The following is a 115,343-nucleotide window of genomic DNA, read 5'->3' as shown; positions in this document are numbered from 1 at the left end:
CACCGTCCCCCTGCTGGCCTCGACGCAGGCGGCCGCGGCTCCCACGGCCGAGCACCTCCGGCAGAAGCCCGCATGGCAGCGGTGCAGCCCCGAGCAGCCGGCCTCGTACGAGTGCGCCACGATCAAGGTCCCGCTCGACTACAGGCGTCCCGACGGCCGTACGATCGACATCGCGATATCCCGGATGAAGAGCGAGAACCCCGCCAAGCGGCACGGCGCCATGCTGCTGAACCCGGGCGGACCCGGCGGTCCGGGGCTCGATCTGCCGCTGCTGATGCACGGGCTGATGCCCAAGGAGGTGCGGGAGAGCTACGACCTGATCGGCTTCGACCCGCGCGGGGTCGGTGCCAGCAGCCCCATCACCTGCGGGCTGGAAGACGCCGAGCAGAGCTTCGACCGCCCCTACCGTCCTGAGACCTTCTCCTCCGACGTGACGTGGGCGCGCACCGTCGCCGACAAGTGCCGTGAGAAGTCCGGCGCGGTGCTGCCGTACATCACCACCCGCAACACGGCGCGCGACATGGACACCATCCGCGCGGTGCTGGGCGAGCAGAAGATCTCGTACCTGGGCTACTCGTACGGGACCTACCTCGGCGCGGTGTACTCGCAGATGTACCCGGAGCGCACCGACCGCTTCGTGCTCGACAGCGGTGTGGACCCCCAGCGGATCTGGCGCGGGATGATCCAGGTGTGGGCCACCGAGGCCGAGCCGGCCTTCGCGCGGTGGACGCGGTGGGCGGCGGAGCGGTCGGGCGAGTTCGGGCTGGGCGACGACCCGAAGGCGGTCTCCGACACGTTCTGGGCCCTGGTGGAGCGCGCCGACCGGGAGCCCATCGACTTCGAGGGTTCGAAGGTCACCGGAGACATGATCCGGTCCGCGCGAGGGGTGTTCTTCTACCCGGCGCAGGCCACGCCGCTGGTCGCCGCCCTGAAGGCGGCCGCCGAGGGCAAGCCGCAGGCGGCGGGCACGGACGTGCAGGGGCTGAGGGCGAAGCTGCTGGGCCGGACGGCCGAGGAGCCCGCCTCGGACAACGGCACGGCCGTCTTCTGGGCCGTGGTCTGCGGGGACACCGGCAGCTGGCCGCGCTACACGGAGCAGTACGAGCGGGACGCGGCGAAGGACAAGGTGAAGTACCCGCTGTACGGGGACTTCGCGTCCAACATCAAACCGTGCGCCTTCTGGGACCGGCCCGTGGAGTCGGCGACGCCGATGCACAAGAAGGCGAACGTGCTGACGGTGCAGAACGAGTGGGACTCCCAGACCCCGCTCACCAGCGGCCAGGGCCTGCACCGGGCGCTCAAGGGCTCGCGGATGGTGCTGGCGGGCGGCGGTGAGGGCCACGGCGTGTACCTCTTCGACCCCGCCTCCTGCGCCAACGCCCCCATCGACGCGTACCTGACCACGGGCCGGCTCCCCGCCCAGGACGTGACCTGCCAGAACCCGCCGGCGGCCGCCGGGAAGCGCGGGTCCGGGCCGGCGAAGCCGGTGCCCTTCCCCGGGGCTCCCGGGCGCTTTTGACCCGGGCCGGAAGGTCAGTTCGTGAGGGACGCCTCCGCGGCCGCCTTGATCCGGCGGCCGAAGTCGGGGGCGTCCTTGCGCGCGGCTTTCAGCGCCGGGCCGACTCGGAGCTTGCCGAGGCCGTGCCCTTCGAGGGTGTTGAAGATCCGGACCCGGGTGCGCCCGCCGGGGAGGGTGCCATGTTCCCAGGCCGGCGCCCGCCGCGCGCGGCGGCGGTCAGCCGAGCAGGGCGTAGACCGTGGAGGCCGTGGCGGCCGGTTCGCCGGCGCCGTCGGGCGTCAGTGTGATGTCGGCGAAGGCCATGCGCTTGCCGAGCTTGGTGACCCGTACGTGGATCAGCATGTCGGCGCCGACCACCGGACGCTGGAAGCTCGTCGACTGCTGGACGGTGGTCATCGGGCCGTACCCGCCGCGCGCGGCGGAGATCGCGATGACGGTGGCGGTGTCTGCGGCGGCCATCATGGCCTGCCCGGAGAGGCCGCCGCCGTCGCGGGCGAGCTCCGCGGACCAGGGCAGCCGCAGGACGGCGTGCCGCTCGCCGGTCTCCTGGACGGTCAGTCCGAGGGCGAGCACCCAGGGGGCGAAGTGGTCGGCGAGGATCTTGTCTGCGTCTGCGGGAGAGAACGTCACCGGGAGATTGTGGCGGCCCGCACGGACCGCCACAATCCCCTTTCGGTCAGAGCTTCGCTGCCAGTTCCGTGCCCTGGCGGATGGCCCGCTTGGCGTCGAGCTCGGCCGCCACGTCGGCGCCGCCGATCAGGTGGGCGTCGATACCGGCCGCGCGCAGGGCCTCGTACAGGTCCCGGCGCGGCTCCTGGCCGGTGCACAGGACGACGGTGTCGGCGGGTACGAGGCGCTGCTCGTCACCGACGGTGATGTGCAGGCCGTCGTCGTCGATGCGGTCGTAGGCGGCTCCGGCGACCGAGACGACCCCGCGGTGCTTGAGCTCCGCGCGGTGGATCCAGCCGGTGGTGGTGCCGAGGCCGGCACCGACCTTGGTGGCCTTGCGCTGGAGGAGGTGGACCTGGCGCGGGGGCGCGGGCCGCTCGGGGGCGGTGAGCCCGCCGGGCCCGGTGTACGCGGTGTCCACGCCCCAGTGGCGGAAGTAGACGTCCGGGTCCTGGGAGGCGCCCTCGCCGCTGTCGGTGAGGTACTCGGCGACGTCGAAGCCGATGCCGCCGGCGCCGACGACGGCGACGCGCTCGCCGACGGGGGCGCCGTCGCGCAGCACGTCGAGGTAGGTGACCACGTTGGCGTGGTCCACGCCCTCGATGTCGGGGGTGCGAGGAGTGACGCCGGTGGCGACGACGACCTCGTCGTAGCCCTGGAGGGTCTCGACGTCGGCGCGGGTGTCCAGGCGGACGTCGATGTCGTGTGCGGCGAGCTGGGTGCCGAAGTAGCGGATGGTCTCCTCGAACTCCTCCTTGCCCGGGATGCGGCGGGCGATGTCGAGCTGGCCGCCGATGTGTCCGGAGGCCTCGAAGAGGGTGACGGCGTGGCCGCGTTCGGCGGCGGACACCGCGCAGGCGAGGCCGGCCGGGCCGGCGCCGACGACGGCGACGCGCTTCTTCAGCTTGGTGGGCGAGAGCACGAGCTCGGTCTCGTGGCATGCGCGCGGGTTGACCAGGCAGCTGGTGATCTTGCCGCTGAAGGTGTGGTCGAGGCAGGCCTGGTTGCAGCCGATGCAGGTGTTGATGGTCTCGGGGCGGCCGGCCGCGGCCTTGGCGACGAAGTCGGCGTCGGCGAGGAAGGGACGGGCCAGGGAGACGAGGTCGGCGCGGCCGTCGGCGAGCAGCTCCTCGGCGATCTCCGGGGTGTTGATGCGGTTGCTGGTGACCAGGGGCACGGAGACCGCGCCCATCAGCCGCTTGGTGACCCAGGTGTAGGCGCCGCGCGGGACGGAGGTGGCGATGGTGGGAATGCGGGCCTCGTGCCAGCCGATGCCGGTGTTGATGATGGTGGCGCCGGCCGCCTCGATCTCCTTGGCCAGGTGGACGACCTCGTCGAGGGTGGAGCCGCCGGGGATCAGGTCGAGCATGGAGAGGCGGTAGACCAGGATGAAGTCCTCGCCGACGGCCTGGCGGGTGCGGCGGACGATCTCCAGCGGGAAGCGGACGCGGTTCTCGTAGGCGCCGCCCCAGCGGTCGGTGCGCTTGTTCGTCGCGGCGGCGATGAACTCGTTGATCAGGTAGCCCTCGGAGCCCATGATCTCGACGCCGTCGTAGCCGGCGAGCTTGGCGAGGCGGGCGGCACGGACGAAGTCCTCGACGGTGCGCTCCACCTCGGCGTCGGAGAGCTCGTTGGGGACGAAGGGGCTGATGGGGGCCTGGATGGCGCTGGGCGCGACCAGGTCCTTGTGGTAGGCGTAGCGGCCGAAGTGGAGGATCTGCATCGCGATCTTCCCGCCCTCGGCGTGCACGGCGTCGGTGATCACCCGGTGCTCGGCGGCCTCGTCCTCGGTGGTGAGGCGGGAGCCCCCCTCGAAGGGGCGGCCGGCGTCGTTGGGGGCTATGCCGCCGGTGACGATGAGGCCGGCGCCACCGCGGGCGCGCTCGGCGTAGAAGGCGGCGAGGCGCTCGAAGCCGCCCTGGTGCTCTTCGAGGCCGGTGTGCATCGACCCCATGATCACGCGGTTCGGCAGGGTGGTGAAGCCGAGGTCCAGGGGGCTCAGCAGGTGCGGGTACCGGCTCTGGGAACTCATGGGGGCGCCTCCTCGCGCGGGGGTGATGAACCTGTTCTAGCGAGGCGGGCCAGGTTTTGCAACTAGGTGCATAACCGAGAGGACTCCCTCTCCCCGGGGTTCCCGGCCCCCGGGGACGCGCCTGTGGCGGAGTTCACGCCGCAGGCTCGGCCGGCTGGCGGACCAGCACACCGCGACCTCGCCCGGCGACGCGGCCGACGGCTGGGCCCCGTACCTCTGCTGCAGCTCGCTGTGGTCTCGACCGGTTCGAGGACCCCGGGACCGGCACCTGTTCCGGCCCGGCGCCCCGATACCGTCCAGGGGCTCGCCCTGCTGCAGGGGCCGGGCCGGACCTCCCGCCGGACATCGAGCGCCGGACGCCTCGGGCGGTGACCGGTCCAGGAGGCGTCCCACGGGTACGGGCTCAGGGGCGGCGGAGGCGGAGCGTGACGATCTGGAAGGGGCGCAGGGTCAGGGTGATCGCGCCGTCCGCCCCCGGGGCCGGGGGCGTGACCGCCGTGCCCGTGAGGGGCCGTTCCAGCAGGTCGCTCTCGACCGCCTCCGCGACGGGGAAGCCCGCCGTGAGGGTGGCCGTGGCGCGGCCGCCGCGGGACTCGTAGAGGCGGACGATCACGTCACCGCCGCGGTCCTCGGCGAGCTTGACCGCCTCGACCACCACCGCGTCCGAGTCCACCGCCAGCAGCGGGGCGACCGGGCCGGCGCCCGCCACGGTGCGTTCGGGCAGGTTCAGCGCGTGGCCCTCGCGCACCGCGTCCCCGATCCCCGCGCCGGGCGCGAGCGAGAACCGCAGGGTGTGGGCGCCCTGGTCGGTCTCCGGGTCCGGGTAGCGGGGGGCCCGCAGCAGGGAGAGCCGTACGGTGGTGGTCTGCCCGCCGTCGGCTCGTACGTCGCGGGTCACGTCGTGCCCGTACGTGGAGTCGTTGAGCAGGGCCACCCCCCAGCCGGGCTCCTCCGCGTGGATCCAGCGGTGGGCGCAGATCTCGAACTTGGCCGCCTCCCAGGAGGTGTTGATGTGGGTCGGCCGGTACACGTGCCCGAACTGCGTTTCGGAAGCGGTCCGTTCGGCCTTCACGTCCAGCGGGAAGGCGGCCTTGAGGAACTTCTCCGTCTCGCGCCAGTCGACGTCCGTGACGATGTCGACCGTCCTGGCCCCGGCCCGCAGAGTGATCTGCTGGACCGCGGTGGACCGGCCGAAGGAGCGGGTGGCCCTTACGGTCGCCGAGCGCGGCCCGCTCTCGGTGACCTCCAGGCCGTCCAGCCCGTCGAGGTCGGTGACGTTGTTGCGGTAGAACTCGTCGACGTCCCAGGCGTCCCACATGTTGGGGAAGTCGGGGTGGATCTGGAGCAGGTTCGCGGCGGCCCCCGGGGCGACCGCCTCGCGGCGCGCCTGTAGGTCGTAGACGGAGACGATCAGGCCGCGGCCGTCGATCTCCACCAGCAGCCGGCCGTTGGCCAGGACGTGTCCGCCGCCGTGCCGCTCCTCGACCGTGACCGGCTCCGACGGGCGCTCCGGGCGGCCCGCTCCGCCCGCCGGGATGCCGTTGCGGGCGTGGGGGGCGCAGTTGAAGACCAGTTCCTCGGCGCCCTCCCCCGCCAGGGCCTGCTGCGCGGCGAGGGTGATCCCCCGGAGCTCCCCGGCCACCTTCGCGTACGTCTCGCGGGCCTCGCGGTGCACCCAGGCGATGGAGGAGCCTGGCAGGATGTCGTGGAACTGGTGCAACAGCACCGTCTTCCAGATCCGCTCCAGGTCCTCGTACGGATAGGCGTACCCCGCCACCCGGACGGCGGCGGTCGTCGCCCACAACTCGGCCTCGCGCAGGAGGGATTCGCTGCGCCGGTTGCCCTGCTTGGTCTTGGCCTGGGAGGTGTAGGTGCCGCGGTGCAGCTCCAGGTAGAGCTCGCCGGCCCAGACGGGCGCGTCCTCGTACTCGGCGCGGGCCTTGTCGAAGAAGGCGTCGGGCCGCTCGATCTCGATGCGCGGGGAGCCTTCGAGGTCGCGCTGGCGCCGGGCGCGGGCGAGGTGCTCGCGGGTGGGTCCGCCGCCGCCGTCGCCCCACCCGAAGGGGGCCAGGGAGCGTGAACCACGCCCCTTCTCCCGGTAGTTGCGTGCGGCGTGCGCCATCTGGGCGCCGCCCAGGTCGGAGTTGTAGGTGTCGACGGGCGGGAAGTGCGTGAAGACGCGGCTGCCGTCGATGCCCTCCCACCAGAAGGTGTGGTGGGGGAACTTGTTCACCTGGGACCAGCAGATCTTCTGGGTCAGGAACCACCGGGAGCCGGAGAGCTTGACGATCTGCGGCATGGCGGCGGTGTAGCCGAAGGAGTCGGGAAGCCAGACGTTGTGCGTGTCGATGCCGAACTCGTCCAGGAAGAACTTCTTGCCGTAGAGGAACTGGCGGGCCATCGCCTCGCCGCCGACCATGTTGGTGTCGGACTCCACCCACATGCCGCCCACCGGCACGAACTGGCCGTCCGCGACCTTCTTCTTGATCCGCTCGAAGAGCTCGGGCCGGTGGGTCTTGATCCAGTCGAGCTGCTGCGCCTGCGACATCGCGAAGACGAACTCGGGGTGTTCGTCCATGAGGTTGACCATGTTGGAGGTGGTGCGGGCGACCTTGCGCACCGTCTCGCGCAGCGGCCACAGCCACGCGGAGTCGATGTGGGCGTGGCCGACCGCGCTGATGCGGTGCGCGGAGGCGTTGGCGGGGGCGGCGAGGACCCCGGCGAGGCGTGCGCGGGCGGCGGCCGCCGTGCCGGGCACGTCGGTGAGGTCGACCGCGTCGAGGGCGGCGCCGAGGGCGCGCAGGATCTCGTACCGGCGGGCGTCGTCGGCGGCGAGCTGCGTCATCAGCTCGTAGAGCACTTCGAGGTCCTGGACCAGTTCCCAGACCTCCGTCTCGAAGAGGGTGAGGTCCATCCGGGCGAGGCGGTAGAGGGGCTGGTCGCCGCTGGTGCGCAGGTCGCCCTCGTAGGTGGCGCGGTGGTCGACGAGGACCGGGTTGGCGGCGGCCTCGACGTACCATTCGATCCGCTCGCCGCCCTCGGCGCGGTCGGCCACGCGCACCCAGTCGTTGTACGGGTTGAGCGCCTTGACTTCCCCCCCGTCAGCCCGGTGGACCAGGCCCTCGCACTGGAAGCCGGGCATCATCCGGTCGAAGCCGAGGTCGAGGACGGCTTCCACGGTCCGGCCGGCCCATCCGGCGGGGACGGTCCCGGTGACCCTGAACCAGGTGGTGCCCCAGGCCGGACCCCATGCGTCGCCGGGCGCGCAGGGCTCGTAGGGCGCCGCCAGGCCGTCGGCGACGGGGACGGGCTCGCCCGGGGCGTCCCAGCGCTCGACGGTCAGCGGGAGCGGGCTGGAGTGGACGGCGGGCCTGATGCGCTCTTGGAGCACCCGGCGGAGGCGGTGCTCGGTGATGCTGCGGTCGTCATGCATGACAGCTGCTCCTGCTCCCGGAGGTGGTGGTCGGTCGGTACGGAGGGCCTGCCGGTCGGTCGGACGGTCCGGCTCACAGCTTGACGGCTCCCTCGCCCACGCCCTTGAAGAAGAAACGCTGGAGAGCGAAGAAGAGGAGCATCATCGGCAGCAGCGCGGCCATCGCGCCTGCGGCGATGAGCCGCTGGTCGTTGACGGTGGTGGCGCCGGCCAGGGTCTTCAGGCCGAGCTGGAGGGTGTAGTGGTCGCTGTCGGTGAGGACGAGCAGCGGCCAGAGGAAGTCGTCCCAGGCGCCCATGAAGCTGGTGATGCAGACGACGGCCAGGGCGCCCCTGGCGGAGGGGACGAAGACCCGGGTGAAGCGGGCCCACTCGCCCGCTCCGTCCAGGACGGCGGCCTCCTCGACCTCCTTGGGCACGGCGAGGAAGGCCGCACGCATGATCATGATGTTGAGGACGGAGACCGCGCCGGGCAGCCAGACCCCGATGAGGGTGTCGACCAGACCCATCTCACGGACCGTGAGGAACATCGAGATCATCACGGACTCGAAGGGGAACATCAGGGTGGCGACGAGGACGGTGAAGACGACGTCGCGCCCTTTCCAGGCGGCGCGGGAGAGGGCGTAACCGCCCATCGCGGCGAAGAGCAGGTTCGAGGTGATCGCGAGGACCGCGACGACGAGGGTGTTGCCGACGTACTGGAGCAGCGGGAAGGACTCGGCGACGCGGACGTAGTTGTCGAGGGTGGGCCGCGTGGGCAGTACGCCGTCGTACACGTTCTCGGTGCGGCCGCGGACGGAGGTCAGGAACTGCCAGACGATCGGGCCCAGCATGACCACGAGCATGAGCAGCAGCGTGCCGTAACGGGCGGCCAGGCCGAGCCGGCGGCGCGCGCGGCCGGGCGGCGGGGATGCGGAGGCCGAGGCCGAGGTCGGGCGGCTCATGCCTCGTCCCCCTTCGTCAGGCGGCGGCCCAGCAGGCTGAAGACCAGCGTGAGGAGGAACAGCAGGATGGATATGGCGGAGGCGTAACCGGTCTCGCCGGCGAAGCCGAGGCCCACCTGACGGATGAGGAACGGCAGCGTGCGGGCTCCGCCGCCGGGTCCGCCGCTCTCCCCGCCGAGGATGTAGATCTCGGTGAAGACGCGCAGCGCCGAGATGGCGGAGAGGGTTCCGACGAGCAGCATCATCGGTTTCACCTGGGGGACGGTGATGCTGAAGAAGCGCCGGACGGGACCGGCACCGTCGATCGCGGCGGCCTCGTGGAGGGAGGCGGGGACGTTCCCGAGGGCGGCCAGATAGAAGACCATGTAGTAGCCGAGGCCCTTCCACACGGTCACGATCATCGCGGAGACCAGCAGCATCGTGCTGTCCGTCAGGAACGGGACCGGCTCGGAGACCAGGTGGAGCCGCCGGAAGACGGTGTTGACGAGGCCGTCACTGCGCAGGACCCACTGCCAGATCAGCCCGACGACCACTGCGGAGGCGATCACCGGCGTGTAGAAGGCCGAGCGGAAGAAGCCGATGCCGGGGAGCTTGGCCTGGACGAGGACGGCGAGGGCCAGTGGCAGGAGGACCAGGCAGGGGACGACCACCAGGAGGTAGAGCACGCTGTTGCCGGTGGCGACGAGGAAGTCGGGGTCGGCGAAGGCGCGCCGGTAGTTGTCGAGGCCGACGAAGCCGCCGCCGCGCAGGATGCGGGCGTCGGTGAAGGAGAGGACGACGGTGTTGACGAACGGCCACAGGCTGAACAGCAGCACCATCGCCAGGCCGGGGGCGAGGAAGAGGTACGGGGTCCACCAGGTGCGGTGGGGCAGCCCGGTGTCGCTGTCGGCCGTCACGGGCGAGCCGCGTCGGCGAGGAGCCGGTTCGCCGCTTCCTCGGCCTTCTTCACCGCCGTCCGGGCGTCCTGCTCGCCCTTGATGGCCTTCTGCACCTCGCGTACGACGGCGTCCCCGACCTGGTTGGTCCACTGCACGGGGGTGTTGGCGTCGAGGGCGGCGGACTTCAGCTGGTCGGCGCCGACGGCCCGGGCGAGCGTCTCGGCGTCCTTGCCGTCGCCCCTGTCGGAGAAGAACGGGTCGGCGAGGCCCTGCGCGTTGGAGGGGTAGATGGTGGCCTTCCTGGAGAACTCCACCTGGTTCGGACCGTTGGTGACCCATTTCGCGAACTCGGCCGCCGCGTCGAGGTGCTGTGTGTCCTTTCGGATGCCGAGGGACTGGGCGTAGATGCCGATGTGGCCGAGCCGGCCGGTGACGGCTCCCGCGACCTGCGTCTTGGCGTAGACCTGCGGGGCGTTCCGCTTGATGTCCTTGACGAATCCGGGGGAGCCCGGGCCGAAGACGAGTTTGCCGCCGCCGTAGAGCTGGTTGACGTCGTCGGACTTGAGCAGGGACTCCTTGGGCATGGCGCCCTTGGCGTACAGGTCCTTCATCCGCTCCACCCATTCGACGGCCTTGTCGGTGTCGAAGGTGAACCGGTCCTTCCCGGGGCTGAGGAGGGGAACGCCCATCTTCTGCCAGTCGCCCGGTAAGCGTCCCTCGGGGTCGGCCATGAAGGCGGAGTACCGGCCGCCGGACCGGGCGGCGATCTGCTCGGCGTAGTCGAAGAACTGCTCCACGCTGGTGGGCGGTACGGCCGGATCCAGGCCGGACCTCTCGAAGAGCTCCCTGTTGTAGGTGAGGATCTCCGGAGTCACGTACCAGGGGTAGGCGTAGACGCTCTCACCCTTCCCGGGCAGTTTGAACTGCTCCCAGGCGCCCGGTACGTAATCCCTGGCCGTGTCCCCGTCGAGCTTCGCGACGTCGGCGAGCAGGCCCCGGTCGCCGAGGAGCTGGAAGGAGTCGGTGGAGAGGTTGACCACGTCCGGGAGGGCGCCGGCCTGGGCGTCCGCGACGAGCTTCTCGTTGTAGCCGTCACCCGGCACGTCCTCCCAGTGGACCTCCACCTCCGGGTACTTCTCCTCGAAGGCGTCGATGACGGCCTGTACGTAGCCGGTGAAGGCGGGCTTCAGCTGGAGGGTCCGGAAGGTGATCTCGCCGGCCACCTTTCCCGTTCTCTCGGCTTCCTTGGCGGTCCCGGCGCCGGCGCCGCCGAGTCCGCACGCGGCGGTCGACACCAGCGCGCCGGCCGCCAGCGCGGCAACAGCCGTACGGATCGGGTTCGAACGGGTCATCGTCGCCGCCTTCGCAGAAGTCCGGCCTCGTCGCCGGAGGCGGTGCCCACGGTCGCGGGAAAGCAAGACCTCGTCAATGACGCCGAGCCGGCATTGGCCGATGCCGACGGGTACCGAATCCCACGACGGGGCGGAGCGGGCTCCGGCGGACCGCGATCCCACACCTTCGAGCTGGACTGATGCGCTTTAGTACAAAGCCCTCCGATCCTGGTGCAGGTCCGATGGGGAAGTGTCGCGCACGGCGATGTTGACTCCTTGTCGCCTCTTTCGGCCGGCCCGCACTAATGCGCTTTACCTCCACCGCCCGAACCCCCTTGCCTTGGGAGCCCGAGCTCCGCTTGTGCGACTCGCGTGCGAGCGTCTAGGTTCGCCTCGAACGGCGTGTAGCTCAGCAGCCAGAGCACCGACCTGCACAGTCGGAGGGCGCAGGGGCAGGACCTGCCACGCCGGCCATGAACGAGAACACTGGACAGCAACCGCCCGCCGTCGGGCTCCCGGCGTCGGGGATCTCCGACGCGGACCTCTTCGCCCACTGCCTCACCGACGACGGCCTCGCCTGGCTGGAGTCGCTGCTCGGCAGCGGGCGGTACGAGGTGCGCGCGCCGGAGCAGGCCGCGCTGTTGTGCGTCGCCTGGCTGCGGCGTACCGGGGAGGACGCCGCCGCGGCCCAAGTCGTCGAGGAACTGCGGCCCTTCGCCCACGAGGTCCGGTTCGCTCCATATCCCGTCGAGCGGCCGGTCCCCGATCCGGACGCCGTGCACCGGCTGACCGTCGGCGAGGCGGCCGGCACGCTCGCGCGCCGTGCGCCGCACCCCGCCGTCGAGGCGCAACGCGAGGCGCTCACCGTCTGGCGGCCCTTCGAGGACGAGCTGCTCGGCCACTGGCTGCGCATCGAAGCCGATCCGCAGGCCGTGACCCGAGCGTCCGGCGCGGCGCTGCTCGCCCGGTACCGGGAACTGGCCGCGGCGCACACCCGCTGCACCAAGCACCTGAACCCGAAGTCGAACACGGCGGTCCTGCTCCGCGGGCTCGAGGCGACCGTAACGGGACGCGAACTGCCGCCCCGCCTCGCGGGCCTGGTGCGCCACGCCGTCGCCTCGATGGCCGCCAGGCGCGGCCGACCGGGTTCCGCCGAGCACACCCGGCTGCGGCGGGATCAGGCCCGGCAGGCGGCCCTGCCCGCTCACCACGATCTGGCCGCGCTCCTGCTGCGCCGGCTCGCCCCCCTCGACGTCGCCCGCGGGACGACGGAAGCGCGGACCCTGACCGGGCCGGTGACCGCCGAGGAGGCGCGGTCCACCGGGCTTCCCATCGCGGCTGGGATCCCTCCGTCGGTCCGCGAGCCGGTCGCCGCGGCGCTCACCGCTCCCCTGAGGACGTTGCTGGAGACCGGCGCCGTCCCGTCCGCCGAAGTGCTCGGCGAGGTCGCCGGCCGGCTGGTCGCCGCACACCCCGCACAGGGGTACGCCGACGAGGCCCTCGGCAGGCTGGTCGCCGCCGCGTACAGCGCCGGGCGCCCGCGCCGGTACGCGCTGTGGTGGAGCCGCGAACACCACGAGCGGATCGCCTCCCTGCCCTGGATGCGAGCGGTGGCTCCCTGGGGTCCCGACCCTGCGGTGCGGGCCCGCGCGACGCTGCGCATGTTCGCCGAGGTCTGCGTGGAGTACTTCCCCGGCGCCGGGCTGCCCAACCTGCTCGCCCGTGCGCTGTCCGGGCTCGTCCCGCTCGCCGGACTGCCCGTCCCGCTCCTCACGGAGCCGTTCGCCCACAGGTACAGCGGAAGGCCCTCCCCCGACCTGCTACCGGCCGCACAGGCCGCCGCAGAGCTGCTGCGCGGCACGATGTACGAGCGCTACCACGGCATCGACTACGCGGAAGTGCTGCGTCTGGTGGCCGCCGGCGACCATGAGGGCTTCGCGACACTGTGCGTCGAACGCGCGGGGCGCCCGGGCGGGTCGCCGGCCGTCGACGCCGCCGTCATCGAACAGGCTCGGATCCTGACCACGTTCAACCTGGCCACCCTCGTACGGTACGCGGACGCCAGCCCGCGGGGCGGGTGGGGTGGCGCGGCTCGCGGAGCCTTCTGCGCCGCGGTCCGCCGGGCCGCCACGCCCGCGCAGACCTCGTACGCCTGGCGGCAGCTGCTGTTCCACCTCTCGCTGTGCGACGCGGACGAGCAGACCCGCGTACTCGCCTGGATCGACGTCCGGACCGCCCAGCTGCCGGCCCGCGCCGCCGCGGGGATCGCCGGCCCGCTCGCGGCCCTCCGTCTCGCCGCCGCCTAGCCGGCGGCCGTCCTGGGGGCGCAGCGCATGCCGATGTAGCAGCAGGGGGTGCCGTCGACGAGGGCGGCGAAGACGACCGGCATCCAGTCCTCGCTGAAGGAGGCGCCGGTGCCGGCCGCGGCGAACACCGTCGCGCTGAGCGGGACGAGGTCCAGCTCCAGGGGCGGCGAGAAGTCCCGCATGCCGTCGACGAACTCGTACCGCAGGTGCGGGGAGCCGCCGGAGGCGGCGGTGACCGTGATGACGACGCCCTCGCGCCGGTAGGTTCCCAGCAGCGGGGTCATGTCGACGGTCGGCGGGTGTGCGGGCGGCGCGAAGGAGGGGGGCGTGCGGACCTCGGCGAGCTCCGCGAGGAGCTCGCGGAACAGGTCGGCGTAGAGGTGGCGGGCGCCGCCGCCGTTGGTGAGCAGGACGACGATGACGTCGGCGCCGGGCACGACGCGGAGGTAGCCGTACTGGCCGGTGGAGGCGCCGTCGTGGCCGTACCCCGGGACTCCGTTCCAGTCGTACAGCGACCAGCCCAGCCCCCAGCCGTCCGCGCTCACCGTCCACCGGTCGGGGACGTCGACCTCCCACCGCTGCATCGCCGCGACGGCGCGGGCGCCCAGGACCTGGGTGCCGTCCGCGGTGGCGCCGCCGTCGAGGTGCATCTTGGCCAGCCGCAGCACGTCGGCGGCGCTCGCCAGGACACGCCCGTACGGCCCTGCCGACCGGGGCATCATGTCCCAGGCGGGAGCCGGTTCGGGCTCCGGCCCGTCGCCCGGCAGGTGGCCCATCGCCGTGCGGAAGGCCAGCGCCTCCTCGGGCAGGGTCATGGTGTGGGTCAGGCCCAGGGGGGCGACGATCCGCTCCTTCAGGGCCTGGTCCCAGGTGCGTCCGGTGACGACCTCGACGATGCGGCCGAGGACGTTGTAGCCGACGCTGCTGTAGGAGACGGCGGTGCCGGGCGGGCAGTCGAGCGCCACGTTCCGGGCGGCCCGCACGTAGGCGGCCAGGCAGTCGTCGCCGCGCCCGCTGTCGTAGGTGAAGTCACAGGTGAGGCCGCTGGTGTGGCTGAGCAGCCGGCGCACCGTGATCGCCTTGGCCGCGCCCGGGGCGCCGGCCGGGGTGAACTCCGGCAGGATCTCGGACACGGGCGTGTCCAGGTCCAGTTGGCCGGCGCCGACGAGCTGCATGACCAGGGTGGCGGTGTAGATCTTGGCTATGGAGCCGAGCTGGAAAACCGAGTCGGTGGTGGCCTCCACCCCTGTTCCGCGGTGCAGCAGGCCGCTCGCCAGCTCGTGGATCCGCCCGTCGGCGAACACCGCGAGGGTGGCGCCGGGTACGTGGTGGGCGGCGCGTAACGCGTCGAGGCGGCTCTGCCAGTGGGCAGGGGAGAACGTCACGTCGGATCCTTCGACTCGGTCGGTCATGCCGTGGTCGACCCCACCGTAGGCAGGTCCCGCGGACGGCCGTAAGGACCTTCACGCGTCAGCGAGGGGACCTCCGGCGCCATCGGGGAACCGGTTTCCCGCCAGGGAGGGAGTGTTTCGCGCCGCCCGGGTGGCACGCCTGCGCCAAGCTGCACGGTGCGTGGGGAAGTTCGCCGGAGCGGCTGGTAGCGTCACCCGCCCTATGCAGTCTCACAACGCCCGCGGAACCGTCTCCGTGCACCTCGCCCGCTTCGTCGTCGACGCCCTGCGCCGGTCGGGCGCCGGCATGGACAGGTTCGCCCGGTTCCACGACCTGGGCCCCGAGGTGCTCGGCAACGACCTGGCCCGGGTCTCGACCCCGTCGGCGCTCGCCGTGTGGGAGGCGCTGACGCTCTCCGAGGCGGGGACGGCGGTCGGCGCGCTGCTCACCGACGAGGCTCCGATCGGCACGTTCGGCCTGTGGGACTACCTGGTCACGAGCGGGCCCAGCCTGCGGGAGTCCCTGAGGCAGGTGGTGGAGTACAACGCCGTCATCGCCGACCCGGCCAACGAGAAGCTCCTCATCGAGGAGGACGGCCGCACCTTCACCATCCGCCACGCCACGGGCAGTTGGGGACCGGACGTGGTGGAGGCCATCGACTGGTTCGCGCTGGCCATGTTCCTGACCAGGGCGCGGGCCGCCACCGGCCGGCCGCTCGCCCCGCTGCGCGTCTGCGTCACGCACGGCGCGCCCCGCGAGTACCGCCGGCTCGTGGAGCTGTTCGGCACCACCCGCATCGACTTCGGGGCCCCGTACAACTCGATCACCTTCCACGACGACGACGTACGCACGCCGCTGCCCAAGGCGCAGCCGGGCCTGGACCGCCTCCTGGCACACCAGGCCCGGCTGACCCTGGCTGCCGCCCAGCCGGTGATGCTCTGGCAGGACAGCTTCCGGATGGTCCTCGCCGGCGCCTTCCGGGAGGACACCGTGAACCTGGAGTACGTGGCGGGGCGGCTCGCGATGAGCCCGCGCACGCTGCAGCGGCGCCTGCGGGAACTCGGCACGACCTGGCGCGAGGAGGTCGAGTCCGTGCGCCAGGAAAGGACGATGGAGCTGCTGCGCACCACCGATCTGCCGCTCCAGCTGATCGCCGCCCGGGTCGGGTACAGCGACATCCGCGCGCTGCGCCGGGCGGTACGGCGGTGGGACGGGCGGGCACCCCGGGACATCCGCAACGCGGCGGGACTCGCGGCGCCCGCCCCGGGCGGCTGACCCGCACGGGCGCGGCCCGGGCAGAGCGTGGTGGGGCGGGGCCCAGCCCGGCACAGCCGTGCGCAGCGGCGCGGCGCGGCTTCACTTCATGGGGTACTTGGTCTTCTCCGCGAGCTTGCCGTCCTTGAAGCAGAAGCGGAGCACCGTCTCCGCGCCCAGCTCGGTGTCGCCGCCGGATATGTACCAGGCGCAGCTGCTGCCCTCGGGCTCTACCGGTCCACCCTCCTTGAGGGCGGCCTTGACGAAGCTCTCCCCCGACGGGAGCTTCGCCCGGACGTCGCCCTCCGGGTCGCCGACCTTCACGCCCTCGTAGACCGCGGGGTCGACCACGGTCTTCTCGGCCATGTCGAGGAACTTCCCCATGCCGAAGACCACCGCGGCGAGGACGCCGATGCCCAGCACCAGCGCCACTCCGCAGCCGATCAGACAACCCTTGCGCTGAGCCACGCCCGTTCCTCCAAGTCGCTTCGCGTCCGGCGGCGATCGCCTGGACGCTCACACCCTCGCAAGGGACGGGGGGCACGCGCTGTCCTCGAAAGTCGTCACCCGCCGCAACGATCGTCGTTCGAGATAGCCAGTGCGTTCCGTGTATACAGGGAGAATATCGGCCTTCCGGACGGAACGAGAGGAACCCACCGTGAACGAGCACACCATCGAGCCTCTGATCGTCGTCGGGGTGGACGGTTCCGACCACTCCAAGGAGGCGGTGCGCTGGGCCGTGGAGCAGGCCCGGTCGGTCGGCGGCCGCGTGCACGCCGTCATGGCCTGGGAGTGGAACCGCCATCCGTTCGCCATCGGCATGGCGGAGGCCCAGTTCGCCGAGCAGGAGGCGGTGACGGCCGAGGAGACGGCCCGCCGCAAGCTCTCGGACACCGTCACCGCGGCGGTCGGCGCCTCCGCCGGCGTGCCGGTCTTCCGCCGCGTCGAGCAGGGGCCGCCGGCGCAGGTCCTGGTGGACGCCTCGAAGGAGGCGGACCTGATGGTGGTCGGGACCCGCGGGTACGGCGGGTTCAAGGGCGCGTTGCTGGGATCGGTGAGCCAGCAGGTCGTGCAGTACTCCGGCAGCACGGTGGTCGTCGTCCGGGAGAGCGAGGCGGGCGAGGGCGGGAGCGGCGCCTGACGCCCGCAACGGCAGCCGTACGACATCCGATGGCCCACTGGCCAGGCCTCGGGGCTGGGGCCTCAGGCCACGGGATCCGTCACGTCCCCGGGATCCGTGTTGGCCCCGCAGAGGATGACGGCGACCCGCTTCCCCAGCGGCTCCGGCGCGCCGGACAGCGCCGCCAGCGCGGTGGCCGCGCCCGCCTCCACCACGATCCGGTGCTCCTCCCACACGGCGCGCCGCGCCGCCGTGATCGCCTCGTCCGCGACCAGGACCGAGGTCACGTTCTTCTCCTGCGCGGCCGCCAGCGCGTCGGCCGAGACGCGGGTCGCCCCCAGGGAGTCGGCCGCGACCGAGTCCACGGTGACGTCGACGACCCGGCCCGCCGCCAGGGCCGCGTTCAGGGCCCGGCAGTTCTCCGGTTCCGCCGCGACCACCCGTACGCCGTGCTCGCGCGCGGCCGTGGCCACTCCCGCGAACAGTCCGCCGCCGCCCACCGCGACGACCACGGTGTCCAGTCCGGGCAGGGTCTCGCGGATCTCGTCGAGCAGGGTCCCGGCGCCGGCCGCGATGAGCGGGTGGTCGTACGCATGGCTGCTCAGCGCGCCGCTCGTGGCGGCGAACTCCTGGCAGGCGGCCTGCGCTTCGGCGTACCGGTCGCCGACGAGCCGGACGTCGGCCCCGTAGCCGCGCAGCCGTTCCACCTTCACGCGCGGGGCGTTGGCGGGCAGGAAGACCGTCGCGGGCACGGACAGCGCACGGGCCGCCCAGGCGCAGGCGAGCCCGGCGTTGCCGCCGGAGGCGATGGTGACACCGGCGGCAGGGAGGGCGCCGGCCTCGTGGTGGGCGGCGAGGAAGTTGCGGGCGCCGCGCGCCTTGAAGGTGCCGGTGTGCTGGAGGTACTCCAGGGCGTACCAGACGCCGTCGGCCGCCGGCGCCACCGTGACGGGCCGTACCCCGCCGGCGATCCGCGCCGCGGCGGCGCGCACGGCGGCGTAGTCGAGCTGCTGCGGAGGGCGTGCGTGCTGCGGATGCTGCGGACGTTCCATGGTCGGTCTCCCCATCAGGCGGCGGGCCGGGCGGCTTCGATCAGCTGGCGCAGGGCGCCGTAGTACACCTCGTGGTCCGTCAGGGCCGGCAGCACGTCGGGCAGTCCGCCGGAGAGCACGGGGAACTCCTCGGGATCGAGCGCGGCGAGGGCGGCGCGCGAGGCGGCGGTGGCGCCGGCCGGATCCCGGTGGTCCACGAAGGCCGCGCTGCCCAGGGTGAGCAGGTACATGCGGCGGTAGGCGGTGATCGCCTCGGTGACCGTCATCCCCGCGGCGACGCTGTCGGCGAGGGCCGGCTCGACGAGGCGGGCCAGCAGCTGCCGGCCGAGCCAGGGCCGGCCGCCGCGCAGCACGAGCAGTCCGGGATGGGCGGTGAGCAGCAGGTACAGCGCGCGGAACCGCTGCTCGGCGGCTTCGGCCCAGTCCGTGCCGGCGGGAATCTCGGGGAGCTGTGCGGCCAGATGCTCGGTGCACAGGTCGAGCAGTCCGGCGAGGTCCGCGCAGCGGCGCTGGACGGTGGCGTGGGAGACGTCGAGCCGGTCGGCGAGGGTGCGGAAGCTGAGGCCCTGCGGCCCCACCTCGTCGAGGATCCGCAGGGCGGCGACGGCGATGGCCCCGGGGGTCGCACGGTCCAGGGCGTCGGATCTCCTCGGCATAGATACACCGTATCATACGACGTATCACCTCTTTCGTGTGACACCAATTGCAGCCATATTGCTGGTCGTCACACGACAACCGGCGACTTGTGTTGACACTGAGTAGTCGCCTCGCTGCACTGGTCGCACGACTGCCCACCCGTCAAGGAGACCCAGTGCCGCCTCGCCTGCGCGCAGCGCTCCCCTGTCTGACCGCGGCCGCCCTGTTCGCCCTCGCGCTCTCGCCCGCCCCGGTGGCGGCCGAGCCCCGGGCCACCTCGGACACCCCGCTCGCGCTCACCCCTCCCATGGGCTGGAACAACTGGGCGCACTACATGTGCGACATCGACGAGGCCACGGTGGTCGCCAACGCCGACGCCCTCGTGTCGACGGGGCTCGCCGCCAAGGGCTACGACACGGTGACCGTCGACGACTGCTGGATGACCAAGAGCCGCGACGCACGGGGCAATCTGGTGGTCGACACCGCCAAGTTCCCGCACGGCATGGCGTGGCTCGGCGAGTACCTGCACGCCAAGGGCCTGAAGTTCGGCATCTACCAGGACGCCGGCTCTCTCACGTGCGAAAAGTACCCCGGCAGCGGCGCCCCCGCGGGCGGCGGACCCGACCACTACGCCCAGGACGCGCGGCAGTTCGCGTCCTGGAAGGTCGACTACGTCAAGATGGACGGCTGCAACCTGTGGGTGCCGGAGGGCCGCACGAAGGAGCAGGCCTACCGGGACGCCTACAACGCCGTCGCGCAGGCGCTGCGCGAGAGCGGCCGGGACATGGTCCTGTCGGCCTCCGCGCCCGCCTACTTCCAGCAGGGCGAGTGGGGCGGCTCCGACTGGCACAAGGTGCTCGGCTGGGTCGGCGAGACCGGCCAGCTGTGGCGCGAGGGCAAGGACATCAAGGTCTACGACCCGGCCTCGCCCGCCACCTCCCGGTGGAGTTCGGTGCTGGGCAACTACGGCTACAACCGCTGGCTCGGCCGGTACGCCGGACCCGGCAACTGGAACGACCCCGACTTCCTGATCGCCGGCTCCCCCGGCCTCACGGCCGCCGAGAGCCGCAGCCAGGTCGCCCTCTGGTCCATGATGGCGGCGCCCTTCATCCTGTCCTCCGACGTCTCGAAGCTGACCCCCGCCGGACTCGCCGCCCTCGGCAACACCCGGCTGATCGCGCTGGACCAGGACCCGATGGGCCGTCAGGGTGCCGTGGTCTCCTCCAACGCCACCTTCGAGATCCTGGTCCGTCCGCTCGCGAACGGCGACCGGGCGGTGGCCGTGCTCAACCGCTCGGCGAACACCCGGGACATCAGGGTCCCGCTCGACGAGATCGGCCTGAACGACTGCACGGCCGACGCCGAAGACCTGTGGAGCGGTGCGCGCGCCGAGGTCTCCGACGCGCTGACCGGCAAGCTCGCCGGCCACGACACCGCCGTGTGGCGGCTCAGCCCGCACGGCTGCTCCGAGGCGGTGCCGACCGGGCAGATCGTCGGTGACGGCGCCCGGTGCGCCGACGGGGCCAACACCAGCGGCGTCGGCGCCGTCGTGATGGCGGGCTGCACCGGAGCCCCGGACCAGCGGTGGCTGCTCGGCGACGACGCCCGCCTGCGGCTGGCCGGCGCATGCCTGTCCGCGGGCGAGAACGGCCTCGTGGAGCTGGCCGACTGCGCGCCCCGGCACGGCGGGCAGCCCGGCCAGGACTGGTCCCACCGACGTGACGGGACCCTCGTGGAGGAGGCGAGCGGTCTGTGCCTGACCGCGCCCGCCCGGGCCGCCACGCCCGACGCCCCGGCCGAACGGCTGCGGCTGACCCCCTGCGGAGAGCACCGGGTCGACCAGGCCTGGTCCCTGCCGGTCTGACGACCCGAGCGAACGGATGAGCAACCCGATGCCGCGAAGCGGGCGCCGCCTGCCCGCCACCCGCCCGGTCGTCGCCCTCGCCGCGCTCCCCGCGGCGCTGCTGGCCGTGGTCTGCGCGGGACCCGCGCCCGGGGCCACCGCCCCGGGCGCGGGATCGCCCGCACGCGCCGACGTACGCCCCCTGGAGGGGGCACATGCGCACACCGGCGCGCCCCGCCGCGCCGGAACCTTCGACACGGCGCCCGCGCGCGCCGCCCTGCAGCGGCTGCTGCCGCGGCACGCCGGCCAGTTCACCCTGGTGCCCGACCCGGCCGCCGGCGCCGACACCTTCACGGTGTCCGGGACCGCCGGGGCCGTCACCGTGCGCGGCAGCACCGGAGCCACCCTGCTCACGGGCGTCGGCTGGTACCTCCAGCACGTCGCCGGCGCCGACATCGGCTGGCCCGGCGACAGCATCGGCATGCTGCCCGCCCGGCTGCCGGCCGTGCCGTCACCCGTCACGCGCAGCGCGCAGGTCCCACACCGGTACGCCCTCAACGACACCGACGACGGGTACTCGGGCCCCTACCGCACCTTCGAGGAACACCAGCGGCAGATCGACCTCCTCGCCCTGCACGGCATCAACGAGGTGTTCGTGCAGGTCGGGGCGGAGTACCCGTACTACCGGGCGCTCCAGCGGTTCGGATACTCCGCCGAGGAGCTGCGGCAGTGGATCCCCGGCCCCGGCCACCAGAGCTGGTGGCTGCTGCAGAACCTCAGCGGCTTCGGCGGCCCGGTCACCGAGCGGCTGATGCGCGAACGCGCCGAGCTCGGCGGCCGGATCGCCGAGCAGCTGCGCGGCCTCGGCATGACCCCGGTGCTGCCCGGCTACTTCGGCACCGTGCCGCCCGGCTTCGCCGCCCGCAACGCCGGGGCGGCCACGGTCGCGCAGGGCGACTGGGCGGGCTTCGACCGCCCGGACTGGCTGGACCCCGCGTCACCCGTCTTCGCGAAACTGGCCGCCGCCTACTACGCGCAACAGCGCGCGGTGTTCGGGGACAGCTCGATGTACCGGATGAGCCCGCTGCACGAGGGCGGCCAGACCGGCTCCGTCGACGTCGGCGCGGCGGCGGGCGCCATCCAGGCGGCGCTGCACGCCGCCCACCCGGGGGCGCTGTGGGCCGTGCTGGGCTGGCAGGACGACCCGACGGCGGAGCTGCTGGCCGGGGTCGACACCTCCAAGCTGCTGATCCTCGACGGGCTGTCCGACCGCTACAACCGGCTGGACCGCGAAAGCCGTTGGGGCGGCGTCCCGTACGCGATGGGCACCATCTACAACTTCGGCGGACACACGACGATCGGCGCGAACACCTCGGTGTGGCTGGAACGCTTCGGCCCCTGGCGGGCCAAGAGCAACAGCGCGCTGGCCGGGATCGCCTACCTGCCGGAGGCCACCGGGACCAATCCGGCGGCGTTCGACCTCTTCACCGACCTCGCCTGGGATGCCGGGCCGATCGACCAGCGCACGTGGTTCGCCGGCTTCGCGGCCCGCCGGTACGGCCGCCCCGACGCCGAGGCCGCCGCCGCCTGGGAGGAGCTGCGCAAGGGCCCGTACAGCACCTCCTCGGGGCTGTGGTCGGAGTCGCAGGACAGCCTGTTCAGCGCCCGGCCCAGCCTGTCCGCGGCGGGCGCGGCGTACTGGAGCCCCAAGTCGATGCGCTATCCGGCCGGTTCGGTGCGCAGGGCCCTGGACCACCTGCTGAGGGTGGCTCCGGCGCTGCGCGGCTCCAGCGCCTACCGCTTCGACCTGGTGGACACCGCGCGGCAGGCCCTCGCCAACCACTCGCGGGTACTGCTGCCGAAGATCAAGGCGGCCTACGAGGCCGAGGACCTGGCCCGCTTCCGCACGCTGACGGCCGAATGGCAGGACGGGATGCGGCTGCTCGACCAGGTGACCGGATCCGACCGGAACCTCCTTCTCGGGACGTGGCTGTCCCGGGCCCGCTCGCAGGGCGCCGACCGGGCCGAGCAGGGCCGGTACGAGTACGACGCCCGCTCGCTGCTGAGCGTGTGGGGCCGGCGCAGCACCAGCGAGGGCGGCTTCCTGCACGACTACGCGAACCGGGAATGGAGCGGTCTGATCTCCGAGTTGTACGCCCGGCGGTGGGCGGCCTACTTCGCGACGCTGGACGAGGCGCTGGTCGGCAGGGCCGCGCCGCGGGAGATCGACTGGCACGCCTTCGAGGAGGAGTGGGCCGGGCGGACCACCCGGCACCCGGACCGGCCGAGCGGGGACCCGTACCGGCTGGCCGCGGCCGTGGCGGCGGCCCTCCCGGCGGCAGCCACGGGCTGACTTACACCACCGGGGCGGTGGTGATCGTCCGATGCGGAGATGATCACCCTCCAGGAGGAAAGTCCGCGCTCGTGCGAGGGAGATCTCCCGCCGTGGTTCGTCGGGCGGGGACGGCACTCGGTTGACTGGCCCGGAGAAGACCAGGGGCGGCCACCGGAGCGATCCGGTGGCCGCCCCTTCCGATGCCACGAGACGCGACCAGGAGTGCACCCGAGCATGTCCCAGACCGAACACGACCAGACCGCGCACCAGGGGGAACAGGAGCGGCAGCAGCGGGAGCGGCCCGCGGGCGCCGGCTCCGCCGCCGCATCCCTGGAACTGCTGACGCTGCTCGCCGCCGGGGTGGCCGACCTGGCCCTCGACCAGCTGCGGCAGACCGCCGACCGCGCACAGGACGCACTGCGCCGCGCCGACCTGCGCGAACTGCTCACCGACGGGGTGGTGGAGCTGCGCAAGCGCGGCGAACTGGCCACCCGCCGGGCGGGCATGGCCGACGAGAACTACCTGGAGACCATCGCCCGGCGCGCCGCGGAGCAGATCGCCTCCGAGGGCCGCCCCTGTGCATGACCACACCGGCTTCAAGGAACGCATCGACGAGGTGCTGGTCCGGCTGGCCGACGAGGAGGAGCGGGCCCTGCTCGGGCTGCACGCCGAACTCACCCCGCTCTCAGAGCAGTTACGCCGGTCCCTGGCCCGCGGCAAGCGGATCCGGGCCGCGTTCCTGTACTGGGGGTGGCGGGCGGCCGGCCAGCCGGACTGCGAGGGGGTGATCCGGGCCGCGGCTGCGATGGAACTCGTCCACGCGGCGGCCTGCACCCACGACGACATCATCGACGACAGCCGGATGCGGCACGGGCAGCTCACCGCGCACGCCGCCTTCGCCGCGAACGGGCAGCGCTCCACCGCCCTCGCCATGATCCTCGGCGACCTGCTGATGGGGTACGCCGGGCACGTCTTCACCTCCTGCGGGCTGCCGGGGGCCTACCTGGCCCGGACCGTTCCGCTCTGGTCCACCCTGCTGCGCGAGACGATGGCCGGCGAGTTCCTGGAGGTGCTGCGCACCCAGGCGGGAGCGGACCGGGAACCGCTGGTGGCGGAGTCCCTGGAGGTCGCCCGCTTCAAGACGGCCAAGTACACGGTGGAGCGGCCGCTGCACCTGGGCGCCACCCTCGGCGGCGGCTCCCGCGCCCTGCTGGACGCCTTCTCCGGCTACGGCCTCCCGCTGGGCGAGGCCTTCCAGCTGCGCGACGACCTGCTGGGGACCTTCGGCGACCCGGCACGGACCGGCAAGTCGAACCTGGACGACCTGCGGGACGCCAAACCCACGGCGCTGCTCGCGCTGACCGTGGCCGCGGCCGGGCCCGACGACCGCCGGCTGCTCACGAAGCTGGTCGGCAACCCGGAGCTTGGCGAGGAGGAGGCCTCGTCGGTCCGCGAGCTGATGGAGCGGTGCGGGGCCCGGCAGCGCGTCGAGGGCATGATCCGCGAGCGCATCGGCCGGGCCGAAGCCGCTCTCGACCTCGCCGCGATGCCCTCGGAAGCCCGGTCCGCCCTGAGCGGGCTGGCCGCGACCGCCGCCGACCGCTCCCTGTAGCCGCGCGACCGCGCCTGCCCCCACCGCCCTCCTCGCCGCGCCGCCGCCGCGCTCCCGCAGCCGCGCTCCCGCAGCGGCGGCAGCCCCCGGACCGGGCGGACTGTCCCGCACCCGAAGACACGACAAGGACGACCGACGTGAACGCCAACGCCACCAAGACCGCCCCGGCGCGCGCCCGCTACGACCACGCCGCGCTCGACGCCCTGAGCACGCAGGGCGATCCGCTCGCCGACGAGACCGTCGCCGAGATGTTCCGCCGCAAAGAGGTCGGCGACCTCAACACCCTCATGCGGTTCTTCACCACCACCGGCGACAAACTCCCCGAGCAGCTCCCGCAGTCCGCGCGCGCCTACTTCGAGGCGACCGCCATGCCTCCGAGCTGGGTGGACTGGGACGTGATGGAGCAGGCCCGGCTGTTCTTCATGGACAACGCGGCCCACATCAACACCGGCCTGTCCTTCGCGGCCATGCCCGCGACCTACGCCATCCCCCGGCTGTCCCGGCTGCTCGCCTCGACGCACTCCATGGCGTACCCCTCGCGGCGGATGGCCAACACCGGGCAGTTCGTCACCTACCTCATGCAGACCAACTCCTTCGCGGAGGGCAGCAAGTTCATCCCCGCCGCGCAGAAGGTGCGCCTGCTGCACGCGGCCGTCCGCCACCACCTGCGCCACGGCGGCCACTGGGACGTCGAGAAGGACGGGGTGCCCATCTGCCAGGAGGACATGATCGGGGGGCAGATCTGCTTCTCGCTCCTCGTCCTCGACGCGATGCACCGGCTCGGCATCCACATGAGCGAGGAGGGCGCCGAGGCCTACTTCTACGCCTGGCGGGTCGTGGGCGCCATGCTCGGCTGCGACATGTCGGCGGTGCCGCGGACCCTCGCCGAGGCACGCGACTACTGCGACCTCTACCTCCTGCGCAACCTCGGCCCCTCCCCCGAGGGGGTCCGCCTCAACGCCCAGCTGATGCGCATGTACGAGGACGTGGTCCCGGGCACCTTCTTCGACCCGATGGTCCCCGCCACCGTCCGGTTCCTCGTCGGGGACACCATCGGCGACTGGCTGGAGATCCCGCGCACGGCCTGGGACACGGCGGCCAAGGCGGTGCCGGTGTTCCTCGGGCTGCTGGAGACCATCGAGGACAGCAGCCCGTACGCGGAGTGGGCCCTCGACAAGGCGGGCTCCCTGCTCTCCGGCTTCGAGCTGGCCTCCCTGACCCGGGGCCGGGTCATGCACCACGCCATCCCTGCGGAGCTGAAGGACGACTACGGGGTGAAGGCGCCGCGCACCGGACGCTGGGTGCCGCCGGCGCCCGTGCACTGAGCATGCCCGTGCACTGAGCACGCCCGTGTGACCGGCGCCGTCACCCCGCGAAGGGCGCCGGTCCCCCGTGGCGCCGCCCGCCGCCCCGGGGCCGGGGGCACACTGGCGGTGTGAGGGCAGACCCGAGCGGTTCCGGGAGGCCGCGCCGGCCGGTGGGCGCCGTCTGCGGGATCGTCGCCGCGTTCGCCGGCCTCGCCGTGGCGGAGCTGGTCACGGCCGCGGCCCGGCCCGAGGCCTCCCCGGTGGCCGCCGTCGGCGCGGCGGCGGTCGACCTGACGCCGCAGGCGGTCCGGGAGTGGGCCATCGCCCTGTTCGGCACCGCCGACAAGGCGGTGCTGACGCTCGGCATCGTCGCGGTCCTCGCCGCGGTCGCCGCCGGGGCCGGGCTGCTCGCCGTACGCCGCCTGTCGGCCGGTATCGCGGTCGCGGGCGGGTTCGGGCTGCTGGGAGCGGCGGCAGCGCTCAGCCGGCCGGAGGCCTCCTGGCAGGACGCGCTGCCCTCGCTCGCGGGCGGACTGACCGCGGCCGGTGTGCTGGCGCTGCTGGTCACGGCGGCCACGCGACCTCGGCCGGTCCGGGCGCCGCCGGGCGGCGCCCGGGCGATGGACCGGCGCGGCTTCGGCCGGCTGGTCGTCGGCGTCCTTGCGGTGTCGTCCGCGGCCGGTCTCGCCGGACGGCGCCTCGGTGCCCACGGCTCGGCCGGAGCCACCGCCTCCAGGGCCCGCCTGGTCCTCCCCCCGCCCACCGTGCCCGCGCCGCCGGTGCCGGCCGGCGCGAACCTGCGGGTGCCGGGACTCGCCCCCTTCCTCACCCCCGCCCGGGACTTCTACCGGGTGGACACCGCCCTGGTCGTGCCCCGCGTTGACGCCGGCACCTGGCGGCTGCGCATCCACGGCGAGGGGGTGTCGCGTCCCCTCACCCTCGGCCTGCGCGAGCTGCTCGCCCGGCCCCTCGTCGAACACGACATCACGCTCTGCTGCGTGTCGAACGAGGTCGGCGGCCCGTACGCGGGCAACGCCCGCTGGCTCGGCGTACGCCTCGCGGACCTGCTCCGCGAGGCCGGGGTACGGCCGCCGTCCCGCGGCGGCCCGGCCGACCAGCTCGTGGCCCGCTCGGTCGACGGCATGACGCTGGGCACGCCCGTCGAGACGGTGATGGACGGCCGGGCGGCGCTGCTGGCCGTGGGGATGAACGGCGAGCCGCTGCCCTTCGCGCACGGCTTCCCCGTCCGGATGGTCGTACCGGGCCTGTACGGCTACGTCTCGGCCTGCAAATGGCTGACCGAGCTGCGGCTGACCACCTTCGCCGCGTACGACGCCTACTGGGTGCGCAGGTCCTGGGCGCAGCAGGCCCCGGTCAAGACGCAGTCGAGGATCGACACCCCGCGCCCGTACGCCGCCCTGCGACCCGGCCGGGTGGCGGTGGCGGGGGTGGCGTGGGCGCAGCACCGGGGGATCCGGCAGGTCGAGGTACGGGTCGACGGCGGCCCGTGGCAGGAGGCGCGGCTCGGGGACGCGGACGGCGTGGACACCTGGCGGCAGTGGGTGTGGCCGTGGGAGGCGACGGCCGGGCCGCACACGCTGGAGGTCCGCGCGACGGACGGGACGGGCGCCGTCCAGACGGGGGTCCGTGCCGGGACCGTGCCGGACGGGGCGACCGGGTGGCACCGGGTGGAGGTGCACGTCCGGGCCCTGGGCTGAGTCCCCGCGCTTGTCACCCGTGCAACGGCTCCCGCATGCGGCGGACGGGGCCGCCGGTTAGCCTGCCGGGACGAGGCCTGCCATCGCGAGGCGGGGGACCTTCGCCCTCGACCCGCATGGAGGCACGCCGTGCGACACTCCAGGACCTTCGCCCTCGCCTGTCTGGGCGGTCTCATGCTGGCCGCTTCGCTGGCGGGCGGCGCCGCCGCCGGCCTCGCCGAGAGCGCCGCCCCGCCGTGCCCGTCGGGCCGGATCTCCCGGGGCGGCTCGTGCCTGCCGGGCGACTCCGAGGAGTTCACCGCGCGGCAGGTCTCCGACGCGCTGAAGAAGTACAGGCTCACCGCGGCGATGGCCGGGGTGTGGGTCGACGGGGAACGGGTCGCGGCCGCCGCGGCCGGGGAGACGATGACGGGCATCCCGGCGACGACTGACATGCGGTTCCGCATCGGTTCGGTCGCCATCCCCTATATGACGACCGAGCTGCTCAAGCTGGTCGACGAGGGCAAGGTCGCGCTCGACGACAAGCTCTCCCGCTGGCGCCCGGACCTTCCGCACGCCGACGAGATCACGCTGAAGATGCTGGCGTCCGCCTCCTCCGGATACGCGGACTACGTCACGGACAAGGCCTTCATCGCCGACCTCTACGAGAACCCCTTCCGGCACTGGACCGGTGAGGAGCTCGTACGGATCGCGGTCTCGCGGCCCATGGCCCGGCCGCCCGGTTCGGGCTTCGCCTACTCGCACGCCAACTGGGTGCTCCTGGGCGACATCATCTCCAAGGTGGAGCGGCGGCCTCTGGGAGAGGTGATGCGTGAGAACGTCCTCGAACCGATGGGCCTGACCCGGACCGCCATCTCCTCCAAGGCCGAGATCCCCGCGCCGGTGCTGCACGGCTTCGACAACGAGCGGGGCGTGTTCGAGGACTCCACCTACTGGGATCCGTCGTGGACGGTGGCGGAGGGGGCGGTGATGACCGGGACGCTGGAGGACATGGCGAAGTCCTTCGCGGCGATCGGCGAGGGGGAACTGCTCACGCCCGAGTCGCACGAGCTCCAGCTCACACCCGTCGTCAAGGTCAAGGGAGACGCCTCGTTCGCCCTCGGGCTGCCCGTGGTGAACACCTGGATCCTGCAGAACCCGTCCTTCGCGGGCTACGCGGGCACGGTCGCCTACCTGCCCTCCAGGAAGCTCGCCATCGCGACGGTGGCGACGCAGGGCCCCGGCAGCACCGTTGAGAACGCCAGTACGGACGTGCTCCGGGCGATCGCCGGCCACCTGGCCCCGGAGCGCCCCCTCAGCCTGGGCTGAGGAGGCTGGGGCTCAGGGCTCAGGGCTCACGGCCCAGGGCCCAGGGGGTCAGGGCTCAGGGGTCAGGGGGTCAGGCGGACCGGCAGCGTCTCGACGCTGTTGCCGATGAAGCTGCGCTGGTGCGGGAGTTCGGCCTCGGGGGTGGCGAGGTCGAGGTCCGGGAAACGCGTGAACAGCCGTTCCAGAGCGGTGGTGGCCTCCAGGCGGGCGAGCGGGGCGCCCACGCAGTAGTGGGCGCCGTGACCGAAGGAGAGGTTGCGGGCGGCGGTGGGGCGGCTGACGTCGAAACGGTCGGCGTCCGGGCCGTGGAAGCCCTTGTCGCGGCCGGCCGCGGTGTAGCCGGCGAGGACCGGGGTGCCCCGCGGGATGACGGTGCCGTCGACGGTCAGGTCGCGAGTGGGATAGCGGAAGGGGAACCAGCTGACGGGACCGTCCCAGCGCAGCGTCTCGTCCACGACGTCCGACCAGGTCGCCCTGCCGTCCAGGACGAGGGCGAGCTGGTCGCGGTGCGTACACAGGGCGCGGACGGCGTTGCTGATGAGATTGAGGGTGGTCTCGTGGCCCGCGACAAGCACCAGCCGCATGGTGCCGGTGAGTTCGGCCTCGCTGAGCCGGTCGCCGTCGTCCTCGCGGGCGGCGATCAGGGCGCTGGTGAGGTCCTCGCCTGGGTTCGCCCGGCGGGTCGCCGCTATGGTGCCCATGAGGTCGACGAGTTCCCGTACGGCGGCCATCGCCTCGGCCGGGGTGGTGTCGGTCGCGATGATCACCGTGTTGGACAGGTGGTGCAGGCGGCCCCGGTGTTCCGGGTCCACGCCGAGCAGCTCGCAGATGACGCCCATCGGGAGCGGGAGCGCGAAGTGCTCGCGCAGGTCCGCGGTCCCGTCGGGGGACGCGGCCGCCGCCCGGTCCAGGTCGGCGAGGAGTTCGGCGGTGAGTGCCTCGACGCGCGGGCGCAGGCGTTCCACCTGGCGGGCGGTGAACGCCTTGCCGACGAGCGCGCGGAGCCGGCGGTGGTCGTCCTCGTCGGCGGTGTGCATGCCCTGGGCGTTGGCGAAGGCGCGCAGGGGCCACTCCCGGGGGATGCTGCCGTCGTGCAGGGCCGGGAAGTGGCGGGCGTCCTTGGCCACTTCGGGGTGGGCGAGGAACTCCTTCAGCGCGTCGTGGCCGAGTACGACCGCTCCGGGGACCCCGCCGGGGAGCACGACCTGCGCGACCGTACCGTGCTCGGCGCGCAGCCGGGCGTTGAGGGCGTGGGGGCAGCCGCCGGCTGGGTCGATCGCGTACGGGGCGTCCGGGCCGACCGGGATGTGCGGGACGGGTGCGGTGTGCGACGACAAGCCGGATCTCCTGACCTGGTGGACGGAACACGGTCAACAGTGCGGCTCAGCATGCGAGTTGGACAAGTCCGCCCACCGCCCCGTCCCCTCAGAACCAGTTGAGGGTCAGGGTGAAGGCCGCGTCCGCGGTGGCTCCGGTGGAGTCGGTCACGGTGGCGGTGATCCGGGTCGTGCCGCCGCCCCAGGGCCGGCCGGTGATGTGCCCCGAAGTGCTGTCGAGGGTCAGCCCCCAGGGCAGGCCGGTGGCGGCGTACCGGACCGGGGGCTTCCCACCGGTGGTGGTGAGCCGGATGGTGCAGGGCTGGTTGAACTTGCACGTCTGCGGCCCGGGGTTGGTGAGCCTCAGGTCACCGGAGGGGGGCGTCGGGGTCGGTGTGGGAGTGGGCGTCGGCGTCGGCGTCGGGGTGATGCCGCAGCCCGGCATCGCCTCCGGGGGCAGCGGCACCCGCCAGATCTGGGTGTCGTTCTCCGACCCGACGAGCAGACCGGCGCAGTCGGCGTACGTCACCGTCTCGCCCTGCGACTGGGCCGGGAGGGCGACGTCCGCGAGCTTGGCCCCGGCCGTGTCGTGGACGGATGCCGTGTTGGCGCCCAGCGGCCCGCCACTGCGCAGGACGTAGGAGGCGCCCGACGGGGAGAAGGCGCCGTCGGTGGCGAACACGGGCGCGGACCCGACGGCCGTGAGGGTGTTGACCTGGCCGGTCAGCGGCGGCAGCGGGGCCCGGTAGAGCCGGCCCGCGGCTCCGACGAGTTTGCTCGCCACGTACATCCGGCCGGACACCGGGTCGGCGAGCAGGGACTCGGCGTCGTGTCTGCCGTCGGCGTAGGAGAAGCGGTAGGTCACCGGTGTGACGGTGGCGTCGGCGAGCCGCTCCGGCTCGGAGAAGCCGTGGACGGCGATCTCGGTGCGCCCGCCGAGGTTGTCCCCGATGTCGCCGACGAGGATCGCCGGGGCGCCGGAGGCGTCCTTGCCGAGTGCCAGCCCCTCCCAGTCGGTGTTGCCGACGCCCGAGACGGTGAGGGTGGCGGCCAGCCGGCCGGTCGTGGTGCTGCAGTCGACGGCGAACACCTGGTTCGTGTTGCCGCTGTCGTTGACGGCGTAGAAGACGCCGGGGTGTCTGCGGCTCATGGCGAGGCCGCTGAGCTCGGCCAGTCCGCCGGGCAGGGTGCACTTCTTCTCCGGCGCCAGGGAGGCGGCGGCCGCCACCACGGGGTCGGCCGGGGCCGTGGCTGCGGTGGAGGCGGTGGCACTGGTCGTCCAGGCCGCCGCGGGCAGGAGCGTGGCGAGGGCCGCGGTGGTGAGGGCGGCGGTGGCGAGGGCGGCGGCCCGTGGAGCTGTCAGGAGTGGGGACATGCGCACAATGTGGGGGCAGGCACGGCCCGGTGCCAGTCCCGACCCCCTCCCGTTCGAGCATCGTTCAATGCCGCGCGGGCATGGGGCGCACGGCGCCGCCGGCCCAAGCAGTCTGCGCACGCCGTCAGCGCGTGCCACGGCGCGTGCCACGGCGCGCGCCGTCAGCGCACGGGCTCCCGGACCGGGGCCTTGTGCCCGGCCTGCGCGATGAACGCGCGAGCGGCGCGGCTGAGCGGCCGCCGGGCGTGGGCGATGCCCACGGGGCGCAGCAGGGGCGGGGTGAAGGAGCGGATCTCGGCCCGGTTCCCGAACGCCCTCAACACCACGTCCCGGTACCAGATGAGGGAACCGCGGCCGTCCGTCACACCCGTCACCCAGGCGAGGCGTTCGTCGACTTCCAGGGAGGGGACGGGCCGCACCCCGAGGCAGCTGAACATGGCCTCCATCTCGGTGCGCCGGCCGGTCCCCGGGGTGGGCAGCACCATGGGCAGTCCGTCGAGCACGCGGAACGGCACCGGGTCGGGCAGCCGGGAGCCGGCCGGCGAGATCAACACCACTTCGCGTTCCTGGATGAAATGGGTGGAGAGCTCCTTGTCGACGGGCAGGTCGACCAGGGCCAGTTCCGACCGCCCCTGGTTCAGTGCCTCGACCAGTGCCTCCCGGCTGCTGTGCTGCTGGAGCCGTACGTCGACGTTCGGATGGCGTTCGGTGAAGGCGACGATCAGGTCGGCGGCCAGGTCCAGGGCGAGGGTGGGCGTGCTGACGAGCGTGAGCACCGACCCGGTGTCCTTGCCGTGGGAGATCCCTATGTCGTCGATGGCCTCCACCGCATTGAGCACGGTACGGGCCAACCGGACGACCCGGGCCCCCTCCGGTGTGAGGTCCACCCCCCTTCCCCGGCGGGCGAGGAGTTCGACGCCCAGGTCCCGTTCCATGGCCTGGACGGCCCGGGACAGGGCGGACTGGGCGACGAAGACCGAGGCCGCGGCGCCGGTGATGGACCGGCAGTCAGCGACGGCGACGAGGTACCGGAGCTGTGCGAGGGTGGGCGTCATGACCGGACGGTAACCGCGCGGGGCCGTACCTGTAAGGGCTCGTCCGGTGAACAACTCTCCGCGGCGGGCGTGACGTTCATGCCCGGTGGGCGGCCAGGCATACCGGTGCGGCATGCCCCCGCCTTCGCCGTACGCCGGCCCGTGCGGCCAGACCGGCCCATGCCCGGCGCCGATCGCCGCAGGTCACCGACCCGGCGGGGGCGGGGCGTCAGTCCGCCCGCGGGGCACGCCGGGCGGGGTGGGGGCGCTGATAATGCGAAGCGCCTTACTCCGTATGGCTGTTGACAGTGCACAGCGAGCCCCGCACCATGCAACGCGGCGTCCGGGTGTTTGACCATCGTTCAAGCCCGCCGCGTCTCCCGGCCGTGCCGCTCGCCCCGCCCGCCGCCCGCCGGCCCGCTCGTTCTCCCGTTCTTCCGTCCTGCCTCGCGTCATGTCACACAGCACTGGAAGAGGAGCGCTCGTGACCCCCCATCCCCCACAGCCACCCGCCGTCCGCGACCTGGTCGTCGCGGTCTGCCCCTTCGAGGAGCCCCGCCCGGGGATCGTGACCGCCGCCGAGCGGGCCGGGGCCCTCGGGCTGCTCGATCTCGGGCGGGAGGCGAGCGCGGCCCGCCGCGCGCTCGCCGAGACGGGCCGCCGCCTCGCCAGCGCCTCCTACGGCCCCGGCGCGGGCGCGGGCCGCTACGGAGTGCGGATCCCCGCCCACTGCCCCCTCGGCCCCGGGGACCTCCCCGCGGAGGTGGACACGGTGCTGCTCGCCGACCCCGCGCAGTTCACCGCCCGTCAGGTGGCCGACTGGGCCGCCGCCGCGGGCCGGCCCCGCATCTGGGCCGAGGTCACCGGCCCGGCGGAAGCCGCCGCCGCCGTGGCCGCGGGCGCGCACTCCCTCGTCGCCAAGGGGCACGAGGCCGGCGGCCGGGTCGGCGCGAGCACCACCTTCGTACTGCTCCAGCAGCTCCTCGGGGACCCCGCGATCACCCTGCCCGTACTGGCCCTCGGCGGGATCGGGCCGCACACGGCGGCCGCGGCCGTCGCGGGCGGGGCCGCCGGGGTGCTGCTCGACGTACAACTGGCCCTGACCGCCGAGGGCGAGGCCGACCTGCCGTACGACGTGGCGGCGGCACTGCGGGCGATGGACGGGTCGCAGACCCGGCTCCTCGACGGACACCGGGTGTTCGCACGACCCGACCTGACCCCGCCGGAGGGTCCGGCGCCCGCCCTGCTCGGCGCCCGGAACCTGCGCACGCAGCTCCTGCCCGTCGGGCAGGACGGGGCGTCCGCGGCCCGGCTGGCCGCCCGGCACCGGACCACCGGCGGCGTGCTGCAGGCCGTACGGGAGGCCGTCACCGGGCATCTGAGGGCCGCCGTGCGGGCCGAGCCCCTCCGGCAGCCTCTGCCCGTCGCACAGGGACCGATGACCCGGGTGAGCGACCAGGCGGCCTTCGCCGAGTCCGTCGCCACCGCCGGCGGGGTCCCCTACCTCGCGCTGGCCGTGATGGAGGGCCCGGACGTACGCCGCCTCCTCGCCGAGACCGCCGAGCGGCTCGGGGACCTCCCGTGGGGCGTGGGCCTGCTCGGCTTCGCCCCGCCCGAGCTGCGACGGGAGCAGCTCGCGGCGGTGGCCGAGGCCCGCCCCCCGTACGCGGTCATCGCCGGCGGCACCCCGGCGCAGGCCGCCCCGCTGGAGACGGCCGGGACCCGCACCCACCTGCACGTGCCCTCACCGGGCCTGCTGGAGCGGTATCTCGCGGAAGGGGCGCGGCGGTTCGTCTTCGAGGGCCTGGAGTGCGGCGGACACGTCGGACCGCGCGCCTCGTTCCCCCTGTGGGAGGAGCAGATCGATCTGCTGCTGCGCTCCTGCCCCGACCCGGCCTCCCTGGACGTGCTGTTCGCGGGCGGGATCCACGACGAGCGGTCCGCCGCGATGGCCGTGGCGGCCGCCGCTCCACTCGCCGCGCGGGGCGCCCGGGTCGGGGTGCTGATGGGCACCGCGTACCTGTTCACGCAGGAGGCCGTGGCGGCCGGCGCGGTGCTGCCCGGCTTCCAGCGGGCGGCGGTGGAGTGCACGGACACCGTGCTGCTGCACACCGCGCCGGGGCACGCCACCCGCTGCGCGTCCACCCCGTACGCCGCGACGTTCGAGGCGACCCGGCGGCGGCTCGCGGAGAGCGGCGTCGAACCGCGCGCGATGTGGGAGGAGCTGGAGCGGCTCAACCTGGGCCGGCTGCGGATAGCGAGCAAGGGCCTGCGGCGGCCCCCCGGCGGTGGCGCACCCGAGCCCGTCGCCGAGGAACTCCAGGCGGCGGACGGGCTGTTCATGCTCGGCCAGGCGGCGACCCTGCGCACGCGGACCACCACGGTCGCCGCGCTGCACGGCCAGGTCACCGAGGGAGCCACGGCGTGGCTGGAACGGCGCGCCGAGGAACTGACGGCGGCCGGACGCCCGCCCGAAGGCGCGGACCCGCTCGACGTCGCCATCGTGGGCATGGCCTGCGCCTACCCGGGTGCGCCGGACCTCGCCGCCTACTGGGCGATGGTCCTCGCCGGGACGGACGCGGTCACCGAGGTGCCGCCCGATCGCTGGGACCCGGCGCTCTACTACGACGCCGATCCGGCCCGGGCCGGGGAGCGCACGCCCTCCCGCTGGGGCGGCTTCCTGGGCCCGGTGCCCTTCGACGCGCTCGCGCACGGCATACCGCCCGCCTCCCTCTCCGCCATCGAACCGGTACAGCTGCTGGCCCTGGAGATCTCCGCACGGGCCCTCGGCGACGCCGGCTACGGCAAGGACCGCGCCTTCGACCGCTCCCGGACATCGGTCGTCTTCGGCGCGGAGGCCGGCACCGAACTGGCGGGCGCCTACGGGCTGCGCGCCCTGCACCCGGCCTACCTCGGGGACCTCCCCGCCGACCTGGACGAGCAGCTGCCGCGACTCACCGAGGACTCCTTCCCCGGGATCCTCGCCAACGTCATCGCCGGCCGGGTCGCCAACCGCCTCGACCTGGGCGGCGCGAACTGCACCGTCGACGCCGCCTGCGCCTCCTCCCTCGCCGCCCTCGACCTCGCCTGCCGCCAACTGCGCGACGGTGACAGCGACATGGTGCTGTGCGGCGGCGCCGACGTGCACAACGGCATCAACGACTACCTGATGTTCGCCTCCGTCCGCGCCCTGTCCCCCGGCGGCCGCTGCCGGCCCTTCGACGCCGCCGCCGACGGGATCGCCCTCGGCGAGGGCGTCGGCGCCGTCGTGCTGAAGCGGCTGGCTGACGCCGAGCGCGACGGCGACCGGGTGTACGCCGTGATCAAGGCGGTGGGAGCCGCCAGTGACGGCCGGTCCCTCGGCCTGACCGCCCCCCGCCCCGAGGGCCAGCGACGGGCCTTGGAACGGGCCTACGCGCGGGCGGGCATCGCCCCGGCCGACGTCGGTCTCGTCGAGGCGCACGGCACCGGCACGGTGGTGGGCGACAGCACCGAACTGGGCGTCCTGAGCGATCTGTTCACCGCGTCCGGGGCCACGGCCGGAGCCTGCGCGCTGGGTTCGGTGAAATCACAGCTCGGGCACACCAAATGCGCGGCCGGACTCGCCGGCCTGATCAAGGCCGCCAGGGCCGTGCACGCGGGCGTACGGCCGCCCACCCTCCACATCGACACCCCGAACCCTGCCTGGCGGCCGGAGACCAGCCCCTTCTCCTTCGACGACGAGGCCCGCCCCTGGGCCGTGCCGGCCCGGCGGCGCGTCGCCGGGGTGAGCGCCTTCGGCTTCGGCGGTACCAACTACCACGCGGTGCTGGCCGGTTACGGGGGCGCGGACGAGCCCCAACACGGCCTGGAGGAGTGGCCGGCCGAGCTGTTCTGCTTCCGCGGCACGGACCGGCGGTCGGCGGCCCGCGCGTTGGCACGGCTCGCGGCGCGCCTGGAGCAGAACGACACGGCCGGGCGCCCCTGGACCCTGCGGGACCTCGCCGCCGAGACCGCCGCGGACGGGACCGGCCCGGTGGCGGTGGCGGTCGTGGCCGCCGACCTGGACGAGCTGGCGGCCCGGCTGGAACGGGCCCGGTCCTTCACCCCTTGCGACGGGGTCCACGTACGGGCGGAGGGAACGGAGCCGGGCGGGGTGGCGTTCCTCTTCCCCGGACAGGGCAGCCAACGACCCGGCATGCTCGGCCGGCTGTTCACCGCCTTCCCCGCTCTGCGCGTCCTGCTGGACACGGCTCCCCCGAAGGTGGTGTCGGCGATGTTCCCGCCGGCCGCGTTCACCGCCGAAGGGCGGGCGGCGCAGCGGGCCGCGGTCACGGACACCCGGGTGGCCCAGCCGGCCCTCGGCCTGGCGGGGGCCGCGGCGCACCTGCTGCTCGGCCGGCTCGGCGTACGGCCGGACTGCGTGGCAGGGCATTCGTACGGGGAGCTCACCGCGCTGTGGGCGGCCGGGGCCTACGACATGCCGAGCCTGCTGCGGCTGAGCGAACGCCGCGCCGGGGCGATCCTGGCGGCGGCCGGCGCGGACCCGGGGGCGATGGCGGCGGTGTCGGCCGCACCGGAGGAGGTCCGGGACCTCGCCGCCCGCGCGGGATGCGTGGTCGCGAACCACAACGCACCCCGGCAGTGCGTCGTCTCGGGCCCCTCGTCGGCCGTCGCCGCGGCGGTGACCGCGCTGCGGCAGGCAGGCCTGTCGGCGGAGCCGCTCCCGGTGGCCTGCGCGTTCCACAGCGAGGTGGTGGCCGGGGCGGCGGCCGACCTGGCCGCCGAACTGAACGGGACGGCGGTGACCGCTCCGGGCATCCCGGTCTGGTCCAACACGACGGCCGAGCGGTATCCGGCGACGGCCGAAGGAGTACGAAGCCTTGCCGCGCGCCAGGTCGCGGAGCCGGTCAGGTTCGTGGAGCAGGTGGAGGCCATGTACGCGGCCGGCGTCAGGACCTTCGTGGAGGCGGGGCCCGGCCGGGTCCTGACCGGACTCGTCGGCCGGATCCTCCGCGAGCGCCCGCACACGGTGGTCCCCCTGGACGTGCCGGGCGAGCACGGCCTGGTCCGGCTGGTGACGGCGCTGGCCGAACTGGCGGCGGCGGGCGTACCGGTGGCGCCGGACGCGCTGTTCCGAGGGCGCACCTCCCGCCTCCCCGACCGGGCCCCACGCCGCCCGGGCTGGCTGGTCGACGGCCACCTGGTCCGCACGTCGAACGGCACCCCGGTCCCCGGCGGCCTCCGCCCGGCCCGACGAGTCCAGGCCCACCCGGCCACGGAGAAGGAGACGGCGATGGCCGACGAAGGGAAGGGCCGCGAAGAGGCGGTACTGGAGTATTTGCGGGGCGCCCGCGCCCTTGTGGAAGCACAACGCGACGTCCTGCTGGCCTATGTGGGCTCCTCGCGGCTGCCCGACGGCCAAGGCGGTTCCGGTGGGGCCGGGAGGGTGTCGGGGCGATCCCCGCAGGGCGCCGAACGCACCGCCGACGCACTGTCCGGCCACGGGCACCGTTCGGCGCCCGTGGAGACGCCCCCGCGCGCGCCCGTCCCCGCCGCAACCGCCCCCGCCGAAGCCCCCGGACCCACCGAGGCCCCCGCTCCCGCCCCCCGCTCCGCCGAGGACGTCATGGACGCGGTCCTGGAGATCGTCCACGTCCGGACCGGATACCCCCTGGACATGCTCGACCCCGAGCTGGACCTGGAGGCCGACCTCTCCATCGACTCCATCAAGCGCGTGGAGATCATCGGAGCCCTCGCCGACCGGATCGGCCTCCCCCAGGACCCCGGCGGCTCCGCCGAGTCCGCGGTCGAGGAGCTGTCCCGGATCAAAACCCTGCGCGGAATTGTGGACTGGGTCCTCGCCCACGCCCCCGGCGCCCCGACCGCCGAGCCGCAGCCCACCGCACCCGCGCCGGCCCCGCCCCCCGGCACCCCACCGGTCACCCGACTGCGCGTGGACCTGTGCCCCGTCCCGCCTGCCGACGGCGACCCGGCGTCCCTGGACGGTCTGCGGATCGGGATCGTCGAGGACGACCAGGGCCTCGCGTCCGCCCTCGCCGACGCCCTGGAGGCCCTGGGCGCCGAGCCGCGGATCGTGCAGGAGGCCGGGGACGGTGCCGGGCTGGACGGGATCGTGGAGCTGTCCTCGCTGCGGGCGGGGACCGAACCGGTTCTGCCCGCAGTCTTCCGGAGCCTGCGCGACGCCCTGACCGGCGGGATCCCGCGGCTCCTGCTCGTCGCGGCCTCCGGCGGCCCCGGTGGAGCTGGCCTGCACGGTTTCGCCCGCAGCGCCGCCCTCGAATTCCCCGCCGCGCTGGTGCGCTCGGTGGACGTCCACCCCAAGGAGGACCCGGAGCGCGTCGCCGCACAACTCGTCCGCGAGCTCGCCACGGCCGACACGGACGGCCCTGCCTCCGTCGGCTACACCCTCGACGGTGCCCGCGCCGCCCGCCGCCCGGTGCCCGCTCCCCTGCCCGCCGCCGAAGGGCCCGGCTCCCCGCCGGCCTTCCTGGACCCGGGCTCGGTGGTCCTCCTCACGGGCGGGGCCCGCGGGATCACCGCCCGCACCGCGCTCGCCCTGGCCCGCGCCACCGGCTGCCACATCGAAGTCGTCGGGCGTACGCCCCGGCCTCCCACCGCCGAGGACGGGTTCGGACAGGCACAGGACCGCGTCGCGCTGCGCGCCGCCCTGATCGCCTCCGGCCTGCGCAAGCCCGCGGAGATCGAGGCCGCGGCCTCGCGGATCCTCGCCGAGCGCGAGGTACGGGCCACCCTCACCGCCCTCGCCGCGGTGGCGGCCTCCGTCCGCTACCACTGCGCGGACGTCACCGACGAGCGCGCCGTACGGGCGGTCGTGGCCGACGTACGGGAGCGCCACGGGCGGCTGGACGGCATCGTGCACGGCGCCGGGGTCCTGCGCGACGGGCTGCTGCGCGACAAGCGGCCTGCTGACTTCGCCGAGGTGTTCACCACGAAGGTGGCCGGCGCCCGGCACCTGGCCGCCGCGGCCGCCGAGCACGGGTCGTGGCCCGCACCACGCTTCCTCGCTCTGTTCGGGAGTGTCGCGGGGGTGTACGGGAACCGCGGGCAGAGCGACTACGCCGCGGCCAACGACGCCCTCGACGGGCTCGCGCACACCTGGGCGGAGTCCTTCCCCGGGCGGGTGCTGTCCGTCGACTGGGGGCCCTGGTCGGCCGAGTCGGGCGGCATGGTCACCCCGGAGCTGGAGCGCGCCTACGCCCACCGCGGTGTACCGCTCCTCGCGCCGGACGCGGGCACTTCCGCCTTCCTCGACGAACTGGCCCGCGGGAACGACGTCCAAGTCGTCCTGATGGCACCGGCGGCGGCCGAGGTCCGCGGCGGTGAGTGAGCGACGGCAGAACACCGGCCCCCGCCCGACCGACGCCGCGATCGTCGGCATGGGCGCCGTGTTCCCCGGAGCCGCCGATCTGGCCGCCTACCGCCGCAATCTCCTCGCGGGTACGGATTCCATCGGCGAGGTCCCGCCCGAACGCTGGGACCCGGCCGTCTACTTCGATCCGGAGGCGGCCACCGGGCCTGCGGCGGGTGACCGCTTCTACTGCCGGCGCGGCGGCTTCGTCGACGGCCTCGCCGCTTTCGACCCGACCCGCTTCGGAATCATGCCGGCCGCCGTGGACGGCGCCGAGCCGGACCAGATGCTGGCCCTGCACGCGACGGCCGAGGCGATCGCCGACGCCGGCGGCGAGGACCGGCTGCCGGCCGACCGCTCGCGCGTCGGGGTGGTGCTGGGCCGGGGCGGGTTCATGGGGGTGGCCACCGCCCGTCTCGACCAACGGGTGCGTACGGCCCACCAGTTGGCGCAGACCCTGCGTGAGCTGGCGCCGGAGCTGGGCGAGCGGCGGATCGCGGCCGTGCGGTCGGCGTTCCAGGACGCGCTCGGTCCCGAACGGCCCGACGCGTCGATCGGACTGGTCCCCAGCTTCACCGCGGCCCGGACCGCGAACCGGCTGGACCTGCGCGGGCCCGCCTACACCCTCGACGCGGCCTGCGCCTCCTCCCTGCTGGCGGTGGACCAGGCCGTGGGACTGCTGGCGGCCGGGCGCTGCGACGCGGTGGTCGCAGGGGCGGTGCACCACTGCCACATCGCGACGCTGTGGAGCGTCTTCACCCAGCTGCGGGCGCTCAGCCCGAGCGAACGCATCCGGCCCTTCGACCGCAGGGCCGACGGGACCCTCCTGTCCGAGGGCACCGGGGTGGTCCTCCTCAAGCGGCTGGCGGACGCCGAGCGGGACGGCGACCGCGTGTACGCGGTGGTCCGCGGGACGGGCGTGGCCGGGGACGGCCGCGCGGCGAGCCTGATGAGCCCGCTGGTGGCGGGCCAGGTACGGGCGCTGGAGCGGGCCTGGCGGGAAGCCGGCCTGGATCCGCGGGAGGGGGGCGCGCTGGGGCTGCTGGAGGCGCACGGCACGGGCACGCCGGTCGGTGACACCGCGGAACTGGACACCTTGGCGCAGGTGTTCGGCCCGCCCGGGCCGGACGGGCCGGGGATCGGCTTCGGTTCGGTGAAGTCGATGCTCGGGCACACGATGCAGGCCTCCGGCATGGCCGGGCTGATCAAGGCCGCGCTCGCGGTGCACGAGGGGGTGCTGCCGCCGACGCTGCACCTGGAGGAGCCGCACCCGGACCTGGCCCGGACCCGGATGCGGCCGGTGACCGCGGCGCAGCCGTGGGAGCGCGGTCCGGCCCCCCGCCGGGCCGGGGTCAACGCCTTCGGCTTCGGCGGGATCAACGCGCACGTGGTGCTGGAGGAGGCCCCCGCCGCCGCACGATCCCGGCTGCCGGTCCGGCGGTTCCTGCCGCTGGGCGGCGCGGCCGCGCCGGTGGGCCCGGCCGCGCCCGGTGACGTACTCCTGATCGGGGCGGACACCCCGGCGGAGCTGGCGGCGCGGCTGGCGGCGGCCTCCCCGGGGTCGGGCGGCGAGGGGCCCTGCCGGGTCGCGGTGGCCGGGCCGACGCCGCAGCGGCTCGCGCTGGCGGCGAAGGTGGTGGCGCGCGGCCGTGCGTGGCGGGGGCGCGGCGACGTGTGGTTCGCGCCGGAACCGCTGGGCGGCCGGGTGGCGTTCCTGTTTCCCGGTCTGGAGCCGGAGTTCGCGCCGGTGGTCGACGACGTCGCGGAGCGGTTCGCGCTGGCGCCGCCCCGGCTCACCCGGGGTGCGTCGCTCGTGGAACGGGCCCTGGACGCGATCGCGACCGGCCGGTTCTTCGCCCGGGTCCTGCCGCTCCTCGGCCTCGAGGCCGACGTACTGGCGGGCCACAGCCTGGGCGAGTGGGCGGCGATGGTGGCCGCCGGCATGTATCCGCAGGAGGCCGCCGACACCTTCCTGGACTCGCTGCGGCCGGGTGATCTGCGCGTCCCGGACCTCGTGTACGCGGCGCTGGGCTGCGGTGCGCCACGGGCGCAGGCCGCGCTGCACGGCATGGACCGGGTGGTGGTCAGCCATGACAACTGCCCGCACCAGTCGGTGGTCTGCGGCGATCCGGACCAGGTGGCGGCCGTCGTCGCCCGTCTGCGCGCCGCCGGGGTCCTCGGCCAGGAGCTGCCGTTCCGTTCGGGCTTCCACACCCCGATGTGGGAGCCGTACCTCGGCCAGGTCCGTGCGGCCTTCGGCCGGCTGCCGCTCGGGCCCGCGGCCCTCCCGGTGTGGTCGGCGACGACGTGCGCGCCGTTCCCGTCGGCGCCGCAGGACGTGCGGGACCTGGTGCTGCGGCACCTGCTGGAGCCGGTCCGCTTCCGCGAACTCACCGTCGCCCTGTACGAGGAGCAGGACGTGCGGACCTTCGTCACCCTGGGGCCGGGGAGCCTGCACGGCTTCGTCGAGGACACCCTCCGCGACCGCCCCCACCTGTCGGTGTCCACCTCCTCACCCCGGCTGGGCGGTCTCGCGGCCCTCGACCGCACCCGGGCCGCCCTCTGGACGGAAGGCCACGCGGTGTTCCCTGCGGGAGGCTCGACGGGGCCCAAGGCGGGGGCCGGGCCCGGCGACGGCCCCGGGGCTCGGGGCTCAGCAGGCGCTGGAGGAGGCCCGGCCCCGGTCGGGGCCGGGCCCGGCTCCACGAAGGCCGGCGCACCCGTGCCACAGGGGGCCGCGTGCCGCGCGGACCTCCGGCCGGAGACGGCCCGGGCCGGCGACGAGCAGAGCCGGCTGGGCGCCGCCGCACCGGACCGCCCCGCGGGCGCCGGTGCGGGCCGCGCCGTCCCCCTGGACCTGGGGTCGCCGTTGGTCCGGCTCGGGGAGGCGGCCCGGGCCTCCCTGGCCGGCATGCTCGCACCGGCACCGGCACCGGCACCGGCACCGGCACCGGCACCGGCGGCGCCGCCGGTGGACCGGCCGGTGCTGCTGTCCGCGCTGGACGCCGTACTCGCCGACACCGACGCGGCCGCCCGCGCCGTCACCGAGGCATGGGCGGCATCGGGAACCGCGCCAGGACCGAGCCGGAGGCCCGGGGCCGCGCCGGACCGGAGTGCTGTGCCCGAGCCGACCGCCGGACCGGGCCGGACGCGGCCGCCAGGAGCGGGGACTGGCACGGGGCCGGGCCCGGGAGGCGAACCGGAGGCCGGCACGGGTCCGGGCGTGGGAGCGGAGCCTGAGGCCGGTACCGGAACGGGACCGGGTCGTGGGGTCCGGGCCGGCCACGGGGGCGGGCCGGCGCCGGCCGCCGGCGGGTCGCAGACGCTGCGGCTCTCCCTCGCCGCGCTGCCCTACGTGCGCGACCACTGCGTGTACCTGCAGCCGGACGACTGGGCCGAGGACTCCGACCGGTTCCCCGTCGTGCCCATGACCACCATGTTGGAGCTGGCCGCCGACGCCGCCCGGCGGTACGCCCCGGCCGGCCTCGCCGTCGTCGGCTACGAGGACGTACGGGCCCTGCGGTGGCTCGCCGTCGAGCCGGCCGTGGACGTCCGGATCTCCGTCCGCCCGGACGGGCCCGGCCGGATGCGCGCCACGCTCGGCGAATACGCCTCGGTGGTCGTGCTGTTCGGCGACGGGTACGGGGCGCCGCCCTCCCCCGACGGCAGGCCGCTGCGCGACGCCGGGCCGGCCCCGGTGAGCGCCGCGGCCCTCTACCGGGACCGGTGGATGTTCCACGGGCCGCGTTTCGCCGGGGTCCACGAGGTCCGGACCGTCGGCGCGGACGGCATCCACGGCGTGCTGCGGGCACTGCCCGACCCGGGCGCGCTCCTCGACGCGGCCGGGCAGCTCTTCGGGCACTGGATGCAGCTGCGGCTGCCGGTGGACCGGCTGGTGTTCCCGGCCACCGTGGACCGGATCCGGTTCCACGGCCCGCCTCCGGCCCCGCCGGAGCTGATCTCCGCGACCGCCCGGATCCGTGCCGTGCAGGACGTCACCGTACGCGGGGACGTCGAACTGTGCCGGCCCGGCGGCGGGGTGTGGGCCCGGATCGAGGGGTGGACGTACCGCCGCTTCGGCGCCGACGAGCGGGTGTGGCCGATGAAGTTCACCCCCGAGGTCTGCGGCATCGGCGAACCGCGGCCCGAGGGCTGGTGCCTGGCCCGGCGCCGCTGGAGCGACCCCGCCTCGCAGGAGCTGGTGATGCGCCGCTACCTCGGCGCCGCCGAGCGGGAGGCCTACGAGCGGCTCGCGCCGCGGGCCCGGGCGCCCTGGCTGCTGGGCCGGATCGCGGCCAAGGACGCGCTGCGCGGGCTGCTGTGGGACGGTGGGGCCGGGCCGGTGTTCCCGGCCGAGGTGCCGGTCGGCAACGACCCCGCCGGCCGGCCGGTGGCCGAGGGGCCGCTGACCCGCGGCTTCCGGCTGTCGATCTCCCACAAGGACCGGATCGCGGTCGCCCTCGCCCACCCCGGCCGCCCGGTCGGCATCGACGTCGAGTCGGTGACCGCCGACCCGGACGCGCTGGTCCGGATCGCCCTCGGACCGGACGAACTCCGTCTCGCCGAAGGGCTCGCCGAAAGGCTCCTCGAACGGCTCGCCGGACAGCCCGCCGACCACGGGGACACCGGTCTGCGGGCCGCGCTGACCGCGCTGTGGTGCGCCAAGGAGGCCGCCGCGAAGGCGGCCGGCACCGGGCTGGGCGGCCGGCCCCGGGACTGGCGGGTGGCAGGCGATCCGGATGCCGGCGGGCTGGTCGTGACGTCCCCCGCCGGCACCCCGTACCCGGTCCGCACCACCCTGCTCCCCGGCACGCCGCCCCCCGGCACGACCGGTGCCGGCACAGCGCCCGACCACGTCGTCGCCTGGACCCCGCACCCCGCGGCGGCGACGCCCGCCACCCCCTTCCACCTCACGGAGACCCGTCATGGCACCTGACATCCTCGCCGAGATCACCGGCATGCTCGTGGAGATCGTCGGCGACGAGTACCTGCTCGCGGAGGAGGTCACGATGAAGACCACGTTCAACGAGGACCTCGCCCTGGAGAGCGTGGAGTTCGTCGCCCTCGCCGAGCTGCTCCACCATCGCTACGGCGCCGACGTGGACCTGATGGGCTTCCTCGCGGAGAAGGACATGGACGCCATCCTGGCCATGTCCGTCGGCGAACTCGTCTCCCACATCGCCCGGATCACCCGGACGTCCCTGGCCCGGGTCTCGGCGGGCGGCCCGTCCGCGTCGGCCGGCTGAGCCCGCCATGGCCGTCGTCCTCGCGAACTCCCTCCGCTTCCACGTCCAGCGGCTCCCGGCCGCCGCCGGCGCCGACGCGCCCGACCGTCCCGTCGTGGTGTTCCTGCACGGTCTGGTCGTGGACAACCTCTCCTCCTTCTACTGTCCGCTGGCCGTACCGGTGGCCAGGTCCGGTCACGAGGTGGTCCTCTACGACCTGCGCGGCCACGGCAGGACCGAACGCCCGGCCACCGGCTACGACAGCCGCACCGCCGTACGCGACCTGTTCGCGCTGCTCGCCGCCCTCGGCCTGGGGCACCGCCGCGTGCACCTGGTCGGCAACAGCTACGGCGGGACCCTCGCCCTGCACGCCGCGCTGGCCCGGCCCGGCCTCGTCAGCGGGCTCACCCTCCTCGAACCCCCGCTCGGCGGAGGCTGGGTGGAGAACATGGTGGACACACTGTCGGCCGCCGCCCTCGGCCTGGAGGACAGCCCGGTACCCGCCGAGCTGCGCACGCTGCGCCTGCGCAAGGCCGCCAACCTGACGGCGATCGCCGACGCCCTCCTCAACCGCACGTCGCTCATTGACGACGTCGCCGCGAGCCGCCCCTTCACGCCGGCCGACTACGCCCGGCTGGACTGCCCGGCCCTGATCGTGTGCGGGGAGCACTCCGAGCTGGTGCCCGGGGCGCGCGAGCCGGCCCGCCACGCAGCCCGGTGCGAGCTGCGGATCCTGCCGGACCTGGGGCACGACGTCCTCAAGGAGAGCAGCGGGGTCCTGCGGGATGCCGTGCTCGCCCATGTCGCCGCGACAGTGGCAGCGCCGCCCACGCCGACGGCGACGGCGGTCCGGCCGCAGGTGGGAGCTCTGGTCCCGTGAGGGTGCTGTTCACGGTGCCGCCGCTCGCGGGGCACGTCAATCCGACCGTGGCCGTGGGAGCCGAACTCACCGCCAGGGGCCATGAGACCGCCTGGACCGGGCCGGCCGCGGCGCTCGCCCGGCTGCTGCCCGCGCAGGCCCGGATCCTGCCCGCCGGCGAGGAGGCGGGCGGCGTGTACACGGAGCTCCATGAGCGCTGGCGCGACCTGCGCGGGGTGGGCGCGTTGCGGTTCCTGTGGGAGGAGGCGCTGGTGCCGCTGGCCCGGGCGATGGTGCCGGGCGTGGAGCGGGCCGTGCGCACCTTCGGACCGGACGTGGTGGTCGCGGACCAGCAGGCGCTGGCCGGGCCGCTGGCCGCCCGCCGGCTCGGCGTCCCCTGGGTGACGTCCGCCAGCACCTCGGCCGAACTGACCCGTCCCTTCGCCGACTTCCCGAAGGTCGGGGAGTGGGTGGCCGGGCAGATCTCCGGCCTGCTCGCGGAGTACGGCGCGGGCGGGGAGCGGCGGGGATGGGACCCGCGGTTCTCCGAGCGCCTGGTACTGGTCTTCTCCACCCCCGAACTGGTGGGAACGACCGGGCAGTTCCCCCCGCACCACGCGTACGTCGGTCCGGCGTTCGGGGCACGCCCGGCCCCGCCCGGTTTCCCCTGGCAGCGCCTGGACCCGGGGCGGCGGCGGGTGCTGGTCTCCCTCGGCACCCTCAACCAGCAGGCCGGGTCCCGGTTCTACGACGCGGTACTGGGAGCCGCCGAACGCCTGGCCGACGAGGTGCAGTTGGTGCTGGCGGCGCCCGCCGCCATGGTCGGGGAGGTGCCGGAGCACGTGCTGCTGCAGGAGAGCGTCCCGCAGCTGGAGCTGCTGCCGCACCTGGACGCGGTGGTCTGCCACGCCGGGCACAACACCGTCTGCGAGGCCCTCGCGCACGGGCTGCCCCTGGTCGTCGCTCCCATCCGGGACGACCAGCCGATCGTGGCCCGTCAGGTCGTCGAGGCCGGGGCGGGGATCCGGGTGCGGTTCGGCAGGACGCGGGCCGAGGAACTGCGCGACGCGCTCACCTCCGTACTGGACGACCCCGGCCCCCGCCGGGCCGCCCGGCGGATTCAGGCCTCATTCGCCGCGGCGGGCGGGGCCGCCGCCGCGGCCGACCGGTTGGAGAAGCTGACATGACGCACCCTCCGCTCTCCGGGGTCCGCTGGACCTCCGCGGTGTTACTGGCCGCCCTCGGCGCGGGCACCGTACGGGCCGCGCTCCGGCTGCGGGCCCTGCCCGTGCTGCCGGTGGTCCCGCCCACGTCGGCCGGAGTGCCGCGGCCCGCCGGGTGGCGGCTGCTGACCGCCGGCGGGGTCGAGCCCGATCCGGCGACCTTCCTGGCCGCCTGCGCGTACGCGGAGGGGGAAGGGCTGCGGGTGCTGGACCTACTGCCCGCGGACCTGGCCGCCGAACGGGCGCTGGGGCTGCTCCGTCTGGTCGACCCCGCGCGCTACCGGTGGGACCGGCTGGGCGAGGGGCGCGGGGCCGGGTTCGCCGTCCTCGTCACCGAGGAGGTGCTGGACCGGGCCGGGGTGGATCCGGGCGGTCCGCGCCCGGAGCCGGCGGAACTGCTGGCGCTGACGCGCCGTCTGAAGGAGTACGCCTCCGACGCGACAGGGCTGGCCGTCGCCCCTGGCCTGAGCTGTGGGGGCCCCGGTGACTCCGGCGGGCCGGCGCGCGCCGCGGAGCTGCGGGCCCAGGGGCTGCCGCCCGGCGCGCTGGCCGCCGCCCAGCTGGGCGGGCTGGCGCTGCTGGCGGGTGTCGCCGTACGCCAGGGCCGGTGGGGTGCGGCCGCGGCCGGGCTGTACTGGCTCCAGCCGTACCTGGTGCTGGGCGGGTCCGGCTCGCCGCTGCGGCCGGCCGATCTGGCCCGGGCCACCGCCGCGAGGCCGGTGCGCTCCCTCAGGGCGGGCCTGCGTACGGCCCGGGCGGCCGGGCGGGACGACGCACCCGACGGCGCGCGGGCGGCCGCCTACCGCAAGGACCTGGCCGGGGGCACCGACCGCTTCCTGGAGGCACGCCGTCCGGACTGCCCGTGGTGCGGCTCCGCCCGGCTCTCGGTCCGCGTCCGGGTGCCCGACCTGCTCCAGGGCAAGCCCGGCCGGTTCACCCTGGAGCAGTGCGGGGACTGCGGTCACGTCTTCCAGAACCCCCGGCTGACCCCGGAGGGGCTGGAGTTCTACTACCGCGACTTCTACGACGGAAGCGGCGGTGAGGGAGCCGGCACCGTCTTCGGCAGACTGGGCGCCGCCTACCGGGGGCGCGCCGAGATGCTCCTCCCCCACGCGGACCCGGTCTCCTGGCTGGACGTCGGCACCGGGCACGGACACTTCTGCAACGCGGCGCGGGCCGTGTGGCCGCGGACCCGCTTCGACGGGCTGGACATGGGCGACGGGGTCCGGGAGGCGGAGCGGCGCGGCTGGGTGGAGACCGGATACCAGGGCCAGTTCCCGGAGTTCGCCCCGAAGCTGGCGGGCCAGTACGAGGTGGTCAGCATGTACCACTACCTGGAGCACACCCGGGATCCGCTGGCCGAACTGGACGCGGCGGCCGCCGTCCTCGCCCCGGGCGGGTTCCTGGCGATCGAGCTGCCCGACCCGGAGTCGCGGATGGCGCGGGTCCTCGGCCCGGCCTGGCTGCCCTGGTTCCAGCCGCAGCACCAGCACCTCGCCCCCGCCGCGAACCTGCGCGAGGCTCTGGCCGACCGCGGGTTCACCGTCGTCGCCGAGGAACACGGGCCGGCCCACCAGGGAAACGACTTCTTCGGCGCGGTGGCCCTCACGGCGACGCGCCTGGCCCCCGACCCGGACCGGCCGTGGGGCCCGCCGGCCACGCGCCGGACCCGGGCCCTGGCCCATGCCGTGCGGCTGGCGGCGCTGCCCTGCTTCGCGGCCGCGGCGGCGCTGGACACCCTCCGTACGGCGGCCGCCCGCCGTACGGACGGCGGCAACGCCTATCGGCTGCTGGCCCGCAAGGACGCCCCATGACCCCGGCGTCCGGCCCCACCGTCCCGGCGGGCGCAGCGGCCCCGGCGCCGGCCCCTGCCGCGGGCTCCGCCGCGCGTGGGCCGGCCGGCCGCGCCGGAGGCGATCTGGCTCGGCGGGCCACCGCCGATCCGCTGTTCCGCCTGGTCGCGTACGCCCTGGAGGCCGCGCACGGCTGGCCCCCCGCCGCGGTGTGGAGCGCACCGTACGCCTTCCGGCTCGGTTCCCCCGGGCTCGTGGCCGCGGCCGGCTGGCCGACCGCAGCAGCGGCGGCCCCCCGCGACGACGGCCTGGTACGGCTCAGTTCCCTCGGTCATCCGGCGGACGGCTGCGACCTGCCGCTGACCCTGTCCGGGCCGCTGCCCGACGCTCCCGCCTGGGCCGTCCGGCCGTACACCGTACTGCGCGCCCTGGCGCGCGCCGGGTACGGCCGCGGCGGGACGGACCTGCACGTGCAGGGCTCGCTCGCGGCGGCCGCCGGACTGGCGACGGCGGAACCGGCCGACTGCGCGGTGGCGCTGGCGGTGGCCGACGTCCACTCGGGGGCGCAGGAGCAGCCGGACCGGGCGCTCCTCGCCCGGCTGCTGGCCGAGGCGTTGCCGGAGGGGGACGACGGTCTGCGCCGGGCGGTGTTCTTCGCCCGGCCCGGCCGGGCCCTGCTGCTGGGCGTCCACCCACAGCCGAAGCCGCAACCGCGCCGGCGGCAGCGGTACGTCGCCTTCGACCCGGCGGCCTCGGGGGCACGGCTGGTGCTGATGGCCGTGCGCGGCGAGGCCGCGGACCGTCCCCGGGAGCTGGCGCGTGCGGTGTCCTGCGCCCGCCGGGCCGGGGCCCTGAGCGCCTGGCCGCCCGGGCAGCGGCCCGGGCGGAGCGTGCTGGTGCTGCTGCCCGAGGCACGGCTGGCGGCGGTGCGGTCCGCCGTCGCGGAGGACTTCCGCGGGCGGGGGCTGCCCGTACCGCGGTTCCTGAACATCGCCGTGGCCGGCGCGGCCCGGCGGGAGGGATGACCCGCCCGGTCCCCGGCCCGTACGACGCCGACGACAACGACAACGACAACGACAAGGAGAACCCCATGCCCACGCACCCACCCTCACCGGCGGCGCGCACGAGACGCCGCGCCCTGTGGTCCGCGGCCGTCGCCGGCATCGGCACGCTCGGCCTGCTCGGCGCCTTCACCGTGGCCAACTCCCAGGCCGCCGAGCACGGTTCGGCCGCTCCGGCGGCCGCAGCAGCGGCCCTGCCCTCCTACGACCACGTCGTGGTGGTCGTGTACGAGAACAAGCAGTACGGGGAGATCATCGGCAGCGCGAACGCCCCGTACATCAACCAGCTGGCGAACGGCGGCGCGAGCCTGACCGGCATGAAGGCGCTCACCCACCCCAGCCAGCCGAACTACTTCAACCTCTTCTCCGGCTCCACGCAGGGCATCACGGGGGACGGCTGCTACACCCCGCAGTCGATGACGGCGCCGAACCTCGGCCAGGAGCTGATCGCGGCCGGCAAGACCTTCGCGACGTACAACGAGGACCTGCCGGGCGAGGGTTCCACGGCGTGCACGAACGGCCAGTACGCGCAGAAGCACAACCCGTGGTTCGCCTTCAAGAACGTGCCGCTGAACACGGGCAAGACGTGGACGCAGTTCCCGCAGAACGACTTCGCGGCGCTGCCCGACCTGTCCTTCGTGGTCCCCAACCAGTGCAACGACATGCACTCGTGCTCCGTCGGCACCGGGGACACCTGGACCAGGAACAACCTCGACGCCTACGCGCAGTGGGCGAAGGCCAACAACAGCCTGCTGGTGCTCACCTGGGACGAGGACAACTACCTGGGGTCGAACCAGATCGCGACCGTCTTCCACGGCGCGAAGGTCAAGACGGGCAAGTACGCCACGGCCTTCAACCACCACCATCTGCTGCGGACCCTCGAGGACCTCTTCGGCACGGCGACGCACGCCGGCAACGCGGCGAACGTCCAGCCGATCAGCGAGGTGTTCGACACCTCGACCGAGCCCACCCCCACGCCCACATCCACTCCGACGCCGACGCCGACTCCCACGCCCACCCCGACCCCGGGCGGTCTGAAGCTGGCCGACCCGGGCCCCCGGACCTGCAAGTTCAACCAGTCCTGCACCGTCCAACTCAGCGCCACCGGCGGCAAGCCACCGGTCCGGTATGCGGCCACCGGGCTGCCCTGGGGCCTGACCCTCGACACGACCAGCGGCCGGATCAGCGGCAGGCCGTGGTCCGTCGGCACGGTGCAGGTCACCGCGACGGCGACCGACTCCGCGGGCACGACCGTCACGGCCGCCTTCCCGCTCACCGTCAACTGGTTCTGACCCGGCCCCGGAGGCATCCGTGTACCTGTCGACCAGCCGGGCCGCGGACGTCTGCGCGGACACCCCGGCCCCCAAGGGCCCCTTGCGGGCCGTGCCCGGCACGGTGTTCGCGCTCGGACTGGTCAGTCTGCTCACGGACGTCTCCGCGGAAATGGTCACCGCCGTCCTGCCGCTGTACCTGATGGCGGGACTCGGCATGTCCCCGCTCGCCTTCGGCGCCCTGGACGGTCTCCACCAGGGCGCCACCGCGCTGCTGCGCCTCGTCGGCGGCCGGATCTCCGACCGGACCCGCCGCCACAAGCTCGTCGCCGGCACCGGGTACGCGCTCTCCGCGGCGTGCAAGGCGGCCCTGCTCGCCGTCACCGCCCCCTGGTCGGTGGCGGCGGTGCTCGCCGCCGACCGGACCGGCAAGGGGCTGCGCACCGCGCCCCGGGACGCGCTGATCTCGCTGTCGGCGCCGCCCGGGATGCAGGGCCGCGCCTTCGGGGTGCACCGGGCGCTCGACACGGCGGGTGCGCTGCTGGGGCCGCTGGCAGCCTTCGGGGTGCTGTGGGTCGCGGTGGACGGGTACGCGGCGGTGTTCACCGTGAGCTGCTGCGTCGCCGTCCTGGGCGTGGTGGTGCTCGCCCTGTTCGTACGGGAGGCCCCCGCGCCCTCGGTCGCGCGGCCGCCGGAGCCGCCGCCCGTGCGCTCCCTCCTGCGGATCGCCGGCCTGCGGCGGTTGTGCCTCACGGCCGCCGTACTCGGCCTGTTCACCGTCGGCGACGCCTTCCTCTACCTCCTGTTGCAGCGCCGCCTGGACCTGTCGGCCGTGTGGTTCCCGCTCCTGCCCGTCGGCACGGCGGCCGTGTTCCTGCTGGCCGCGGTGCCCGTGGGCCGGCTCGCCGACCGGGTCGGGCGCGGCCGGGTCTTCCTCGGCGGGCACGCAACTCTGCTCGGCGCCTGCCTGCTGCTCCTGGCGCCGCTGCCGGCCGGGGCACTGCTGGTCGCCGGAGTACTGGCGGCGCTCGGCCTGTTTTACGCGGCCACCGACGGGGTGCTGATGGCCGCGGCCGGGCCGCTGCTCCCGCCGGAACTGCGCACGACGGGGCTGGCGGTGCTCCAGACGGCGCAGGCGCTGGCCCGGTTCGCCGGGTCCCTGCTGTTCGGGGCGGCCTGGACGATGTGGGGACCGGGCGCGGCGCTGGGTGCGGCGGCGCTCGGGCTGCTGCTGTCGCTGGCGCTCGTCTCCGTGTCCGCGGCCTGCGGACGCGGCAGCCGTCGTAGGGTCGGCGCATGACTCTCGAAGGTCTCGAAGGCAGGGTGGCCCTCGTCGCGGGGGCGACGCGGGGTGCGGGCCGCGGCATCGCGGTCCAGTTGGGGGCGCAGGGCGCCACCGTGTACGTGTCGGGGCGCAGCACCAGGGGCCGGCGTTCGGAGTACGACCGGCCCGAGACGATCGAGGAGACCGCCGAACTGGTCACCGCGGCGGGCGGCCGGGGCATCGCGGTGGTCGCCGACCATCTGGTGCCGGCGCAGGTCGAGGCCCTGGTGGCGCGGATCGACGCGGAACAGGGCCGTCTCGACGTCCTGGTCAACGACATCTGGGGCGGGGAGCTGCTCTTCGAGTGGGACAGCACCGTCTGGGAGCACGACCTGGACAAGGGGCTGCGACTGCTGCGGCTGGCGGTGGAGACGCACGCCATCACCAGCCATTTCGCGGTGCCGTTGCTGCTGCGCGAGCCGGGCGGTCTGGTGGTGGAGATGACGGACGGCACCGCCGACTACAACGCCACCCGCTACCGGGTCTCCTTCTTCTACGACATCGCCAAGTCCGCTGTGCTGCGGATGGCGTTCGCGCTCGGGCACGAGCTGGGCCCGCGCGGGGCCACGGCGGTGGCGCTGACCCCGGGCTGGCTGCGCTCGGAGATGATGCTCGACGCCTACGGCGTGACGGAGGAGACCTGGCGGGAGGCGCTGGCCAAGACCCCGCACTTCGCGATCTCCGAGACCCCCGCGTACGTGGGCCGCGCGGTCGCGGCCCTCGCCGCGGACCCGGAGGTCTCCCGCTGGAACGGCCAGTCCCTCTCCAGCGGCCGGCTGGCACAGGTGTACGGCTTCACGGACCTGGACGGCAGCCGTCCGGACGCCTGGCGTTACCTGGTCGAGGTCCAGGACCCCGGCCACCCCGCGGACACCACCGGCTACCGCTAGACGGCCTCGGGCCGGTCCGCGGTCTGCGGCGTGGGGCGGGAGGCCAGGCGGTGGGCGAGGCCGTCCAGGACGCACTGCAGGCCGAAGGACCAGATCGTCTCGGGGTGGTAGCCGGCGACCGCGCTGCCGACGCGGCCGGCGAGCGGGTAGCGCTCGGGGTCGAGGGCGCGCTCCAGCAGCGGGGCGCTGACGGCCCACCAGTCCTCCTGGCTCTGGCGGCTGTTGTGGTCGGCGTCGTCGGCGGCGGCCAGGGCGTTGGCGTGGACGAAGCCGAGCAGGTGGGCCAGGGCGGCATCCATCTCGGTGTCGGTGAGCCCGATGCCCTCGAAGGCCGCCAGCTCGTACTCGTACTTCCCGATCACCCCCGGGCCCAGCGGCGGGCGGGTGACGGCCAGGTCGGCGATCCAGGGGTGGCGGAGCATCAGGTCCCGGTTGTCCTCGGCCACCCGGGCGACATGGACCTGCCAGGGCTCCCCCGGGTCGGCCGGCCGGCGTTCCATGTGCAGGTACGCGTCGTCGAGCATCAGGTCGAGCAGCTCCGCCTTGCCGGGGACGTACGTGTAGACGGTCATCGGCGTCACGCCGAGCCGCTGCGCCAGCGCCCGCATGGTCAGCGCGGCCAGTCCTTCCTCGTCGGCGAGTGCGGTCGCGGCCCGGACGACGGCGTCCACGCTGAGGCCCTGCCGCGGACCGCGGCGGGCGGGCTGCGCCGACTGCCCGGACTCGCGCCACAGCAGCTCCAGCGTGCGGACGGGATCTCCCGCGCCGCTGCGGTCCTTCGCCATGTCCCCGCCTCCGAGCCTTCGCCAACAATGAGCTACACCGTATAGAGTACAGCGTATAGAGTGAAGCTCAGAGAGCAAGCCGCCGCGCCGCACCTCAAGGAGTCCCGTGCACATCGCCGCCGACAACCACCAGGTCATCCAGGTACGGGGAGCCCGCGAGAACAACCTCGCCGACATATCGCTGGACATCCCCAAGCGTCGCCTGACGGTCTTCACCGGCGTCTCCGGCTCCGGGAAGTCCTCCCTCGTCTTCGGCACCATCGCCGCCGAGTCGCAGCGGATGATCAACGAGACGTACACCGCCTTCATCCAGTCCTTCATGCCGAGCCTCGGCCGGCCCGACGTGGACGGCCTGCACAACCTGAGCGCCGCCATCGTGGTCGACCAGGAGCGGATGGGCGCGGGCTCCCGCTCCACCGTGGGCACCGCCACCGACGCCTACACGATGCTGCGGATCATCTACTCCCGCGTCGGCACGCCCCACATCGGCACGTCCAGCGCGTTCAGCTTCAACAACCCCGAGGGGATGTGCCCGCGCTGCGAAGGCGTCGGCGAGGTCTCCGACATCGACGTGGACCAGCTGGTCGACCGCGAACTCTCCCTCAACGAGGGCGCGATCACCGTCCCCGGCTTCGCCGTCGATTCCTGGTACTGGCAGAACATGGCGAACTCCGGCTTCTACTCCCCCGACACCAAGCTCAAGGACTTCACCGAGCAGGAGTGGGCCGACTTCCTGCACAGAAGCGCGGTGAAGGTGAAAGCGGGCTCCAACGGCTTCACCTACGAGGGCCTGATCACCAAGATCACCCGCCTCTACCTGGCCAAGGACCGCGAGTCCATGCAGCCCCACATCCGGGCCTTCGTGGACCGTGCGGTGGTCTTCACCGCCTGCCCCGACTGCGGGGGCACCCGCCTCTCGGCGGCCGCACTGTCCTCGCGCATCCACGGCGTGAACATCGCCGAGTGCGCGTCGATGCAGATCAGCGAACTCGCCGGCTTCGTACGCCGGATCGACGACCCCGGCGTGGCCCCGATGCTGGCCAACCTCCGGGGCCTGCTCGACTCCCTCGTCGAGATCGGTCTGGGCTACCTCAGCCTGGACCGCCCCTCGGGCACGCTGTCCGGCGGCGAGGCCCAGCGCGTGAAGATGGTGCGGCACCTGGGCTCCTCCCTCACGGACGTCACGTACGTCTTCGACGAGCCCACCACCGGCCTGCACCCCCACGACATCCAGCGCATGAACGACCTGCTGCTGCGGCTGCGCGACAAGGGCAACACCGTGCTGGTCGTGGAGCACAAGCCCGAGGTCATCGCCATGGCCGACCACGTCGTCGACCTCGGCCCGGGCGCCGGCACGGCGGGCGGGCAGCTGTGCTACAGCGGGGACGTGGCCGGGCTGCGCACCTCCGGCACCCTCACCGGGCGCCACCTCGGTCACCGGGCGCGGCTGCGGGAGTCGGTGCGCAGCCCTCGCGGCCACCTGTCGGTGAAGGGCGCCGACCTGCACAACCTGAAGGACGTCAGCGTGGACGTGCCGCTCGGCGTGCTCACGGTGGTGACCGGTGTCGCGGGATCCGGGAAGAGCTCGCTGATCCACGGCTACCTGTCCGGGCGGGAGGGGGTCGTGGTGGCCGACCAGTCGCCCATCCGCGGTTCGCGCCGGTCCAACCCGGCCACCTACACCGGTCTGCTGGGCCCGATCCGGACCGCCTTCGCCAAGGCCAACGGCGTCAAGGCGGCACTGTTCAGCGCCAATTCGGAGGGTGCCTGCCCGAAGTGCAACGGCCTGGGGCTCGTCTACACGGACCTGGCGATGATGGCCGGGGTGGCCACGGTGTGCGAGGAGTGCGAGGGCAAGCGGTTCACGCCCGAGGTGCTGACGTACCGGCTGCGCGGCAAGAACATCAGCGAGGTACTGAACATGCCGGTGGCGGAGGCGTTCGAGTTCTTCTCCACCGGCCAGGCCAGGGCCGTCCTCGGGCGGCTGGCCGACGTCGGCCTCTCGTACGTGCGGCTCGGCCAGCCCCTCAACACCCTGTCGGGCGGGGAGCGGCAGCGGCTCAAGCTCGCGATCAGCATGGCGGAGAAGTCCTCGACGTACATCCTGGACGAGCCGACGACCGGCCTGCACATGGCCGATGTCGACAAGCTGCTGGCCCTGCTGGACCGGCTCGTCGACGACGGCAACTCCGTGATCGTCATCGAGCACCACCAGGCGGTGATGGCGCACGCAGACTGGCTGATCGACATCGGCCCCGGCGGCGGTCACTCCGGCGGCCGGGTCGTCTTCGAGGGCACTCCGGCGGACCTGGTGGCCGGGGCGGACACGCTGACCGCCCGTCACCTGCGGGAGTACGTCGGGGCCGACGCGTAGCGGGGCGACGGGGGCAGGACGGCGCGGCGGGGGGACGACGCGCGGGGGGACGCCGTGCGCAGGGTGCGTACGGCGTTCGCACCGACCGCTAGGCTGCCGCCATGTCAGCAGACGAGCAGCACCACGACCCCGTCGCGCCCGCCGTCGCCCCCGCCTGGACGGGTCCGCGCCGCAAGGAGCGGCAGCCGGCGCTGAGCCGGGCCCAGATCGTCGCGGCGGCGCTGCGGCTGCTCGACGCCGACGGGATGGAGGCGCTGAGCATGCGCAAGCTCGGCGGCGAGATGGGCGCGGCCGCCACCTCGCTGTACCGGCACGTCACCGGCAAGGACGAGGTGATCGAGCTGGTCCTGGACGAGGTCTGCGGCGAGCTGGTGGTGCCCGCCGCCGACGCGCCGGGCGACTGGCGCGAGGCCGTCTCGCGCAGCGGCCACAGCCTGCGCGCGATGACCCTGCGCCACCCCTGGGTGGCCTCGGTGCTCGGGCAGGCGGGGCCGGCGCGCTTCGGCCCGAACCTGCTGCGCATGTCGCAGCGGATGCTGGCGCTCTTCCAGACGGCCGGCTTCCCGGCGAGCGAGGCGGTCCCCGCGATGAGGGCCGTCGTCTCGTACGTCGTCGGCGCGACGAGCGGCGAGGCGGCCCAGCTCTCGCGGACCGCCCGGAGCGGACAGAGCGAGCGGAGCCCGCGTGCGCTCCGCGACGAGAACTTCGACTACGGCCTCCAGCGGATCCTGGACGGCCTCCAGGCCCGTCTCGCCCGCGCCTGACGACCCAAGGGCTGTCCCGTGATCCCCGGCGGGCGCACGACGACAGCCACGGCACCTCGCCGCGTCGTCGGAACGCCCGGATACGCCCAGTATCAGCATGCTCCTCCGCCTTGCGGTGCACCGCGTCTGACGCCGCGCGCCGATCCACCGGGGATTACGGGACAGCCCTTAGGAAAGACGCAGTTCGCGGTCTTCGCCGAGGGGGGCGAAGAAGCGTTCCACGTCGGCTTCGGCGACCTCGGCCAGGGTCGGCGGGGACCAGCGCGGGGTGCGGTCCTTGTCGACGACCTGGGCCCGGATGCCCTCCACCAGGTCGGGCGCGGCGAGTGCGTTGCAGGAGACGCGGAACTCCTGGGCAAGAACCCGCTCCAGCGTGTCGAGGGCGGCGGCCCGGCGCACCGCGGCGAGGGTGACCTTCAGGGCGGTCGGGGACTTGGCCAGAAGCGTCTCTGCGGCCTCCTTCGCGGCCGGCTCGCCATGGCCGAGCAGCCGCTCGACGATCTCCTCGACCGTGGCGGCCGCGTAGCAGTGGTCGATCCAGGGCCGCCCGTCGGCGAGGACCCCGGGGGCGGGCGTGGCGGCGTACCGCGGCAGCACCTCGCCAGCGGGGGCGGTGGCCAGTGCGGCGGTCAGCTCCGGGAGCCGCTCGGCGGGTACGAAGTGGTCGGCGAGCCCGCAGAGCAGCGCGTCGGCGGCGCCCACGGCGGCACCGGTGAGGGCGAGATGGGTGCCGAGCCGGCCGGGGGCGCGGCCGAGCAGCCAGGTTCCGCCGACGTCCGGGACGAAGCCGATGCCGGTCTCCGGCATGGCGACGCGGGAGCGTTCGGTGACGACGCGGACGCTGCCGTGGGAGGAGACCCCGACGCCGCCGCCCATGACGATGCCGTCCATGAGGGCGACGTACGGCTTGGGGTAGCGGGCGATGCGGGCGTTGAGCCGGTACTCGTCGCGCCAGAAGCCGGCGGATGCGGTGGTACCGGCCTTGGCATCGTCGTGGATGGCCCGGATGTCGCCGCCCGCGCACAGCCCGCGCTCGCCGGCTCCGCGGATCAGGACCTGGCTGACGGCGGGGTCGTCCGCCCAGGCGTCGAGGGCCTCGGCGATCCGCAGCACCATGGGGTGGGTGAGGGCGTTGAGGGCCCGGGGGCGGTTGAGGGTGACCACGCCGGTCCGGCCGTCGACGTGGAACAGGACGGTGCCGTCGTCGGAGGGGCCGTTTGCGTCGGTCTCGGGTTCGGTCTTCACGGCCATCAGTATGTCCGCGGCGCAGGCGGAGGCGGTAAGCGGAAGATCATCCCGGAGAGCAGCCGCACCTTCGGCACCGGGGTCGTCGACCTGCGCTACGGGCGGCCATGGGGAGTGTCCCGGTCGCGGGGGCGGGCCCGGTGGGCCCGCCAGGCGGCCATGGCGTCCGCACGGGCGCCGCCGGGGTGGTCTGCGTGCCAGTCGCGCAGGAAGCGGTTGAACTCGAACTGGTCACCGACCTCCTGGGGTTCGGCCGCCCGGGCACGGGTCGCGTGCCAGTGCTCGACGGCTTCGGCGAGGGTGTGCCCCGCGTGGCCTGCGACGTACTCCCGCATGAAGGCGTCGAAGTGGAAGCCCGGGCCGATCTCGCGGACGAAGTACTCCCGCAGCACCTGGCTGCAGCGCTGCCCCGCCGGGATCACCGTCGTCCCGTCGACGGGGGCGGCGAGCTGCCTTCCCGCGCGGCGGGGTTCGGCGGGCGCCGCGGACACGGGCTCGGGCAGGCCGTCGAGCGCGGCGGCGAGCCGGGCGGTGACGGCGGCCTTCCCGCCGCGGGCCGGCACCCCCATCTGCCGTGCCAGCCCGCTCAGTTCGGCCAGGGTCCAGTACCAGCGCAGCAGCTCCGCGCCGGTCAGCGCCGTCGACAGCGGGGGGCGCACCTCCGCCACATTCGTACTCATGTTCGCATTCTACGGGAGTGTCGGGGCGATCCCCGGCCGTACGCGACATGCCGGTGGTCAGCCGGGGCGGGCACGGCCCCGTCTGACAGGTTTTCACCTCAGACCGAGCGCCGACGGCCCCACCGCACCCGGCCCCGAAGGAGAGCGCATGTCCGCCGACCCGACCGACCTCGTCCTCGGCGGGGACACCGCCCTGGTCCTCAGCGGGGACACCGCCCTGGTCCTCATCGGCCTGGCCGCGGCGTTCCGCGCCCGCCGGCTGCCGGTGGTCCTGGTCAAGGCGGCCTGGTCGCCCGACGGCGGGGACCTCCCCACCGCCCATGCGGACCGGCCGGGTCCGGCCGCGGCGCCGCCCCCCGCGTTCTCCGAGATCCCCGCCGAACTCGCCGCCCTCGGCGACGTGGTCGTCACCGAACGCCACTGGGGCGCCTTCACCGGCACCGAGCTGGACCTCCAGCTCCGACGCCGCGGCATCCACCGCATCGTCCTGGCCGGCATCTCCACCAGCGTCGGCGTCGAGCCCACCGCCCGTACGGCGTGGGAACTCAGCTACGACCTGGTCTTCCCGGCGGACGCCACCGCCGACACCGACCCCGGCTCCCACGCCCACACCTTCGGCCAGATCTTCCCGCGCATCGGCAGGGTGACCACCACCGGCGAGGTCATCGCGGCCCTGCGCCCGTGACCGCTCAGGGCCGGCCCGCTGCACGCAGGGTCCGCTTCCGGCCGGGTCCGCCCGTAACTCCTGGGCCTCCCGCGGGTTAGCAGCCCGGAAGACGAGGGAGTACGCATGGCACAGCAGCACACCACGTCCCTGCGGCTGCGCCTGCGGTACCGGTTCGACAACCTGGTGGCCGGGGGGTCCGCCCCGCTCATCGGGTGGCTGGCGGTGGCCTGCCTGGCGGTCGTCGTCCCGGCCAGCGCGGTCCTCGTCTGGGCCGACCGGGCCGCCCCCACGACCCTCTCGGGGCGGCTCACGGCCGTATGGGTCAGCGTCGGACAGACCCTCAAGGTCGGAGGCGCGGTCGGTTCCCCGCTCTACGTGCTCGCCTCGGTGACGCTCGCCCTGGTGGCCCTGCTGTTCGTTTCGACGCTGGTCAGTCTGATCACCACCGGCATCAACCAGCGCATCATGTCGCTGCGGCGCGGACACTCGACGGTCCTGGAGGCGGGGCACACCGTCGTCCTGGGCTGGTCCGACCAGATCTTGCCGGTGGTCGCGGAGCTCGTCGCGGCCAACGCCAACCAACGCCGCCGCGCCGTCGCCGTCCTCGCCCCGAAGGACAAGGTCGACATGGAGGACGAGATCGCCACGAGCCTCGGCGGCCGGGGAGACCGTACGGGGACCCGTACCGGGACGGGCGCCACGCGGATCATCTGCCGCAGCGGGCCCACCACCGACCCGACCGTGCTGGCCCGGGTGAGCCCGCAGACGTCGAAGGCGGTCCTGGTGCTGCCTCCCGACGGGGACGCGGGCGACGCCCACGTGGTGAAGACCCTGCTCGCCCTCGACGCCGCGCTCCCCCGGCCGCGCGACACGGTGGTGGTAGCCGCGGTCCGCGACGCCCGCAACCACCTCACGGCCAGGCTGGCGGCCGGACCCGGCGGACACGTGCTGTGCGCCGACGAGATCATCGCCCGGCTCCTCGTGCAGACCGCACGCCAGCCCGGACTCTCCCTCGTGTACCAGGAGTTGCTGGACTTCGACGGCGACGAGTTCTACACCGCCGGCGCGGAGGGTCTCGCCGGACGCACCTTCGGCGAAGCCCTGCTCGCGTTCACCACGTCCTCGGTGGTCGGCCTGCTGCACGCGGACGGCCGCGTCGTGCTCAACCCGGACACCGGTACGGAGATCGACGCGGGCGACCGGATCATCCTGGTCTCCGAGGACGACGACACGGCCGTGCCGGAGCCGGCCGGCCCCTGGGTCGACGAGGACGCGATCGTCACCGCCCGCCCCCGGTCACGCTGCGCCGAACGGCTCCTCCTCCTCGGCTGGAACCGGCGCGCTCCGCTCGTCGTCGAGCAGCTCGACGAGTTCGTCAGCCCCGGCACCACCCTGGACGTCGTGGCGTTCGGCGACGCGGCGACGCGGCGGACCGCCGCCGAGGTCGCGGCGGCGCGCAGCCGTCTCGACGTGTCCTTCCACAGCGGGGACATCACCGACCCGGACGTCCTGGCGAAGCTGGACGTGCCCTCGTACGACAGCGTGATCGTGATCGGCGAGACGGACCGCGAGGGCACGGCCCCGGCCGCCGCACCCCCCGACGCCGACCCGCCCGCCCGCGCCGCGGAGCCCGGGAGCGGCACGGACGACAGGACCCTGCTGACGCTGCTGCACCTGCGGGCGATCGGGGATGCGGCGGGCTGCGAACTCCCGCTGACCACCGAGATGTCCGACGACGGCAACCGGCTGCTCGCCCCCGCCCGCGCCGGTGCCGACTTCATCGTCAGCGGCCGTCTGATCAGCCTCCTGATGACCCAGATCTCCGAGAGCGGACATCTCGCGGACGTCTTCGAGGAGTTGTTCAGGGCGGAGGGGAGCGAGTTCTACCTGCGGCCGGTGGCGGACTACGTCCGGACCGACCGGGAGGTGGCCTTCGCCACGGTGGTCGAGTCGGCGCGCCGCCGCCGCGAGTGCGCGGTCGGCTACCGGCTGCGCGGCCAGACCTCGACGGCTCCCGCGTACGGCGTCCGGCTCAATCCCGACAAGCGGCAGCGGGTCCGTTTCGGCGAGCACGACTGCGTGGTCGTACTCGCCGAGAACTGAGGCACGAGGCCGTCAGACCGTCCGGCCGTCAGACCGTCCGGCCGTCGGTCACGCCGACGTGTGGACCTCCAGGGCGGTGCGCACCGCGGATTCCAGGGCGCCTTCGATCCACGCCGGCTTGACGGAGGTGTGGCAGCCCGCGAAGTGCAGGTTCCCCTCCGCCCCGCGTACGTGCGGGAAGAGTTCGGTGTGCTGGCCGGGCAGCAGCACGGAGGCCTCGCCGTACGCGTACGGGTCGCGCATCCAGGACTGGGTGCGTCCGACGCCCGTGTAGAACACCTCGATCCGCTGCCCGAACACCTCCTGGACGCCGGCCAGGGCGCGGGGGTAGCGCTCGTCGTCGTCCAGGGAGTCCCACTTCAGGGCGTCGTCCGACCAGCTGTAGGAGGCGAGCACGACCCCGCCCCGGCTGCCCTCGACGGGGTAGGAGGGCTGGAACATGAAGCGGTTGGGGTTGTCGGTGGCCGAGCCGCCGCCGATGACCCCGGCGGCCTCGGGCTGGTCGCGGGTGAGGCTGCGGCAGGCCGCGTAGTGGGCCCGCTGGGCACCGGAGATGCCGCTGCGCGGTACGGAGGAGTGGGCGCCCAGCAGCGCTCCGTCCTCCGGGGTCTGCCCGAGCTGGTACTTGCGGTACAGGCCGGGCTGCACGGCTTCCAGTTCGCGCTTCCAGTCGGCCTCGTCGAACTCCCACCAGCGGCGGCTGAACTCCAGCAGCACCTTGGTGGCCGCGTCGTAGTGCAGTTCGGTGATCGCGCGCCGCTTGCCGTAGGAGAGCGCGGGGGTGACCGGGATGTGGCGCAGGCCGGAGAAGGGGACGGTGATGATCGCGGTGTCGCCGGTGAAGGTCTCGCGCTGCACGGGGCGGCCGTCGCGGCCCTCCGAGACGGTGTCGACGGTGACGCGTCCCTCCCCGTGGGTGATCCGGGTGGCGCGGCGGTCGAGCCGCACGATGTCCTCGACACGGGCGTAGAGCGCGTCGGCCAGCGTGGCGGTGCCGCCGGGCAGTTCGAAGAAGGCGGTGTCGGGGCTGATGAGCGAGGCCCCGATGAAGCTGTGCACGAAGGCGAGGTGGAGGCGGGAGGTGAGGTTCTCGACGGTTCCGATCAGGTCGATGGTGCGCTCGTCGAGCTTCGCTTCCTCCGTGAGGTAGCGGTACATCGACATGTGGCCGTAGCGCTGGATGACGCGGGCCCAGCCCTCGACGAGTTCCTTGTCCTTCTTGCCGTCGATCTCCTTGCGTACCGGGGCGAAGGCGCTGCGGACGATCTGCGCGGCGGGGATCGACTCGTAAGCCGCCGGCACTCCGAAGGAGCGGTTGAGGGTCTGCGGGCTGCGCGCGTAGTCGGCGCGGCGGACGCGGATGCCGTTGACGAAGATCCAGGTGCGGTAGGCGGGGCGGCCGGAGCCGTCGACATCGACCAGGTGGAAGCGCCTGCGCTTGAGGCCGAGGCTGTCGATCAGGCCGGTGACCAGCGGGTGGCTGTCGGGGATCCGCATGGCGCCGGCTTCGGCGTACTGCTTGGGGTCGGCGAAGGCCGCGGCGGACTTCTCGTGTCCGCCGGTGCGGAAGGTCTTGATCCGGCCGCCGACGCGGTTGCCGTTGGCCTCGATGACGGTGACCTCGTGGCCCGCCTCGCGCAGCAGGTGGGCGGCGGTCAGGCCGGCCGGCCCGGCGCCGACGACCAGTACCTTCCTGCGGGGCATCCGGGAGCGCGGCAGGCCGTTCCTGAGGAGGACGTCGGTGTAACCGGGCACCAGGGGCTGGTCGTCGTCGTCCCGTACGAGGACCGCCCGGGCGACGGTGAGGCAGGTCTGCCAGTCGGGACGGGCCGGGCCGGACGGGGTCTGCGGCGTCCCGGCGGACGCGGTGGCGGCCGTGAGGGCGCCGGCTCCCGCGACCGCGGCGGCCCCGGCGATGAGGGTGCGGCGCGAGGGGCGGCGGGCGCGGTCCGGGGCGTGCCCGTCCGCAGGGTCGGGGGTGGCGTCCGGGGCGGGGGAAGACTCGATGATCATGAACCCACTCTCCAGCCCCCCGGGCGCCCTGGACGCCGAAAGGGGCCCGGGCGGGGAAGTATCACCTGGACGTGCGGAAAGGGCCCCTCGCGGTTGACGAACGGGGTTTCGGTTCGGGGCGCTCGGGGTTCAGCGGACCCGGCGCACCCGCTGGCTGGTGAGTTCGTACCGGGCTCCCACGACGGCCAGCGCACCGGCGGCGACCCTGGCGGCCATCTCGGGCTCGGCGGCCAGCCGCTCGCGCACCAGCCGGACGTTTGCGGTGATCGCGGCGTCGATGCGTGCGGCACCCCGCAAACCGCGGTCGATGGCGGGGCGGATCTGGTCGACCAGGTACTGCATGTGGCCGGGGAGCGGTGGTCCGCCCTCCGCGGCCCGCACGGCCGCGGCCACGGCCCCGCACGACTGGTGCCCCAGGATGACGATCAGCGGGATCCGCAGTTCGAGGACGCCGTAGGCGATGCTCCCGAGGACCGCCTCGTCCAGGACCTCGCCCGCCGAGCGGACGGTCAGCAGGTCGCCGAGGCCCTGGTCGAAGACCAGTTCCGGCGGAACCCGGGAGTCGACGCAGCCGAGGACGACGGCGAACGGGTGCTGGCCCGCGACGAGCGTGCGCCGCACGGTCCGCGTCTGGTCGGGGTGGCGCTCGTGGTAGGTCCGCCACCGCCCGTTTCCCGCCACCAGTTCGCGGAGCGCCGTCTCGGGGGTGGTGGGCCGCGATCCGGCCCCTCCACCGATGCGCGGGGCCATGGGCACGTGGGAGGAGCCGGCCACCAGCCCGGCGCCCACGGCGGCCATGCCCGTCAGTACCGCCCGGGCCAGCCGACGCCGTCCCGGGCTTTCATCACCTTCAGCTTCGACACTCACATCGGAACAAACTATTCAGTTTCGATTGACCTGCTCCACAGGACACGGCCCGGGTTCAGCTCAGCTCGGAGTGCGCCCGGCTGCCGTTGTCCGCGACCGCGTCGGCGTCGGCGTCGTGGAGGAAGCCCCCCGACTGGTGCTTCCACAGCTTGGCGTAGGCGCCCTCGGTCGTGAGGAGCTCCTGGTGCGTGCCCTGCTCCACGATCCGGCCGCGGTCGAGGACGACGAGCTGGTCCATGGTGGCCACCGTGCTCAGCCGGTGCGCCACCACGAGCGCCGTCCGGCCTTCCATGAGCCGCCACAGCGCCTCCTGGACGAGGACCTCGCTCTCCGAGTCCAGGGCACTGGTCGCCTCGTCGAGCAGCAGGATCGGCGCGTCGCGCAGGATGGCCCTGGCGAGCGCGACCCGCTGGCGCTGTCCGCCGGACAGTTTGACGCCGCGTTCGCCGACCATGGTGTCGAATCCGTCGGGCAGCGCGTCCGCGAACTCCGTGACGTGTGCCGCCTCGGCCGCGCGGCGGATCTCGGCCTCGGTGGCCCCCGGCCGGGCGAAGGCGATGTTGTCCCGCAGCGTGCGGTGGAACATGGCCGGGTCCTGCGGCACGTAGGCGAGCCGGCTGCGCAGGTCCGACTGCCGCAGCCGGCTGATGTCCTGGCCCCCGATCAGGATCCGGCCGCCGTCGACGTCCGTCATCCGCAGCAGCAGCCGGGTGAGCGTGGTCTTGCCGCCACCGGACCGGCCGACGAGGCCGATCTTCGATCCGCCGGGCACGTCCAGGTCGAGGCCCTCGAAGAGCGGTCGCCCCCCGCCGTGGGAGAAGTTCACCTGCTCGAACCGTACGTCGGCGCCCTCGGAGCGCAGGGGCTCCGGCGTCACCGGGTCGACCACCGTCGGCGGCTGCAGCAGGAGTTCGGTGAACTGCGCGGCCTCCGTCATCGAGCTCTCCAGACGGCGGTAGATCTGGTTGAACTCGAACATGATGCGGGTCGCGTTGGCGTAGTAGGTGAAGGTGACGATGATCGCCTCCACGCCGTGCTCCCCCGCGCCGAGGGCGACGGCGAGCAGCAGGCCCAGCACGTTGGTCAGTACGGACAGGGGCGCGACCAGCGTGTCGATGCGCAGGTTGCCGTAGTCCCACGAACGCAGCGTCAGCCGGCGCGACTCGGCGACGCGGGACCGGTGCTCGGCGGCCTCGCGGTCCTCCGCGGCGAACGCCCGGACCGTGTCCATGTTCATCAGACTGTCGGCGACGTGTCCCGAGACCCGGGCGATGGCCTCCTCCCGCTCGGCGACGAGGACTTGGCGGCGGCGGATGAGCGGGGCGACGCACAGCGCCGTCAGGGCGATCAGCGTGAGGAGGCCGACCACGAGCATCGGTTCGTACTGCCACAGCACCACCGACGCGAACAGCAGCGGTACGAAGCTGCCCATGACCGAGAACGTCAGCGTGTCGACGAACTCCTCGAAGCGGGAGGCGAAGCTGAGGACCCGCTTGGTGAGCGATCCGGCGAAGTTGTCGTGGAAGAACGCCGCGTCCTTCGCGAACAGTTCGTCCATGCCGATGACGTAGAGGTGCTCGATGCCCCGGGCGTCGAGGCGGTTGAGGCAGTGCAGCCCGATCCGCCACAGCGTCTCGGCGAGCAGCAGGACCCCGGCGAAGGCGAGGACGTAGGGCAGCATCGTGTCGAGGCCGGCGCCGCGGCCCTCGGCGACCTGGCCGACGAGCTTGGCGACGACCAGCGGCGCAATGTAGAAGATGCCGATGTTGCCCAGCGCCGGGAGCAGCATGGCGGGAACGGCGACCCGGCGCAGGCGCGCCAGTTCCCGTCCGTAACAGCGGAGTGCGAGCAGCACCGAGCCCCTGCTCGTCATGCTTTCGCGCGATTTTGGCGATCCCATCCCAAACCCCGTGTTGTCGGACCAGCAGGACAGGAGTCGGAGTGTCCCGTAAGGGCGCCGGGGCGGTCCACGTGTTTTCCGGCCGCCGCGGCCGGCTCGGAAGGGCCACGGCGCGTTCACGCCGAAGGGCCGTTCGAGGCGGCTGATAACCTCCCAGTTCCTATGTATCCGTCCGCGATCAACGGCACCGTTTCGGCCCACCTCACGCGGTCCCTCGTCGCAGCCGTGGCCGACGCCCGTACGGGCGGGCTCGCCCGCCTGCCCGACCTCGGCGCCGACGTGCTCGGCAACGACATGGCCAGGGTCTCGACCTCGTCGCTCCTGACCGTGTGGGAGAACCTGGTCCTGGGCGAAGCCGGCACCCTCACCGGCCCACTGATCCTCGAAGAGGCCCCGATCGGCACCTTCGGACTCTGGGACTACCTCATCACCAGCGGGTCCACCCTGCGGGAGTCGCTCACACAGGCCGTGAACCTCATCGCCGTGATCGGCGATCCGGCTGCGGAGAAGCTGGTCGTCGACGAGGGCAGGGGGCGTTTCACGGTCCGCCACGCGACGGGCGGTTGGGGACCGGACGTGGTCGAGGCGGTCGACCTCTTCGCCCTCTCGCTGTTCCTGACGCGGGCCAGGTGGGCGACCGGACGCGACATCGTTCCCTCCCGGGTCACGGTGACCCACCGGCCGCCCCGCCGGGCCCGGGAGCTGGCCCGGCTGTTCGGCACCGACCGGATCCACTTCGGTGCGCCGTACAACTCGATCTCCTTCACGGAGGACGACGTACGAGCGCCGTTGCCCAGGGCCCAGCCTGGGGTGGACCGGATCCTGGCGCACCACGCGGAGCTGGTCCTGGCGGCTTCCCGGCCCGTACTCGGCTGGCTCGACCGCTTCCGGGCCGTTCTGACCGCGGCGTTCCGGGACGGCACCGTGAGCCTGGAGAACGTGGCCTGCCGTCTGGCGATGAGCCCCCGTACGCTCCAGCGGCGGCTCGCCGAGCACGGCACGACGTGGCGCGAGCAGACCGAGAGCGTACGGCACGAACACACCCTGGACCTGCTGCGCAGCACGGACCTGCCGCTCCCGGCGGTTGCCGGCCGGGTCGGCTACAGCGACGTCCGGGTGCTGCGCCGAGCGGTGCTCCGCTGGTCGGGGAAGACCCCGGGCGAGCTCCGCAAGGCCGTTCCGGCCGACCGGGCAGGGTGAGACACCCCCCGGGTCACGGGACGTCGGCGAGGGTGGCGGGAGTCGGGCCCTCGGGGCGGACGGTGAGGCCGTAGGCGGCCTTGGCCGGGACCGAGCGGAAGTGCGGGACGTGGGCGGGCAGCAGGTGTTCGAGGAGGACGGTCGACTCCCGCAGGGCGAACTGCAGGCCCAAGCAGGCCCTGGGGCCGAGGCCGAACGGGGCGTAGCCGCCCGGGCGGGTGGGCCGCCGGCCGGGGGTGAGGAAGCGGTCCGGGTCGAACCGGCCGGGATCCTCCCAGACCCCGGGGTCCCGGTGCGTGAGGTACGGGCAGACCAGGACGTCGGTGCCGGCTTCGATCGCGTACCCGGCGAGGACGTCGTCCGCGGCCGCGTGGCGGGGCAGGATCCACGCGGACGGGTAGAAGCGCAGCGTTTCGTGGACGAGGGCCTGTAGCGCCCGGCTCCGTTCGGGGGAGCCTTCCGCGCCGGCGGCGAGGGCCCGCCCGCGGGCGTGTGGGTGGCGGTCGAGCAGGAGATACAGCCAGGTCAGGGTGCCGGCGGTGGTTTCATGGCCGGCGACCAGCAGGGTGACCAGCTCGTCCCGGATCAGCCGGTCGGTGTACTCGGGGAAGGTCCCGGCAGCGTCCAGCAGGACCTGCAGCAGACCGGGGCCGTCGGGTCCCGCGCCGGCGGAGCGGGCGGCTTCGACGGCGCGGCTCGACACGGCGTCGATCCGGGCCAGTTCGACGGCCACGGCGCCCCGGGCGGTGGCGCCGTCGGCGGGCAGGGTGGGGAGTGCGGCCACGACGGCCTGCACGGCGGCGAGTTCCCGTTCCGTATCGGGATCGAGGGGATGTCCGGTGAGGGAGCGCCAGATGGTGTCCAGCGCGAAGCGGCGCATCTCCTCGCCGACGTCGAAGACCTGCCCGCTGCGGGCGTACTGCGCCCAGCGGGCCGCGGCGGTCCGCGCGGCGCCGGAGATCCGCTGCTCGTAGCGGCGCATCCCGCGGCCGGTGAACTGGGACTGGAGCAGCCGCCGTTGGCGTTGCCAGGCGTCGCCGGTCGCGGACAGGACGCCGTCGCCGAGCAGCAGCCGGGCGCGGTGCGAGCGCTTCACGTACAGGTCGGGCCGCCGAGCGAGGACGTGCTGGACGGCGTCGGGAGCGGTGACCAGGACGGTCGGGCGGGGACCGAGCCGGAACGCGGCGATGCCGCCGAGCCGTGCGCGGGCCCGGGCGAACAGGTCGATGAGCTCCCCTCCCCCGACCTGCCAGTCCTGTACGAGGGCGGGATCCAGCTCGGGGACCGGGCGGCCGGCCGGGGACGGGATCGGGAGGGGGCCGGGGCGGGCGTGGGTGGCCACGGGTCTGCTCCTGTTCGGCGGCTGTGCGTCGTCACGGACCGGTTTCGGCATCACGCACTGTAGGGGAGCGGACGCGGCAGGCAACAGCCCGCCGGCCGGCCATCGGGCGGCCGGCCGGCGGATCAGGCCGGGGGCGCCTCCCCGAGCCGCCACACGGCCAGGCCGTGCGCGGCGAGGGTCTCCGGGAGGCCCGCCGGCGCGGGCAGTTGCTCGACGTGGCGGACCCCCGGGGCCGGGGAGCCGGCGAGCAGTTCCCGGGTGACGTACGACGCGACCAGCGCGGTGAAGCGGGCGGGCCGACAAGGCGTACGACTCCCGCAGTAACCGGTCCTACCTGCGCAGACGCGGGATCAAGGCAACGATTCCGGTGCCTGCGGACCGGGTCCGTAACCGACTGAAGCACGGATCGCGTGGCGGGCGGCCGCCGAAGTTCGACAAGGACGACTACAAGCAGCGGGGCCACCGGGCGGGGGCTGCGGCCCATCCGCGGTGGCGTAGGCGGGCATGTCCCCGCACCTGGTCGTTACCCTCACATACCCCCCGGGGGTAAACAGTGAAGGGAAGGGACCGCCGTGCCACGGCGACACCGCCGACAAGGACGACGTCCTCAAACGACTGGGCCGCATCAAGGGAGGTCAGGTGCGGGGCCTGCAGCGCCTGGTCGAGAAGGACACCTACTGCATCGACGTCCTCACCCAGATCAGCGCCACCACCGAGGCGCTGCAGTCCTTCGCCCTGACGAAGGAGCGGTTCCCGGCGGCGGGGGCGACGATGGGGTAGTGAGCAAATGCAGCGCAGGCCGCTTCTCGAGGGCGGCCCCGCTGACTGACGCACCAGCCGTGTGAGCCCAGTTCGAGTCCAGACATTGCCGTGCTCCACCCGTTGCAGGGCGGTACTCGGTACTCCGCCCGAGCGGAGGAGGGGCCGGATGCATGACGAGATGCCCATTGAGGAGCTGATCAGCAGCGCCGCCCAGGACGCCGGTGGACGGCTGGGATCGCTGCCCCTGGCACAGGTGGCCACCGGCGCTGACGGGACGATCGTGCGCTGGAACCTGGCTGCACAGGAACTTCTCGGGTATACCGCGCAGGAGGTTGTGGGCCGGCACATTGCGGATCTGCTGCACCCGGCAGCCGACTCCAATCTTGGCCGGTCCTTGTGGGAGACGGCAGCGACCGGTCGCGGTGTGGTGGGAACGGTCACCATATGGCATCGCGATGGGCATCCGCTCGAGCTGGAGATCTGGGCCGGTCCTCTCCCGGATCGGCGTGACGGCGCCTCGGCGGTGCAGGTCTTCGCCGCTGACGCACACGCCACCCGGCGCATCCGGGGGTCGTCAGCGATATGGGACGGGCTGTTCGCGCGCTCGCCGGTCGGCATTGCCATCATGGACACACAGCTCCGATTCCTGCAGGTCAACGCGGCACTGGAAGCCATGAACGGCCTGAGTGAGTCGGCCCACGTGGGCCGACGCCTCGCCGAAGTCCTGCCCGAGGTGAACGCCCCGGAGATGGAAGACGCGATGCGCCGAGCCCTCGACAGAGGCGAGGCCGTCCGCGACCGGATCCGCACGGGCCGCACCCCCGCCGATCCCTACCACGACCACGTGTGGTCGTGTTCCTACGTGAGGTTGGAGGACCCCGCTGGCCGGTCGGTCGGCGTGATCGCATCCGTGGTCGACATCACCGAACAGGATCGCGCCCAGACCGAGGTAGAAGCGGCCCGCCGCCGCCTTGCCCTCCTCAGCCAGGCCAGCGCTCGCATCGGCGCCAGCCTCGACCTGGAGCGCACCGCCCAGGAGCTGGCCGATCTCGCCGTGCCGTACCTCGCCGACACCGTCACCGTCGACGTGCTGGACGCCCTCGCTCGCGGCGACGAACCGGGCGCGGGTCTCGCCGGCGGAGTGGACCTGCGGCGCCTGGGCAAAGCACCACTCACGGGCTCCGCCGTCAGCAACCTGCTGGCCCCGCTCGGCAGAACCCTCGCCTTCCCCCTGGCCGCCCCGTACACCCACCCCCTGGTGGCCCGGCAGTCTCACCTGATCGCCCACCTGGAAGAGCGCATCGGCCTCGGCGCCCGCTACTCGCCCAAACCCGCGCAGCTGCACGGCGCCGGCGTCCGCTCGCTGATGATGGTCCCGCTCATTGCCCGAGAACTGGTCATCGGTGTCGCCACCTTCTACCGCACACGCACTGCCGTCCCCTACGGGCGCGACGACCTGACCCTCGCCGGCGAACTGTGCGCCCGAGCTGCCGTCAGCATCGACAACGCGCGCCTGTACCGCCACGAACACGACACAGCGGTCATCCTCCAGCGCAGCATGCTGCCGCAGCACATCACCCCGCCCCCGGACATCGAAACGGCTCACCGGTACCTGCCGGCGAGCGACCTCAACGAAGTCGGCGGCGACTGGTACGACGTCCTGCAGCTGCCGGGAGGGAAGGCGGCCCTCCTCATGGGAGACGTCATGGGTCACGGCATAGCGGCCGCAGCCGTCATGGGTCGCCTGTCTGCTGCCGTCCGGGCTCTCGCCCGCCTCGACATGTCTCCCATAGCGCTGATGCGCCAACTGGAAGCCACCCTCGCCGACCTCGCCGAGCCGATGCTCGCGACCTTCCTGTACATGGTCTGCGACCCGGCCACCGGACACTGCACCATCACCCGCGCCGGACATCCGCCACCGGTCGTGGCAGAACCCGGCGGGAACGCCTATGTGATCGACACTCCTGCCGGGGTCCCCCTCGGCGTCGGCGGTATCGACTTCACCACCACTGACATCACTCTGCCCCGAGGCAGTGTCCTGGCCCTCTACACCGACGGCCTCATCGAAACCCGCGGCCGCGACATCGACGACCGCCTGAACGAGCTGACCCGCCTGCTCACCCACCCGCGAGGATCCCTGAGCCACCTGTGCGACTCCCTCATCACCCACCTGGTGCCCACATCCGCCGACGACGACATCGCGCTGCTCCTCGCCCGCATCGGCTGCACAGGACCGTAGGGGACGCCCGCCTTCAGGAACCCGGTGTCGTCGTCCACGGTCAGTACCGCATCCCGATCGCCGGGACGCCCAACCATGTACTCCCCGCGCGTCGTCCCAGACCTCGTCCGCGTCCCAGGCGATCCGGTTCAGCAGCCGGTGAATCCGGTCCGGTGCCGCACGTCCGGCCTCCTCCGCCAGCGTCCAGCCGTCCTTCCGCTCCAGAGAAGCGATCAGCCCCTGCATCGGCAAACGCTGTCTCACGCGGCTCTGAGCTGGCAAAACAATGCACGAACCGCTCGTGCGAAGACTTCAGATCACCGCCGTTCGGTCGCCGTGGTGTGCGTCCTGGCCCTGGCGGGCCTCGGAGCCGCCCCGCCCCCCGCCGTGCCGCAAATCCGCTGGGCTTCCTGCCCCTGCCCACGAAGGCCGTGCCACCGATTCTCACCTTGCTGCAGGCGAGGGCTGATGCGGCCGGGACGTGAACGTCGACTCCACGGTCGGCCGGGCCCATCAGCACGCGGCTGCTGCCCGCCGGGACGGGGCCGGGCAGAAGGAGCCCCAACCGTGCTTACCTGCGCAGACGCGGGATCCGCTGCACCATCGCCGAGCCGGCCGACCAGGTCCGCAGCCGCAAGCACCGCGGCCGAGCCGGTGGCCGACCGCCGGCCTTCGACCGGGAGGACTACAAGGCCACGGGTTGTTCCCACAGCGGCGGATGAGGCGACGGCGGTGCGCTGGGCACCCGGGCGCCGCTCAGCGTGCAGGGCACCCTCAAAAGCGCGACCATGGGCTCCGTGGACGAAGGAGAGGACATCGCGCGAGCAGGCCGGCGCACGGCAGGCCCGGCGGACGGGGAACACAGGGCCGGAGGTCATGCCCTACAGCCGTCGCAGGAAGCACGCGCGGCCGTGGCATCGCGTGCCTGGCACCTCATGGCGCCGACCGAACTCGGTACGTGCCTGGGCGTCGACCCCGGAGTGTGGGAGCGGCTCGCCGTGCACTGGGATGACCTGGCGGTGGACCCGTACGCCGCCCAGGCCGGCACGCGCCGCCTGCGCCGCTACGGGCAGTTCCTGCTGTCCCGCTCCGGTGAGATCACGACGATGCCTCACGACGTCTTCGTGCAGCCGCACGCCAGCAACCCGCTCTATGTCGACGTCGAGCGCCGCTTCGAGCCGCTCACGGAAGAGTTCCGGGCCGAGCCGGTTGTGACGGCGCTGATCCGCATGCTCGGCGAGGTCGCGGCGGGCCTGGACGCCGCGGAGGAGTGGACCGTCAAGATCCACCCCTTCAGAGTGATCGCGCAGGCGGACAGCGCGGGCCAGCCCACCCCCGAAGGCCGACACAAGGACGGAGTCACCCTGGTGACCTCGCTGCTGATCGGCAGGGAAAACGTCACCGGCGGCCAGAGCACGCTGTACGACGACGAGACACAGATTGCGGCCGTCACGCTCACCGAGCCCGGGACTCTGCTCCTGAACGACGACCGGGCGACCTGGCACGCCGTCTCCGCGATCCACCCGCTGGACGCCGGCCGTCCCGGCCACCGCGATGTCCTGGTCACCACCCTCGCCGCCCGCTGACCTCAACCCTCAAGAGCCAGGCCACGGCCTGTCGCCAGCACCAGCTGGTCCACCGCTGCCGCGGGGCCGGCCGAGCCGGCACCCCAGGCCCGCTGCCGCAGCGCCCCGTCGCCCCGGGTCGCCAGGCGCTGAAACAGCGCGGTCACCTCATCCAGATCCCCGAACTCCTCCAGTACCGGCCGCACCAAACCCACAAGATCGTCGGCGATGTCCGCCACCGGCCTCACCCGGCCGGTCAACGCGTCAAAGCCATTCCCGCTCCACCCGTCCCGAGCAGCCCGCCAGCACGCGGCCCGCAGCACCTCCCCCGCCCAAGCCGGCCCCGGATCACCACGCCGCGCACTGCCGGCCGCGGTGACCACCAACGCGCGCAGGAGCACCGCGACCGCGACGGTGTCGTCAAGGTCCTGCAGCACGTCCATCGCCCGGATCTCCAGGGTGGGCAACCTCGGGTTGGGCCGCAGGTCCCAAAACGGCATACCGGCATCCAGCATGGCCTCGGTATCCGCAATGACCACCGCGAGCCGCTCATGCTCCTCCAGCGACGCCGCGTACGGCGGCGGCCCCAGGCACGGGAAGCGGCTGCGAATCACAGTGCGCCAACTGGCGTACCCGGTCTCACCTCCCCGGTGGAACGGCGAGTTCGCACTCAACGCGATGAGCAGCGGCAGCCAGGGGCGCAGATGATTGCCCGTCAACACGGCCAGCTCCCGGTCGGGAAGATGGACGTGGACGTGCAGCGCGCTGATGGCGAAGTCGTCCATCATGCCCCGGTACTGCAGACGCCCGGCCAGGTAGCGCGGATGATCAGCCACCTGCGCAGGCCCTTCCCCCTGCAGGACCGCGGTGCCCGACGCGCACAACCGGGCCCCCTCCGCTCGGGCCGCAGCGACCAGCGCCCCACGTACCCGCCCAAGCTCCCCATGCAGCTCCTCAGCCGTCCGGCACGGCGGGGTCCGTCCCTCAACCTGGCCCAGAGCGAACTCCTTCGTCACCAGATCACCCACCTCGCCCGCCGCCCGCGCCGCGACCGCCGGTCCGGCAGGAACAAGGAAGCGGGTGTGCGGGTCGACAAGGAAGAACTCCTCCTCCACCCCGATCGTCGGTGCTCGCTCAACGGACAGGGCAGAGGCAGAAGAGGACACGTTCATGCCCCCAGCATCCCGCCCACCGGCCGATGAAGCGTCCGGCACGCGCAAGCAAGCCCGCCGAGATCCGAGTCCGCTGGCCCGCCGTCGGCCGCACGGACCGGGAGAACGTAGCTCCTTCGTGCGACGTGACCCGGGGCATCGGGCACGCTCCGGAGGAAGACTACGGATCGCTTCAAGGTCTCAACCGACCGTGATGTTGCCCAAGGTGGGTAATCCGCTGGGCCTTTCTGGCACGTCGTCCTGATCGCGATCCTTCTGGACATGGCGAAGCGACCGAGGACGACCGCCTTGAACGATTCGGCGGGCACTCCTGACACAGAGCGAACGGCCCTCGGGGCAACCCGACTGGGATGGAGCCCCGCGTCCTGATGAGCATCCGGGTATCGCGGGACTCGGGCCGGACGTGGTCGCCGAGCACACGGGGCCTGGAAGGCGCCCCGTTCGACATCCTCTCCAACCCCGGCCGCCACCCCCGTGCAAGTGCCCCCGCTGTGGCGGGACCTCGTCGTCGGTCCGTGCCCTTCAGCCGGCATCCACCGCGCCGGGGGGCGGCGTAGTGGCCGCCTTCCGACGTTGAAGGCTCCCTCAGAACGGGATTCCCGGGTACGTGGTCGAGCTCCGCGTGGCTGGCGCCAACAACTCGCCGTGCTCCTCTACGCCGCCGCCGTCATCATCCTGGTGCTCATCCTGGCCATCGCCGGTGATCCCGGCCGCTGACCGGCAACCGGCTTCCGGCATGAATTCCGCGTTCGCTCGATCCGTGGCCACACGCCACCCACGTCTCCCCGCCGTCCCGGAAACAGCCGGGCTGGTGAGGCACGCCCCATCAGGTCAGCGCGTCGCCTGACCTGGTTTGCTGGGTGTGGGATGTGCACCCGCGGTGACTCGCGCCACGACGGTTTCGGAGAACGGTTCCGCGCCGTACGGGCCGGACCGGCCGGGGCGGTCGTGCGCCCCGGCCGGTTCGGCGGCTGTACGGGTCAGCTCCGGCCCAGGAGCTTGTTCATCTGGGCGATCTCGGCGGACTGGGAGGTGACGATCGCCTCCGCCATCGCCTTGGCGCCGGGGAAGGCGCCCTGCGCCTGCTCCGTCTTCGCCATCACCACCGCCCCTTCGTGGTGCTCGACCATCAGCTCCATGAAGGCCGTGTCGAACGCCGTACCCGAGGCGGTCTTCAGCTTGTCCATCTGCTCCGATGTCATCATCCCGGCCGTGCCGTGTGCGGAGTGGTCCGTGGCGCCCTCGGCGGGCACCTGCTCACCCCAGGAGGTCAGCCACCCGGACAGGGTCTTGATCTCGGGGTCCTGTGCCTTCCTGATGTCCTCGGCGAGCTTCTTCACCTCGGCCGAACGGGCGCGGGAGGGGGCCAGGTCGGCCATCTCCACGGCCTGGCGGTGGTGGGGGATCATCCCCTTGGCGAAGGCGACGTCGGCCGCGTTGTGCTGACCCTGGCCGGACGGGGCCGGGGCCGACGCGGGGGCCGACGGGGACGCCGTGGGCGACGTGGTGGCGTGGCCGTCGTGGCCGCTCGTACCGTCGCCGCCACCGCAGGCGGCGAGCACGACGGCGGCAGCTCCTGCCGAGACGACGGCGGCGGCGCGGCGGAAGGCGGCGCGGCGGACGAGGGAACGCTTGCTGGTCATGGTGGTGCTGCTCCTTGATCCGCGGCCCGGTTCTCGGGCATGCGGGAAGAACGGATGGAGAGGGACGCGACCTGGCACGGCCGGCCTCCGGCGGATGCCAGGGGGACGGGCCGTGCGGGCGGCTCTAGATCCGCAGCAGCTGTAGTTCGGCCAGATCGGGCGGAGCCCGGGCGGCGGCCACGGCCGGCGGCTCGACGGCATCCGCCGGGGACACCGCGGGCACGCCGGTCAGCGCCTCGACGAGCGCGGGGGGCGTGTACGCCGAGGCGATACCGGCGGCGGCGCAGGTGGCGTCCGCGTGGTCGGAATGGCCCGATCCGCCGTCGGGGTGCGAGCAGTCCGCGCCCGCCGGCTCGACGGCGGGCGCGCCGTGGTCCACGGCCGTCGCATGGTGGGCGCCCGGCGGTACGGCGGCACGTGCCGGGTCCGGCCCCAGGGCGTGCATGCCCAGGATCCCGGCCAGCACCGCCAGCACCAACACCAGCAGGGCGGCACCGCGCGCCGAGGGGCGTCGGTTCGTCGGCCGGCAGGTGTGGGTCACGGGATCATCGTACGGTCCCCGTGCGCCGGAGTGCCCGAGGCAGGCCGCGCGCTATGCCGGGTGCCGGCCCGGCGGCGGGAGGCCGGCCAGCAGCTCCCGGGCCAGGCGCAGATGGCGGTGGCCCGGCTCCAGCAGGGCCCGGGCGTCGCCGAGGGTCCGGGTCAGCAGGGCGCGGGCCTCGTCGGGGCGGGCCGAGGAGGTCAGGGCGCGGGCCCATTCCAGCCGGGCGTAGATCGTATGCGGGTGGTCGGGGCCCATGACCCGGGTACGGTCGGCCACCAGCGACTCCCAGGCCGCCGTTGCCTCGGCGGTGCGGCCCGCCCGGGCCGCGAGGGCGGCGCGGCTGCTGCGGACGGCGAGGGTGTGCGGGTCGTCGGGGCCGAGGCAGCGTTCGGCGTCAGCGAGCAGCTCGGCCAGGTCGGCCTCGGTGCGGGCGGGTTCGCCGGCCCGGTACCAGATCAGGCTGCGCCGGGTGGCCAGGACCTGGGGATCGTCCGGGCCCTGTAGCCGCAGCCGGTCGGCGAGCAGCCGGGCCAGCTGGCGGGCCGCCTCTGCCGGGGCGCCCGACTCGCCGGTGAAGTAGGCCAGTTCGTGGCGGGCGGCGAGGGTGTCCGGGTGCTCGGCTCCCAGGACGGACGCCGCGTCCGCGGCCAGGGCGGCGAACCGCCCGGCCGCGGCGTGCGGGTTGCCGGCTTCGCCGGTGAAGAAGGCCAGCTGGTGGCGGGCGGCGAGGGTGTCGGGGTGGCCGGGGCCCAGCCGGTCCTCGCGACGCCGGGTGATCCCGGCGAGGTCGGCCGCGGCCCGGCGCGGTCGGCCGGCGTCCCCGACCGTGATGGCGAGCAGGAAGTCGGCGCCGGGGACTGCGCCCAGCCGGGCCCGGGAGAGCGCTTCGGCGGCCCGCCTGGGCCGTCCTTCCTGGTGGGCCAGCAGGCCCATGTCGTAGGCCTCGGCGGCCGTGACCCTGGCGACGAGGGACTGCCACAGGTGCTCCGGGACCGGTGCCAAGCCAGGGGCGTTGAGGAGGTAGTCGAAGGCCGTGTACCCCTGGGTGTAGTTGCCGATGAGCAGGCCGCTGGTGGCGTAGACGGCGGTGCAGGCCCAGTTCACCGCGTCGTCGAAGGGTTCCGGCTGGAGGTCGCCGCCGCCGCGCTCCACCAGGTAGGGCCGGTGCAGTTCGCGCAGCCGGTCGCGGCTCACCGGGCTGCGCAGGCCGGCCCGCCTGCAGTCCACGGCGGCCGCGACCACGGCCGCGCCGCGCGGATTGGCGCCGGGGGTCCAGGCGTTGTGCCAGGTCGCCAATAATTCGGGTCCGGCCGCGAGGACTTCCGCGATGCCGAAGCGCTCGCCGGCCCGCAGTGCCGCGACGATCCTCGGGTCTTCCGCGTGGGCGGCGGCCCGCCGGCGCTCCCCGGCCGACCAGTGCCGGGCCAGCCGTACCACCTCCGCCTGCCGGAGCACGTCCCGCTGGGTGCGCCAGGCGCCGCGGTCGGAGCCCGTCAGACGGCTCTCCTCGCGGGCGTCGAAGCGCCGGAACTCCTGTGTGCGCATGGTCGCCAGCACCACCCGGCGGCCCGGCACCGGGGTCGACAGGGCGGCCAGCATGGCGGTGGTGAGTCCGCCCGCGCCGAGGAACTCCTCCAGGTCGTCCAGCCACAGCACGGACCGCCGCCGGGCGCCGGCCACGCGCAGCGCCTGCGGGAGCCCGGCCCTGTCCAGTGGGCGGACGAAAGCGTGCCGGGGGAAGAGCGCCCGGGCCACTTCGTGCGCGAGCCGGGACTTGCCGGCGGTGGACTCCCCCACCAGCAGGACGAATCCGGCCCGGCCGAGGGCCTCGCGCAGCTGGGGTTCGACGTCGCGACGGATGTACGCGGGGGCCGCGCCCGGCGTTCGGCTGCCGTCGGCGGGGTGCCCGTCCGCGTGGTGGGCGCCGGCCAGTTCGGGGCGGTCCACCTGCCGCAGTGAGGGGATCCGGCCCCGGGCGGTGCGCAGCAGTGCGTCGGCTCCGTTCCGGGCGGTGTCCGCTCCTGCGGCCGCCCCGCGCTGCGGCTGCAGCCGCTCGGCGACGAGCCCGGAGAAGGTGGTGACGGCGGCGCCGATGCCCGTGGCCCACGGCCCGCTGGTCCATACCGTGGCCAGGGCCAGCGCCGCCGCGCCCAGGCCGACCGCCCCCAGGTAGGCCGGCCAGCCGCGCGCCCGGCCGTTCTCTCGTACGAGCAACACCGGCATGCCGCCCCCCACACGTCCGCACCCAGCCACCATTTTCACCCGTGCGGGTGAATTCGGTACCCCGGGAGGCGAGGCGGTCCGGCCCGCCTGACCGAATGTCAGCGATGCAGGGCCCAGGTCCGGCGGCTCGGACTCATCCCTCCTTGAGCAGCACGGTGATGTTCCGGTTGCGGATGAGGACCCGTTCGACCTCGTCGGTGATCTCGAACTCGCCTTCGACGTCCGTGGGCGTGATGACCTGGGCGACGGTCCCGGAGGGCGCGACCTCGGTCAGCTCCAGGTGGAGTTCCTCCGGGACCGGCACGAGCGGCGGTGACGCCAGGGTCAGTTGGAGCCGGTAGCCGGGGGTCCGGCACGCGCACGTGCCCTTCACCGTGACCCGGCGCCCGCCCTTGCCGGCCCGGTGGGCCGTGGCGGTGAAGTCCTCCGCACCGGCTGTGCAGGCGAATCCGTTCCCGTATTCGGACATGTCTTCTCCCATCGTCCGTTCGTCGGTTGGCCGATCACACGCGGGTTCAGTCTCGGCGCGGTCGGTGGGGGCCGCAAAAGGAGGGCGGTGCGTCCGCGCGTGCGGCGGCGCCGGCCGCGCGGATCCGCGGAGGCGTGGCGGCGGCTTTGCGCCTGTCAGGCCGGGTGGCCGGGCGTGAGGTCCACGACGTCGCCGAGGAGCAGCAGGGACGGCCGTTCGGGGCCCGGCCGGCCGGCGCCCACGGGCTCGAGGAGGAATCCGACGTGGTCTCCGCCGTCGACGCGCGTTTCGATCCGGCCGACGAACCAGGCACCGGCGTCGTCCAGGACGGGTGCGGGGGCGTGCGGCGTCCGATGCCATGCGAGGTGCGCGAACTTGTCGGTGTCGTCCCCGGTCCGGCCGCCGAAGAGTTCGGCGACGTCCTTCTGGTCGTCGCGCAGGGCGTGGACCGCGAGGTGGGAGGCCGTCCGGGCGACCGTGTAGGTGTGGTTGGCCTTGGAGAGCCACACCATGAAGCGGGGCGGGTCGATGGAGCACTGCGAGGCGAAGCCCACCAGGCAGCCGGCCCGCCGGTCCCCGTCCGCCGCCGTGACCACGTACATCGGATGGTCGAGCACGTCGGTGAAGGCGTCCAGCTCCGTCACGGTGAGATCCTCCCTCGCAGTGGCATCCTCCGTCGCGGTGGCATCCTCCGTCGCTGTGGCATCCGTCCCCTCAGTCCGTCACAGGTCCGGCAGGGGGGTGCGCAGTGCGCTGCCGCCCCGGTCCCAGGACCGCCGGATGTGGTCGGCGAGCCGGTCTTCCACCAGGACGGTGGCCGCGCAGCCGAAGGCGACGTCGGCTTCCAGTTCCGGTTCGTCGGCCAGCAGGCCGCCGATCACCTCGCGGCGGACGACCTGTTCGTGGACGGCGTCGGCCTCCACGTGCTCGGTGTAGAAGCGTTCGGCGGCGGGCCCCGCCCCGCAGCGCCGCATGGCGCGGGCGAGGCGGCGGGAGCCGGGTGAGGAGGTGACCTCGACGCATGCGAAGTGGCCGACGAGGGCGCCGCGCAGCGCCCGGTGCAGGCCGAAGAGGGACATCAGGTTGACGGTGGCGAGCAGAGGGGCCGGCGCCTGGTCCAGGTACCGGCCGTAGGCGGGATCCAGCCGGAGGTCGGCCATCAGATCGGCGAAGAGCCGTGCGTGGATGCGGTCGGCGCGGCCGGCGCCGAACTCGTCGTACTCGATGGCGACCATCGCGGCCTTGGCGCGGCCGGTCAGCCGGGGGATGACCCAGGCGTGCGGGTCGGCCTCCTTGAGGTGGTAGAGGGAGCGCAGGGCCGCGTATTCGCGCAGCTGCCACAGCTCGCCGTCGGTCTGCAGCTGATGGCTGAGGCTTCCGGAGAGGTCCACGGGCTCGACGAGCAGCGGGGCGAAGGCGTCCTGCACCGTCCGGGGCCCGTCGGCCAGCTCGGTGCGCAGGACGTGCAGGAAGCGGGCTTCGATGGCCTGCCGGAGCCGCAGCAGGTCCGGGTCCCATTCCCGTTCGTCGTCGACCCGGTCGAAGCCCGCGTAGTGGAGTTCGTAGAGGAGGTAGAGGGCGAGCTGCAGGTCCTCGCCCCACGGGTCGGCCCGCAGCACGGATGCGGGGGCGTAGGCCGGTGGGCCGCCCGACCGGAGGGCCCGGATCACGGCGGAGGACAGCTCGCCGCGTGCCTCGACCAGACCGGGCCCGGCGGCCGGGGCGGCGGGCGCCGGCTTCGTGGCCGTCGCCGTTGCTGTCGCCGTCGGCGTGCCTGTCGCCGTCGCCGTCGCCGCCGTCATGTTCCGGTTGCCTGCTGTCATCAGGGGTTCCCCTCCTCGTTCGGCGAAGCGGCCCGTTCGCGGGGTCGGTGGCTGGTGTCGCACCACGGGTAGGTGCGGCTGCGGCGGCAGGTGCACACCGCGACCACGAACCGGTCGGAGCGGACGACGGTCCCGTCGTCGAGTGCGATCTCGACCGGGCCCTCGACCAGGACGGGCCCCTGCGGATCCACGGACACCCGCCGGGCGGGGGGCGTGGCGCTGTCAGGCGGACACGGCACGGATGATCACCAGCTCTTCCCACTCCTCGTGCGGGGCCGCCAGCGCCCGCCGCTCCAGCCAGGCCCGCCGTGCCCGCAGGACCGGGCCCCACGGCACTGCCGTCCTCGCGGTGACCTCGGCGGTCAGGCCCGCCCCGGACAACCGGTCGACGGTCTCCTCGGGTCCGCACATCCCCGAGTGCACCATGAGCAGGGAGCCGCCGGACCGCAGCAGCGCCGGGGCCCTCGCGCAGATCCGGTCGATGACGGCGCGGCCGTCGGGGCCCGCGTCCCAGGCCCGCTCCGGCCCGCGCGTGGGCAGCCCGTTCCCGGGGGCGGGGACGTACGGCGGGTTCGCGATGACCAGGTCGAAGCGGTGCCCGGCGGTGCGGGCGGCGAAGTCGCCGTGCAGGAGGCGCAGGGGCAGTCGCCGGCGCAGCGCGTTCAGGCGGGCCGTGAGCAGGGCGGCCCAGGAGACGTCCACCGCGGTGACCCGGGCGCCCCGGTCCGCGGCGTGCAGGGCGAGCGCGCCGGTGCCCGTACCGATCTCCAGTACGTCCCGGCCGGGGCCCAGGTCCTCGTGGGCGAGTGCCTCGGCGAGGAACCGGGTGTCCGCCTGTGGCCGGTACACACCCGGGAGGGCGATCAGGCCCGCAGGCAGCGCGCCCGGGGTGAAGGTCGTACTGGACACCGGGGACCTCCGGTTTCTCGTGCGGCCCGCGGGGCCGAATCGCGGGGTGTGACGGCAGTGAGCGCCTGCCCCCGGCTCAGCGGCCCATCCCCCGTCGAGGTGACCTTCGGAGGAACAGACAGAACCCGGCCCCGTCGGCTCTGTGCGGGTCAGCCGAGGGCCAGCACCACCGGGCCGCCGGTGCGGTCGACGCGGGCCGTCCAGTGCGGCGGGAGGCGCAGGGAACGGGACGGGGTCGCCGGGCCGGGGAAGCGGCGGCGCCACAGCGGCCGGCCGTCCTGGGTCGCGGTGACCAGGGGGGCGGTGACGGTTTCCCCGGAGCGCAGCAGCAGCGGCCGCCCGGCGGTGTCCGTGATCCGGTTCGGGGTCACCCACAGGAGCGGGGCCCGGACCTCCAGCGGCGGGCCGGGCTGCGGCCAGGGGGCGCCCGTGAGGTGGGCGAGTACGGGGGCCGCCGCGGCGGCTCCCTCCTCGGCCGCGGCGGCCGCGCTTTCGATTCCGTGGAGGGCGTTGCCGACGGCGAAGACGCCGGGCGCCGCCGTGCGGAAGGAGGCGTCCACGCGGGGGCCTCGGGTGCCGGGGTCGAGGGGGACACCGCCGCGGCGGGCCAGTTCGTGGTCGGGGATCCAGTCGCCGGTGAAGACCACGGTGTCGCAGGTGAGCAGGCCCGTGCGGCCGTCGCGGTGGTGGATGGCCAGGCCGGTCAGCCGGCCGCGGCCGCGCAGTTCGCCGACGGTCGTCTGCGTGAGCAGCGGGACTCCCGGCACGGCGGCGGCGCGCGGGGCTTGCGTGACCATCGCCACCACGTCCGTGCCCGCCCCGCGCAGCACGGCGGCCGCGTGGTGGGCCACGGGCTCGGCGCCCACCACGACGGCCCGTCGGCCGACGGGAAGTGCGTGCTCGTGGACCGAGCGGAGCAGTTCCCCGGTGGTCAGCACGCCCTGCGGGCGGGAGCCGGGGACGAGCCGGGCACTGCGGGGGCGTTCGCGGGCGCCGGTGGCGAGGACGACGGCCCGGGCCGTGATCCTCTCCAGGCCCGTCGGGCTCGTGGTCTCCAGGGAGAGCGGGCCGGCCCACCCGGTGGCGGCGACGCCGGTGCGGACCGCGGCACCGGCGGCGACGGCCGCCCGTACCGACCGCTGCGCGTACCGGGGCCCGTCCAGCCAGGGGCGCGGTGGCCGGCCGAAGCCGCCGTGGTGGAGGTGGCGCGGCATGCCGCCCGCGTGCTGCTCGCGTTCCAGGACCTCGACCCGGCCGGCGCCCGCTTGCGCCAGCCGGGTGGCCGCGGCCAGTCCGGCGGGGCCGGCGCCGACGACCAGTACGTCGACCCGTACGTCGACCCGTACGTCGCCCCGCGCGTCCGTACGGTTCACCGGCGGGCCTCCTCGAACAGGGCGCGGACGGCGGCCCCGCAGTGGAAGCCCTGGCAGCGGCCGCCCCGGGCGCGGGTGCGCCGCCGCAGGCCGTCGGGCGAGCCGGGCGGTACGGTCGCGGCGAGCGCGTCGCGGATCTCGCCGCGGGTCACGCGCTCGCAGTGGCAGACGATCCGGCCGTACTCCGGGTCCGCCGCGATCATCGCGGCGTCGCGGTACGGGCGGGGGAACGCCTCGCCGAGGTTGGGCATCCGCACCGGCTCCGGCTCGCGGGCGCCGGTGAGGGGCAGGCCGCCTTCGGCGAGCAGCTCGACGACGTGTGCGGCGATCGCCATCGAGGCGCTCAGGCCGGTGGACCGGATGCCGCCGACGCTCACGTACCGCTGGTCGGGATGCGGGCGGATGGCGTAGTCCTCCTGGCCGGTGGCCGCGCGCAGCCCCGCGTAGACGGCGGTGACCTCCTCGTCGAGGAGCGCCGGCAGGATCCGCCGGCCCTTCTCCCTCAGCAGCGCGAGTCCTTCGGCGGTCGAGCCGGTGTCCGTCTTGTCGTCCAGGTCCTCGGCGGTGGGCCCGAGCATGACGTTCCCGTAGACGGTCGGTGTGACCAGCACGCCCTTGCCGCGGGCGTCCGGCACCGGCAGCAGGATGTGGCGTACGAGGCCGCGGGCGAGTTCGTCGAAGACGATGAGCTGGCCGCGGCGGGGTGTGACGGTGAAGTCGGCGTGCCCGAGGAACCGGTCGATCTCGTCGGCGTACAGGCCCGCCGCGTTGACCAGGTGGCGGGTGCGCAACGCGCCCCGGTTGGTGGTGAGGGTGTGCGGTTCACCCGGAGTGACCGATCGCACCCGGCAGTTGAGGTGCAGGTGGACGCCGGCGCGCACGGCCTGCGTCGCGTGGGCGAGGGTGGTCGTCCAGGGACAGATGAGGGACTCGTCCGGTACGTGGAGGGCTCCCAGCACACCGGGGCCGAGCTCCGGTTCACGGGCGCGCACCTCGGGGGCCGGGAGGATCCGGGCCGAGCGGTAGCCGTTGCGCACCGCCTTGTCGGCGAGTGCCGGCAGGGCCGCGAGCTGCTCCTCGGTCCAGGCCACGAGCAGGGCCCCGACCGGCTCGACCGGGATGCCGCTCTCGGCGGCGTAGGAGGCCAGCATGCGCTGTCCCTCCCGGACGAGCCGGGATTTCAGGGAACCGGGCACGGCGTCGAAACCGGTGTGCAGGATGGCGGTGTTGGCCTTGGAGGTGCCGTTGCCGACATCGTCGGACGCGTCGATCAGGGCGGTGCGCAGGGGCAGCCGGGCCAGTTCGCGGGCGATGGCTGAGCCCACCACGCCGGCGCCGACGACCGTCACGTCGTACGGGTCTCCGCCGCCGGGCAGCGGGCCGTGCCGGGTGACGGTCATGCCGCGCCGCCGAGCAGGGCGGCCACCGCCGTGCGGAACCGTGCGCGGCGTTCGGCGGCGTGCCCGGCGCCGGCCTTCGGTTCGTAGACGACGGACGGCTTCCACTCCGGGACGGCGTCGTGGACGCGGAGGGAGGGGTCGAGGCCGAGCCGGGCGACGGCGCCCACGCCGAGCGCCGTGGCGTCCGGCAGAGCGGACACCTCGACGGGAATCTGCAGCAGGTCGGCCTGCGCCTGCATGAGCAGGGCGGACCGGGTGAGTCCGCCGTCGACGCGGAGGGTGGACAGGGGCGCGCCCAGGTCGGTGGCGACGGCGTCGGCGAGCTCGGCCACCTGTGCGGCTATGCCGTCGCACAGGGCGTGCACGAGGTGGCCGGCGGTCGTGTCGAGGCCGAGGCCGGTGACCGAGCCGCGCAGGTCGCCGCGCCACCAGGGGGCGGCGAGGCCGGCGAGCGCGGGGACGAAGGTGACGCCGCCGGCGTCGGGCACGGTCGCGCCCACGGTGTCGATGTCCTGGGCGCCGGAGATCACGCCGAGGTCGGTGAGCCAGCGGACGGCGGACGCGGCCGTGTAGACCTGGCCGTCCAGGCAGTAGCTGGTCTCGCCGCGGAGCTGCCAGGCGACGCAGCCGACGAGCCCGGTGGTGCTGCGGCGGGGGCGCGGGCCTGTCTGCGCGAGGAGGAACGCCCCGGTGCCGTAGGTGCATTTGGCGGTTCCGGGTTCGGTGACGCGCTGGGCGAGCAGTGCGGCCTGCTGGTCGACGAGCAGCCCGGTCAGCGGCAGCGGAGGCCCGAACGCGGTGGTGGTGCCGACGCGGGTGTCCGCGCCGACGACTTCCGGCAGCGGTTCCCCGGTGAGGCCGAAGGCGTCCAGGGCTGCGGGCGACCAGTCGACGGTGTCGAGGTCGAGGAGCTGGGTGCGGCCGGCGGTCGCCGCGTCGGTGACGAAGGCGCCGGTGAGCCGGTGCACCAGCCATGCGTCGCTGGTCGTCACGACGCCCCGCCGGGTGAGGTTGCGACGTATCCAGGCCATCTTCGGCGCGGCGAAATACGGGTCGAGGGGAAGTCCTGTCCGCTCCTGCAACGACGCCGCGTGCGGCGCCAGTTCGGTGCAGAGCTGCTCGGCGCGGCGGTCCTGCCAGACGATCGCTTCGGTCAGCGGCTCGCCGTTCGCCGGGTCCCAGGCGAGGACGGTCTCGCCCTGGTTGGCCAGGCCCACCGCGGCGACCGGTTCCCCGGCGGCGGCCAGGGCCGCGCGTCCCGCGTCGACGACCGAAGCCAGCAGCTCGCGGGGGTCCACCTCCACGCGGCCGCCCGGCAGGTACCGGGGGCGTACGGGGGCGGAGGCGGAGCCCATGACGCCCCGTACGGGACAGACGACGAGGGCCTTGGTTCCCGAGGTGCCCTGGTCCACAGCGAGCACCGGGCCCGTCATCACCACTCCGTCCCTGGTGTCGGCATGCGCGATCGTCTCGCGGAAGCCTTCACCAGCGGACGCGGCCCCGTCAAGATCCTTCCGCCCGGGCGGCGACACAGCTGACGCGAATTCATCTCTTGTATGTGGCTTGATCATTGCATTCGAAAAAGTTTCATGACTCGAACGCTCATAGTCACTCTATAGTGATCGCCGATCACCAGGCGCGAAGGCCATGCGATGCGAGGACCGATGACGACGACCACCGCAAGACGCGCCCGTCCCGGCTACCCGTCGACCGGGACGAGGTGATGGCGGGCAGCGACTTCCGGCCCGTCTACCACCCCGCCGGCCACGACAACGACCTGCGTGTGGCCGTGCAGGACCTGCGCACCGGCCGGTGGCTGGCGATGGCGCACTTACTGGACCGGACGGACGGCTGGGGGCTGTGGACCCAGCGCACCCAGGTGCTCGCCGCGGTCGCCGCCGGATCGGACGTGGTCCAGGCGTGGCGCTCCGAGGAACCGCGCAGCGTCGCCGCGTCCGTCATGCACACCCGTGTCGTCGTCGAACGCGCCGTCCGCGCCCACCGCGCGCGCCACCCCCGCACGCACGAGCTGTGGCAGGAGGCGTGGGCCGCCTGCCGGGACGCCGCCGAGCTGAGCCCCGCCGACCCCGTGCCGTGGGTCTGCCTGCTCGCGCTGGCCCTGCTCGACGAGCACCGTGCGATGGACGAGCACCGTCAGCAGCCGCCCGCCCTGATGCTGCCCCGCGGCCCCTGGGGCATCCTCGCCCAGGTCGACAAGCGCGACCCGCACAACCGCGAGGCGTACCACCGGATGCTCCAGTTCGTGTGCGCGGGTACGCCCGGACCGCTGACCGAGGCCGCCAACTTCGTCCACTGGGCATCCGCTTCGGCCCCGCCCGAGTCGGCCGTCCACCTCCTGCCGCTCTATCTGAGCGTCGAGCGGTACCGCCGCGAGCGCGGCCAGGAGAAGGCGCTCGACCTCCACTGGGTCGCCGAGGACGCCGTGCGCGACGCCGGCCACGCCCTGGACACCTGGTTCCGCTACAGCGACCTGCGCCGCGCCTCCCAGCTCGACCTCAACCACCTCGCCCACGCGCTGTGGGGAGCCCACCGCTTCGGCGAGGCGGTTCAGGTCTTCGACGCGATCGACCGGTACTGGACCACCCTGCCGTGGGCCTACCGGACCCGCGACCCGGCCGACCAGGAACTGGCCATGGAGGTCTTCCTGCGGGCCAGGGCCCGCAGCCTGGCGGTCCGGGACTGACTTCCGCAGTCCCGGCCCCGCTCGCCACTCCCGCAGGCCACTCCAGCAAGCCACCCCCGCTCACCGTCCCCGTTCCCCACGACCCCCGGAGGTACTCCCCCATGTCCCGAACCGCGCCGACCGTCCGCCCGGACGGCAAGGCCCCGCCCCGGCAGGACGAGGAGGAACGGCTCAGGGAACTCGGCTACCAGCCGGTCCTCGCCCGCCGGATGGGCGGCTTCGGCAACTTCGCCATCAGCTTCTCGGTCATATCCGTCCTGTCCGGCTGCATGACCCTCTACGGTTTCGGCCTGGGCACGGGGGGTCCGGCCGTGATGCTGTGGGGCTGGGCCGGCGTCGGCCTGTTCGTGCTCTGCGTGGGTCTCGCCCTGGCCGAGGTGACCAGCGCGTACCCCACCTCGGGAGCGCTCTACTACATGGCCGACCGACTCGGCGGGCGCCGCTGGGGCTGGTACACGGGCTGGCTGAACCTGCTCGGCCTGCTGGGCGCCATCGCCGGCATCGACTACGGCGCCGCGCTCTTCACCGGCGCCTTCCTCAACCTCCAGTACGGCGTCGTGCCCACCCCCGGCCTGACGTTCGTGATCTTCCTGTGCATCCTGCTGCTGCACGCCGCGCTCAACCTCTTCGGCGTCCGCCTCGTCAGCGTGCTCAACTCCGTCAGCGTCTGGTGGCACCTGGGCGGCGTCGCCCTGATCGTGGGCGCCCTGGCCTTCATACCCGACCAGCACCAGTCGCCGTCGTTCGTCTTCACCGAGTTCGTCAACGACACCGGCTGGGCCAACCCGTTCTACGTGGCGGCGGTCGGCCTGCTGCTCGCCCAGTACACCTTCTCCGGCTACGACGCCTCCGCGCACCTCTCGGAGGAGACCTCCAACGCCTCCGTCTCCGCCGCCCGGGGCATCGTCCGGGCCATCTGGGTCTCCTGGGTCGCCGGCTTCGCGCTGCTCGCGGGCCTGACCTTCGCCATCCAGGACTACGCGGCCGTGCAGGGAACCGCCACCGGTGTACCGCCGGCCCAGATCTTCATCGACGCGCTGGGCTCCGGCGGCGCCACCGCCCTGCTCCTCGTCGTCATCGTCGCGCAGCTCTTCTGCGGGAACGCCGAGGTCGCCGCCGCGAGCCGGATGGTCTTCGCCTTCAGCCGCGACAACGCCCTGCCCGGCTCCGCCCTGTGGCGCAAGGTGAGCAGCCGTACGCAGACGCCGGTCCCGGCCGTGTGGCTCTCGGTCGCCGTCGCGGCCGTGCTGGCGCTCCCGTCGCTCTACTCCGCGACCGCCTACGGGGCCGTGACCGCCATCAACGTCATCGGCATCACCCCGGCCTACGCGATCCCGATCTACCTGCGGCTGCGCGCCGGGAACCGGTTCCAGCCCGGCCCGTGGAACCTGGGCCGCTGGAGCAAGCCGATCGGCTGGATCGCCGTCGTGTGGGTGGCCGTCGTCACCGTGCTGTTCTGTCTGCCGCAGAAGTCGCCGGTGACCATCGACTCGATGAACTACGCGGTGATCGCCCTGGCCGTGGTCCTGGTCCTGGCCAGCGCCTGGTGGTACGCCGCCCGGCGCTCGTACGGGACCCCGTCGGCGTACGGCAACGCCCGGGAGCAGGCCGAGATCGCCGAGGGCATCGTCTGATCCACCGGCCGGCCCGCCCGCCGGGCACGTCCGTCCTGCCCGCGCGCGCCCCGGACGTACCGGGGCGCGCGCGGCGTCCTCAGACCAGTTCGGGCTGCGGTTCGCGGCGCGGCTGCGGCACGGAGACCGTCGCGGACCGGCGTTCCCACCGCTTGGTGATCCGTACGTAGCCGTAGATCACCGAGACCATCGACAGGACGACCAGCGGCCCGGACACCCACGGGTGTCCCGCCATTTCCAGGGACAGGAAGCGGTACGACAGCAGGAGCGCGACGAAGACCGCGGCGCCGTGGGCGACCAGGCGGATCCCCTTCCGGTCCCAGCCGTGGTCGAGGGTGCGCAGCGCGATGTCGATGGTCAGGGTGAAGACCACGCCGGCGACGATGTCCGCGCCGTAGTGGTAACCGAATCCCAGCGTCGCGCCGAGCGTCGCGATCAGCCAGAACGTGCCCGCCCATCGCAGGGCCCGCGGGGCCTTGCGGGAATGGATGAAGATCGCGGTCGCCCATGCCGTGTGCAGGCTGGGCATGCAATTGCGCGGGGTGAACTCGTCGAAGGGCATCGGCTGGGGAACGGCGACGGGCGGCGGCGTGTTCGGCCACAGCTCGGCCAGCGCCCACTGCCCGCCGTCGGCGCCGTACGCGAAGATCGGCCCGACCACCGGGAAGACCATGTAGATGCCCGGCCCGAGGAGTCCGATGGCCAGGAAGGTGCGCACCAGGTGGTGGCGCGGGAAGCGGCGCTCGACCGCCACGTTGCGCAGCTGGTACAGCGCGACGAGGACCGCCATCACCGCGAGCTGGATGTAGACGAATTCGAGGACGCGGAAGCCGGCGGCCCCGGTGGCCTCGACGATCCGCCCCGCCACCCATGACGGGTTGCCCAGCGCCTGGTCGGCGGTCGCCACGTACTGGTCGAGCACGGTCGGGCGGGTCTTGGACGTGATCAGCAGCCAGGTGTAGCCGGTCTTGCGGCCTGTCACGAGCAGCAGGGCCAGGCCCACGCCCTGGAGCAGCAGGATCCGTTCACGTCCGGTGCGGCGCGTGAGCGCGATGACGGCGCAGCCCAGGGTGACGAGCAGGGCGCCGTTGCCGTACATCATCTCGGCGCCGACCGTCCACCGCACGAGCCAGAAGACGAGGTCGATGCCGACCGCGGCGCCGATCGCGATCAAGCGCTGGCGCCAGGTCAGCACCACCAGCATCAACGCCATGCTGGCGTACAGCACCGTCCCCGACTTGGGGGCGAACACCACCTCGCGCGCCTGGTCGGTGATCGGCCCCCGCACGCCGTAGCCGCGCGCGGCGATCTCCAGCGCGATGAGGAATCCGAGGCCCACCGCGCCCGCTGCGGCCCACAGCACGACGCGTGGCCGACGCCACGCGGCGGACTCGGCTCCGCCGCCCTTTCGCGAAAACACTCGCAAAACCGCAGATATCAATTTTTCAGCCGATGTTCATATTTCAACCTGATCATTGTTCGCTCGAACATGTTAGCGGAGCTGGTGGGCGGGTTCGGAAATGTGATGAAGGCCGCGGCGGGGAAACCCTGGTCGAGCCGCGGGGCCCGCCGGGCGGAATACGGAATTCCTCGCGTCAGCAGAGGGCGTCCCAGTGGTGGAGGGCGTCGAGGGCGGCGGTGCGGGTGGCCGGGTCGGCGACGGCGTCGGCGGCCGGAGCGAGGAGGTAGTCGGCGACGGGGGTGAGGAGGAGGGAGGTGTCGGGGGTGTGGCCGAGGAGGCGGGCCTCGCCCCAGCTGTGGCGGATGGCGGTGCGGCGGAGCAGGGCGCCGTGCCGGGCCGGGACGCGCCGGGCGGCGGGGGCCCCGCCGCGGCGGCGGTGCTCGGCGGCCAGCTCCGGGGCGAGCGCGGCGCGGACGGCCGCGAGCGGGCCCAGCGGGACGTGCTCGGCGGCGTGGTCGAGGAGGGCCGCGACCTCCGGGGCCAGCCGGTAGGCGGCGACGACCGCGGCGGTCTCGGCGGCCTCGAAGGGCCGGCCGGTGAGGGCGGCGACGTCGAGGAGGGTGAGCGCGCCGGGCGGCAGGCCCGGCCCTCCGAGGCGGGACTCGGCCAGTGCGATCAGGCACTCCACATGGGCGTCGGCGACCAGGAACGGCCGGACGGGCACGCCCCGCCCGTCGCCGGGGAGGGCCGCGGTGGAGAGGTGGACGCGGTACCAGGGGTCGACGAGGGGGTCCTCGGCGGGCCAGTGGAGCGTGACCGCGGTGTGGTGGGGGCGCTCACCGAACAGGGACACGTCGATGTGCTCCACCGGGTGGTCGGTGGCCAGCCGGATGACGGCCTGCCACAGCGCCGCCTCGTCGGGGGCGACCAGATCGAGGGTGTCCAGCGGGCGCAGCAGACCGGCCGGGTAGTACCCGGCGAGCGGGAGGCCCCGGATGGCGTGGACGCCGGTGGAACGGGCGAGGCCGGCGGCCAGGCGGGCGTACCGGGCGACGCGCTCGCGCGCGCGGCCGAGCTCGGCCCGGGCGGCCTCGCCCATCCGGACGCCGTCGCCCGCCAGCGCGGAGAGCACCAGATGGGGCAGATGGCGGCCGGTCCGGGCGCGGTGCAGCAGTTCCGCCGGCCCGGCGGCGGGGTCGGTGTCGAGCAGCCGGTACAGCAATGGGGTGTTCACGGACGTCCGCCTCCGAATGTATGGTCGGGCCCGGCGCCACCGGCGACCGAGGGGGCGGGCGCGAGCCCGGACGGTCTCCGGCGTGCCCGCGGCACGGTGCGATTCTCTACCGCAAGGTTCAACACCTGATCACCACAGGCTCAACGGACTCTCGACACCGAGTACGACGCTGTGGTTAAAAAGGTGACACAAATCGAGACATGGGCGCCTTGCGGGGGCGGGCACCGTGTTCTGGGGGCTGGGGGCAGAACTTGGGCGATCTCCGTTTCTCGTTACTCGGTCTGATGCGGGCTCACCGGGGCGCTACCGCGCTCAAGATCGGGAGCCCGCAGCAGCAGGCGATGCTGGCCGTCCTCCTGCTGCGGCCGGGGCACTCGGCGAGTGCGACCGACCTCATCTCCGCGCTGTGGGGTGAGGCGCCGCCGAGCGCGGCGATGACCACGGTGCGCACGTACGCGTGGCGGTGGCGCAAGGTGCTGGACGCGGGCGGCAAAGGGGAGGAAGGCGACGCGGCGGCCGGGGGCGAACGGCCCGCGTCGAGCGTGCTGGTGTCCATGGGCGACGGCTACCGGCTGGTCCTGCCGAAGCTGGCCGTCGACTCCGCGGAGGCGGAGTCGCTGGCCGCCGAGGCGGAGCGCACCGCGCGGACCGATCCGCTGCGCGCCCGCGACCTGCTCAACCAGGCGCTGGAGCTGTGGCAGGGCGAACCGCTGGCCGGGGTACCCGGCCCGTTCGCGGAGCGGCACCGCCAGCGGCTGGAGGAACTGCGCCTGACCCTGCTGGAGGAACGGATCGGGCTGGACCTGACGCTCGGCCGCTACTCGCGCTGCATCCCCGAGCTGACCTCCCTCACCACCGAGCACCCGCTGCACGAGCGGGCGTACGGGTTGCTGATGCGGGCGCTCTACCAGGCCGGACGGCAGGCGGACGCGCTGGCGGTGTACCGCGGAGTGCGGCAGCTGTTCCTCGCGGAACTGGGCGTCGCGCCGGGGTCGGACCTGGAGCACCTGCACCGCAGGATCCTGGAGGGCGATCCGGCGCTGGCGGCTCCGGAACCGAGCCCGCCGGCATCGCCGCCCGCCGACGAGCCCCGGGAGATCCGCGCCGTCGGGGACTCCGGACACGACACCGGGCAGCCATCCGGCCAGGGATCCGGCCCCGCGGCGCCCGTACCGGGCCGGGACCAGGCGGACAAGGGGCGGGAGGCGTCCCCCAGACCGGCGGCGGCACCACCAAGACCGGCCCAGCTCCCACCGGACGCCGCCGACTTCACCGGACGTACGGCCCCGGTGCGGGTGCTCGACGAGGCACTCGGCACCCCCGCGGCGCAGGCACTGGTGATCGCCACCGTCGTCGGCATGGGCGGGGTCGGCAAGACGGCGCTCGCCCTGCACGTGGCACACCGCGTCCGGGAGTCCTACCCGGACGGCCAGCTCTACGCGGACCTGCGCGGCTCCGACCCGGTGCCCGCCGATCCGGAAGCGGTGCTCAGCGGCTTCCTCGTCGCCCTGGGGGTCCCCGGTGACGCGGTGCCGGACGGCTTGGACGCCCGCTCGGCGCTCTTCCGGTCCGTCGTCGACGGGCGGCGCCTGCTGCTGGTGCTCGACAACGCCAAGGACACGGCGCAGATCCGGCCGCTGCTGCCGGGAACGGTCGGCTGCGCGGTCCTCACCACGGGGCGCACACGGCCCGCGGGACTGCCGGCCGCCGTCCACGTCGACCTGGACGTGTTCCACCCCTCCGAGGCCCTCGACCTGCTCGGCCGCACCATCGGCACGGACCGGCTCGACGCCGAACGCGACGCGGCGCTGGAGCTGGTGGTGGCCTGCGGGTACCTGCCGCTGGCGGTCCGGATCGTCGCGGCCCGGCTCGCGGCCCGGCCGGGCTGGACGGTGGAGACGCTCAGCCGCCGGCTCCAGGTGGAGCGGCGCCGGATCGACGAGCTGCGGATCGGCGACCTCGCGGTGGCGGCGGCCTTCGAACTGAGCTACCGACAGCTCACCGCCGACCAGGCCCGGGCGTTCCGGCTGGTCGCCTCGGTGGACGGGCCGGACATCGGGCTGCCGGCCGCGGCGGCGCTGCTCGACCTCGACGAGTACGACGCCGAGGACCTGCTGGAGGCCCTGGTGGACGTGGCGATGGTGGAGTCGCCGTTCCCCGGGCGCTACCGCTATCACGACCTGCTGCGCTCCTTCGCCCGACGGCGCCCGGCGCGGGGGGCGGCCACGGCGTCCGTCGGTCCGGGGTCCGGCGGTCCGGCGGAGAGCGGTGAGGCGGAGAGCGGTGAGGCGTTGGCCGCCCGGGACCGGCTGCTGGACCACCTGCTGGCCACGGCGTGCACAGCCTTCCAGCACGCGGTACCGGGCGACCCGGCGGCTGGTGCGCTCGGTCCGGCCCGCTCCCCCGGTGTGGCGCTGACCGGATGGGACACGGCCCGGGAGTGGACGGCGACGGAGCGGGCCGGCGCCGTGGCTCTGGCGGCCCAGGTCGCCGCGGACGCGGTCGCGGGCCCCGCGGGGCCCGCGGCAGGCGGGCCGCTCCTGCCCGACGGCGGTCAGGGCACGGCGCTGCGGGCCTCGATCGACCTGCTGATCGCGCTCACCCCGTTCGTCCTCACCCCTCCGAGCCGGCAGTTCGCCGCCACCGCCGACGCGCTGGCGGAGGCGGCGGTGCGGCACGGCGACGTACGGGCCACGGGACGTGCGCACTTCCTGCGCGGGAACGTGGCCCTGGCCGCGACCCGGCTGGACGCGGCCGAGGCGGCCGCCCGCCAGGCGGTGGACGCGGCGCGGACCGCCGGCGACACGGTGATCCTCCGTCAGGCGCTCAACGACCTCGGCCTGATCTGCCAGTTCCTCAGCCGCTACGACGAGGCGGTGGACCACTACGACGAGGCCCTGGTGCTGGCCAACGCGCTCGGGCACCGGTCGGGCGCCCTGGTGACGACCGTGAACGCGGCGCTGGCACGGGTGCGCAGCGGGCGGGCGGAGGAGGCGGTGGAGATCTGCCACGAGGCGCTCGCCGAGCTGCGGACGCGGCAGGACGATCCGGGGCGGGCGTACACCCTGTACGTACTGGGCCTGGCGCTGCACGGGCTCGGGCTGCACGAGGAGGCCGTGACCTGGTTCCGGGAGTGCCTGACGGTGGCGACGGGTGCCGGTCTGCGGGACCGGGCCGCGCACGCGCGCTACCGGCTGGCGGACAGTCTGCGCTCGCTCGGCCGGGCCGACGAGGCGCTCGACCACGCCGGGCGGGCGCTGGCGCTCTGCGAGGAGCTGGGGGCCGAACGGGACCAGGCTCAGGCGCTGGTGGTACTGGGCCGTTCGCTGCTGGACCTCGGGCGCGGGGCCGAGGCGGGGGCGCGGTTGCGGCAGGCGTACGAGGTCTTCTGCCGGCTGGGGCTTCCGGAGGCCGCCGAGGTGGCCTGTCTGCTGGAGGAGCCGGCACTGGCCATGGTGGAGAGCTGCGGGCTGGAGGCGTAGCCGAGGGGGCGGGGCCGCGGCTCAGGAGCCGGTGCTGTTCCAGTCCTTGTCGTCGGACGGGGTCGGGGTCGGGGCGGGGGCCTGGTTGGTGCTGACGGTCCCGCCGCCCTGGCCGTTGCCGGTGGTGTCGTCGGCCATCGCCGCGCCGGCCGCGCCCAGGGCGATCAGCGTGCCGAGGCCGAGGCCGGCGACGGCCAGGCAGACCCGGGTGGCAACGGTGTTGTTCGCGCGGTTCGCCATGAATGCTCCTGAGGGACGTCTTCCCAGGCGGGAAGGGGGTTCTTCGGTTCCTCCCGGAGTGTTCCGGGCTGATGGGAAGAGCATCGCAAGGCGCGTTCAACAGCCGATCGACGCACGAGCACCGTGCGTCGAGCGGCCCCGTTGATCGGGGCGTTGGCGGGGTGCCGGTCAGGCGGCCTCGCGGAGGTGCAGGGTGCAGCACTTCACGCTGCCGCCGCCCTTGAACAGCTCGGAGAGGTCCACTCCGATCGGCCGGAAGCCCCGTTCGCGCAGCCTCGCCGCGACCCCGGTCGCAGCCTCCGGCAGCACCACGTTCAGCCCGTCGCTCATCAGGTTGAGCCCGAACACCGCCGCGTCGGCCTCCTCGACCAGCACCGCGTCCGGGAAGAGGCGGCGCAGCACCTGCCTGCTGCCCGCGGAGAACGCGCCCGGGTAGTACATGACCTCGTCGTCGTCGAGCACGCTGAGCGCGGTGTCGAGGTGGTAGAAGCGCGGGTCGACGAGGTCCAGGCCGATCACCGGGCGGCCGAGGAACTCCTGTGCCTCCGCGTGGCCGGCGCTGACGCTGCGGAAGCCGCGGCCGGCCAGCAGGTGACGGCCCGCCAGCAGCAGGTCCCCCTCGCCCTCGTTGACGTGGACCGGGTCGTGGGTGGTGAATCCGTTGCGCCTGAACCACTCCAGGTAGGCGGGGCCCTCGGCGGCGCGCTCGGCATTGCGGAACCGGGCGCCGAGCGCCTTGCCGTCGACGACGGTGGCGCCGTTCGCCGCATAGACCATGTCGGGCAGGCCGGGCAGCGGGTCGATCAGGTCGACGCGGTGGCCGAGGTCGGCGTACAGCTCGTACAGCCGCTCCCACTGGGTGACGGCGAGGCCGGTGTCGACCGGCTTGGCCGGGTCCATCCAGGGGTTGATCGCGTAGCTGACCTCGAAGTGGGTCGGACGGCACATCAGGAAGCGGCGCGGACGGGCGGTGCGGGTCATCGGGGGCTCCGGGAGGAGTGCGGGCGGGGGCGGGGACGGCACGGAGGGGAACCGCGGGCGGGGCCGGTCAGGACAGCGCGGGGCGTTCGGGGAAGTTGCGCAGGCCGCGCATGGGGCCGGCCAGCAGGACCAGGCCGGCGGAGAGCAGCACGCTCGCCATGATCCAGAGGGTGGTGCGGGCGCCGAGCACCTCCCCGAGCCAGCCGCCGAGCAGGGCGCCCACCGGGATGGCGCTGAAGTTGACGGTGGAGGCGCTGGCCCGGATCCGGCCGATCATCGCGGGCGGGCAGTAGGCCTGGTAGAAGCTGCCGGCGATGACGTTCCCGGCGATCACCCCGCAGACCGCGACCGACCAGGCCACCGCGCTGACCGCCAGGGGCAGCCGGTCCCCGGCCATCGGCAGCAGCAGGATGAACGGCGCCCCCACCAGCTCGCAGAGCAGCAGCCCGCGCGCCGTCCCGAACCGGCGGGCGATCCGTCCGGCGAGCGCGGCGCCGGCCAGGCCGCCGACCGAGACCACCGCGAAGACGGCTCCGACGCCGCCGGGGGTCACGCCCACGCTGCGGACGAGGAAGATGGTCTGCACGGCCTGGATGCCGTTGAGGCCGAGGTTGCCGACGGCCGCGAAGCTCGCCAGCGTGCGCAGGTAAGGGTCACGGGCCAGGAACCGGACCCCCTCGCCGATCTCGCGCAGGATCCCGCGCCGTTCGCAGACCGGCGGAGGCTTCTCCTCGGCCCGGATGGACCCCACGCAGACCGCCGCCACCAGGTAGGTGACCGCGTCGGCGAGCAGCCCGCTGACGGCGCCGAACGCCTGCGAGAGCAGGCCGGCCAGGCCGGGGCCGGCGATCTCGGCGGCCGCGTCCCCCGAGCGCAGCTTGACGTTGGCCTCCAGCAGGTCGGGCTTGGCGACCAGGACGGGCAGTACGGCGCTGTTCGCGGTGGACAGGAACACCTTGACCGCGCCGGCCAGCAGCGCCACCACCACCAGGTGGGCCATGGTCAGCAGGCCCAGCCAGCCGGCGACCGGCACGCTGGCGAACAGGACGAGCAGCAGGAGGTCGCAGATCAGCATCACCTTCAGCCGGGGCCAGCGGTCCACCCAGGCGCCGGCCACCAGGCCGAGGAAGAGCCACGGCACCCAGGCGGAGGCGGTCAGCAGGCCGACCATGAACGGCGAGGCCTCCAGCGTGACGACGGCCACCAGGGCGAGGGCGACGTTGCCGACGGCCGTGCCGAGGCCGCTGGTCGTCTCACCGATCCAGAGCTTGCGGAAGTTGGCCTGCGCCCAGAGGCCCCAGCGGCTCTCGGGCGGCGCGTCGCCCTCCGGGGGCGACGGCGGCTTCACGGAGGCTGTGGTCATGGCGGGTCACTCTCCAAGCTTGTCGGCGAGCACGGCGGCGATCCGTGCGACGGGCTCCTGCTGCGTCATGGCGCCGTGCGTGCAGGTGATGCGGTGCTGCTCGACGCGGCCGTCGACGTAAGGTCGCCAGGCCTCCCCGTAGGGCCAGTCGGCGGGCTTGTCGAGGGTGGCGCCGAAGAAGACGGCGTCGCCCCGGTAGCGATCGGGGACGTGCTCGGCCATCAGCTTGGCGTTCTGCTCGAAGACGTCGGGCAGGACGCCGGCGGCCTCGCCGAGGAGTGCGGTGAGGTCGGCCTGCCCGCGTCCGCCGACCGGGTCGTGGCCGAGCGAGGCGAGCAGCGCCGCGAGGGTGTCGACCGGGTCGTCGGAGGGCGGGGTGGCGTCGGCGCGGTACCGGGCGGGGTCGGCCGGGAGGCCGTCCAGGAGGGCGAGCAGGGCGACCTGACCGCCCGTCGCCTGGAGGCCGACGGCCATGGCGTGGGCGACGACCGCGCCGAAGGACCAGCCGAGCAGGTGGTACGGGCCCTCGGGCTGGACGGCGCGGATCTGGCGTACGTAGTCCTCGGCGATCTCGGTGACGGAGGACGGGGAGCCCCCGCGCAGCCCGCGTGCCTGGAGGCCGTGGACGGGGCGGTCGGGATCGAGGTGGCGCAGCAGCCCCGAGTAGACCCAGCTGATGCCCGCGGCGGGGTGGACGCAGAACAGCGGGGCCTTGGTGCCGCCCGCGCGCAGCGGGAGGAGTACGTCAAGGGCGCTGGGGGCGCTGGGGGCGTCGGCGCTGGGGGCGGGGGCCGTGCCCGCCGGGTCGAGGTGGCGGTCCAGTCGCCGTGCGAGGGCGGCCGCGGTGGGGGCCTCGAAGAGCGCCCGCATGCCGAGGTCGGCGCCCAGTGCGGTACGGATCCGGCCGAGCAGCTTCATCGCGAGGAGGGAGTGGCCGCCGAGGTCGAAGAAGCCGTCGTCGACGGAGACGGGGCCCGGCAGGCCCAGCACTTCGGCGAAGAGGCCGCTGAGCAGCTCCTCGTGCGGTGTCCTGGGTGCCCGCCCGGTGGGCGGGACGGTGAAGTCGGGGGCGGGGAGGGCGCGCCGGTCGACCTTGCCGCTCGCGGTCAGCGGAAGCGCGTCGAGCGGGACGTAGGCGGCCGGAAGCATGTGGGCGGGCAGCGACTCGGCGGCGAAGGCGCGCAGTTCGGCCTGGTCGAGCGGGCCGTCCGCAACGACGTGGGCGACGAGCCGGGGGCCGGTGGTGCCGTCGTCGTGGACCGTCACGGTCGCGGTGAGGACCCGGGGGTGGCGCGTGAGCACGTGCTCGATCTCGCCGGGTTCGATGCGGAAGCCGCGGATCTTGACCTGGTGGTCGGTGCGGCCGAGGTATTCGAGTCGTCCGTCTCGGGTGCGGCGGACGAGGTCGCCGGTGCGGTACATCCGCTCCCCGGCGGCGTACGGGTCGGCGACGAACCGCTCGGCGGTGAGCGAGGGGCGGCCGAGGTAGCCGCGGGCGAGGCCGGCGCCGGCCAGGTACAGCTCGCCGGGGACGCCGGGCGGTACGGGGCCCAGGTGCTCGTCGAGCACGTGGGTGCGGGTGCCGAGGACGCTGCGGCCGAGGCCCGGGCGCCCGGTGGCCGTGAAGGGCTGGGTGAGCGCGTCGACGGTGGACTCCGTGGGGCCGTAGAGGTTGTGGGCGGTGGTCGCGGGGGCCTCGCGCAGGCGGGTCCACAGGCTCTGGCCGACGGCCTCGCCGCCGAGCAGCACCACACGGGGGGCGGGCGCGTCCAGCAGGCCTTCGTCGAGGAGCTGTTCGGCGTAGGAGGGGGTGACCTCGATGACGTCGACGGACTCCGTCCGCAGGTGGCGGACCAGGGCGGCGGCGTCGCGGCGGACCTCGTCGCCGATGAGGTGCAGTTCGTGGCCGGCGATCAGCCAGAGCAGGCCGTCCCACGAGGCGTCGAAGCAGAGCGAGGCGGTGAGCGCGACGCGGCTGCGGCCGTGCTCGCCTTCGGTGGCGCCGATCGGGCCGGTCGCGGATCGGTGCGAGGCGAGCAGCGCGGCGATCGAGCCGTGGCTGACCACGACGCCCTTGGGGCGGCCGGTGGAGCCGGAGGTGTAGATCACGTAGGCGGCGTCGGGGGCGGACGCCCGGGGCGGCGGGTTGTCGGCGGCGGGGCGGTCGTTCCCGGCCGCCGGGGCCGCGGCCAGGACGGGCAGGCCGGTGAGGAGTTCGGGCAGGGGCCAGCCGTCGCCGGTCACGGCCAGGGCGGGCGCGGCATCGGCCAGCATGGCGGCGGTACGGTCGGCGGGGTGTCCCGCGTCCAGCGGGAGCGAGGCGGCGCCCGCCTTGAGCACGGCGAGCAGGGCGATCACGGTCTCCGCGGAGCGCGGCAGGGCCAGGGCGACCAGTGTCTCCGGGCCGGCGCCCGCGGCCGTCAGGCGGTGGGCGAGGTCGTTGGCGCGTGCGTTGAGCTCGGCGAAGCTGAGCCGGGTGTCCCCGGCGACCAGCGCGATCGCGTCGGGGGTGCGGGCCGCCCGGGCCTCGAAGGCGGTGGACAGCAGCGGCACGGCCGGCGGCAAAGCCTCACCTTCGCCGAGGAGTTCGGCGCGTTCACCGGCGCCGAGCAGGTCGGCGCGGCCGATGGGCCGGTCGGGGCGGGCGGCGACCGCCGTCAGCAGCCGGCCGAAGCGGGCGGCGACGGCCTCGACGGTCTCCCGGTCGAAGAGGTCGGTGGCGAAGTCGATCGCGCACTCCAGCCCGGCGGGCGCGCCGTCGGCGTCGAAGGACTCGCCCATGGCGACGGAGAGGTCGAATTTGGCCACGCACCCGCCGACCGGTTCGACGGCGGCCGGCAGGCCTGCCAGGTCGAGCGGGGCCTCGCCGGGGCCGCCGGCCCGGCCCGCGCCCTGGAGCAGCAGCATGACCTGGAAGAGCGGGTGGCGGGCCAGGGAGCGGGCCGGGTTGAGTTCCTCGACCAGCCGCTCGAAGGGCACGTCCTGGTGGGCGTGGGCGTCGAGCTGGGTCTCCCGGACCCGGTGGAGCAGCTCCGTGAAGGTCGGGTCGCCGGAGGTGTCGGTGCGCAGGACGAGGGTGTTGACGAAGAAGCCGACGAGATCGTCGAGGGCCTCGTCCGAGCGACCGGCGACCACCGAGCCGATCGGCACGTCGGTGCCGGCCCCGAGCCGGGTGAGCAGCGCCGCCAGCGCGGCCTGCAGGGTCATGAACATGGTGACGCGGTGCTCGCGGGCCAGCCCGGCCAGGGCGCGGTGCAGTTCGCCGCCGAACGCAACGACGACGCGGTCGCCCCGGTGGCTGCTGTCCGCCCGCCGGGCGCGGTCCACGGGGAGGGACAGCTCCTCGGGGATTCCCGCCAGGGCTTCGCGCCAGTGGGCGAGTTGGCGGGACGCCAGGCTGTCGGGGTCGGCCTCGTCGCCGAGCAGCTCGCGCTGCCAGAGCGCGTAGTCGGCGTACTGGACCGGCAGCGGCTGCCAGTCGGGCGCCGCGCCGTCCAGGCGGGCGGCGTAGGCGGCGGAGAGGTCGCGAAGCAGCGGCTCCATCGACCAGCCGTCGCCCGCTATGTGGTGCAGGACGAGCACGAGGAGGTGTTCGTCGGTGGCGAGCGGGAGCAGGTGGGCCCGGAGGGGGAGTTCGCGGGCGAGGTCGAAGGGGACGGCCGCGCACTCGGCCAGGGCGGCCGCCGGGTCGGCGGGCCGGGCGGGGCGGCGGTCGAAGGGGATCCGGGCCTCGGCGGGCGGGACGATCCGCTGTGAGGGCTCGCCGTCCTGCTCGGCGATCAGCGTGCGCAGGATCTCGTGGCGGGCGACGAGGTCGCCGAGGGCGAGTTCGAGCGCGGCCGGGTCGAGCGGGCCGTTGAGGCGCAGGGCGAGCGGCAAGTTGTAGAGGGCGCTGGGGCCCTCCATCCCGTCGATCAGCCACAGCCGCTGCTGGGCGAAGGAGAGCGGCAGGCCTTCCGGTCGCTCGCCGGCCGTCAGGGCGAGCCGCGCGCCGGCGCCGTCGAGCCGCTGGGCGAGGCCGGCCACCGTCGGCGCCTCGAAGACGTCCCGGACGCCGATCTCGGCGGCGAACACGGTGCGGACCCGGCTGACGAGCTGCATGGCGAGGAGGGAGTGCCCGCCGAGGGCGAAGAAGTCGTCGTCGATCGAGACCTGTCCGGTCGCGCCGAGGACTTCGCCGAACAGGCCGCACAGGAGTTCCTCGCGTGCCGTGCGGGCGGCGCGGCCGCCGGCGAAGAGCTGGAAGTCGGGGGCGGGGAGGGCGCGGCGGTCGACCTTGCCGCTGCCGGTCAGCGGCAGCGCGTCGAGGGTGACGACGGCGGCGGGGACCATGTGGGCGGGCAGCGACTGTGCCACGAACCGCCGCAGTTCGAGGGAGAGTTCGGGGCTGGGGGCGGCGACCGCGCAGTGGGCGGCCAGGCGGCGGTCGCCGTCGGCGCTCTCGTGCGGGGTGACCACCGCCTGGCGGACGGCCGGGTGCAGGGTCAGCGCCTGTTCGATCTCGCCGGGTTCGATGCGGAAGCCGCGGATCTTGACCTGGTGGTCGGTGCGGCCCAGGTAGTCGATCCGGCCCTCGCGGCTGCGGCGGACCAGGTCGCCGGTGCGGTACATCCGCTCCCCCGGCGTGAACGGGTCGGCGACGAAGCGTTCCGCGGTGAGGGCGGGCCGGCCCAGGTAGCCGCGGGCCAGGGCGTCCCCGGACAGGTACAGCTCGCCGGGGACGCCGGCGGGGACGGGGTTCAGGTAGGCGTCGAGGACGTGGGCGCGGGTACCGAGGACGGGGTGGCCCATGGTGGGGCGCTCCGAGTCGGCGTACGCCTGGAGGAGGGTGTCGACGGTGCACTCGGTGGGCCCGTAGAGGTTGTGGCCGGTGGTCGCCGGAGCCTCGCGCAGGCGGGTCCACAGGGACTGCCCGATCGGTTCGCCGCCGAGCAGCACCACGCGCGGGGCGGGGGCGTCCAGGAGGCCTTCGGCGATGAGCTGTTCGGCGTAGGTGGGGGTGAACTGGACGGCGTCGACTCCGGCGGTGCGCAGGTGCCGGACCAGGGCGGCGGGGTCGCGGCGCAGGTCGTCGCCGATCAGGTGCAGCTCGTGGCCGGCGACCATCCACAGGAGGCCGTTCCAGGAGGCGTCGAAGCAGAGCGAGGCGGTCAGTGCGGCGCGCATCCGGCCGTGGGCCCGCTCGGGCCCGGCGAAGGTCTCGGCCCGGTGGGCGGCCAGCAGGCCGGCGATGGACCGGTGGCTCACCACCACACCCTTGGGGCGGCCGGTGGAGCCGGAGGTGTAGATGACGTAGGCGGCGTCTGCCGCGGTGGCGCGGACGGGCGGCGCCGCGGCGGGCCGGTCGGCCCAGTGCTGTTCGCCGGCGTCCAGGACGGTCGCTCCGGCGAGCCCGTCCAGCGCCTCGGGCAGCGGCCATCCCGGGTCGGTGAGGACGGCCGCGGGGCGGGCGTCGGCCAGCATGTGGGCGGTGCGCTCCAGCGGGTACTCGGCGTCCAGCGGGAGGAAGGCAGCACCGGCCTTGAGTACGGCGAGCTGGGCGACGACCGTATCGGCCGAGCGGGGCAGGGCCAGCGCGACCACGTCCTCGGGGCCGATGCCGGCGGCGGCCAGGCCGTGGGCGAGGCGGTTCGCGCGGGCGTCCAGCTCGGCGTACGTCAGCCGGGTCTCCCCGAAGACCAGGGCCGTCAGCTCGGGTGTGGCCGCCACCTGTGCGGCGAAGGCGTCCGGAACCAGGGGCAGTTCGGCGGGCAGCGGCCGGTGGCCGCCGAGGAGTGCGGCGCGCTCGCCGTCGGCGAGCAGGTCGGCGCGGCCGATCCGCCGCTCGGGCCGGGCCGTCATCTCCGTCAGCAGCCGGCCGAAGCGGGCGGCGACGGCCTCGACGGTCTCCCGGTCGAACAGGTCGGTGGCGTAGTCGATCGCGCAGTCCAGTCCGGCGGGCTCGCCGTCCGGTCCGAAGAACTCCTCCAGCGTCACGTTGAGGTCGAACTTGGCGACTCCGGTGTCCGCCGGCAGCGCCTCGGCGCGCAGCGCGGACAGCTCCGGCTCGCCACCGGTGCCGGACTGCAGCACCAACGCCACCTGGAAGAGCGGGTGGCGGGCCAGGGAGCGGGCCGGGTTGAGTTCCTCGACCAGCCGCTCGAAGGGCACGTCCTGGTGGGCGTAGGCGCCCAGTCCGGTCTCCCGGACGCGGCCGAGGAGTTCGGCGAAGGTCGGGTCTCCGGAGGTGTCGGTGCGCAGGACGAGGGTGTTGACGAAGAAGCCGACCAGGTCGTCCAGGGCCTCGTCCGAGCGGCCCGCGACCACCGAGCCGATCGGCACGTCGGTACCGGCTCCGAGCCGGGTGAGCAGCGCCGCCAGCGCGGCCTGGAAGGTCATGAACATCGTGACGCGGTGCTCGCGGGCCAGGCCGGCGAGCGCGCGGTGCAGTTCGGCGTCGATGGGCAGGGCGACCCGGTCGCCCCGGTGGTCGGCGCGGACTCCGCGCGGCCGGTCGACGGGGAGGGTGAGCTCCTCCGGGAGATCGGCGAGGGTGTCGCGCCAGTAGGCGAGCTGGCGCGAGACCAGGCTGTCGGGGTCGGCCTCGTCGCCGAGCAGCCCGCGCTGCCAGAGCGCGTAGTCGGCGTACTGGACCGGCAGCGGCCGCCAGTCGGGCGCCGCGCCGTCCAGGCGGGCGGCGTACGCGTCCGCCAGGTCTCGCAGCAGCGGGCCCATCGACCAGCCGTCGCCGACGATGTGGTGGAGGGCGACGACGAGGACGTGCTCCTCGGCGCCGACCCGCAGGAGGGTGACGCGTACGGGCGGTTCGGCGGCCAGGTCGAAGGGGCGGCGGGCTGCCTGGTCCACTTCCGCGTCCACCGACTCCGGTGCGCAGTCGCGCAGTTCGACGGGAAGGTCCGCGCCGGCCGCGGGGAGGACCAGCTGGTGCGGCTCGCCGTCGTGCTCGGCGATCAGCGTGCGCAGGATCTCGTGGCGGGCGACGAGGTCGCCGAGGGCGAGTTCCAGGGCGGCCGCGTCGAGAGGACCGGTGAGGCGCAGGGCGAGAGGCATGTTGTAGAGCGCGCTGGGGCCCTCCATCCGGTCGATCAGCCAGAGCCGCTGCTGGGCGGAGGAGAGCGGCAGGTGTTCGGGGCGTTCACGGACGGTCAGCGCGAGGCGGGCCGCGGCACCGTCCAGCCTCTGGGCCAGGCCCGCCACCGTCGGCGTCTCGAAGACGTCCCGGATGCCGAGTTCGGCGCCGAGCACCGCGCGGACCCGGCTGAGCAGCCGGGTGGCGAGCAGGGAGTGCCCACCGAGGGCGAAGAAGTCGTCGTCGACCGAGACCGGTCCCGTGAGGCCGAGGATCTCGCCGAACAGGCCGCAGAGGATCTCCTCGCGCGCCGTACGGGCGGCCCGGCCGCCGGTGGCCGCAGCGAAGTCGGGCGCGGGCAGCGCGGACCGGTCGAGCTTGCCGTTGACGTTGAGCGGCAGTGCGTCGAGCGTGGTGAAGGCCGCCGGGACCATGTAGTCGGGCAGCGCGGCGGCCGCGTGGGCGCGCAGCGCGGCCGCATCGAGCGGGGTGCGCGCCACGAGGTAGGCGACCAGTCGGGTGCCGGCAGGGCCGTCCGTGCCGTCCTGGTGGGGCAGGACCGCGGCCTGGAGGACGTCGGGGTGGGCGGCCAGGACGGTTTCTATCTCGCCGGGTTCGATGCGGAAGCCGCGGACCTTGACCTGGTGGTCGGTGCGGCCCAGGTACTCGACGCGGCCGTCGGGGCGGCGCCGGGCGAGGTCGCCGGTGCGGTACATCCGCTCCCCCGGCGCGAACGGGTCGGCGACGAACCGCTCGGCGGTCAGCGCGGGCCGGCCCAGGTAGCCGCGGGCGAGGCCCGCGCCGCTGAGGTACAGCTCGCCGGGGACGCCGGGCGGGACGGGCCGCAGGCCGGTGTCCAGGACGTGCGCGCGGATGTTGGGCAGCGGGCGGCCGATGAGCGGGCGCGGGTCGCCGGAGAGCCGGTGGTACAGCGCGTCGACGGTGCACTCGGTGGGGCCGTACATGTTGAGCACGACGGTGTCCGCGGCGGCGGTGAGGGCGGCCGAGAGGGTCTGGCCGAGGGCCTCGCCGCCGACCATCAGGAGGGCCGGCGGGCAGCGGTCGAACAGACCCTCCTCGACCAGCCGCTCGGCCTGGCCCGGGGTGACGTCGAGGACGTCGGCGCCGGTGTGTTCGGCGTGGCGGACGATCGCGGCGGCGTCGCGGCGCACGTCGTCGTCGAGGAGGTGGAGTTCGTGGCCGGCCACCATCCACAGCAGCGCCTCCATGGCGGTGTCGAAGGAGAGCGAGGCGGCCTGGGCGAACCTGAACCTGCGCCCCGGGTGGGCCTGTCGGGCGGCGGCGACGGTCTCGTCGCGGTGGAAGGCGAACAGGTTGGCGAGGCCGCCGTGGCGGACCACGACGCCCTTGGGGCGGCCCGTGGAGCCCGAGGTGTAGATGACGTAGGCGGCGTTGGCGGCGGTGACGCGGACGGGCGGGGCACCGGCGGGCCGCTCGGCCCGCCCCTGTTCGTCGACGTCCAGGACGGTGGCACCGGCGAGCCCGTCGAGGACCTCGGGCAGCGGCCATCCGGTGGTGGTGAGGACGGCCGCGGGGCGGGCGTCGGCCAGCATGTGGGCGATCCGCTCGCGCGGGTGGTCGGCGTCCAGCGGGAGGAAGGCCGCACCGGCCTTGAGTACGGCGAGGACGGCGACCAGGGACTCGGCGGAGCGGGGCAGGGCGAGCGCGACCACGTCCTCGGCGCCCGCCCCGGAGGCGGTCAGGCCGTGGGCGAGGCGGTCGGCACGGGCGTCCAGCTCGGCGTACGTCAGCCGGGTCTCCCCGAAGACGAGCGCGGTGGCGTCGGGGGTCGCGGCGGCCTGGGCGGCGAAGGCCTCCGGGAGGAGGACGTCCGCCGCACCCGGCCGGGCGGTGTCGTGCCATGCGGCCAGCGCTGTCCGGCCCGCCTCGCCCAGTACGTCGAGTTCGGCGACCGGCCGGTCGGGGTCTGCGGCGGCCTGGGCCAGCAGGCGCAGCAGCGCGTCGGCGAGGCGCTGCGCGGTGGCCCGGTCGAACAGGTCGGTGGCGAACTCCAGGCCGCCCTCGATGCCGGCGGGGGCGCCGTCCGGGTGGTGGCGCTCGGAGAGGTTGAGGGTGAGGTCGAAGGCAGTGGTGGGCAGCCCGAGCGGCTCGTAGGCGGTGCGGGTGCCGGGGAACTGGGGGCCGCCGCCGGCGGTGTTGTCGAAGGCGATCATCACCTGGAAGAGCGGGTGCCGGGCGAGGGTGCGGACCGGGTTGAGCTCCTCGACGAGCCGCTCGAAGGGCACGTCCTGGTGGGCGTAGGCGGCCAGGTCGGCTTCCCGTACGCGGGTCAGCAGTTCGGCGAAGGTGGGCCGGCCGGTGAGGTCGGTGCGCAGGACGAGGGTGTTGGCGAAGAAGCCGACCAGTTCGTCGAGGGCCGGGTCGAGGCGGCCGGCCAGCGGGGTGCCGATCGGCAGGTCCTCGCCGGCGCCGAAGCGGTGCAGCAAGGTGGCGTAGGCGGCCTGGAGCACCATGAACAGGGTGGCCCCGTGCCCGGCGGCCAGCTCGGCGAGCCGTGCGTGCAGGTCCGCGTCCAGCTCCAGCGGCACGACGTCGCCGCGGTGGCTCGGGGCGGCCGGGCGGGGGCGGTCCAGCGGCAGCGGCAGTTCGTCCGGCAGGCCGGCGAGCGCCTGCCTCCAGTGGTCGAGCTGGCGGGAGAGCCGGGACTGCGGGTCGGTGTCGGCGCCGAGCAGCCGGTACTGCCAGAGCGTGTAGTCGGCGTACTGGACGGGCAGCGGCTCCCACATCGGTGCCTCGCCGCCGAGCCGGGCGGTGTAGGCGTCGGCGAGGTCCTGGAAGAGCGGCCGCAGGGACCATCCGTCGCTGGCGATGTGGTGCATCACGAGGAGCAGGACGTGCTCGTCGGGGGCCTCGGGGCGCAGGTAGGCGTGCAGCGGGACGTCGCGGGCGAGGTCGAAGGTGTGGCCGGTCAGCTCCTGGACCGGGCGGTCGGTGACGGTGAGCAGCGGGGCCGGGGGCGCGGGCAGGATCCGCTGGTGGGGGACGCCGTCCTGGGCGCCGAAGACCGTACGGAGGCTCTCGTGGCGGGCGACGACGTCGCCGAGGGCGCCTTCGAGTGCTGCCGCGTCGAGCGGGCCGGTGAGGCGGAGCGCGAGGGTGACGTTGTAGGTGGCGGCGGGGCCTTCGGCCTGGCCGAGGAACCACAGCCGGCGCTGGGCGAAGGAGACGGGCAGGTGCTCGGGCCGGGGTTCGGGCCGCAGCGCGGGGCGGGCCGGGTCGGTGGCGAGCCGGTCGGCGAGGGCGGCGACGGTCGGGGCCTGGAAGAGGTCGCCGATGGCCAGTTCGGCGCCCAGTTCGGTGCGCGCCCGGCCGACCAGGCGGGTCGCCAGCAGGGAGTGGCCGCCGAGTTCGAAGAAGTCGTCGTCGATGGTGATGTCGTCGATGCCGAGGATCTCGCCGAAGAGGGTGCACAGGGCGCGTTCGCGTTCGTCGCGCGGGGGTCGGCCGGTGGTGTCGGCGGCCAGTGCGGGGGCGGGCAGAGCGCGCCGGTCGACCTTGCCGTTGGCGTTGAGCGGCAGGGCGGGCAGGACGACGACGGCCGACGGGACCATGTAGGCGGGGAGGGTGGCGGCGGCGAACTGCCTGAGTTCGGCGTCGAGTCCGGGGTTCCCGTCGAGGGCGGGGCCGCGCACCGAGCAGTAGCCGACGAGCCGGGTGTCGCCGGGGCGGTCCTCCCGGGGGACCACGATGACCTGGCGGACGGCGGGGTGGCGGGAGAGCACGGCCTCGATCTCGCCCGGCTCGATGCGGAAGCCGCGCAGCTTGACCTGGCCGTCGATCCTGCCGAGGAACTCGATGGCGCCGTCGGCCCGGCGGCGCACCAGGTCTCCGGTGCGGTACATGCGCTCGCCCGGCGCGTACGGGTCGGCGACGAAGCGCTCGGCGGTCAGAGCGGGCCGGCGCCAGTAGCCGCGGGCCAGGCCGGCGCCGGCGACGTACAGCTCGCCGGGGACGCCGGGCGGTACGGGCTGCAGCCGGGTGTCGAGGACGTGGGCGCGCATGTTGTCGAGCGGGGCGCCGATCGGCGGCCGGGGGCCGCTCAGGTCGGCGGGGGCGAGGGGGTGGTGCGTGGCGAAGGTGGTGGCTTCGGTCGGCCCGTAGACGTGGGCGAGCAGCAGGTCGGGGCAGTGGTCGAGGACACGCCGCATGAGGGTGCCGGAGGCGGCCTCGCCGCCGGTGCAGACGGTGCGCAGGGTGCGGAAGGTCTCCGGGGCCTGCTCGGCGACCAGGTCGAAGAGGGCCTTGGTGAGGAAGACGGCGGTGACCTCGTGCCGGGTCGCGACGGCGTGCAGGGCGGCGGCGTCCAGGTTGCCGGGCGGGGCGACGACCACCGTGCCGCCGGCCAGCAGCGGTGTCCACAGTTCGTAGGTGGCGGCGTCGAAGGCGTGCGGGGAGTGCAGCAGGACCCGCCGGTGCCGGCCGTCCTGCCAGCGGCGGTCGGCGGCGAGGCCGACGATGTCGCGGTGGCGGACGGCGACGCCCTTGGGGGTGCCGGTGGAGCCCGAGGTGAACATCACGTAGGCGAGCCGGTCGGGGTGGACGGGGATGCCGGGGGCGTGCTCCGGGGCGTCCTCCTCGTCGCCGGGGCGCACCACGACGGCGTCGTGTGCGAAGCCCGGGTCGGTGCGGTCGGTGAGCAGGACTGGGGCGCCGGTGTCGGCGAGGAGTGCGGCCATCCGCTCCGGGGGCAGGCTCGCGTGCAGGGGTACGTAGGCGCCGCCGGCCTTGAGGACGGCCAGGGTGGCGACGACCAGGTCGACCGAGCGTTCCATCAGCAGGGCGACCGGGGACTCGGGGCCGACGCCGCAGGCGGCGAGGTGGTGTGCCAGCCGGTTGGCGCGGGCGTCGAGCTCGGCGTAGGAGACGTCGGCGCCGTCGTGGGCGAGCGCGACCGCGTCCGGGGTGCGGGCGGCCTGGGCCTGGAACAGTTCGGGCAGCGAGCCGGTGGGGACGGGCGCGGCGGTGGCGTTCCACTCGTCGCGCAGGCGGCCGCGCTCCTCGGGGGTGAGGATGTCGAGGGCGCCGATCGGCGCGTCGGGGTCGGCGGCCGCGGCGGCCAGCAGCCGGCCCAGGCGCTCGAACAAGGTGGTGACGGTGGCGCGGTCGTAGAGGTCGGCGGCGTATTCGACGGATCCGGTGAGTCCGGCGGGGGCGCCGTCGGGACTGTGGCGCTCGGTGATGCCGATGTTGAGGTCGAACTTGGCGACACGCAGGCCGAGTTCCTCGGGCTGCGCCTGCAGTCCGGGCAGGCCGAGTTCGCCCTCCTCGTGGTTCTGGAGCACGAGGAGGGTCTGGAAGAGGGGGTGGCGGCCGAGGGAGCGGGCCGGGTTGACCTCCTCGACCAGCCGCTCGAAGGGCACGTCCTGGTGGGCGAAGGCGTCGAGCTGGGTTTCCCGGGCCCGGCCGAGGAGTTCGGTGAAGGACGGGTCCCCGGAGGTGTCGGTGCGCAGGACGAGGGTGTTGACGAAGAAGCCGACCAGGTCGCTCAGCGCCTCGTCGGAACGGCCGGCGACGCCGGTGCCGAGGGGGATGTCGGTGCCCGCGCCGAGCCGGGTGAACAGTGCGGCGAGACCGGCCTGGAGGACGGAGAACAGGGTGGCGCGGTGCCGGCGGGCCAGGCCCGTCAGAGCGGCGTGCAGTTCGGGGCCGTAGCCGAACGGGACGGCGTCGGCGGCCCCGGTCGGGGCGGGCGGCCGGGGACGGTCCGTGGGCAGCTCCAGCTCCTCGGGCAGGCCGGCCAGGGCCTCGCGCCAGTAGTCGAGTTGCCGGCTCAGCACGCTGCCGGGGTCGCTGTCGTCACCGAGCAGTTCGCGCTGCCAGAGCGTGTAGTCGGCGTACTGAACCGGCAGCGGCTCCCAGTCGGGGGTGCGGTCGGCGCGGCGGGCGGCGTAGGCGGTGGCGAGGTCGCGCAGGAGCGGGCCGAGCGACCAGCCGTCGCCGGCGATGTGGTGCAGCACGACGAGCAGCACGTGCTCGGCGGGGGACGCGGTGGCGGACCGGCCGGTGGCGGGCCGACCGGGCCTGAGCTGGGCGGGGGTGAGCTCGGCAGGCGTGAGCTCGGCGGGGGTGAGCTCGGCGGGGGTGAGCGAGAAGACCGTGACCCGGATGGGCAGTTCGGCACTCAGGTCGAAGGTGCGGGCGGCGGCCCGGTCCCGCAGGGCGGGGTACTCGCCGGGGGCGCAGTCCACCGTCTCGAAGGCGATCTCCGCCTCCGCGGACGGCAGGATCCGCTGCACCGGGACTCCCCCGGCCGCCGGGAACACCGTGCGCAGGGCCTCGTGCCGGGCGACCACGTCCGCCGTCGCGGCGCGCAGGGCGTCGGTGTCGAGCGTGCCGCGCAGGCGGACCGCGAACGGCAGGTTGTAGAGCGCGGTCGGCCCTTCGATCTGGTCGATCAGCCAGAGACGCTGTTGTGCGTACGAAACCGGGATCACGGTGCTTCCTCTGCTCACGTCACGGCGCGGATGGTCAGGCGGGGACTGCGGTCGTCGGGCGCACCGTGGGACGGCAGTCGGAGAGGTCGACGGGGCGGCCCATCGCGACGGCGATCTTCCGGTCGCCGCCGAAGGGGTCGCGGCCGTGTGCACAGAGCACGTTGTCGACCAGCATCACGTCGCCGACCTGCCAGGCCTCGCGGACGGTGGCGGCGTCGTAGGCGGCGTTGAGGGCGTCCGCGTCCTCCCGGGACAGCGGTTCGCCGTCGCCGAAACCGGTGTTGAACGGCAGGCCTTCCGGTCCGAACTCCTCGACCATGGCCTCGCGGATGTCCGGGTCGAGGGACCACTCGTTCCAGAAGGCCAGGTGGTTGAACCAGACCTCCTGGCCGGTCTGCGGGTGGTGGATCGTGGCCGAACGCACCTGGCTGGTCCGCAGGTTGCCGTCCGGCTGCCACTCCCAGGCGATGCCGTTCTCCCGGCAGTACCGCTCGACGTCGGCGCGGTCCTCGGTGCCGAAGGCGGTGCGCCAGCCGAGCGAGATGTAGTCCGAGTAGTTGCGGGTGAGGGTCCAGCCGGAGGACCGGCCCCGCTCGGCCAGGTGGGCGGGGAGAGCGGCGAGGACCTTGCGGACGTCGGCGGTGGGGGTGGCGCCGCCCGTCGCGGGGGCTGTCAGGCAGGCGAACAGCAGCCGGCCGGGGAAGGTCAGGGTGTAGCTGTTCTCGTTGTGCATCCGGATCGACTGCGCGGGCGGCAGGTCGGTGGACGAGAAAACGCCGTCGCCGAAGTCGCTGCGCGGGGTGGCCTTCTCCCGGTACGGGGTGGGCTCGGGGATGAGCACGTCGCGGACGGCGGCGACGTCGGCGGCCTGGGCCACCGGCAGTCCGCGCAGGAAGATCGTGCCGTGCTCGTGCAGGGCGGCGGTCAGCGCGGTCTCGTTCTCGCGCAGCCAGGCGCACGCCTCGGCGAGGTCGGTGGTGGCCGGCACGCGGGTGAGGGCGGGGCGGCCGGGGTTCAGCTCCCAGTTCGGCATGGCGGCACTCACCGCTGGTCGAGGGTGGCGAGCAGGCTCGCGGGGCGGATGTCGGTCCAGTTGGTCTCGATCCAGTCGAGGCACTCCTGGCGGGGGGCCTCGCCGTGGACGGTGGTCCAGCCGGCCGGCACGTCGATCCAGACCGGCCAGAGCGAATGCTGGTTCTCGTCGTTGACCAGGACCAGGTAGCCGGAGTTGTCGTCCTCGAACGGGTTGCTCATGGTGGTCTCCGTAGCGTGAGAGGTGCTCTGGGGTGCGATTCGAAGGTATGGGCGCCGTACCGGCCCGAGCGGCACAAGCTCCGGCAGGTGAGCGGCAGTTGCGGCACTGTCGGATCCCGGCTCAGCGGGGGGTCAGGCGGACCGGGAAGTGGTCGAGGCCGAAGTTGATGACCGAGCGGTTGTAGGTGACGGGCCCGGTCGGCTCGATGGCGGCGGCCTTCTCCAGCGCGGCCGAATAGAGGGCGCCCAGCTCGGCCTTGGCCAGCGGGGCACCGATGCAGTAGTGGGCGCCGAGGCCCAGCGCGAGGTGCTTGTTGGGCGAGCGGTCGAGCAGGATCTCCTCCGGCCGCTCGAAGGCCTCCGGGTCCCGGTCGGCGGACCACACCCACACCGCGACCCGGTCGCCGCGGCGGATCTGCCGTCCGCCGAGCTCGATGTCCCGGGTGGCGGTGCGCAGCGTGTGCAGCCCCACGGAGGTCCAGCGCAGGAGTTCGTCCACGGCGGAGTCCATGGACACCTCGCCCTGTTGGAGCTTGCGCCACAGGTCGGGGCGCTGGACCAGCGTGTGCAGGCCCATGGCGGCCGTGTGGCGGACCGTCTGGACGCCGCCCACCACGATGTTGTCCAGGTTGAGCACGACGTCCTCGATCGGCAGCAGCCGGCCGCCGACCTTGTAGGTGGCCATCGTGGAGATCAGGTCGTCGCGCGGGTCGGCGCGGCGCAGCATCACCTGGTGCATCAGGTAGGGGATCAACCTCTGGTGTCCGGCGCGGCGTTCCTCCGGGGTGCGGCCGAGGAAGGCCACGTCGCAGACCCTGACCACCATGTCGCGGTCCTTCTCGGGCACGTCCAGCAGATCGCACATGACCGCGAGCGGGAGGGCCGAGACCACGTCGACGAGGTCCACGTCGCCCTGCTCGACGGCCCGGTCGAAGAGCTCGCCAGCCCGTTCGGCGATCGAGCGGGCGGCGCCGCGCACCCCGCCCTTGGAGAAGAACGGGTTGGCGGGGGCGCGCAGTTCGCGGTGGCGCGGCGGGTCGGTGAGGGCCATCATCCGGCCCGAGCCGACCGGCACGTTGCCCTCCCCCGCGCCGAGCAGCGAGCCGGACTCCGAGCTGAACACGGCTGCGTTGCGCAGTACGTCCGCCGATTCCCGGTAGGTCAGCACCGACCAGACCGGACCGTCGTCGACGGTCTCGGTGCGGTGTACGGGCGCCTCGCGGCGCAGCTCGGCGATCAGGGCGGGGGTGTCGGACCGGGCCCACAGGTCGGGGTCGGTGAGGTCCACGGTGCCGGTGGTGACGGTGGCGGTACCGGCGGTGGCGGTGGCGGTGGTCAGCATCACTGCTCCCTGGAGGCGGGGCGGGGCGCGGCGGGCACCGGGCGGTCCGCCGGGAGAGAGGTCGGGCCAGAGGTGGGGCGAGAGCTCGGGTGACAGCTCGGGTGAGAAGTCGGGCGGGAGGTCAGGAGGGACGTCAGGAGGTCGGCCGGTCCGGGCCGGTCGACGGTGGCGAGCAGGTGTCCGCCGGGGACGACGCGGTGGTCGAAGGCGCCGCGGGTGTGGGCGGCCCAGCCGGTGAGACCGGTGGTGGCGAGCATCGGGTCGTCGGCGCCGGCCAGTGCGTGGATCGCGGAGCCGATCGGCGCGTGCGGCCGGTGGCGGTAGGTGGCGCTGACGGCGAGGTCGGCGCGAATGGCGCCGAGGGCGAGCTCGACCAGGTCCGGGTGGGCCCGGACCGACTCCTCCAGCCCGGTGAGCGTGAGGAGTTCGGTCGCGTCCAGGTCCCGTGTCTCGCGCTCGCTCCACTCGGCGGGGCTCGGCGCGCCCACGGCCACCACCAGCTCGGGGCGGCGGTCGGCGGGCAGCGCGCGGGCGACCTCGTAGGCGAGCAGCGCGCCGAAGCTCTGCCCGTAGAAGGCGAACCGGCCGCCGTCGCCGCCGGTCAGGTGCGGGGCCATCGCCTCCGTGACAGCGGCCGCCAGGCTGTCGAAGTCGGGCGGCATGGGGTGCCGACTGCGGCCGCCCCGGGCC

Annotated in this window: 73 protein-coding genes, 1 tRNA gene and 5 pseudogenes (2 of these 79 cut by a window edge); 35 read left to right on the top strand and 44 right to left on the bottom strand. The window is 74.1% G+C overall.

The genetic code is table 11. The features are described from left to right. A protein-coding gene (locus ACZ3X1_RS18095; protein ID WP_467280242.1) for an alpha/beta hydrolase crosses the window boundary here: on the top strand, positions 1 to 1,519 show its 3' portion. Its footprint begins 53 nt before the window's first position; 1,519 of the gene's 1,572 nt are visible here — the last part of the coding sequence; its start codon lies beyond the left edge, outside the window; it ends in the stop codon at positions 1,517 to 1,519. A 14-nt stretch (positions 1,520 to 1,533) separates the two neighbouring features. Here ACZ3X1_RS18095 and ACZ3X1_RS18090 read toward each other — a convergent pair. From ACZ3X1_RS18090 to ACZ3X1_RS18060, 7 genes and pseudogenes are all read right to left on the bottom strand, one after another. After that, positions 1,534 to 1,692 (bottom strand): annotated as a pseudogene (locus ACZ3X1_RS18090) (SRPBCC family protein); the annotation flags it as partial. Positions 1,693 to 1,735: 43 nt separating this feature from the next. Further along, positions 1,736 to 2,149: a PaaI family thioesterase gene (locus ACZ3X1_RS18085; protein ID WP_356814922.1), complete on the bottom strand. Its 414-nt coding sequence runs from the start codon at positions 2,147 to 2,149 to the stop codon at positions 1,736 to 1,738. A 46-nt stretch (positions 2,150 to 2,195) separates the two neighbouring features. After that, positions 2,196 to 4,220, bottom strand: coding sequence for an NADPH-dependent 2,4-dienoyl-CoA reductase (locus tag ACZ3X1_RS18080; protein ID WP_362622866.1), 2,025 nt, complete (start codon positions 4,218 to 4,220; stop codon positions 2,196 to 2,198). 403 nt (positions 4,221 to 4,623) lie between these two features. Further along, positions 4,624 to 7,653, bottom strand: coding sequence for an alpha-mannosidase (locus ACZ3X1_RS18075; protein WP_467280241.1), 3,030 nt, complete (start codon positions 7,651 to 7,653; stop codon positions 4,624 to 4,626). 73 nt (positions 7,654 to 7,726) lie between these two features. Further along, on the bottom strand, positions 7,727 to 8,596 hold the full coding sequence (locus ACZ3X1_RS18070; protein WP_467280240.1) for a carbohydrate ABC transporter permease: 870 nt from the start codon (positions 8,594 to 8,596) through the stop codon (positions 7,727 to 7,729). Continuing rightward, positions 8,593 to 9,468, bottom strand: coding sequence for a carbohydrate ABC transporter permease (locus tag ACZ3X1_RS18065; RefSeq protein ID WP_390074669.1), 876 nt, complete (start codon positions 9,466 to 9,468; stop codon positions 8,593 to 8,595). The genes ACZ3X1_RS18070 and ACZ3X1_RS18065 overlap by 4 nt, the downstream gene beginning before the upstream one ends. Before the next feature lie 20 nt (positions 9,469 to 9,488). After that, positions 9,489 to 10,826 (bottom strand): ABC transporter substrate-binding protein, encoded by a 1,338-nt coding sequence (locus ACZ3X1_RS18060; protein ID WP_467280239.1) that lies wholly within the window; start codon positions 10,824 to 10,826, stop codon positions 9,489 to 9,491. Between the two features lie 377 nt (positions 10,827 to 11,203). Between ACZ3X1_RS18060 and ACZ3X1_RS18055 the strand changes: the two genes are divergently transcribed. Together ACZ3X1_RS18055 and ACZ3X1_RS18050 are read left to right on the top strand one after the other, a co-directional pair. Next, positions 11,204 to 11,279: transfer RNA gene (locus ACZ3X1_RS18055), tRNA-Cys, on the top strand. Further along, positions 11,279 to 13,111 carry a hypothetical protein gene (locus tag ACZ3X1_RS18050; protein ID WP_467280238.1) on the top strand — a complete coding sequence of 611 codons (1,833 nt, stop codon included), beginning with the start codon at positions 11,279 to 11,281 and terminating at the stop codon, positions 13,109 to 13,111. The genes ACZ3X1_RS18055 and ACZ3X1_RS18050 overlap by 1 nt, the downstream gene beginning before the upstream one ends. On the opposite strand, the gene ACZ3X1_RS18045 is transcribed toward ACZ3X1_RS18050, so the two are convergent. Beyond that, complete coding sequence (locus ACZ3X1_RS18045; protein ID WP_356814915.1) at positions 13,108 to 14,496, bottom strand: serine hydrolase domain-containing protein; 1,389 nt, start codon at positions 14,494 to 14,496, stop codon at positions 13,108 to 13,110. The two genes, ACZ3X1_RS18050 and ACZ3X1_RS18045, sit on opposite strands and share 4 nt — an antisense overlap. A 229-nt stretch (positions 14,497 to 14,725) precedes the next feature. Between ACZ3X1_RS18045 and ACZ3X1_RS18040 the strand changes: the two genes are divergently transcribed. Then, a complete protein-coding gene (locus ACZ3X1_RS18040) occupies positions 14,726 to 15,778 on the top strand; it encodes an AraC family transcriptional regulator (protein WP_362622884.1) in 1,053 nt (350 codons plus the stop codon). Between the two features lie 81 nt (positions 15,779 to 15,859). Here the strand turns inward: ACZ3X1_RS18040 and ACZ3X1_RS18035 are convergent, their stop codons facing one another. Next, entirely contained in the window at positions 15,860 to 16,225 is a 366-nt protein-coding gene (locus ACZ3X1_RS18035) for a hypothetical protein (RefSeq protein ID WP_356814913.1), read from the bottom strand. 190 nt (positions 16,226 to 16,415) lie between these two features. On the opposite strand from ACZ3X1_RS18035, the gene ACZ3X1_RS18030 reads away from it, so the two are divergent. Continuing rightward, complete coding sequence (locus tag ACZ3X1_RS18030) at positions 16,416 to 16,898, top strand: universal stress protein (RefSeq protein WP_467280237.1); 483 nt, start codon at positions 16,416 to 16,418, stop codon at positions 16,896 to 16,898. Positions 16,899 to 16,960: 62 nt separating this feature from the next. On the opposite strand, the gene ACZ3X1_RS18025 is transcribed toward ACZ3X1_RS18030, so the two are convergent. Together ACZ3X1_RS18025 and ACZ3X1_RS18020 are read right to left on the bottom strand one after the other, a co-directional pair. Continuing rightward, complete coding sequence (locus tag ACZ3X1_RS18025; protein WP_467280236.1) at positions 16,961 to 17,929, bottom strand: serine/threonine dehydratase; 969 nt, start codon at positions 17,927 to 17,929, stop codon at positions 16,961 to 16,963. A 14-nt stretch (positions 17,930 to 17,943) separates the two neighbouring features. Next, positions 17,944 to 18,585, bottom strand: a complete 642-nt coding sequence (locus ACZ3X1_RS18020) for a TetR/AcrR family transcriptional regulator (protein WP_467280235.1) — start codon at positions 18,583 to 18,585, stop codon at positions 17,944 to 17,946. A 155-nt stretch (positions 18,586 to 18,740) separates the two neighbouring features. Here ACZ3X1_RS18020 and ACZ3X1_RS18015 point away from each other — a divergent pair, with 155 nt between their 5' ends. From ACZ3X1_RS18015 to ACZ3X1_RS17985, 7 genes are all read left to right on the top strand, one after another. Continuing rightward, a complete protein-coding gene (locus tag ACZ3X1_RS18015) occupies positions 18,741 to 20,429 on the top strand; it encodes a ricin-type beta-trefoil lectin domain protein (RefSeq protein WP_467280234.1) in 1,689 nt (562 codons plus the stop codon). Positions 20,430 to 20,457: 28 nt separating this feature from the next. Further along, the gene (locus tag ACZ3X1_RS18010; RefSeq protein ID WP_467280233.1) at positions 20,458 to 22,761 is read left to right on the top strand and encodes an alpha-N-acetylglucosaminidase; all 2,304 of its coding nucleotides are present in this window, start codon (positions 20,458 to 20,460) and stop codon (positions 22,759 to 22,761) included. Between the two features lie 216 nt (positions 22,762 to 22,977). After that, positions 22,978 to 23,328, top strand: coding sequence for a hypothetical protein (locus ACZ3X1_RS18005; protein ID WP_356815310.1), 351 nt, complete (start codon positions 22,978 to 22,980; stop codon positions 23,326 to 23,328). Next, a complete protein-coding gene (locus tag ACZ3X1_RS18000) occupies positions 23,321 to 24,355 on the top strand; it encodes a polyprenyl synthetase family protein (RefSeq protein ID WP_356815311.1) in 1,035 nt (344 codons plus the stop codon). Before ACZ3X1_RS18005 ends, ACZ3X1_RS18000 begins: the two co-directional genes overlap by 8 nt. Before the next feature lie 137 nt (positions 24,356 to 24,492). Continuing rightward, positions 24,493 to 25,680 (top strand): oxygenase MpaB family protein, encoded by a 1,188-nt coding sequence (locus ACZ3X1_RS17995; protein ID WP_356815312.1) that lies wholly within the window; start codon positions 24,493 to 24,495, stop codon positions 25,678 to 25,680. A gap of 110 nt (positions 25,681 to 25,790) precedes the next feature. Beyond that, entirely contained in the window at positions 25,791 to 27,380 is a 1,590-nt protein-coding gene (locus tag ACZ3X1_RS17990) for a molybdopterin-dependent oxidoreductase (protein ID WP_467280232.1), read from the top strand. A 129-nt stretch (positions 27,381 to 27,509) separates the two neighbouring features. Further along, on the top strand, positions 27,510 to 28,688 hold the full coding sequence (locus ACZ3X1_RS17985) for a serine hydrolase domain-containing protein (RefSeq protein ID WP_467280231.1): 1,179 nt from the start codon (positions 27,510 to 27,512) through the stop codon (positions 28,686 to 28,688). A 62-nt stretch (positions 28,689 to 28,750) separates the two neighbouring features. Here the strand turns inward: ACZ3X1_RS17985 and ACZ3X1_RS17980 are convergent, their stop codons facing one another. From ACZ3X1_RS17980 to ACZ3X1_RS17970, 3 genes are all read right to left on the bottom strand, one after another. After that, positions 28,751 to 30,025 (bottom strand): cytochrome P450 family protein, encoded by a 1,275-nt coding sequence (locus ACZ3X1_RS17980; protein WP_467280230.1) that lies wholly within the window; start codon positions 30,023 to 30,025, stop codon positions 28,751 to 28,753. Between the two features lie 88 nt (positions 30,026 to 30,113). Further along, on the bottom strand, positions 30,114 to 31,379 hold the full coding sequence (locus ACZ3X1_RS17975; protein WP_467280229.1) for a putative Ig domain-containing protein: 1,266 nt from the start codon (positions 31,377 to 31,379) through the stop codon (positions 30,114 to 30,116). Between the two features lie 161 nt (positions 31,380 to 31,540). Then, positions 31,541 to 32,434, bottom strand: a complete 894-nt coding sequence (locus ACZ3X1_RS17970; RefSeq protein WP_030820748.1) for a LysR family transcriptional regulator — start codon at positions 32,432 to 32,434, stop codon at positions 31,541 to 31,543. A gap of 463 nt (positions 32,435 to 32,897) precedes the next feature. Between ACZ3X1_RS17970 and ACZ3X1_RS17965 the strand changes: the two genes are divergently transcribed. The 10 genes from ACZ3X1_RS17965 to ACZ3X1_RS17920 are packed head-to-tail and all read left to right on the top strand — an operon-like array spanning position 32,898 to position 53,431. After that, on the top strand, positions 32,898 to 39,764 hold the full coding sequence (locus ACZ3X1_RS17965) for an SDR family NAD(P)-dependent oxidoreductase (RefSeq protein WP_467280227.1): 6,867 nt from the start codon (positions 32,898 to 32,900) through the stop codon (positions 39,762 to 39,764). After that, complete coding sequence (locus ACZ3X1_RS17960) at positions 39,757 to 44,721, top strand: type I polyketide synthase (RefSeq protein ID WP_467280226.1); 4,965 nt, start codon at positions 39,757 to 39,759, stop codon at positions 44,719 to 44,721. The genes ACZ3X1_RS17965 and ACZ3X1_RS17960 overlap by 8 nt, the downstream gene beginning before the upstream one ends. Next, positions 44,711 to 45,031 carry an acyl carrier protein gene (locus tag ACZ3X1_RS17955; protein WP_356809707.1) on the top strand — a complete coding sequence of 107 codons (321 nt, stop codon included), beginning with the start codon at positions 44,711 to 44,713 and terminating at the stop codon, positions 45,029 to 45,031. Before ACZ3X1_RS17960 ends, ACZ3X1_RS17955 begins: the two co-directional genes overlap by 11 nt. Positions 45,032 to 45,038: 7 nt before the next feature. Continuing rightward, on the top strand, positions 45,039 to 45,890 hold the full coding sequence (locus ACZ3X1_RS17950) for an alpha/beta fold hydrolase (RefSeq protein ID WP_467280225.1): 852 nt from the start codon (positions 45,039 to 45,041) through the stop codon (positions 45,888 to 45,890). A 2-nt stretch (positions 45,891 to 45,892) separates the two neighbouring features. Then, entirely contained in the window at positions 45,893 to 47,056 is a 1,164-nt protein-coding gene (locus ACZ3X1_RS17945) for a glycosyltransferase (RefSeq protein WP_467280322.1), read from the top strand. Next, the gene (locus ACZ3X1_RS17940; protein WP_356809713.1) at positions 47,053 to 48,906 is read left to right on the top strand and encodes a class I SAM-dependent methyltransferase; all 1,854 of its coding nucleotides are present in this window, start codon (positions 47,053 to 47,055) and stop codon (positions 48,904 to 48,906) included. The genes ACZ3X1_RS17945 and ACZ3X1_RS17940 overlap by 4 nt, the downstream gene beginning before the upstream one ends. Further along, positions 48,903 to 49,910: a galactokinase gene (locus ACZ3X1_RS17935; protein ID WP_467280224.1), complete on the top strand. Its 1,008-nt coding sequence runs from the start codon at positions 48,903 to 48,905 to the stop codon at positions 49,908 to 49,910. The genes ACZ3X1_RS17940 and ACZ3X1_RS17935 overlap by 4 nt, the downstream gene beginning before the upstream one ends. Then, the gene (locus ACZ3X1_RS17930; protein ID WP_467280223.1) at positions 49,907 to 51,238 is read left to right on the top strand and encodes an alkaline phosphatase family protein; all 1,332 of its coding nucleotides are present in this window, start codon (positions 49,907 to 49,909) and stop codon (positions 51,236 to 51,238) included. Before ACZ3X1_RS17935 ends, ACZ3X1_RS17930 begins: the two co-directional genes overlap by 4 nt. Before the next feature lie 19 nt (positions 51,239 to 51,257). After that, on the top strand, positions 51,258 to 52,517 hold the full coding sequence (locus ACZ3X1_RS17925) for an MFS transporter (protein WP_467280222.1): 1,260 nt from the start codon (positions 51,258 to 51,260) through the stop codon (positions 52,515 to 52,517). Beyond that, positions 52,514 to 53,431, top strand: a complete 918-nt coding sequence (locus tag ACZ3X1_RS17920; RefSeq protein WP_356809721.1) for an SDR family oxidoreductase — start codon at positions 52,514 to 52,516, stop codon at positions 53,429 to 53,431. Before ACZ3X1_RS17925 ends, ACZ3X1_RS17920 begins: the two co-directional genes overlap by 4 nt. On the opposite strand, the gene ACZ3X1_RS17915 is transcribed toward ACZ3X1_RS17920, so the two are convergent. Beyond that, a complete protein-coding gene (locus ACZ3X1_RS17915) occupies positions 53,428 to 54,216 on the bottom strand; it encodes a TetR/AcrR family transcriptional regulator (RefSeq protein WP_467280221.1) in 789 nt (262 codons plus the stop codon). The genes ACZ3X1_RS17920 and ACZ3X1_RS17915 overlap by 4 nt on opposite strands. A gap of 106 nt (positions 54,217 to 54,322) precedes the next feature. Here ACZ3X1_RS17915 and ACZ3X1_RS17910 point away from each other — a divergent pair, with 106 nt between their 5' ends. Together ACZ3X1_RS17910 and ACZ3X1_RS17905 are read left to right on the top strand one after the other, a co-directional pair. Then, positions 54,323 to 56,590, top strand: a complete 2,268-nt coding sequence (locus ACZ3X1_RS17910; protein ID WP_362622950.1) for an excinuclease ABC subunit UvrA — start codon at positions 54,323 to 54,325, stop codon at positions 56,588 to 56,590. Between the two features lie 101 nt (positions 56,591 to 56,691). After that, positions 56,692 to 57,354 (top strand): TetR/AcrR family transcriptional regulator, encoded by a 663-nt coding sequence (locus ACZ3X1_RS17905; protein WP_467280220.1) that lies wholly within the window; start codon positions 56,692 to 56,694, stop codon positions 57,352 to 57,354. 168 nt (positions 57,355 to 57,522) lie between these two features. On the opposite strand, the gene ACZ3X1_RS17900 is transcribed toward ACZ3X1_RS17905, so the two are convergent. Both ACZ3X1_RS17900 and ACZ3X1_RS17895 read right to left on the bottom strand, forming a co-directional pair. Beyond that, the gene (locus ACZ3X1_RS17900; RefSeq protein ID WP_467280219.1) at positions 57,523 to 58,599 is read right to left on the bottom strand and encodes an enoyl-CoA hydratase/isomerase family protein; all 1,077 of its coding nucleotides are present in this window, start codon (positions 58,597 to 58,599) and stop codon (positions 57,523 to 57,525) included. A gap of 95 nt (positions 58,600 to 58,694) precedes the next feature. Further along, positions 58,695 to 59,279, bottom strand: a complete 585-nt coding sequence (locus ACZ3X1_RS17895; RefSeq protein ID WP_467280218.1) for a DUF6434 domain-containing protein — start codon at positions 59,277 to 59,279, stop codon at positions 58,695 to 58,697. Positions 59,280 to 59,427: 148 nt separating this feature from the next. Between ACZ3X1_RS17895 and ACZ3X1_RS17890 the strand changes: the two genes are divergently transcribed. Both ACZ3X1_RS17890 and ACZ3X1_RS17885 read left to right on the top strand, forming a co-directional pair. Next, positions 59,428 to 59,964 carry an isochorismatase family protein gene (locus ACZ3X1_RS17890; protein ID WP_467280217.1) on the top strand — a complete coding sequence of 179 codons (537 nt, stop codon included), beginning with the start codon at positions 59,428 to 59,430 and terminating at the stop codon, positions 59,962 to 59,964. Between the two features lie 105 nt (positions 59,965 to 60,069). Then, entirely contained in the window at positions 60,070 to 62,049 is a 1,980-nt protein-coding gene (locus ACZ3X1_RS17885; RefSeq protein ID WP_467280216.1) for a CASTOR/POLLUX-related putative ion channel, read from the top strand. Between the two features lie 48 nt (positions 62,050 to 62,097). On the opposite strand, the gene ACZ3X1_RS17880 is transcribed toward ACZ3X1_RS17885, so the two are convergent. From ACZ3X1_RS17880 to ACZ3X1_RS17870, 3 genes are all read right to left on the bottom strand, one after another. Beyond that, positions 62,098 to 64,062 carry a flavin monoamine oxidase family protein gene (locus ACZ3X1_RS17880; RefSeq protein ID WP_467280215.1) on the bottom strand — a complete coding sequence of 655 codons (1,965 nt, stop codon included), beginning with the start codon at positions 64,060 to 64,062 and terminating at the stop codon, positions 62,098 to 62,100. A 129-nt stretch (positions 64,063 to 64,191) separates the two neighbouring features. Beyond that, positions 64,192 to 64,929 (bottom strand): carbonic anhydrase, encoded by a 738-nt coding sequence (locus tag ACZ3X1_RS17875; RefSeq protein WP_467280214.1) that lies wholly within the window; start codon positions 64,927 to 64,929, stop codon positions 64,192 to 64,194. A 55-nt stretch (positions 64,930 to 64,984) separates the two neighbouring features. Then, positions 64,985 to 66,802, bottom strand: coding sequence for an ABC transporter ATP-binding protein (locus ACZ3X1_RS17870; protein WP_467280213.1), 1,818 nt, complete (start codon positions 66,800 to 66,802; stop codon positions 64,985 to 64,987). A gap of 189 nt (positions 66,803 to 66,991) precedes the next feature. Here ACZ3X1_RS17870 and ACZ3X1_RS17865 point away from each other — a divergent pair, with 189 nt between their 5' ends. Then, a complete protein-coding gene (locus tag ACZ3X1_RS17865; protein WP_467280212.1) occupies positions 66,992 to 68,029 on the top strand; it encodes an AraC family transcriptional regulator in 1,038 nt (345 codons plus the stop codon). A gap of 13 nt (positions 68,030 to 68,042) precedes the next feature. Here the strand turns inward: ACZ3X1_RS17865 and ACZ3X1_RS17860 are convergent, their stop codons facing one another. Then, the gene (locus tag ACZ3X1_RS17860; protein ID WP_467280211.1) at positions 68,043 to 69,371 is read right to left on the bottom strand and encodes a cytochrome P450; all 1,329 of its coding nucleotides are present in this window, start codon (positions 69,369 to 69,371) and stop codon (positions 68,043 to 68,045) included. A gap of 295 nt (positions 69,372 to 69,666) precedes the next feature. On the opposite strand from ACZ3X1_RS17860, the pseudogene ACZ3X1_RS17855 reads away from it, so the two are divergent. The 3 genes and pseudogenes from ACZ3X1_RS17855 to ACZ3X1_RS17845 all read left to right on the top strand — a co-directional run. Then, positions 69,667 to 69,828, top strand: a pseudogene (locus tag ACZ3X1_RS17855) (IS5 family transposase); the annotation flags it as partial. Positions 69,829 to 69,875: 47 nt separating this feature from the next. Further along, a pseudogene (locus ACZ3X1_RS17850) lies at positions 69,876 to 70,109 on the top strand (metal-sensitive transcriptional regulator); the annotation flags it as partial. Positions 70,110 to 70,299: 190 nt separating this feature from the next. After that, entirely contained in the window at positions 70,300 to 72,372 is a 2,073-nt protein-coding gene (locus ACZ3X1_RS17845) for a SpoIIE family protein phosphatase (protein ID WP_467280210.1), read from the top strand. A 1-nt stretch (position 72,373) separates the two neighbouring features. Here ACZ3X1_RS17845 and ACZ3X1_RS17840 read toward each other — a convergent pair. Next, a pseudogene (locus tag ACZ3X1_RS17840) lies at positions 72,374 to 72,667 on the bottom strand (transposase); the annotation flags it as partial. A gap of 205 nt (positions 72,668 to 72,872) precedes the next feature. On the opposite strand from ACZ3X1_RS17840, the pseudogene ACZ3X1_RS17835 reads away from it, so the two are divergent. Further along, a pseudogene (locus ACZ3X1_RS17835) lies at positions 72,873 to 73,046 on the top strand (IS5/IS1182 family transposase); the annotation flags it as partial. A gap of 216 nt (positions 73,047 to 73,262) precedes the next feature. Further along, a complete protein-coding gene (locus ACZ3X1_RS17830; RefSeq protein ID WP_467280209.1) occupies positions 73,263 to 73,937 on the top strand; it encodes a 2OG-Fe dioxygenase family protein in 675 nt (224 codons plus the stop codon). A 2-nt stretch (positions 73,938 to 73,939) separates the two neighbouring features. Here the strand turns inward: ACZ3X1_RS17830 and ACZ3X1_RS17825 are convergent, their stop codons facing one another. The 12 genes from ACZ3X1_RS17825 to ACZ3X1_RS17770 form a co-directional block, all read right to left on the bottom strand. Continuing rightward, positions 73,940 to 75,088 carry a carboxylate-amine ligase gene (locus ACZ3X1_RS17825; RefSeq protein ID WP_467280208.1) on the bottom strand — a complete coding sequence of 383 codons (1,149 nt, stop codon included), beginning with the start codon at positions 75,086 to 75,088 and terminating at the stop codon, positions 73,940 to 73,942. Between the two features lie 980 nt (positions 75,089 to 76,068). Then, a complete protein-coding gene (locus ACZ3X1_RS17820) occupies positions 76,069 to 76,731 on the bottom strand; it encodes a DUF305 domain-containing protein (protein ID WP_467280207.1) in 663 nt (220 codons plus the stop codon). Between the two features lie 124 nt (positions 76,732 to 76,855). Continuing rightward, on the bottom strand, positions 76,856 to 77,272 hold the full coding sequence (locus tag ACZ3X1_RS17815) for a DUF6153 family protein (RefSeq protein ID WP_390073945.1): 417 nt from the start codon (positions 77,270 to 77,272) through the stop codon (positions 76,856 to 76,858). A 51-nt stretch (positions 77,273 to 77,323) separates the two neighbouring features. Further along, positions 77,324 to 79,498: a tetratricopeptide repeat protein gene (locus ACZ3X1_RS17810; RefSeq protein ID WP_467280206.1), complete on the bottom strand. Its 2,175-nt coding sequence runs from the start codon at positions 79,496 to 79,498 to the stop codon at positions 77,324 to 77,326. A 133-nt stretch (positions 79,499 to 79,631) separates the two neighbouring features. Then, positions 79,632 to 79,967 (bottom strand): hypothetical protein, encoded by a 336-nt coding sequence (locus ACZ3X1_RS17805; protein WP_356809817.1) that lies wholly within the window; start codon positions 79,965 to 79,967, stop codon positions 79,632 to 79,634. 155 nt (positions 79,968 to 80,122) lie between these two features. After that, positions 80,123 to 80,611, bottom strand: coding sequence for a flavin reductase family protein (locus ACZ3X1_RS17800; protein ID WP_362623063.1), 489 nt, complete (start codon positions 80,609 to 80,611; stop codon positions 80,123 to 80,125). A 78-nt stretch (positions 80,612 to 80,689) separates the two neighbouring features. Beyond that, positions 80,690 to 81,769: an iron-containing redox enzyme family protein gene (locus ACZ3X1_RS17795; protein WP_467280321.1), complete on the bottom strand. Its 1,080-nt coding sequence runs from the start codon at positions 81,767 to 81,769 to the stop codon at positions 80,690 to 80,692. 20 nt (positions 81,770 to 81,789) lie between these two features. Next, entirely contained in the window at positions 81,790 to 81,981 is a 192-nt protein-coding gene (locus tag ACZ3X1_RS17790) for a CDGSH iron-sulfur domain-containing protein (protein WP_362623066.1), read from the bottom strand. Positions 81,982 to 82,012: 31 nt separating this feature from the next. Continuing rightward, complete coding sequence (locus ACZ3X1_RS17785) at positions 82,013 to 82,699, bottom strand: HemK2/MTQ2 family protein methyltransferase (RefSeq protein WP_467280204.1); 687 nt, start codon at positions 82,697 to 82,699, stop codon at positions 82,013 to 82,015. A 149-nt stretch (positions 82,700 to 82,848) separates the two neighbouring features. Continuing rightward, a complete protein-coding gene (locus tag ACZ3X1_RS17780) occupies positions 82,849 to 84,072 on the bottom strand; it encodes an FAD-dependent oxidoreductase (protein WP_467280203.1) in 1,224 nt (407 codons plus the stop codon). Then, positions 84,069 to 85,472, bottom strand: coding sequence for an FAD-dependent oxidoreductase (locus ACZ3X1_RS17775; protein WP_467280202.1), 1,404 nt, complete (start codon positions 85,470 to 85,472; stop codon positions 84,069 to 84,071). The genes ACZ3X1_RS17780 and ACZ3X1_RS17775 overlap by 4 nt, the downstream gene beginning before the upstream one ends. After that, entirely contained in the window at positions 85,469 to 86,905 is a 1,437-nt protein-coding gene (locus ACZ3X1_RS17770) for an FGGY family carbohydrate kinase (RefSeq protein WP_467280201.1), read from the bottom strand. The genes ACZ3X1_RS17775 and ACZ3X1_RS17770 overlap by 4 nt, the downstream gene beginning before the upstream one ends. A 290-nt stretch (positions 86,906 to 87,195) precedes the next feature. On the opposite strand from ACZ3X1_RS17770, the gene ACZ3X1_RS17765 reads away from it, so the two are divergent. Next, on the top strand, positions 87,196 to 88,176 hold the full coding sequence (locus tag ACZ3X1_RS17765; protein WP_356809833.1) for a hypothetical protein: 981 nt from the start codon (positions 87,196 to 87,198) through the stop codon (positions 88,174 to 88,176). Between the two features lie 101 nt (positions 88,177 to 88,277). Then, on the top strand, positions 88,278 to 89,810 hold the full coding sequence (locus ACZ3X1_RS17760; protein ID WP_356809835.1) for an amino acid permease: 1,533 nt from the start codon (positions 88,278 to 88,280) through the stop codon (positions 89,808 to 89,810). Between the two features lie 79 nt (positions 89,811 to 89,889). On the opposite strand, the gene ACZ3X1_RS17755 is transcribed toward ACZ3X1_RS17760, so the two are convergent. Both ACZ3X1_RS17755 and ACZ3X1_RS17750 read right to left on the bottom strand, forming a co-directional pair. Then, positions 89,890 to 91,230 (bottom strand): phosphatase PAP2 family protein, encoded by a 1,341-nt coding sequence (locus ACZ3X1_RS17755; RefSeq protein WP_467280200.1) that lies wholly within the window; start codon positions 91,228 to 91,230, stop codon positions 89,890 to 89,892. Positions 91,231 to 91,405: 175 nt separating this feature from the next. Next, positions 91,406 to 92,446, bottom strand: a complete 1,041-nt coding sequence (locus ACZ3X1_RS17750) for a hypothetical protein (protein ID WP_467280199.1) — start codon at positions 92,444 to 92,446, stop codon at positions 91,406 to 91,408. Positions 92,447 to 92,730: 284 nt separating this feature from the next. Here ACZ3X1_RS17750 and ACZ3X1_RS17745 point away from each other — a divergent pair, with 284 nt between their 5' ends. After that, a complete protein-coding gene (locus ACZ3X1_RS17745) occupies positions 92,731 to 95,928 on the top strand; it encodes an AfsR/SARP family transcriptional regulator (protein WP_467280198.1) in 3,198 nt (1,065 codons plus the stop codon). Between the two features lie 21 nt (positions 95,929 to 95,949). Here ACZ3X1_RS17745 and ACZ3X1_RS17740 read toward each other — a convergent pair whose 3' ends face one another. The 8 genes from ACZ3X1_RS17740 to ACZ3X1_RS17705 all read right to left on the bottom strand — a co-directional run. After that, a complete protein-coding gene (locus ACZ3X1_RS17740) occupies positions 95,950 to 96,168 on the bottom strand; it encodes a hypothetical protein (RefSeq protein ID WP_390073935.1) in 219 nt (72 codons plus the stop codon). A 168-nt stretch (positions 96,169 to 96,336) separates the two neighbouring features. Next, positions 96,337 to 97,149 carry a dimethylargininase gene (ddaH, locus tag ACZ3X1_RS17735; protein ID WP_467280197.1) on the bottom strand — a complete coding sequence of 271 codons (813 nt, stop codon included), beginning with the start codon at positions 97,147 to 97,149 and terminating at the stop codon, positions 96,337 to 96,339. Between the two features lie 67 nt (positions 97,150 to 97,216). Further along, positions 97,217 to 98,512: an MFS transporter gene (locus ACZ3X1_RS17730; RefSeq protein WP_467280196.1), complete on the bottom strand. Its 1,296-nt coding sequence runs from the start codon at positions 98,510 to 98,512 to the stop codon at positions 97,217 to 97,219. Positions 98,513 to 98,518: 6 nt separating this feature from the next. Next, the gene (locus ACZ3X1_RS17725) at positions 98,519 to 112,057 is read right to left on the bottom strand and encodes a non-ribosomal peptide synthetase (protein WP_467280195.1); all 13,539 of its coding nucleotides are present in this window, start codon (positions 112,055 to 112,057) and stop codon (positions 98,519 to 98,521) included. 34 nt (positions 112,058 to 112,091) lie between these two features. After that, positions 112,092 to 113,090 carry a TauD/TfdA family dioxygenase gene (locus ACZ3X1_RS17720; protein WP_467280194.1) on the bottom strand — a complete coding sequence of 333 codons (999 nt, stop codon included), beginning with the start codon at positions 113,088 to 113,090 and terminating at the stop codon, positions 112,092 to 112,094. Between the two features lie 8 nt (positions 113,091 to 113,098). After that, the gene (locus tag ACZ3X1_RS17715) at positions 113,099 to 113,311 is read right to left on the bottom strand and encodes an MbtH family protein (RefSeq protein WP_030652389.1); all 213 of its coding nucleotides are present in this window, start codon (positions 113,309 to 113,311) and stop codon (positions 113,099 to 113,101) included. A 121-nt stretch (positions 113,312 to 113,432) separates the two neighbouring features. Then, on the bottom strand, positions 113,433 to 114,653 hold the full coding sequence (locus ACZ3X1_RS17710) for a cytochrome P450 (protein WP_467280193.1): 1,221 nt from the start codon (positions 114,651 to 114,653) through the stop codon (positions 113,433 to 113,435). Further along, positions 114,653 to 115,343, bottom strand: the 3' portion of a protein-coding gene (locus ACZ3X1_RS17705) for a thioesterase II family protein (RefSeq protein WP_467280192.1). The gene runs 197 nt beyond the window's last position; 691 of the gene's 888 nt are visible here — the last part of the coding sequence; its start codon lies beyond the right edge, outside the window — the gene reads right to left on this strand; it ends in the stop codon at positions 114,653 to 114,655. The genes ACZ3X1_RS17710 and ACZ3X1_RS17705 overlap by 1 nt, the downstream gene beginning before the upstream one ends.

This window comes from Streptomyces sp. NPDC023541 (assembly GCF_055559995.1).
The sequence above is the reverse complement of the archived record's forward strand: the minus strand, read 5'-3'. Positions and strand labels throughout refer to the sequence as shown.

Coding starts and splice junctions, on each gene's coding strand:
- ACZ3X1_RS17890 (WP_467280217.1), top strand. CDS start 59,428: ATGTCCGCCGACCCGACCGACCTCGTCCTCGGCGGGGACACCGCCCTG.
- ACZ3X1_RS18005 (WP_356815310.1), top strand. CDS start 22,978: ATGTCCCAGACCGAACACGACCAGACCGCGCACCAGGGGGAACAGGAG.
- ACZ3X1_RS17870 (WP_467280213.1), bottom strand. CDS start 66,802: ATGACGAGCAGGGGCTCGGTGCTGCTCGCACTCCGCTGTTACGGACGG.
- ACZ3X1_RS18010 (WP_467280233.1), top strand. CDS start 20,458: ATGCCGCGAAGCGGGCGCCGCCTGCCCGCCACCCGCCCGGTCGTCGCC.
- ACZ3X1_RS17760 (WP_356809835.1), top strand. CDS start 88,278: ATGTCCCGAACCGCGCCGACCGTCCGCCCGGACGGCAAGGCCCCGCCC.
- ACZ3X1_RS17905 (WP_467280220.1), top strand. CDS start 56,692: ATGTCAGCAGACGAGCAGCACCACGACCCCGTCGCGCCCGCCGTCGCC.
- ACZ3X1_RS17775 (WP_467280202.1), bottom strand. CDS start 85,472: ATGACCGTCACCCGGCACGGCCCGCTGCCCGGCGGCGGAGACCCGTAC.
- ACZ3X1_RS17915 (WP_467280221.1), bottom strand. CDS start 54,216: ATGGCGAAGGACCGCAGCGGCGCGGGAGATCCCGTCCGCACGCTGGAG.
- ACZ3X1_RS17745 (WP_467280198.1), top strand. CDS start 92,731: ATGCGGGCTCACCGGGGCGCTACCGCGCTCAAGATCGGGAGCCCGCAG.
- ACZ3X1_RS17955 (WP_356809707.1), top strand. CDS start 44,711: ATGGCACCTGACATCCTCGCCGAGATCACCGGCATGCTCGTGGAGATC.
- ACZ3X1_RS17820 (WP_467280207.1), bottom strand. CDS start 76,731: ATGACCAGCAAGCGTTCCCTCGTCCGCCGCGCCGCCTTCCGCCGCGCC.
- ACZ3X1_RS18060 (WP_467280239.1), bottom strand. CDS start 10,826: ATGACCCGTTCGAACCCGATCCGTACGGCTGTTGCCGCGCTGGCGGCC.
- ACZ3X1_RS17730 (WP_467280196.1), bottom strand. CDS start 98,512: ATGACCACAGCCTCCGTGAAGCCGCCGTCGCCCCCGGAGGGCGACGCG.
- ACZ3X1_RS18080 (WP_362622866.1), bottom strand. CDS start 4,220: ATGAGTTCCCAGAGCCGGTACCCGCACCTGCTGAGCCCCCTGGACCTC.
- ACZ3X1_RS17895 (WP_467280218.1), bottom strand. CDS start 59,279: ATGAGTACGAATGTGGCGGAGGTGCGCCCCCCGCTGTCGACGGCGCTG.
- ACZ3X1_RS18050 (WP_467280238.1), top strand. CDS start 11,279: ATGAACGAGAACACTGGACAGCAACCGCCCGCCGTCGGGCTCCCGGCG.
- ACZ3X1_RS17880 (WP_467280215.1), bottom strand. CDS start 64,062: ATGATCATCGAGTCTTCCCCCGCCCCGGACGCCACCCCCGACCCTGCG.
- ACZ3X1_RS17930 (WP_467280223.1), top strand. CDS start 49,907: ATGACCCGCCCGGTCCCCGGCCCGTACGACGCCGACGACAACGACAAC.
- ACZ3X1_RS17795 (WP_467280321.1), bottom strand. CDS start 81,769: ATGACGGCGGCGACGGCGACGGCGACAGGCACGCCGACGGCGACAGCA.
- ACZ3X1_RS17950 (WP_467280225.1), top strand. CDS start 45,039: ATGGCCGTCGTCCTCGCGAACTCCCTCCGCTTCCACGTCCAGCGGCTC.
- ACZ3X1_RS17920 (WP_356809721.1), top strand. CDS start 52,514: ATGACTCTCGAAGGTCTCGAAGGCAGGGTGGCCCTCGTCGCGGGGGCG.
- ACZ3X1_RS18070 (WP_467280240.1), bottom strand. CDS start 8,596: ATGAGCCGCCCGACCTCGGCCTCGGCCTCCGCATCCCCGCCGCCCGGC.
- ACZ3X1_RS17825 (WP_467280208.1), bottom strand. CDS start 75,088: ATGAACGTGTCCTCTTCTGCCTCTGCCCTGTCCGTTGAGCGAGCACCG.
- ACZ3X1_RS17865 (WP_467280212.1), top strand. CDS start 66,992: ATGTATCCGTCCGCGATCAACGGCACCGTTTCGGCCCACCTCACGCGG.
- ACZ3X1_RS18040 (WP_362622884.1), top strand. CDS start 14,726: ATGCAGTCTCACAACGCCCGCGGAACCGTCTCCGTGCACCTCGCCCGC.
- ACZ3X1_RS17765 (WP_356809833.1), top strand. CDS start 87,196: ATGGCGGGCAGCGACTTCCGGCCCGTCTACCACCCCGCCGGCCACGAC.
- ACZ3X1_RS17715 (WP_030652389.1), bottom strand. CDS start 113,311: ATGAGCAACCCGTTCGAGGACGACAACTCCGGCTACCTGGTCCTGGTC.
- ACZ3X1_RS18025 (WP_467280236.1), bottom strand. CDS start 17,929: ATGGAACGTCCGCAGCATCCGCAGCACGCACGCCCTCCGCAGCAGCTC.
- ACZ3X1_RS17810 (WP_467280206.1), bottom strand. CDS start 79,498: ATGCCGGTGTTGCTCGTACGAGAGAACGGCCGGGCGCGCGGCTGGCCG.
- ACZ3X1_RS17720 (WP_467280194.1), bottom strand. CDS start 113,090: ATGCCGAACTGGGAGCTGAACCCCGGCCGCCCCGCCCTCACCCGCGTG.
- ACZ3X1_RS18075 (WP_467280241.1), bottom strand. CDS start 7,653: ATGCATGACGACCGCAGCATCACCGAGCACCGCCTCCGCCGGGTGCTC.
- ACZ3X1_RS18020 (WP_467280235.1), bottom strand. CDS start 18,585: ATGCCGAGGAGATCCGACGCCCTGGACCGTGCGACCCCCGGGGCCATC.
- ACZ3X1_RS17975 (WP_467280229.1), bottom strand. CDS start 31,379: ATGTCCCCACTCCTGACAGCTCCACGGGCCGCCGCCCTCGCCACCGCC.
- ACZ3X1_RS17970 (WP_030820748.1), bottom strand. CDS start 32,434: ATGACGCCCACCCTCGCACAGCTCCGGTACCTCGTCGCCGTCGCTGAC.
- ACZ3X1_RS17805 (WP_356809817.1), bottom strand. CDS start 79,967: ATGTCCGAATACGGGAACGGATTCGCCTGCACAGCCGGTGCGGAGGAC.
- ACZ3X1_RS17885 (WP_467280216.1), top strand. CDS start 60,070: ATGGCACAGCAGCACACCACGTCCCTGCGGCTGCGCCTGCGGTACCGG.
- ACZ3X1_RS17710 (WP_467280193.1), bottom strand. CDS start 114,653: ATGCTGACCACCGCCACCGCCACCGCCGGTACCGCCACCGTCACCACC.
- ddaH (WP_467280197.1), bottom strand. CDS start 97,149: ATGACCCGCACCGCCCGTCCGCGCCGCTTCCTGATGTGCCGTCCGACC.
- ACZ3X1_RS17770 (WP_467280201.1), bottom strand. CDS start 86,905: ATGACGGGCCCGGTGCTCGCTGTGGACCAGGGCACCTCGGGAACCAAG.
- ACZ3X1_RS17940 (WP_356809713.1), top strand. CDS start 47,053: ATGACGCACCCTCCGCTCTCCGGGGTCCGCTGGACCTCCGCGGTGTTA.
- ACZ3X1_RS17845 (WP_467280210.1), top strand. CDS start 70,300: ATGCATGACGAGATGCCCATTGAGGAGCTGATCAGCAGCGCCGCCCAG.
- ACZ3X1_RS17740 (WP_390073935.1), bottom strand. CDS start 96,168: ATGGCGAACCGCGCGAACAACACCGTTGCCACCCGGGTCTGCCTGGCC.
- ACZ3X1_RS17935 (WP_467280224.1), top strand. CDS start 48,903: ATGACCCCGGCGTCCGGCCCCACCGTCCCGGCGGGCGCAGCGGCCCCG.